Below are 81071 nucleotides of genomic sequence, written 5' to 3' on the forward strand. Positions count from 1 at the left end.
GAAAATGCGGCATCATCTTATACCCGCGGGGATTGGCGGCAAAGCTCACCCACGAATCGTTCGGCGGGTTGGTTTTGCGGCGCGCGTGTTTGGCGACGTGCACGAAAAATTCTTCGCCGTAATGAGCTGACAGGTCGGGAGCCAAGATGGCCCCGATCGCTTCAAACTTCGGACGCACACGCGCTTTTAGCGCTCCCATCCGCGGTTCCAGCCCTTCCACTTCAAAAACGGCAAAATCTGCTTCGTTCCATCCGGCAAACATCTCCCGTCATCTCCTATACGTCGATTTTTAATAGCCGATTATAACTGTCGGAACAAGCGGGCCAGTTCTTCCGCCACTGACTTCGCGGCAAACCGGTCCGTGTCGTTCGTTTCCGCCCGCTGCCGGTAGCGGTCCAATTCCCGCACCATGCCGATCAATCCGTCCGCGATCCGGTCCGGTTCCCGGGGATCGACAACCGGGAACCCGAAGTTTCGAATCAACTCTCCCGTCGTTCCCTTTTCCGCCGTTATCCCCATGATCGGCTTCTTTGCCCCGAAATAATCAATCAGCTTCGACGGCAGAAACAAATTGACATCGCCAGGCGCATCGATCAGCAGCAAAATGTCGCTTTTCTTCATTTCGGCCAAGCTTTCGAGATACGGAACTTGACCGGTCTTTTCAATTGTCGCGGCGATCTTCGCGCGGTAATTCTCAAGCAGCGGATGGAATTTCGACTCGATGTTCCCGACGATCCGCAGATGCAGGCGCCTTGTCACACCGGGCGCTTTCGCCTCCACAATCGCCAGCGCCCGCAGGAGGGGTTCGGGAGAACGCAACCCGTAAAAATCGCCAATATAAGAAACCGTAAGACGGGAAGCGTCCTTGTCCGCAGAGACGCCGCTGTCCTCTCCCGCCGGCGGCCGCCCCGCCACGCGATCCGCCTGCTCCTTCGGGTAAAGTGTCTCAACGTAATAGTGGGGCAAGACCGCGGAGATCCCCCGGACATCGATGTCCGGGTAATGGGAAGCCACCAGATCGCGGATTTCCACCGTCGGAAAGACCAGCCGGTCAACGGCATGAATCACCTTTGCTTCGTTCTTTTCTTCGACCTGGTTCATCCAGGCGATTCCATGTTGATGATAGGGATTGTGCGCCCACGGGTCGCTGAATTGCGCCACCCACGGAACGCCGAGCTTCTGTTTGAATTCGTAGGCCGTCAGATGGCTGATGCCGGGCATCGAACGGGAATAGATCAATTTATACGGCCCCTTTGGCTTGTGCCGCAGGAGAACCTGCCGCATCCACTTGTCGTTTACGTCTTGAAACAGCGAGGAACTCTTCTGGTACAAGCGGCGCACGATTTTGTTCAGCGGCTTCGGATTGTTGTACCGATATATCGCGATATTGTCCGAGCCCATAAGTTCTGCCAAGGCTTCATCTTTGCGAAAATCCGGATCGTCCCCCACCGCCACCAGCTCGATTTGATAATGCTTCGCCAGCTCGGGCAGCAGCTTGCCGACCAGGATCGATTCGGCCGACAGAATCGGCGGCGCAAAATACGAGATCATCAGAATGCGTTCCATAAATCCTCCTCGGGGTTGTTCGTCGTGTCCATCCCATTTGGAAAAACGCTATAATAAAATTACCAAAACCGGACATTGAGGTGAGACTCATGCGCATATTTCTCACGGGCGGCACCGGATATGTCGGGCAAGCGGTGTTGCAGGCGTGTCTTGAGCGCGGACACGATGTCGTTTGCCTCGTACGGCCCGGTTCCGAGGCAAAATTGCCTCCCGCACGCACAGGCCGCGTCGCCGTCACTCACGGGGATGTGCTCGACCCGGCCAGCGTCGAAAAAGGCATGGCCGGCTGCGATGCTGCCATCCACCTCGTCGGAATCATCCGCGAATTCCCGCAGCAAAGAATCACATTCGAAAAAATGCACATACAAGCCACGCAAAACGTTACGGAGGCGGCCCGGAAACTCGGCGTCAAGCGGTACATCCACATGAGTGCGCTGGGAGCGCGGATCGGCTCGCAGTCCGGTTACTCGCATTCCAAGGGAGTGGCGGAACGAATCGTCCGCGACTCCAGTCTCGATTGGACGATTTTCCGCCCGTCCGTGATCTTCGGCCCGCAGGACGCGTTTGTGAATATGCTGGCCGACATGATCCGGAAAGCCCCGGTCGTTCCGGTGATCGGTTCGGGCGAATATCGTCTGCAGCCGGTCGCTCTTGCCAATGTCGCCGACGGATTTGCCGAATCGCTGTCGCTCCCCGGCACCATCGGGCGCATTTACGAAGTCGGCGGTCCGGTCTCTTACAGTTACAACGAAATGATCGACGAAATCGCAGCCGCAATGGGCAAGCAAAAACGGAAGCTCCACATCCCGCTTGCACTGATGACGCCGATTGTCACGGCAATGGAGCGATTTTCGTTTTTCCCGATCACCCGCGCCCAACTTACGATGTTGTTGGAAGGCAACACGTGCGATCCGGGCAATTTCTACCGTACGTTTCAACTGCAGCCCATTCCGTTTACGGAAGGAATCCGCCAATATGTACGGGAACGCGCGTAAGTTTCTTCGGCGCAACACTTTTTCTTTACTTCGGTATGGATTTGGTAAGTTCCTTCAATTCGCGAAAAATCGCCATGCAAAAAATCCGCACCGTTCGACAAAAAACCGTCACAAAAATAAAAAAATCGACATACCATGAGTTGAATTTTTTGTCTATACTTTAATTAAACTGGGATGATTTCATCTCTATAAAAGATCGAAAATTAAAATAATTTTATTGACACTGACGACTGGAGGCAGGTTCGACCGTGATGCTCTACAGCAAGAAAGGCACCCCCAACGGCAATAGCACCGTTTGTTCCGCGGAAGGATCGCGTTTGGCGGCCACAGTGTGCGAAACCGCACGGGAAGGGATTATGATCACCGACACTCGAGGTGTTATTGTCTATGTGAACCCGGCTTTTACCGAGGTGACCGGGTACAAGCCGGAAGAGGCGATCGGGCGGACTCCCCGGATCTTGCGTTCCGGAAAGCAGGACAAAATTTTCTACAAAACCATGTGGATCTCCCTGCTTACCCACGGCAGTTGGGAAGGTGAGATTTGGAACCGCCGCAAAAGCGGGGAGGTTTACCCCGAATGGTTAAAAATCAGTTCCGTGACGGACGAAACGGGAAAAATCACCCATTTCGTCGCTATCTTTTCTGACATTACGGATACAAAGAACTCGGAAGAGCGGCTTAAATATCTTGCCTATTACGATACACTGACAGGCCTGCCCAATCGCACTTTGTTTCAAGAGCGCCTGAAACAAGCCCTGTTGAAAGCCCGTCACCTGGACCAGGGAATGGCGGTTTTATTCCTGGATCTGGACCGATTCAAACTGATCAACGATACGCAGGGGCATACGGTCGGGGATCTGATTTTGAAGACTGTCGGCCAACGATTGTCGCAATGCGTCCGGGAGGAAGACACTGTCGCCCGGTTGGGCGGCGACGAATTTGTCGTGATCCTCGCCAATATTACCGAGGTACAGGAAGCCGTGGCAATCGCCGAAAAAATTCTCAGTGTCATTGCGCAGCCGGTGCGCCTCGACAGAAACGAACTTTTCATCACGTCCAGCATCGGCATCAGTCTGTTTCCGTTTGACGCCACCGACATGGAAACCTTGCTCCGCAATGCGGACACCGCGATGTATCGGGCCAAAGTGCAGGGAAACCGCTATAAAATTTTTACGCCCGAAATGAATGACCTGATTTCCAGGGAGGCCCTCATCGAGAGCAGGTTGCGAAAAGCTCTCGAACGCAACGAATTCGAATTGTATTACCAACCCCAGATCAACGTGCAAACGGGACGGCTGATCGGCATGGAAGCCCTGATCCGCTGGCATCACCCGGAATTGGGAATGATCTCCCCGACGGAATTCATTCCCATCGCGGAAGAAACCGGGCTGATCGTCCCGATCGGGGAATGGGTGCTGCGAACCGCCTGCATGCAAAACAAAACTTGGCAAACGGCGGGATATCCCCCCGTACAGGTGTCGGTCAACCTGTCGATGCGCCAGTTCAAACAACCCCAACTGCCCGAAACAATTGCCGGCATTTTGACGGAAACCGGACTGGCCCCGCAATACCTGAAACTTGAAATCACGGAAAGCGTAGCCATGTTCAACGCCGCTGAAATTATTTCCCAACTCAACGCCCTGAAAAAATTGGGAATTCAGATCGCCATCGACGATTTCGGGACCGGCTATTCTTCGCTCAACTATCTGCGGAAGTTCGCCGTCGATACGTTGAAAATCGACCGCTCCTTTATCCGCGACCTGACCAACAGTTCCGACAGCGCCGCGATCGTCACAGCCATCATCGGCATGGCGCACGGCCTGAAAATCAATGTGATCGCGGAAGGCGTGGAAACGGAGGAACAGTTGAATTTTCTCAAACAACACAATTGTGACGGCACGCAAGGATTCCTGTTCGGAAAACCCCTGACTGTCTCCGAGATCGAGGACATGCTGAAAGGGCAACTTTATCCTTGATCGAAACCCCCGGCTGCTTCAGCCGGGGGTCTGCTTATAAGGCGCATTCTTCGATTTCAAAGCCCAGATCTTCAATCATTTGCCAGTCGGCCACCGGATCCTGCCCGGCTGTTGTCAGGTAATCCCCGACAAAAATCGAGTTGGCCGCATACAACCCCATCGCCTGCACATGGCGAAGGTTGATTTCCCGGCCACCGGAAATCCGGATTTCTTTCGAGGGATTGACGAAACGCATCATCGCCAGCAGTTTCAGGCATTTGCGCGGATTCAGTTCCCGCCGTCCCGCAAGCGGAGTCCCGTCGATGGGGGTAAGGAAATTGCAGGGAATCGAATCGGCGTCCAATTCCCGCAGGGCAAAGGCGATCTCGACCGCCTCCTCGTCCGTCTCTCCCATCCCGAAAATCGCGCCAGAGCAAGGGGACATCCCCGCCTTTTTCACCTGCTCGACGGTGTCGACCCGGTCCCGGTACGTATGGGTGGTGGTGATATTTTGATAGTTGGCCGCACTGGTGTTCAAATTGTGGTTGTAACGGTGCACACCGACTTCCGCCAGTTTTTTCGCGTGCTCCTCGTTCAGAAAACCCAGGCAGCAACAGATTTTCAGATCGGTTGTCGCCCGGATCTCCCGGACCGCTTCCACCACATGATCGATTTCCTTGTCGGTAGGCCGCCTTCCAGAAGCGACAATGCAGTAGGTGCCCGCTTTCCGCCGGATCGCTTCCTGCGCGCCTTCGAGAATTTTTTCTTTCGTCAGCCATGCGTACTTTTCAATCGGCGCTTCCGACACGACCGACTGCGAACAATAACCGCAGTCCTCCGAGCACAGACCGCTTTTTGCGTTGATGATCATGTTTAACTTGACTTTCTTGCCAAAATAATGTTTCCGGATCAGAAAAGCGGCCTGCAGAATCTCTAGCACCTCATCGTCATCCGCCTGTAGGATCGCCAACGCCTCTTCCCGTGTGACCGGGACTCCTTTCAGCACCCGCCTGGCCAGTTCTTTCCAATCGATTTTTTGCTCAACCGCCTGAACCATTCCCATTCTCCTCTCCAAATTCTCTCGACAAAGCCACGGCAAAAATGGCGTTTCGCCGGAAATCACAGCAAACGCGACAGGATCGTACCGATATCGACGTGTGCGGCCAGCGCCTTGCGGACTTCCGCCGGACCGAAACCTTCTCCCAACCAGGGCACGACTCCCAATACCGGAACATCCGCCCATTCTTCGATCAGACCCGGATTCGTCGCTTCCGCCACCCCGACCGCACCGCCACCAAATCCCGATATGACGACTCCGATCACGTCGATTCCCCGCTGCCGCGCAAACTCGACTGTCAAAACCGTATGGTTGACCGTCCCGAGCCCGGGACGGGCGACAACCAGCAGCGGCAGCCGAAGGCGTACGACCAGATCGGCCACCAACGCATTTTCCGCGAAGGGAACGGCCAGACCGCCCGCTCCTTCAACGATGACAAACCGGTGGCAGCCGGCGAGCTTCCGGTACCCTTGTTCGGCATCTTCCAGCGTGACCGTCACTCCGGCACGCCGCATTGCCACCAGCGGAGCCAACGGTTCTTCAAATGAATGGGGACAAATCAGGTCCGGCGGGTCATCCACACCCGCAAGCGCTTTTAATCTTTCGGCGTCTCCTTCCGGGTCTGCCGCAAAATGACCGCTTTGCAAAGGCTTGTAAACTCCCGCGTCCACTCCCCGTTCCCGCAGAACGCCGGCCAATCCTCCCGCCACAAGCGTCTTGCCGACACCGGTATCCGTCGCCGTCACAAACAGGCCGTTTGCGCTCCCGTTCACGGCAGCTTCATCCGCTTTTCCACCGTTCAGCGTCTTCATCCTACACCTCCGTCACATCCCGAACCGCCTGTTCCAGAATGTCAATCATCGCATCCAGTTCTTCAACCGTGGACGCCAGCGGCGGCATGAACACAATGACATTGCCGAGCGGACGCAGCAGCATACCCAATTCCCGGCACCGCCGGCAGACGCGGATTCCGATGCGGTCTTCCCACGGAAACTCCCCTTTCGTTTGTTTGTACGCCACAAGTTCCACGCCGACCATCAACCCTTTTTGCCGGATATCACCAACATGTCTCCGCTCGTACAGCGTTGATAACCGCCGGGAAACGCGTTCCGCTTTGCGGGCCACATCCTCGACCAGACCCGTTGTCCGGAACAACTCCAGATTGGCCAGCGCCGCCGCGCAGGCCAACTGATTTCCGGTATAGGAGTGCCCGTGGAAAAAAGTCTTCTTCGCTTCGTAATCCCCCAAAAAAGCGTTGTAAATCTCATCTGTCGCAAGCGTCGCCGCCAGCGGCAAGTAGCCGCCCGTGATTCCTTTCGCCACAGCCATCAGATCGGGGGTGATTCCGTCATGTTCGCAGGCGAACATTTTCCCCGTACGTCCGAATCCGGTGGCCACTTCGTCGGCGATCAGCAGAATCTCGTACCGGTCGCACAGTTCCCGGATCGCACGCATATACCCGTCCGGCATCACGATCATCCCACCGGCCCCCTGCACGACAGGTTCCACAATCATCGCGGCAATCCGATCCGCATGGGCTTTTAAAACCGCTTCCGTCTCTTCCAGACAGGCTTCCGCGCACCGTTCCCCGTGCGGGCTTCTGTACCGGTACGGATAAGGGACGCGATAAGCGGGAAACAAAAGCGCCGAATACGCTTTGTGATAAAGGTCGATCGCCCCGACGGAAACGGCGCCGATCGTGTCTCCGTGATACGCTTCCTTCATCGTGACAAATCCCGTTTTCTCGGGCCTTCCCTTCTGCTGCCAGTACTGAAAAGCCATCTTGATCGCGATTTCCACCGCTTCCGCTCCCGAGTCGGAATAGAACACTTTGTTCAGTCCCGGCGGCGCAATTTCCACCAGTTGCTCCGCCAGGAGGATCGCCGGCACATTGGCCATGCCAAGCAGGGTGGAATGCGCGATTTGCCCGAGCTGTTCCGCAATCGCCCGGTCCAATTCGGGAACGCGGTGGCCGTGCACGTTCAGCCAGATGGACGAGACGCCGTCCCAATATTCGTTCCCGTTCACATCCCGCAGCTTCCTGCCCTGCCCGCTTTCGATGATCACCGGGTCATCCGCCAGATAATCCTTCATCTGGGTAAACGGATGCCAGAGATAACGTTTGTTTTTCTCCGCCAAAGCTTCATACGACAACTGCATTGCCGCTTCCCACCGCCCACTCGAAAAAGTTAACTTAGTTTTAAAATCAGGTTAACAATCAAATCATACCACTGCCTGATTTTGTCAGGCAAGCAAATTTTTCTGAGCGGCGGCATAAGTGTTAACCAAAAAAAACAAACATGTTAACATTTCAGGCGAAAGCAGGTACAATTCGTAATTAGAAATCACAAAGATGGGAAGATTCGGATGAAACGTCAAACCCAATGGCAAAACCGGTACATTTCGGAATTGGATCAATTGCGGCAACTGTCGCAAATGCGGGAATTCGTCGAAGTCGAACAAGCCGAACAGCCGTGGTTGTACAAAAACGGCAAACGGTTGTTGAACCTTGCGTCCAATAACTATCTGGGACTGGCGGGGCACGAACGGCTCAAGCAAGCGGCCTGCACCGCTATTGCAAAATACGGATGCGGCGCGACGGCATCCCGCCTTATCGTCGGCAATCACCCCGTTTACCGTCAAGCCGAGGAGGCTCTCGTCAACTGGAAAAAGTGCGAAGCGGGGCTGATTTTCAACAGCGGATATGCGGCCAACGTGGGCATCATTTCCAGTTTGGCCGACCGGGACGGGATTATTTTCAGCGACAGGCTCAATCATGCCAGCATCGTGGACGGCATCCTGCTGAGCCGCGCCGATTACAAGCGTTATCGCCACAACGATTTGAATCACCTTGAATCGTTGTTGCAAAAGACCCCCCGGGAAAAGCAAAAACTGATCGTCACCGATTCGGTGTTCAGCATGGACGGGGATATTGCCGATTTGCGCGGTCTGGTTACGCTAAAAGAGCGGTACAACGCGCTCCTGATGGTGGACGAAGCGCACAGCAGCGGCATTTACGGCGAATGCGGGGAAGGTTATGTCCACCATCTGGGGTTGCAAGACCGGGTGGACGTCCAGATGGGAACATTCAGCAAAGCTTTGGGATGCTTTGGCGCTTACGTTGTGGGGAGCCGGTGGCTGATCGATTATCTGGTCAACAAAGCCCGCAGCCTGATCTATACCACAGCGTTGCCGCCGGCTGTATTAGCCTCCGTTAAGGAAGCGATCGCATTGGTTCAGGAAGGCAATCGGCTGCGGGAGGCTTTGCATGCAAACAGCCTCTTTTTCCGCCGGGAACTGACGCGTCTGGGATTTAATACCGGCGGCAGCGAAACGCAGATCGTCCCGATCATAGTCGGTCCCAACGAGAAAACGATCTTGTTCAGTCAGCGGCTGCAGGAGTCGGGAATCGCCGCCATCGCCGTAAGACCGCCGACAGTACCGGAAAATCAAGCCCGTATCCGTTTTACGGTGATGGCAACCCACCGGAGGCAAGATTTGGCGGACGCCATACACAAGATTGCAGAGGCAGGCCGGGAATCGGGGGTGATCCAATGAGCCGGGTTCCGCTGATTTTGTTGCCCGGTTGGGGAATGCCGTCCGCCGTCTGGGAGCGGTTGCTGCCGGATCTGGCGGAGGATTTTGCGCCTTTTTGCGTGGAGTGGCGAGGCGTAAGCGACAGGGAAGGGTTTCACCGCCATGTGATATCCCTGATTCAACGGCATTCGATGGAACGTTTTTCGTTGCTGGGGTGGTCGCTGGGAAGCATGGTGGCGCTGGAGACGGCCGCCCTGTTTCCCACCCGCGTCCAACACTTGATTTTATTTGGGGCGACAAGCCAATTCACACAAGACGACTGCGGAACAGAACCCAGCGGTTGGCCCAAGCGGGTCGTCGAACGGATGAAACGCCAGTTAATGAAGGACAGAACGCAAACCCTGGAAACATTCTACGATTCCATGTTCTGCGACGAAGAGAAGGCGGCAGGCTTTCACCGCGTTTTCGCCGATCAGATGCGCAATCCGGCGCAATCGTACACTCTGGACGAACTCGTTGCCGGTCTGGATTACCTGGTTGCAACAAACCTGAGGCAACATTTGCGGTTCATCCGGTCACCTATCCTTCTGATCCACGGCGAATCAGACCCGATCTGCCCCGCAAGGGCTTCCCGCATCATCGCAAAGGAGGCGGGCGGACCCGTTCGTCTCGAGATCTTGAACAAGACAGGGCATGTTCCGTTCTTTACGCAACCCGGACATTGTCTGTCAGTCATAAGGGAGACGGTGAAAAAATGAGCACCCCGAAAATCGACAAGCGATTACTGCAAAAGCGGTTCAGCCAAAATGCAAAAACCTACGACCGGTATGCGAACGTTCAAAAAAACATGGCGCAAACGCTGCTGGAGATGGCGATCCGTTCGTTCGAAAGCTCCTATGCAGCCCCTGTTTCCGGATTGCGCATTTTGGAAGTCGGCTGCGGAACCGGGTATTTGACAACGCAATTGCAGCAGCGTTTTCCCGGGGCCCGCATCACAGCGGTCGATCTTGCGCCCGGCATGATCGAAGTGGCGAAGCGGCGGGTTTCGGGCAATTCAGTCGCTTTCCGGGTCGGGGATATTGAAGAGATGGAACTGAAAGGCGCTTACGATCTGATCATTTCCAACGCGACGTTTCAATGGTTCAATCATTTGCCGCTGACCGTAAAACGGCTGGTTGGCGCATTGCATCCGGAAGGCGAGCTGCTGTTTTCAACATTCGGCCAGCAAACGTTCCGGGAACTTCATCACTCCTTTCAGACGGCCCGGCAACAACTGGGATTGATAGACGTTCAACAACCCGGACAATCGTTTTACAGTCTTTCGGAATTGAGAGGTTTGCTGAGTCGTTCGCTCGCTCCCGACAATTGTCAGATCGAATGTTTCGAATGCCTGGAGGCGGAAAAATTCAAGACGGTTCGGGATTTTTTCACATCCGTCAAAAAAATAGGGGCCAGCAACAGCAACAGCGGAAGCTATTGCCAGCGCCCCGGGCTGATGAAAGAAATGATGGCGGTTTATGAACGGCTTTACCGCGACGGATCGTTCATCCTGGCGACTTACCACACAATCTTTGTGCGGATCACAAAGCAAAATCCGCCATCGCTACCGGATCCGCTTACTCCCAAGTGATACCGGTGATCCCATAAACCGCCGGCAGCATGTCGGTCACTGCAAAAGCAGCCTTTCCAGGACCAAAGCGATTCCGTTGTTCTCGTTGGTATCGGTCACGTGGTCGGCGACAGTCTTCAAAAGCGGGTTGGCGTTGCCCATCGCCACCCCGAAACCGGCCCATTCGATCATTTCCAAGTCGTTTTCCTCGTCTCCGAACGCGATAATGACAATCAGGCGACGCTTCGTCGCTGCACCCCCTTCCGTTTTTCCGTTTGCAACAATGTAACGTGCGCCCGCCGTTCAGTCAAGAAAACGCTCCGATCCGCCAAAAAAGCGACAATGACAGCGATCTTTGGCAAAAATATGTATCAATCTTCCATTATGCGGACATAAAGATAGTATAAACAGCATTTTGGAGGGATACTTAGTGGAAACTGTTGAACGCTGGACAACGCGATCGGACGCTTGGACCCCGGAAGACGACAGCAAGCTTGCGGAAATCGTGTTGCGCCATATTCGGGAAGGGAGTACGCAACTGAACGCGTTTGTGGAAGCTGCCAACCTTCTCGGCCGTACACCCGCCGCCTGCGGATACAGATGGAACGGTGTCGTGCGCCGCAATTACACCGAGGACATCAAACAGGCAAAGCAAGAAAAAAAGAATCGTTCTTCGATGAAAGGGCATTTCTCCCGCCGCCGCCCCTGGGTCCCCGATTTGGAGGATACCTCGATCGAAGGGATCATCCGGGCGCTGAAACAGCATGAGCGGCTTTACTGTGAACTGCAGGACCGCAACCGTGAGTTGCAGGAGCGTGTGACCGCTCTTCAGCAGGAGTTGGAACAGTTGCAGTACGAGAACCGGCAGTTGCGGGATCGCAACACCGTTCCCGTCAACGGAGCCGATCAGTTGTCGGAAGACTCCAAAACCTTGTTGATGATTATGGAACGCGCCCGCAAATTGCTGGAAGCGGAGGAAAAATAGTACGGCCTGGAACCCCACCAAAGCATTCGGAACCCGTGACAAAGCGGCTCTTGACTTTGGTGGGACGTTTCCGGTTCCGCTTTGCCGGGATTTATTCAGTCGCCCAACAAAGAAACCCCGCCGTCGACGATGATGGTCTGTCCGCGAATCATCCACGCTTCCTCCGAACATAGAAAAGCGACAACGTTTGCAAGGTCCTGCGGTTCCACGACACGTCCCGCGGGAGTTCGCTCTTTTGCTTGGTTCAAAAGTTCTTCCCGATTCGGAAAATGGGTCAGGGCGTCCGTATCCACCGCTCCGCCCGAGACCGCGTTGACCACGATATTTTTGGGCGCGAGCTCAACCGCCAGATAGCGAGTCAACGCTTCCACCGCGGCTTTTGAGACTCCTACCGTCGTATAGTTATCCAGCACCCGCATGGAGCCGAGACTCGACAGGGACACAATCTTCCCGCCGCCCCGCTTCTCCATCAAGGGAACCGCTCTTTGCGCACAGAACAAAAGCGCTTTCGCGTTGATCTCCATTGTCCAGTCCCAGTGATTTTCTTTCAGTTCCATGAGCGGCAGCAGCACGCCGGAAGCTGCGTTTGACACCAGGATATCCAATCCGCCGAACTCGGACTCGATTTCCCGGAACATGTCGTCAATCTTTGCGACGTCTCCCACATTCGCCCTGACGATATGGCAGCGCACGCCTTTGGCGCGTATTTGTTCGGCAGTTTCTTCAGCCGGCTTGCGGTTTCTGAAAAAATTGACGATCACGTCGCATCCCCGGTCGGCAAGCGCCAGCGCGATCGCCTTGCCAATCCCCCGGCTGCCGCCTGTCACGAGAGCGATTTTTCCCCGTAAAGATGACATGAAATATGAATACCTCCTTAGTACCTGCTTCTAATATCTGCATACAATCATTATGATACATGTTCGAACCGAAATGCAAACCGGAAATGCAAAACAGTGTCCTGCCGCTTCTGAACAGCCGCCTACACAAACGGTTCCCGCCTTTCGCGAACGGCCTCGATCAGATTTTTCAGTCCCGCGTCGATTTTTTCCATGATCTCGGCGGGATAACGCATCTTTTGGGCGTTTTCCTCAAATTCGTCCCGGTCCAAAACCTCATAACCGCCATCCGCATACACATAAACGTCAAGGTCGTAATCGACAAACAGAACTTCCCCGGTTTCCCGGTCGAACAGCGGCGGCGAGGCGACGTTGCAATACCATTCCGTACCGCCTGTTTTTTTCAGCACAAACGCGTTGTACCACTCTTCCGGATGAAAATACGCCTCCACGTCATACCCGCTGGACCATGCTGAGCCGTCGGGATTGCGAACCGGGGTGCCTGCGGGAATGTAAAGCCGCAGCGGCTGTTCGTTGACCAGCCAAGCGGCATCCCAGCTTCGATGTCTCGCGCCGTTGTGTTTGATTGACAAAATGGTGAGTTTGCGCACAGAATCCCCTTCCAATCCATTTTTCCCATATACTTCCCAGTGATTTTCCCCTTGTAATCTTGTATTATATGAAATGATTGACATAAAAAAACAGAACGTGATCATTCATAAATTAAGAGACTGAAAGGAGTGAGCATCTTGATTTGGTGGCTGATCTTTGCAACCGTCGCTGCAATCCTGGCTTATTCCTACTGGAACACATTCCGTCCTGTCCTGCGCGAAGTCGAGATGGCCATTCCTGACAAAGAAGGGTTTGGCGAATTGAAAATCGTTCAACTGTCCGATCTTCATATGGAGCGCCAGTCGATTTCTCCAGACCGCCTGTATCAGCTGGTCGCTTCCGCCGACCCGGATTTGATCGTCATGACAGGAGATTACCTGGACCGTTACCAGAACATCGAAAAATGCCTCGAGTACCTGCAAGCGATTCGGCGTGTAAACCCCAAGTACGGGATCTATATGGTCTTTGGCAATCACGATCATTATCTGGGCGAACGGATTGAAGATTTTCAACAGGCGATCGAATCGACCGGCTGCCGCGTGATGCGAAACGAGTCGGTGACGATCGACATTTCGGGCACACCGTTGACGATTATCGGAATCGACGATCATTGCCTAGGAAAAAGCGACATCGAGAAATCCTACCGCAACGTGCCGGACGAAGGTGTACACTTGGTTCTGGCGCACGATCCGAACACGATTCTCGCAATGCAAGACCACCATAAAGCGGATTATATCCTGTCCGGACATTTCCACGGCGGACAGTTCAACCTGATTCCCTTTTTGCACCGGGTGGCGGGATTCGGTGAACTGCCGAAACAGGATATCCTGAAAGGGATGCATGTCGTCAACGGCAAGACGATCTATATCTCGGAAGGCCTTGGCCAAAGCGGTCTCAACGTCCGTTTGCGTTCCCGGCCGGAGATTACCGTACATACGGTTCGCACCGGCACGTTGGACGCGTCCCCGGCGAAAGCCGCCGCGGCCGAAACGCTTACACCCGTTTTGGAATCCGCATTTTAAAGCCCTGTGTGAAACGGCGTGACTGCTCATGGTTCACGCCTATCCAACTTTGACAAGTCGATAAACGGAGTCGCTTCGCCGGTGACCTGCGGCAGTTTGCCGTCCCATTTTTCCAGCGCTTTCTCCTGCACTTCGATCTCTTTCAACCGGACCAGTTCGGGCGTTACCTCTTGCTTTTTCAGCCGCAGAGCTTCCGCTTCCGCCTTCGCTTGTTCGACTCTTTGCTTCGCTTCGATTTCAATCCGCTTGAGGTCGTTTTCCGCCTTTAACGCCTGCTGGGCAGCCGTTTGTTTCGCTTCGATCGAGTCGTTAAACGTCTTCGAAAACTCAAAGTTCACGATCGAGATGTCCTGCAACTGCAAATAATATCTCGCGAGCCGTTTGGAAAGCAGTTGCTGGACTTCGGAAGCCACGACATCGCGCTTGGAAATCAACTCTTCGGCGCTGTACTTGGCCGTCACTTCTTTCAGAATTTCCTGCACGGCCGGCGCGATCACTTTGCTTTCGTACGATTGGCCGACATTCATCAGCAAATCGTAAGCGGCAGGTTCGTTCACGCGGTAGTTGACCGCAATGTGGGTGCGGACAGGCTGCAGATCTTTTGAAGATGCCGCCGCATCCGCTTCCGATTTTGCGACTTGCACATTGACCGTTTCGATCTCCTGGATCAGCGGCCATTTAAAGTGTATCCCGGGCTGCAGAATCCGGTCGTTTAATTTGCCGAAGGTTTTTTTCAGTCCAACGTGTCCATACTCCACTTTCGCGAAAGATCCCAACCCGATGAGCAGCGCCGCAATCCCGGCGGCGGACCAGGCTGCGATTTTGCCCGCTTTTTTCAAAGAATGCGGCGTTCCGGGTTTCGGGGCCAGCCCAATATTCGACATGTTTTTTCGCTCCTCTCCGCTTTTCTATCATTATCTATCTACGATCATCTTGGGGTAAAGTTTCACCCCGTTTTAAAGCTTAAATTTGGAATGGGCTTTCGCCACAACAATTGTTATAATGTAGTTGCCTTTTACCAGGAAAATGTACCACATCTGCAGAAATTTAAGAAGGCGTGCATTTCAGAATCGGAAAGGAGCCGGAAACGTATGCAAGATCTGCTGAAAGGCAAGACGATACTGATCATGGGCGTTGCAAACGAAAGGAGCATCGCCTGGGGAATCGCGCAAACCTTACATAAAGCGGGCGCAAAGTTAGCCTTTACCTATCAGGGAGAACGGGTGGAACGGCGAATTAAGGAGCTTGTGAAAGAGATGCCGGACAGCCTGGTGCTGCCCTGCGACGTGACCAAAGACGAAGAGATCGACGCCGTGTTCTCGACGCTGGAGAAAGAAGCCGGAACCCTCCACGGCCTGGTTCATTCGCTGGCATTTGCGCAAAAGGAAGATCTGGAGGGCCAATTTGTCGACACATCCCGCGCCGGATATGCGCTCGCCCAGGACATTTCCGCCTATTCCCTGGTGGCTGTCACGCAGCGTGCCCGCAAGTTGATGACGGAAGGCGGTTCGATCCTGACCATGACCTATCTTGGCGGCGAACGGGTTGTCCAGGGCTATAACATGATGGGAGTGGCAAAAGCCGCGCTTGACATGTGCATGCGCTATCTGGCGGCCGACCTGGGCCCGGAGAACATCCGCGTCAACGCGATTTCCGCCGGTCCGATCATGACATTGGCCGCCCGCGGAGTGCGTGACTTCTCCACCATGTTGAAAATCGTCGCCGAAAAAGCGCCCCTCCGCCGCGGCGTAACCCAGGAGGAAGTAGGCAACACCGCGCTCTTCCTGATGTCCGATCTTTCCTCCGGCATCACGGGAGAAGTGATTCACGTCGATGCCGGATATAACATTCTCGGGCTGTGACCGTTTTTGCAAGACCGAATCGGGAACACTTTCAGGCGGCCGCAAGGTCGCCTGTCCTGCCGGTTCAAGTTTAACGCGGCGGCAACGAGGCATAAAACGGAAAAATTTGCAGACAGACGGGATAAAGATTATGCACCCACCTGCTTTCTAAGCTCAAAAATCGCCTGGTCGTGATCAAACATTTTCGCTTTCAGGTATTCCATGTCTTTCTGCAATTGTTTTTCGACCTTTTCAACCCTTTGGTCAACCGCCTGGATCTCCTGTTTCAGTTCCATCCTGACTTCCTGGATCTCCTGTTTCAGTTCCATCCTGACTTCCTGGATCTCCTGTTTCAGTTCCATCCTGACTTCCTGGATCTCCTGTTTCAGTTCCATCCTGACTTCCTGGATCTCCTGTTTTAATTCGTCGCGCACCGCATTGATTTCATTCATCAGCACTTCCCCCTGCTTCTCTATGGCATGCAGGATTAATTCGACATGCTTGTCCATTCACCATACTCTCCTTTTGGGTTTATCGTTCTTCCATTATAACAAGGTTTTGGTGTCGAAAAATATTAAATTCCACCCTTTTTCACCACCGTTTTTCAGGTTGACAAAAAATGCTTGTTCAAGGACAATTTCTAAAAAGGAATTTCTTTAAAACCAGGATTCCAAGGCGAACCGATAAGACTGCTTCCCGTGCGCTGTTTCACGATTTTATCCAATCGGAAACACCGTTTCGAGATCGGTTTTTTGGGACACGGGCGCAGCGAGCGGCTTATTTCAAAAACCGCTTTTTCATTGAAAATCCCGCACCCGTCAACAACACGGCGACGACCAGAAAGAGGAACCCATATCCCAACTTGTCTTCCGAAAACAGAATGCCGACCAGCGCGAAACAACTCATCACCAAAAGCGTCAGGATCAAATAAAATGTCTTAGCTTTTCTCGACATCATGGCCAAATACCTCCGTTCTGTTCTTAGGCCATCATAGCATCGGGACAGCCAACCCTCAACCTGTCAGAAAGAAGGACACAACGATGAACATACTGCTCGTATTGCCCCCGAACCAACCCCGTTCGGGCGGAAACGTCACATATTCGAACCGGATAAAAAAGGGACTTGCCCCGCATGGCGTTCATATCGACATTCAATGCCTCGAACATGTGCAGCCGCCCCATTACCAAAAGGCGGATATCGTGCATGTGTTCAACGCGTTCCGAACCGGACGGTTTGTGCTGCCGGTCGTAAAGAAGCTGCAAAAGCCGATGATTCTGACCATAACCGGCACGGACATCAACGAATACATGACAAAAAAGGAAACGCGGGAAGAAACCTATGCCGTCGTGGAATACGCATCCCGGATCATTCAGTTGACCGAATCTTCCCGCCGGGAATTGATCAGGCTCGTTCCGTCCGCCGCGGAAAAATCGCTGGTGGTGAATCTCGGCGTCGACCTCCCGGCATTTAACGGAAAAAGCCGGACCGACTTCGGTCTGGCGGAAACCGATTTTCTCTTTTTGCTTCCGGCCGGCATACGCCCGGTCAAAAATCCGCTGGCCGCCTACGAACCTTTGGGCGAAGTGCACAAACGCCATCCGGCGGCCCGTTTTGTCGTGGCAGGTCCCGCCATGGACGAAACCCTTTTTGCCGAATTTCAGGAAAAAATGCAGGCCGCCGACTGGGCAACCTATCTGGGGGAAATCGACCATGCGGATATGCCGGCTCTGATGCTCGCCTCCGACGTTATCCTCAACACGTCCAGATCGGAGGGACTCTCACACGCCCTATTGGAAGCGATGTCGCTGGGAAAACCGGTGCTGGCGTCAAGAGTTCCGGGCAATATCGATCTGGTGCAGGATGGTGAAAACGGTTTTCTTTACACGGACGAAGGCGAATTCATCGAAAAAGCGATCCGGTACATCGAGTATCCCGAACTGCGGGACCGGCTCGGAAGAGCCGGCCGGCGGTGGGTGCAGGAACATTATTCCGTACAAAGAGAGATCGAGATGTTTAAAAAAATCTACAAAGAGGTTATGTGTCCGGAATACTCCTGACAGATCCGATCGGCTTGCGGATAACCTCTCCGACTTTTTGCAGATATTTTTCCGCCACGCGGGACGCCCGTTCCGGGTGGCCCTCGCGGATCGCTTCCGCCCACTCCCGATAGTACCCGGCAACTTCAATATAAGAAAGCATCGGAAGTGTCGCGTGAAGCACGTCGCTTAGCGCTTCCGTCAGCGTGTTCATCAGATTTTGAATGACCGGATTCCCCGTCGCCGCCGCAATTGCCTGGTGGAAACGGATATCGGCGCTGACAATGTCGGCGTCCGTACAGGCCCACTCAAACTCGGTCAATGCGGCTGCAATCTCCTCGTACGCTTCCCCCGTCCGGTTCATTGCGGCCCAACGGCTGGCGCCGACTTCCAGAATCGTGCGAACTTCGTGCAGACTGATCAGATCGTTGCGGCCGATCAGCAAAGCCGCCTGCAGCGGCGCATACAAATGCCGGTTCAGGTCCGCCTGCGAGACAAACGTTCCGTCCCCGTGCCGGAGTTCGATCAAGCCCCGCGCTTGCAGAGACGATAACGCTTCGCGAACGGTCGGCCGGCTGACACCGAATTGTTTCGCCAATTCTTTCATCGACGGCAGCTTGTCCCCCGGCTGCAGATACCCTTCCTCGATCAGCCTTTCGATTTCGTCTGCAATTTTTCGATAAATTTTTCCGTTGGTCGATCGTTCTCTCTTCATGCTTCTATTTTACCGACCAGACGAAAAAAAGCCACGCCGCTTTTCCACAGCGTGACCCGATTGCAATCAATCCCGCCTCAGATTCAGCCCGAACAAACGCAGGACGAACAGGAACCGGTTGACAAAAAGGTCGGCAGATCAGCAGGCCGATTGCGGCCCGTTCGGCACGCGTACCGTAAAATCATCCGCAAATTCGTCGTAATCAATTTGCACTTCCGTAATCTGGGAAGCGGCAAACGGGTCCAGCACGAAACGCAGGCCCTTGACGTCCACTTGGCGGTCTTGCGCTTGCGACTCATCCAGAGTCATCTGATATTTGGGGCCGCCTCAGCCCGGCGTGATCCTGATCCGTACGCAAAGATGCTCCTCGTTTTGCTCTTTTTGAATCTCTTTGATCTTCCCGACCGCAAAATCGGTAATCGCAATCACCGTGTCTGCCTCCGTTTACCCAGATTTTACACTTCCGAGAAAAACCAGATTTTCGTCGCTTCCCGTCCGCCTTGCAGCATCGCGTCCAATTCGGTTTGCAACCGCCGGTATTCGGTTTGTCCTCGCAGTTGCATGACGATCGATTCGTAATGCTCCATCGTATCGACGGTAAACGTTTCGATAAATTGATTCGGCCGGTGGTTGCTTTCCAGAACTTCAATGTCCGCCAGCCCCGCCTCCCGCATCAGGCGCTTAAACTCTTTCGTCCACCGCAAATACGCTTCCCGGTAACCGGGTGCGATTTTGTATTCGAAAAATCCCCGGACTTTTCCCATGTCCCGCGCCCCCCTCAGACCAATCCTTGCAGCGCCTTGGCCAATTTTTGATGTGCGACCGGCATCGGAAAATCGGCCAACTGCCAAACGCCCACCCAGCGTGCTCCTTCCGAATCCGGCAGCGGATCGCCCGCCAACACGCAGATATACGCCTGCAGATTCCAATGCAGGTGGCTGAACGTATGTTGGACACTGGCGAAATGGCTGTCGATCGCCAAGCGGAGCCCGAATTTTTCATGGAGGAGCCGCAGCAGAGCTTCCTCATGCGACTCGCCTGCCGCCACCTCGCCGCCGGGAAATTCCCACATCCCCGCCAGCAGGCCCTCCGGCGGCCGGCGTGCAATCAACACCGCATCCCCGTGCCGCACGATTCCAGCCGCGATCTCAACCGGGCGCGGCGGTTTCTTTTTCCCCTTGACCGGAAGTTCTTCCTGTACGCCCTCTTTGTACGCGCCGCAAACATCCTGCAGGGGACACACGGGACAACGGGGAGACTTGGGGATGCAGACGGTGGCCCCCAACTCCATCAGCGATTGATTGAAGCCGGCGGCTTCGCCCGGCGGTATCAGAAATTCCGCAAGCGCTTCGAACTTTTTGCGGGCGGCGGGCTTTGACACGTCGTCTTCAAGTAAGAAGACGCGCGACAATACACGAAACACATTGCCGTCGACCGCCGGCACCGGCGCGTTGTAAGCGATGGACAAGATCGCTCCTGACGTATAGGGGCCGACTCCCGGCAAAGACGAGATCTCCTCCGGCGTGTCGGGAATCCGTCCGCCGTATTTCGCGTGCACCTCACGGACGGCAGTTTGCAGATTCCGGGCCCGCGAGTAGTAACCAAGGCCTTCCCACAGCTTCAAAACTTCTTCCTCCGGGGCGGCTGCCAGCGCTTCCACCGTCGGAAACCGTTCAATGAACCGCTTCCAGTAGGGAATAACGGTTTCCACCCGCGTTTGTTGGAGCATCACTTCCGACACCCAGATTTTATACGGATCGTTTGTCCTGCGCCACGGCAGGTCGCGTTTGTTTTTGTCGTACCAGGTGAGCAGCCGTTTTCCGATTTCGGCCGCCAGTTCGCGACTCACATTGGCCATAGCAAAGCCCCTTTCTCCTTACTTCAATTATATGCGGGAAAAAGAGGCCTTGCCTAGTGTCCGCCCGGAATGGAAGGACGGACTTCCGGAACCTACCAGAGCCCGTATCTCATTCCGGGCATGGGAAGCGGTAAGGGATATGGCCCAGGATGCGGACTGGGAGGCATCGCATACAAGGGCATTGCATACATCCAGTAGCGGTATAGCTCAGGGTCTTGCGCAAATGCCGGATACGGTCCGGGCATCGCAACATATGACGGAACCGTTGCATCTGCCCCGGTGAGCCCCGCCGGTTCCCGTCCGCCCACCGCCGCTCCGGGTTTTTGGATGTCCGCTGCGGTATCCTCCCCTGCGGGAGCCTGCAAGATCGGCTGCGTCAATTCCTGTGAATCCGCAACCGGTTGTCCGGCGATTCCCTGCAAATCGGGCATTTGATACAGCAAAAAATACCTGTCCATTCGATCCCCTCCTGACAGAGAACGACTCAGTTCTTGATAAACATGGCAGATTCTCCTTTCAGGATATGCGGGATCGGGACATTTGCCCCAGCGGGGCCGCCGGTTTTTGCAGCCATTTCAAAACTAAGCCAGAACCTGCTTGATTTTCGCCAGAGCCCAATCGAGCTCCTCTTTCTTGATAATCAGGGGCGGCGCAAAGCGAATCGTCGTTTCGTGCGTCTCTTTGCACAAGAGCCCCAGTTCTTTCAGCCTCTCGCAATAAGGGCGCGCCGACCCGTTGAGCTCGACTCCGACAAACAATCCTCGGCCCCGGATTTCCTTGATCGCGGAGGTTTGGATCTCTTTCAGCTTCTGCAGGAAGTATTCCCCAAGTTCCGCCGACCGCTGCACCAAATTTTCCTCCACGATCACGTCCAGTGCCGCGTTCGCCACCGCGCACGCCAGCGGATTGCCGCCGAATGTCGAGCCGTGGGATCCCGGCTGGAACACGCCAAGAATCTCCCGATCCGCCGCCACCGCCGACACCGGCATCACGCCGCCCCCGAGCGCCTTCCCCAACACGTACACATCCGGCTTCACGCCTTCCCAGTCGCACGCAAACAGCTTGCCCGTCCGGCCGAGCCCCGTCTGGATTTCGTCCGCCACAAACAGCACCCGGTTTTCTTTGCAAATCTCATATGCCTGCCGCAAATACCCGACCGGCGGGATGATGATGCCCGCTTCGCCTTGGATCGGTTCTGTCAGGAAGGCGGCCGTGTTCGGCATAATCGCCTGTTTCAGGGCCTCGATGTCCCCGAAGGGAACGATCTTGAAGCCAGGGGTTAACGGCCCGAATCCCCGCTTGTACTCCTCGTCGGACGAAAAGGAGATGACGGTTGTGGTACGGCCGTGGAAATTCCCCGTGCAAACGATGATTTCCGCCTGGTTGTCCGGCACTTTTTTCACGTCGTACGCCCAGCGGCGCACCGCTTTGATCGCCGTTTCCACCGCTTCCGCCCCGGTGTTCATCGGCAGGATCATGTTTTTGCCGGTGAGGTTCGCCAATTTTTCATAGAAAATGTTCAACCGGTCGTTGTGAAAGGCGCGGGACGTCAGAGTCACCCGGTCGGCCTGCTCCTTGAGGGCCCGGATAATGCGCGGATGGCGGTGCCCCTGGTTGAGGGCGGAATAGGCGCTCAGCATATCTAGGTACCGGTTTCCTTCCGGGTCTTCGACCCAGACGCCTTCCGCCTTGGATATGACAATCGGCAGCGGATGGTAATTGCGCGCCCCGTAGGTTTCCGTTTGTCGAATAATCTCCTGTGTGGACGGCATCGTTTCCCTTCCTCCATTCGGTTCAAGCGGCGTGGTTATGGCGGACATAATATCCGTTTGCCTTCAAGCGTTTCCGCTGGGAATGCCTTTGGGTTAAGATCTATCTTAGATGTTCCGGGTTCAACGGTTCCAGCTCCGGCACAACAAACCGGCCGTCTTTCCGGATCAGTTTGTCATCGAACCAGATTTCGCCGCCGCCGTATTCGGGCCGTTGAATCAGGACCATATCCCAGTGAATGGCCGATTTGTTCCCGTTATACGCGTCATCGTAGCATTGCCCCGGCGTAAAATGCAGGCTGCCGTCGATCTTTTCGTCAAACAAAATGTCTTTCATCGGCTCCCGGATATACGGGTTGAACCCGATCGCAAATTCTCCCACGTAACGGGCGCCTTCGTCGGTATCCAAAATTTTGTTGATCCGCTCCGTGTCGTTGGCCGTCGCCTTCACGATTTTCCCGTCCTTAAACTCCAGGCGCACGTTCTCGAAGGTGAATCCCTGGTACGGAGTCGGCGTGTTGTAGGTGATCACACCGTTTACGGAATCGCGTACCGGCGCCGTGAACACTTCTCCGTCCGGAATGTTGAATTCCCCGTCGCATTTGACCGCCCCGATGCCCTTGACGGAAAAAGTCAATTCGGTTCCGGGGCCGACAATTTTCACCCTGTCCGTTTTGTCCATCAGTTCTTTGAGCGGGTCCATCGCCTTGGACATTTTCGCATAGTCCATCGTACAGACATCGAAATAGAAGTCCTCGAAAGCTTCCGTGCTCATGTTGGCCAACTGCGCCATCGACGGACCGGGATAGCGGAGAACCACCCATTTTGTCTTTTTGACGCGCAATTCGCTGTGCACCGTATGCTGGTACAGCCGCGAATACAGTTTCATCTTGTCGTCGGGCACATCGGAGAGTTCGGAGATATTCTGCCCGCCGCGCACGCCGATGTATGCCTGCATTTTCTCCATCTGAAAACGGTCGATTTCCGCCCACGTTGCAAACTGTTCTTCCGTTCCTCCCAGCAAAAGCTGGCGGATCACCGAATGATCCCGCAGATTGACATACGGACGTCCCCCCGCTTTCTGCACCGCTTTGACAATTTCTTTCACCAGCGGCGTGTCGATTCCGAAAGCTTCAATCAACACATTCTCGCCCTTTTGCACTTTCGTGGAATAGTTGACCAGCACATCTGCCAATTTTGTAAGGCGTGGATCTACCATCCGCTCGTTCCCCTTTCCGTGGTTTGTCGGATCTGTGCAAACACTTTCATTGTACCCTACCGGTCGATGAGGTTCCAGTGAACACCCCCCGCAAAAGCAAAAGACCCTGAACCGCTGGCGCGGTTAGAGTCTCAAGTCAGCCGGCAGAGGCGAAAGCGGCAGCTCTCCCCTCACAGTGTCTGCCGTAAAATTCCGATCAATTCCGACACTTCAACAGTCCGTTTCTTCCGGGCGGCCAAAGCCCGCACCCGTTCCAGCAACTCTTTTCCCTGCCTCTTGTCGATCCTGATGCCTTCTTGTCTTAACAAGTACACGATAGTGTTTGAGCCCGAATGCTTGCCCAACACAAATCGATGGTCCCGTCCCACTTCCACTGGATCAAAACTTTGATACGTTGCCCGGTTTTTTAAAAAACCGTCAACGTGAATTCCCGACTCATGCGTGTAAACCAATGCGCCTACAATCGGTTTGGATTCGGGCAGCGTTCGTCCGGACGCTTGGCTTACCGCTTGGGCCAGAGGATGAAGAAAGGCGGGGTTTACGTTCACTTCCCCTTGATACAAATGCCGCCATGCCATGACAACCTCTTCCAAAGAAGCATTCCCCGCCCGCTCCCCCAGCCCCAGGATCGTGGTGCTCGCACACTTCGCACCCGCCGATAATGCGGCAAGCGTATTGGCGGTAGCCAGACCAAAGTCATTGTGGCAATGTATTTCCAACTGGACGTCTTCCGGACATTCCGCTACGATCTTTGCGATCGCAGATTGAGTCACGGACGGGGTCAGAACGGAAACGGTATCCGCATAACGAAAACGGCGAATTCCGTCTCCGTAGAGCAGATGAATCAGTTCGATGATATAAGGCGTATACGCGCGGGAGGCATCTTCAAAACCAACCGAAACGTGCAAGTCGAATCGTTTTGCATAGTCAACGGCGCGGCGAACCATCGTAACGACCTCCTGCCGGCTTCTCCTCAACTTTGACTCGATCTGGATATCCGACGTTGGAATCGACAGATGAACCCAATTGACGCCTGTCGCCCTTGAAGCGTCAATATCCTGTTTTAATGCGCGATTCCATGTTAACAACTGCATAGGCAGTTGCAAATCCACGATGGAACCGATAACCTCCTGTTCTTCCTTCCCCATGGCCGGAATCCCGATTTCAGCCTGTTCAACGCCCGCTTCGGCCAGCAATTTTACAATCTTTCTCTTTTCTTCGGGAGAAAACACGACGCCCGCTGCTTGCTCCCCATCCCGCAAAGTCGTGTCGCAAATATGAATGAGCCCCATTGCATTTCCCCTCCTGCTCCTTCTATTTCCGGAGACAATTGAGTCTGCATCCGGAACAGGCGGATGTCTTTCGCTGGCCCAAACTTTCCCGTTCTCCCGGTTCCGGCGGAAAATGCAACAAGTCGTGATAAGACTTTAACAAGAAGGAACGCTGTTTTTCCCATACTTGAGAATCTACCGGATCCGCGCCGAGCAACCGTTCGCGTTGCAGATAGTCCCGAAACCGTTTCAGGATATGAAAACGCCTGACCGTAACGATATGGCTGTTGTAAGGAATCTGATAGAAATCAAAAAAGTCTTCCACGCTCCGTAAATCCTGCAAACGGGTTTTCATGTCAGTTCACCTTCCGACCGGAACAGTGTAAACAATTTGGGTTGCGTTTCACCTTAACCTTGTAAGTGCTCCAGTTAAGCGTATCAATGCGATAAAGGATATTAAAATAGGGCGTTCCGATTCCCGTTATCAGTTTGATCGCTTCAATCGCCGCAAGGCATCCCGCGATTCCTGAAGTGGCCCCTAAGACAGGAAACCCAAACGGTTCCCAGACTTGGTTTTGCTCCGGATGGATACAGGCAAGACAAGGCGTAATTCCCGGCGCTATCGTTGTCAATGAAACTTCAAAACCGTACATGGCCGCCTCAACCATCGGTTTCCCGCAATCGACGCAAAGGCGGTTCAACTCGTAGCGTTCCGGGAAATCATACCGGGCATCGACAACGACGTCGGACGAGTCAACCCATTTCCGGGCCCGGTCGTAACTTATTTTTTCCGGGTATCCCTCAATCGTCACGTTCGGGTTGATTCGCTTTAAGCTTTTGACTGCACACGCGATCCTTTCTTCTCCCACCTTGTCGCTGTCCATCAAGATCTGACGGTTGAGATCCGGAAGTGCAATGTTCCCCTCATGTGCAAGTATCAATCTGCCGATACCGGCCGCGGCAAGATAAATAGCGGCTGTACCCCCCAGGCCGCCAATACCTGCAATAAACACTGTCGCTTCTTGCAGCTTCCGCTGCCCTTCCTCTCCAAGCAATTTCAACTGCCGGCTATACCGGAGGTGAGAATCGAAAGCGGGCGATTGACTGGACACGAATCCCATGCGACTCTCTCCTTATACAGAAGACATGGCAACAATCAGTTACAAATTTGCGACTGCCGGATATTTCTCCAGCCAGGATAACCCTTCGGAAACATGCTGATTTCCCGCTTTGTCCACCTGTTCAAGTTCCGTAAAAGCAAACTTCTGCGTTCCCCGTATGCTCTTGTTTAACAGAATCAGCCTTCCGGAATAAAGAATCACCCGTCCGATTCCCTCATTGTTCAATTCCACGATGCTGCTCACGATCTTCCCCGACTTCTGTTCGATTGCAAAGGCAACTGCCTGGAAAAACATGGAGATTCTCTCTTTAACTTTTGCGTCAACAACTCCGCACATTTCTCCTTCCCGCTTTTCCTCCGGCGTTACCAGCATAACCCGTTCCAGTCTTTCCGCAAGGGCAAGATTTCGATACAATCCCATCGCATCGTTGGCATGTATCACTTTATCAAGATTTTCCAAGAAAAGAAAAGAAATCCCTTCCTTATTGACACTCATGGGTCTCTTCCTTTCGTTGATTTTGTTTCATTAACTTCACAAGCCAAATCGGAGGCCTGGTTTGCAACATTTGCAACAGCCGGTCCAACTGTTCGAGAATCGACGTACCGTCCTCCACCTTAACGGGCATGATTTGCTTTCGTGTCACTTTCGCCGCCGCGGAAGCGCCAATTTGCGTAATAAACAGCAGGGAACAATCGCGGATCGCATCGATCCTCGCTTCGATACGCCCGATTTCATCCCCTTCCGCCGCTTCGGTCACCTGCCTCGTCTCTGACCATTCATATTTCTCCGGCGTAATTTCATAGATCATAAATGACTTGCAGTGGCCAAAATGCGAATTGATCGCCCTTCCGTCATCGGTTGCAAACGCCACCTTCATGCTGCTCGTTCCCCCTTTCCTTCACCAACGGATTGGCAAATTTAATAATCAGCTCCGTCGTCCCCCGATAGCCGACACCGGTCAACAGAGACGCTCCCAATTGGTCGAATACCGGGAAGCCGATAGCCACAAACGGAACCCCTTTTCGTCTGGCCCCTTGATTTCCGTGGGAATTGCTGATCCACAGATCGGCGCCCGCCGCCATTTCTTCCAAATCGCCCAAATCGCCGATCCAAACTTCTTCCTCCAATTGCGACAATACCGGCGAAGACTCGGTCGTCACAAGACCGCGCAGCTCAACCCCCAATTCTTTCAACAAACCGGCCACGGAAAACAAGTGATCCGGCTCCAATGCAACCACCGCCGAGCTTCCGGCATAATAAAAGTGGGCGTCCAGCATGCAATCGAGCAAATTTTCCCGCTGCAAACGATAGCGAACGGGTACCGGCTGCCGGCTGATTGACTGGAGAAACCAGAAAAATTCGTCACACGCCTTTAGCCCTGTTACACTCGGAAACAGACGATAAGGGATGCCGGCGAACTTTTCAATTTTTTGGGCCGTTCGTTCCATGCTGGCGCCTACCGCAATCGTCAACTCCGCAGTGGACATTTGATAAAGTGAATCAAGCCGAATGCCGCCTCGGCTGAGCGGAGAAAATCCGGATAAAAGATGACCGGACAAAGAAGCCGAGAGATCGGGAATCGCAATCACCTCAAGGCCGAAAGAAGTGAGGATGTCTTTCAATTCCGTGACATCGCCGGGTGTCAGATGCGCACCAGGAAGCAAATTCACGCGATTGCGCACCGGCCGGTATTGCAATTGCTCCTTCCTTTGCGTCAGAAGTTCCGTGACTACGGATTCCACCGCAAGCGCGTATCCCGACTCCAAAGACCCCTGATAATCGGGTAGCGGTACAGGCACGATCAAACTGTCTTGGATCTGACGATCCTTGATATAGCTCCTCACGTTTCCGCACAGATCATCCCCGGCCACTTCCGTGAGACTCGTGCCAAAAACCCCGATGATATCCGGGCGGTGTTTGTCCCGGATCGCATCGAGCGCTTCGACCATGCATTTGTCCGCGCCGAAAATCACATTCATCTCCTGCAGCGCCGAAGTTTGAACGGCGATAGGCTCCCGATAATGACGGGTCATCAACGCTTTGATGAACGCGGCGCACCCCTGAGAACCGTGGATGAGCGGCATAGCCCTGTAAAATCCTTGCAAAGCAAGAGTGCCTCCCAACGGCCGGCTTACTTTCAACGGATTGACAGATACCGCTTTTTTCGTCATTTTAACCGCCATCGGATACCTCCCCCTCCCATGGGGCTTTCTCCCGCACAAGTTGCCAGACGGGATGCTCAAGGGAATGGACGAGATGCCTAGCGAGCCTTTTTAATCCCGTATACCCCGCATAAGCGGCATGCCGTTCCTGATTGATATCCAAAAATGGAATTTGCTCTTTCAGCGCCACATACATATTCCGTCCGCCCGCTATGATCATGTCGGCCTTTTTGTCGCGAACCGTTTTCAGGATGCGGCTGGCACCGCCCTGATCGATGAGTTCCGCTTCCGGCCCCACTCTTTCTTTGATTCTTGTAATATCCTCCAGCGTGCTTTTGTTTGTTCCAACCCCTACCACTTCCATCCCCAGTTCCTGCAGCGCTGTAATAACCGACCAGCTTTTGACGCCCCCCGTATAGAGAACCGCGCGTTTGCCCTGCAACACGCGACGGTACTCGGCAAGATCTCTTTCCAGCTTTTCTTCTTCTTTTGCAACCAGTTCATGGACACGCCGTTCGATCTCCCTGTCATTCAGATGAAAAGCGATTTGGCGCAAAGAAGAACTTGTTTCCTTTGACCCGTAGAAAGATCCTTCAAAATATGGGATTCCATACCGTTCCTTCATGGTTCTCGCCACATTGATCAAAGCGCGGCTGCAAACAACCATATTCACTTTCGCGCGATGGGCGTAACGAATTTCATGAAAGCGTCCGTCCCCTGTAATCCTTGATAATACGCGGATCCCCACCTGTTCAAACAAAGGTTTGATCTCCCAGAATTCACCGGCAATGTTGTATTCGCCAATCAAGTTGATATCATAAGGAGTCGTTTCTTCAGGCTCGGCAGTTCCGATCACATACCGCAGCAACGCTTCCCCCGCAAGCCGGGTTCCAAGATTTTTGCTCCCCACAAATCCCGGACTGGTTACCGGAATTACAGGAATCCCCCATTTTTTTGCTTCGCTTGCGCAAATCGCTTCCAGGTCTTCGCCCGTTAACGCGGTTACACAAGTGGAATAGACAAAGATCGCCGGCGGCTGAAACCGTTCAAACAGTTCCGCAATGGCTTGCCGCAATTTGTGTTCACTGCCGAAAATGATTTCATATTCGGTCAAATCGGTTGTAAAACCGTATTGGTAAAGAAGAGGGCCTGAAGACAGGCTGCCTCTTCCTTCCCAACTGTTCCCGGCGCATGCAAGCGGGCCGTGAACGAGATGAGCTGCGTCAGCAATTGGTACTAACGTGATCTGGGCTCCATCAAAGGAACACCCTCCGGCAGCTTCGCCGGGCTTGGGTCTGGCACACCCTTTATGAACCTTCCGGTTCGCTTGATTGTGCTCACAGGCAGGTTCATGGAACGCTTCAAGCGCAAGCTGTTTCACAACTCATCCCTCCAAACTCCTCCCGCCAAAGTGGGACATGTTTTGATTGAACGATATATCGGGACTACCTGACGACGTCAAAGCTGTGAGCGGGCGACTTGTCATCCAAATCCTGCAACAGCGTATTCACCATCTGCGTCAACACGTTTAATGTTCCTTGATAACCGATAATTGGGTAGCGGTGCAGATGATGGCGGTCAAAAATCGGGAATCCGATTCGCACCAGCGGAATACCGGCATCCTTGGCGGCAAATTTCATAAACGTGCTGCCGATGGCGAAGTCGACCGGATCGGTCAGCAGGAGGGAGCGCAGATGCCACAAGTCCTTGCCGGCATATACTTTTCCCTCGATTCCATAAGGACTTGTCGCCAACAAGGCTTCCGCTTCCTGGGCAAACTCTTTGTCCCCGTTTGTGCAGACAATATGAACGGGTTCAATCCCGATTTCCAGACAGAAAGAAATCAAACCCAACAGCAAATCGGGATCACCGGCCATGGCTACACGCTTTCCGTGCAGGTAAGCGTGCGAATCCGTCATCGCGTCGACAACGCGTCCCCGCTCATTCTTTAAGGTTTGCGGAATCGGCTTGCCGGTCAATTCGCTGATTTGCATCAGCAACTGATCCGTGTAACCGATCCCGATCGGCACCGGCATCGCAAACGTTTGCTGTTTCCATGTTTCCTGAATGTATTCCATGGTTCTCTTCGTTGAATATTTCTGCAATGCAAAGGTTGCTTTGGCGCCTGCCGCCTGCGCGGCCTCTTCCAGTTTTGTGCCGCCATAGTAATAACGGTATTCTCCATCGGCCGGCGAATCGAGATTCTCGCTGTGATCTCCCAGGATGGTATAGTCAACTTCCATCAGATCCAGGATTCTTTTTAGTTCGGCAAAGTTTCCGGTATACGTCTCAAAGCCGGGAATGATGTTGATTTTTCCGGTGTTGGCCTTGTTTTGCAAACCGCCGTTTTTCTCGGAAAGATAGCTTAAAATGGAACGCATCATGTTATCGTAACCGGTAATGTGCGATCCGACGAAACTCGGCGTGTTGGCATAGGGAACGGGAAATTCCCTGCTGATGGCTCCCTCTTGCCGGGCATTTTCAATAAACGCCCCCAGATCGTCACCGATCACTTCAGCCATGCAGGTCGTGCTGAGGGCTACCATATCAGGCTTATACAAGGTTGTGCAGTTTTGCAATCCCTCTATCAGGTTTCGCAAACCGCCGAATACGGCCCCGTCTTCCGTCATGGATGAAGAAACGCAGGGAACGGGTTCCTTGAAATGGCGGGCGAAATGGCTGCGAAAATAGGCCACGCACCCTTGCGATCCGTGAACGTAAGGCAGCGTCTTTTCAAATCCGAGGGCTGCTAGCACAGCGCCAAGGGGCTGACATGCCTTGGCCGGATTAATGGTTAAGGATTCACGGGCAAAATTCTTTTCTTTATACTCTTCCGTTTTCAAATATTCTGCGGTCTCCTCGACTTCCTGCAAGGAACAGGGCGCTTCGAATTCTCGCTTATCCTCCGCCTGCTTCACGTATGTTTCACTTTGAAACAGCGTATTGTGATCTTTGATATCCAGTCGCTTGGTCATCCTTCGTCACCCCTTCTTACCCTTCCTTATCAGTACGGCGATTTCAACAGCCCCCAGACCGGACTGTTTACGGCGATGTCCATATCCCGGGCAAAGACTTTAAACCCGTCAAATCCGTGATACGGCCCGCTATAATCCCACGAATGCATTTGTCTGAAGGGAATCCCCATTTTGTGGTACACATACTTTTCTTTGATGCCGGACCCCATCAGATCAATCCCCAGTTTTTGCGCCAAGAATTCCAAGTCGTAGGCGGTCGGATCGTCATAAATGATGGTACCCTCTTTTAACTGTTTGTAAGTCCGTTCATAATCATCTTTATGGGCAAACTCATACCCGGTTCCGACCACTTCCATCCCGAGATCCTCGTAAGCGCCAATCGTGTGCCGCGGGCGCAATCCTCCGACAAGCAGCATCACTTTTTTCCCTTCCAGGCGAGGGCGGTATTTTTCAATGACGGCATCCATTTCCGGCTTGTATTTCGCGATTACTTTCTCGCAGTTTTCCTGGATCCGTTCGTCGAAACGGGCCGCGATCTTACGCAGGCTTTCATACGTTTTAGTCGGTCCGAAGAAATTGTATTCCATCCAGGGAATGCCGTATTTTTCTTCCATGAACGTACAAATGTAGTTCATGGAGCGGTAGCAGTGGATCAGATTGAGTTTCGCTTTGTGCGTAACGGCCAATTCATTGAACGTACCGTCGCCCGACCATTGGGCGATGACGCGAAGCCCCATTTCTTCCAGCAAAATGCGGGACGCCCAGGCATCGCCGCCGATGTTGTAATCCCCGATAATGGCGACATCGTACGGACCCGTTTCTGCAAGTTCCCTTGTCCCGATCACATAATCGCGAATGGTATCGTTGGCGATATGGTGACCGAGCGACTGGCTGACCCCCCGAAACCCTTCGCAGCGGACGGGAATGACCGGAATCCCCAACTCTCTCGTCATTTTCTTCGCTACCGCTTCAATATCGTCACCTATCAATCCAACCGGACATTCCGATTGAATCGTAATCCCCTTGGCCAGCGGAAACATCTCTATTATTTCGCGGCAGATCTGTTCCAGCTTCTTGTCTCCGCCAAACACGATGTCCCGCTCCTGAAAATCGCTGGTCACCTGCATCGCGACAAAGTTGTTGACACCAAGCACGCCATTGGCATAGTTGCGGCGCGTTCCCCAACTGTATTGACCGCAGCCGACCGGACCGTGGCTGATGTGCACCATGTCCTTAATCGGCCCCCAGACGACGCCCTTTGACCCAGCGTACGCGCATCCGCGAACCGTCATCACACCCGGACGGGATTTTACGTTCGATTTGATTGAACACTTCCCGGTCTCGATCGCTTCCTGGGAATTGACCTCAAAGTGCTTTTTCCTTTCCTTTTTGACTTTGTCGGGATACGCCTCAAGCAACTTCTCAACCAATTTTTCGCTGCTTTCTTTTGTTATGGTTTTCGTATCGACACTCATTTCGCGGACCTCCTTTTTGTCTCGATGAGTGCTTCAGTTGATTGCATTAGCTCACCGCTTCACTTGCCTCAAGTTTCTTCAATTGCGTCTCTTCGTCTTCGATGACTCCGTATTCCAGCAGCAATTCTTCCAATTCGTCCATGCTGATCGGAGTCGGGATCGTCAACATGTCGTTTTCCAAAATCTTCTTCGCCAATATTTCGTATTCTTTCGCTTGCGGATGTTCCGGATCGTATTGGGCAACCGTCATCTTGCGCAATTCGGCGCGCTGAACGATATTATGACGCGGCAAGAAATGAATCATTTGCGTGTTCAAGCGGCGAGCCAACTCTTGAATCAATTCTTCTTCCCGGTCCGTATTCCGGCTGTTGCAGATCAATCCCCCAAGCCGGACGCCCCCGCTGTTGGCGTACTTCAAAATCCCGCGGGCGATATTGTTCGCTGCATACATGGCCATCATCTCGCCGGAACAGACGATATAGATCTCCTGTGCTTTGTTTTCGCGAATCGGCATGGCAAATCCGCCGCAAACAACGTCCCCCAGGACATCATACGAGACGAAATCCAATCCTTCGTAGGCCCCTTGTTCTTCCAGGAAGGTAATGGATGTAATGATTCCCCTGCCGGCACATCCCACTCCGGGTTCCGGTCCCCCTGATTCCACGCATTTAATCCCGCCAAAACCTTCCGCCATCACATCCTCAAGTTCCAGTTCTTCAACGGACCCTCGTTCCGCCGCCAGATGCAGGACAGACTGCTGGGCTTTTTGGTTCAAAATCAAACGTGTGGAGTCGGCTTTCGGGTCACATCCGACAATCATGATTTTTTGACCGAACTTTGTCGCCAATTGTGCCAATGTATTTTGCGAAGTGGTCGACTTCCCGATTCCGCCTTTTCCATAGAAAGCAATTTGACGCATTTGATCTTCCCCCTAAATTCTTGATTTATTTTGTCAATTTTGTCTTGACAGAACCTTATCCTTAGAATTAATATAACCGTAGAAGTATTTGCTGCAGGAGAGCAGTACTTCTTCAATATCGCCCGGGTGAACGACAGGAATGATACCGGCGCCCAGGAGATAATTTCGCGGTTCTGCTCCAATCCCTGAAGTCACTACGATTTTGCAGTCTCTTAATGTCTCTGCAGATTCTTGAATCAATTCTTCTTTGTTTGTTTTGCAATTGGCTGTGCCTTTGCAATAGGCTTGAACTTTGCGTATGCCGACAAACCGGATTTCGTCGCCGGCAACATCGTAGATCAGGAATTCTTTTGCATGGCCGAAATGCAGGTTTACCTTTTCGTTGCCGCATGAGGCGACCGCGATTCGAATGGCTGTTGACGGTGATGTTCCGTTTTTTGGGGGTTCGATTTCCCTCTGGGTTTTCTTTGTGTACCGTTCTTTCATTTTGTTTTCGAGTTCTTGCTGGACTTTTCTTCTGGCGGCGGCATTATATTGCGGTTCGACCGCCATGATTTTTCCCTTGGTAAATTCCGCGCTGCGATCGTCACCAAGCAATCCGACGGCATCCGCGCGGCATTGTCTGCAGTGGCGCATGATTTTCATGCTTCCTGAACATTTCTCCTGGATCTGATGTAATTCTTCGGGAGTCGGATTCCTTTTTCCCTCTTTCTCAAAGACTGTGCCGGGGGCGACAATCAGCGGCATGATGTTGTGCAGAAACGCTCCCTTTTTCATAATCAGATCGGAAACTTGCTCCAGGTGTGAATCGTTGATTCCCGGAATTAACACGGAATTGACTTTGCACAGAATTCCGCGTTTTGTCAGTGCTTCCAGCCCCTTTAGCTGGCGTTCCAATAAAATCTCTGCCGCTTCTATCCCTTTGTAGCGTTTGCCTTCAAAGAACACCCACGAGTAAATATGCTGGCCGATTTTGGGGTCTACCGCATTGATGGTAATCGTTACATGATCAATCTTCAGTTCCTGAATCCGATCCAAGTAGTCAAGCAAACGCAATCCGTTTGTGCTTAAACACAACTGGATGTCAGGAGCCTGTTTGGCGATCCCTTTAAAGGTCGCAAACGTCTTTTCGGGGTTGGCCAACGGATCACCCGGCCCTGCTATGCCAACGACCGTCATCTGCGGAATTTCTCCGGCAACGACCAATACTTTTTTTACGGCTTCCTCAGGCTTCAGAACTTCGCTCACGACGCCTGGCCGGCTTTCGTTCGCGCAATCATACTTGCGATTGCAATAATTGCATTGGATATTGCAAGCCGGTGCCACCGCTACGTGCATGCGGGCGAAGTAATGATGCGCATCCTGATTGTAACAGGGATGCCGGGCAATTTTTTCCTGAATATGAGGGGCTATTGGCGCACTTTTGTGCGCTGAACAATCGGCAGTTGGCGAACATCCGCCAAGAATTGGCAAGCTTTCTCCTGAACATCCCTTTCCCACGTAAATCCTCCTTTCTGTCGAGTTTAAGGCTACAGATCAGCAACAGGTACTGTTTTCCACCCTCCACTTACCACCTCCATACCGATTGTCAACGTTACTCTTTTGAGTAACTTTGCATTGAGAATACAATAGGGCTCTCTCTTCGTTCAACACCCATGTCAGAAACTCTTACAAAAAACATTTACTTTCACAATTTTGCTACAAAAATGGTGATCAATTTGCTTCTATTTCCTTCACATTTCCATAACCTATTGATTGCGAATCCGCTCATGCATATTTTCCGAAATTCGTTTGACATTTTGGATATGGGAAGACAGTTCTTCCGCAAACGCCGCTTGTTCATCCGAAATCGCCTTTGTCTGCTCCGCCTGTTCATCCACCAGATGGAGTTGGGTAACGATATCCGTAATTACGGCCCTGATTTCCTTCGATGATTGCTTTGAATCCGCAGCCAGCTTTCGCACTTCGCCCGCCACGATCGAAAATCCCCGACCTTGCTCCCCGGCCCTTGCCGCTTCAATGGCCGCATTTAAGCCAAGTAAATGCGTTTTATCGGCAATCTCCAACACAAACCCGCTTAATCTCTCAATTTCCTTTCCCGATTCTTTTAGCCGTTTCATGGAAATCGCGATTTGTTCTTGCGATTCCGCCAGCAACTTGGCTGATGATGAGTATTGCGCCGCAATCGAGCTTATGCGGTTCAGGGAATTTGAGATTTCACCTGACAGCTCCTCCATCGTCAAACGAAAATGGAGATGTTCGACCATATTGTCATATTGTTTTAAAATCACGATCGAATCGAAAAACAGCCGCTTGGTAAAAGCGAGAAAAAGGGATCCTCCGTCGGGCAATTCCATTATTTTTTTGTACAGGATGCGAATATACGTCATGTAGGCGGCAAGGAACCATTGCGGGGTCAATCCAATATGCGCATGAACGACTCCTATTTGTTGCCTTCCCGCAATATACGCATCATCAATTCTGTCACTTGTTAATGAAAGAAAATACTTGACTTGGGTTTGCTTCAACCGGTCAATGGTGCTGTGAGCCCGGAGAATCCGCATCAGGAAAGATTGCTTTTCCATTTCCGCATAAAATTCGTTCACAATTTCAGCCGCACATTTTTCGAAATGGGAAGCATATTGGTTCAGGAGTTCCAAATCATATGAAGTAAGACCGCAATAATCGCAAAGTTCCTTCCACTCCCCTTCCAACATCAGCGGCATAAAAGACCCCCTCTCCGGAACAACCAACTTCTTTAAGAGTTCAAGACGCCATCGGATTGCCGATCGGTGGCATGTGAAATATAACCTAAAATGTCACCCAATGTAATGTCATTCAGACAAGTTACCATGACGTCTCGCAGCTTCTCACAAACGATTTTTGTCGCACAAGAATCCATTTTGTCGCAATTCATCTGTTCTGCATTTGCTTCAAGACACTCTACAGGATTGATCGGACCTTCCAGAACACGCACAATCTCACCGGCTGTCATTTGGCCGGCATGCCGCGTCAGCCGAACCCCGCCGCGGGCCCCCCGGACGCTTGTAACAAGTCCCGCCTTGCGCAATTTATGGAAGATTTGTTTTAAAAACGCTTCGGGAATATGTTCCTGTTCCGCAATCGTTTTTACGGAAATCGGTGTTTCATTCCCATATTGGGCCAAATACGTCATGGCGATCAAACCGTAATGTCCGCGAGCCGACAGTTTCACAAAGCCTCCTCCTTTCATCGGAAAAACCGAGAGATTAAGACAAGACGGCAATCCTGACAAATACGGCAGTCCCACTTGATCCGTAGCCTTGAATTGAAGGTACTACCTGATTCCCGGTTTGGTCAACAGATATGTCAGAAATTCTGACAGATCTTGAGCAAGCAAATTATTGCCAATCGCTCTTCGACATGCAACCTCTTCGTTTCGGGTATCCTTAAGAAGGGAGGTGTTGTGGATGTGGGAAATGATGACGAACATGCTTCCGGGGGCAAATCGCGTATGGCCGGGACGTGAGCGCCGCCACCGCGGTATCAACACGACCACTGCCATGTTACTCGGTGCGGGCATCGGTATTGCGACTTGGGAAATGATACGCCGCAGCAGCGCAATGGGAGGTTCCGCAAACGGTAACGCGGGAAAATGGGTGCAGAAAGAGCTCGACGATGCGAACATTCCCGGCATCAACAGCAAGGTAGTGGCTGAGATGGCGGAACAAGCGATCGAGGCCGCCACCAAGTAGCAATCAAGTGCAATGATGAAAAAGCACGGGGACACCCGTGCTTTTTCGAAAGTTACAGATTGGTATTTACCGTGATGGCTCCGTCGTCTGTGCGGACAAGTACCGGATACGTACCCGTTCCCATTTTTTCGGCGACTTTTGCTCCGGTTGCAGAGGAATCCGATTTTGTCGGGCCTTTCACCAATCCCCGATTCGATTCCCCTATAAACTCGATGTCGGAGTTGCCGGGAACGCGGATCGACACCATTCCCCGGGCTGAATTCAACATCCATCGGCCGGTAACTTGGCTTTCCACCGTGATGCCACCTGTTCCCGAGGTCAGCGTCACGGCTTTTTTCATGTTGGAAGCTTGAATAGGTCCGTTTTCGATTTGCGCCTCAACGTCACCGTCAACCGAATCCAGTTGAATGCGACCGTTTTTGCAGTTGACCCGCAGATTGCCTCCGATGTAGGCGGCGCGGATCGGTCCGAATGTGTTCTCAAGCACCGCTTTGCCGGTTACATTTTCCACTTCAAGGGTGCCAGCTTTGACCTTCACCTCAAGATCCCCCTCGATACCGCGAACAATAATCTGCCCGTTGTCATCGGCGATCGTCGTCTTCCCGGTGACGCGTTCCACTGCCACTTTGCCGGATTCGGAACTGATAACCAAATCGCCGGCATGATCCTGAACCGACACGTCACCGTTGTGCGTCAACAGTTGTAAGGCCAGCCTCGGCGGAACCTGAATTTCAAGATCCACCGCCGTAATTTTGGAGGTGAACGCGAGCGAAGGATCCACCTCTACCCGCAAGGTGCTGCCATGTGTAATGCGGGGAGCGCCGTTTTTTGCTTCTTCATTCGCTTGTTGGCTGTTGAGGTTTCGGACGTGCACTTTCGTTCGGATTAAGATCGACTGGGTATTGGATTGATTGACTTTAATCGTTCCGGTACGGCTGTAAACCTCCAGTCTTTGCACATCCTTGGCGTCAAAAGACGTTTCCGGCAATTCGACCGTCTTGTCGGTCAGTGCATCCCGGACGCTGGTCAGGCTGGTTTGCATCATCCCCATACTCTGCTGGGAGTACAAGGCGATCGAGAAAATCCCGACCAGACACAGAAGCGCTATACTGCGGGCATCCACACGAATATCTTCATTCAGTTTTTGCTTTTTCACGGAATACAGACTCCACAGGAGTTCCGCTCCCAGTCCCAACACCACGACCGGCCAGAACGGCAAAAGCGCCGAAAGAACCGGCCTGTGCGCCACCTGGTCGATCAGCAGCAGAATGCCGAGTGCCAACAGCGTCAAAGCGCTTGTGAGAGTCCCTACTTTTCGCATTTGGCATCTCCCTAATACGGCCCATCAAAATGACGTTAAATGACTTCCGCCGAAGTGAAGTGAAGGCTGCACAGGTCGCTTATACAAATACAGGATCTTTAAAATCGGACAATTTTTTCAGCGATTCCTGCTCCACATCGGCATGCAGGGAATTGCCATGGGCGTCCATCGTCACAATGGCGGCAAACCCTTCCACTTGCAGATGCCACATCGCTTCCGGAATTCCGAATTCCTCAAGAAAGTGGACACCTTCGACCTCTCTCACGCACTGGGCATAATATTGTGCGGCACCGCCGATGGCATTCAAATAAACGGCTCCATATTCCTTCAAACCGGCCAGCGTTTTCGGCCCCATACCGCCTTTGCCGATCACCGCGCGGATTCCAAACTTCTTAATGATATCCGCCTGATAAGGTTCCTCCCGGATGGAAGTCGTAGGGCCTGCGGCCTTGACGTGCCATTTTCCGCTCTCGTCTTTCAGCATCACCGGACCGCAATGATAAATCACGCCGCCGTTCAGGTCAACCGGCGAGTCATGATCCATCATGTACTTGTGGAATGCATCACGACCCGTATGAATCGGCCCGTTGATGATGACCACATCGCCGACTTTCAGGTTGCGAACCTGCTCTTCCGTGATCGGTGCCTGCAGGACGACCTGCCGTGTATCGCCGCCGGAAACCGCCACAGCCGCTTCATCGACAGCCGGTTCCACCGCATCGTCTTTATAAAACCATTCTTCAATCGCACCCGTAGCGGGATTGATCTTGACGCCCTGCCGCCGGAAAGCCCAACAATTATAAGCGACAGACACAAAAAACGACGCGGGGAGACGATTCATCACACCGATTTTGCAGCCGAGCAGCGTCACGTTGCCGCCAAAGCCCATCGTCCCAATCGACAGTTTGTTGGCGTTTTCCATGACGTATTCTTCAAGCTTGCGCAAATCTTCGTTCGGGTTGACGTCGTCCGCTTTCCGGAACAATTGTTGCTTGGCAAGCGCGTAACCGGACGTCCGATCGCCGCCGATACCGACGCCGATAAAACCGGCGGAGCACCCTTGTCCCTGTGCCTGATAAACGGCGTGCATGATGCACTTGCGGATGCCGTCCAAATCGCGGCCTGCTTTTCCCAATCCTTCAAGTTCGCACGGAAGCGAATATTGAATGTTTTTGTTTTCACAGCCGCCGCCTTTAAGAATCAGGCGAACGTCAATATAATCCTTTTCCCATTGTTCAAAATGGATGACAGGCGTTCCCGGTCCAAGGTTGTTCCCTGAGTTTTTGCCGGTTAACGAATCAACCGAATTGGGGCGAAGCTTGCCCAGTTTCGTAGCTTCCGCGACCGCTTCGTGAATCGCTTTCTTCATTTCGATCTGGTTCGCTCCGACCGGGCAGTGGATCTCGAAAGTCGGCATTCCCGTGTCCTGACAGATCGGTCCTTCCGCTTCTTCCGCCATCTTGATGTTCTTTGCGATGGTGGCAAGCGCGATCGCCGCACGTGTACCCATCTCTTCCTTAAGCCGTGCCGCAGCGATCATCTTTCTTACGTCGGACGGCAAGTTTGTAGACGTGTCAATGATCAATCTCAACATGCTTTCTTTAAATTGCTTCATGGTCGACCCCCACTCCCCTGTTTTTTTCTCTGAATCTTATTATAAAAGAAAAGGGACACCCAAGGCATCCATTTTTTCAAATTACTGCAATTAAATCTTCGACTGATACCCGGTTTGCCATTCATCCTCGGGCACTTGTTCGATGGGATACGGCGGGCAAAAATAAAATCCCTGACCGTACTTTATCCCCAATTCACGGAGTTTCCGGAGATCTTCCGGCGTCTCAATCCCTTCCGCAATCACCTGCAAATTTAACAAATCCCCAAGCCGTTTGAAACTCTCGATCATAACCACCTTGGTTCCGTTTTTATGCAAATCGCTCACGATTTCCATGCAAATTTTGACAAAATGCGGTTTCATGTTGAGCAGTTCCACCATATTGGAGTTGCCTTTTCCCAAATCGTCCATCGCGACGGCCACCCCCGTTTTGTCTGCAAAATTCCGCCAGGGGAAACCTGAAGGCATATGTTCAGTGACTTCCAACACAACCGGTGTTTCATCCAAGAGCGCCAGCAATTTGCTGACTTCTTCCAGCGTTTGTCTGGAAACGTCCGCCTCGATATTAAAAAATACGCCTTTTGAAACAAACGGTTTTAAAAAATGGATCTTTTGATGTAGCTTTTTGCAGGACAAAAGCGTAAGCTGTTCCAAAACACCGTACTGCCGTGCCAGTCGAAACATCTCCTCCGGAAACAGCGCATCGCCGGGTGCCCGGCTGAAAATTTCAACCGCCTCAACTTTCCCCGTGTGCAAATTGACAATCGGTTGCACCGCCAATTCCAGTGTTTCGTTGTACAGCATATTAAACAGAAACTCCGGTTTCGAGTTTGGGGACAAAACTTCTCCTGACATGGCTGCACCTCGCCTGCACGGGATCAATATCGTATCGGCAGTTTGCCAAAGTTCCGGGGAAACGGGAAACCACGCATTACCTACTATACTCTGAACGATGAAATCTGTTTTTGCAGATTCTCTGCAGACTCGCGCAGTAGATGTGCGGAAGCTGCAATTTCTTCCATGGACGCAGTCTGATCTTGCACGGAAGCCGCCACCTGTCTTGCACCAGCGGAAGATTCCTGCGCGATCGCCGCCACATTTTGCGCTTCGTCAATGACATTGTTCATCGTTTTAACCTGCAGCTCCATCAAGCTGCCAATTTCTTCAACCGCCTTGACAACTACATCGACGGATTTTTTCATCTCGTTGATTGCCCTGGTGGTTTCTTCTCCTCTCGCGGATTCAGCTGCGGCTTTTTCGGCTTGCCGTGAAATCTGTCCGACGACCTCCTGCACTTCATTTTGCATGTCGCGGATCAGTTCCGTAATTTGTTCGACAGCGGTACGGCTTTGATCCGCCAATTTGCGGACTTCTTCCGCAACAACCGCAAAACCGCGACCGTGTTCCCCGGCCCTTGCCGCCTCAATGGAAGCATTCAACGCAAGCAGATTGGTTTGATTGGCAATTTCTCCGACAACCCCGATGATGTCGCCGATTTGCCGGGCGTTGATTTCCAGCCTGTTGACGACTTGCATCGAGTCTTGATTGGCAAGCGCAATGCTTTGCATGCCGCCGACGAGAGTTTTCACTATCTCGGCTCCCTGTTCGAGAATTTTTACCAAATCCCTTGAGAGAGAAGTCGATTCCTGCACCCGTTCGTTGACTTTTTCCGCCAAACCGGTTGCTTCCAAAATCAATTCCGCCGTCTTGACAGTCAATTCCGATTGCTTCTCGGCACCAACGGCGATTTCGTCCACCGTGCGTGCGATCGTTTCCGCCGAATTCGCAGCCGCTTCGGACGAGTGTGTGAGCTCGTTTACATTGGCGTGCGTTTGTTGGAAATTTTGTTCAATGTTTTGAACCATGGTGCGCAAGTTTTCCAACATTGACTGAAAAGCAAGACCAAGGGCGCGGATTTCATCATCCGATTTCGGAATCTGCAGATTTTGGCGCAAATCTCCCGTCGCAACCTGACGAGCCGCTTCTTCCAACACAACCAACGGTTTCGTGATGAACTTCGCAGCGAAATACCCGAGTATTCCCGACCAAATAATCCCCAACATCAGGGTGCCGGAAACAAACAAAACTTCCGGCATGTTGGGAGCGATCAAGTCTTTTAGAAAGAAAATGAAAAATGCGCTCGTGGTATAAGTTACCAGCGCCAACCCCATGATTCCAAACACAATTTTTTTGGTCAGACTGAATCTGTGCTTCCGTTTCGCCTGCAAGCAATTTACCCCCTGTTGACCGAACTCCTCCTATACAAGCATATTCGCTGACAAGCTATTGTTTTCCTGTTGCAATTTTACGAGCGACAAAGAATTTTTGTCTCCCGCGGTTTTTATTGTTTTGCCAGCAAAGTGCAGGACTCCACATGCGAAGTTTGCGGAAACATGTCGACAGGTTGTATGTTTTCGATTCGGTATTTCTGCAGCAGAATTTTGCAATCCTTCGCCAATGTGGCAGGGTTGCAGGATACATACACGATTCGCCTCGGCAACGCTTTCAGCATCGCTTGCAAAAGCGGCGGAGCACACCCGGTGCGGGGCGGATCGACTACGATCACATCCGGACGGAACCCTTTTTGCACCCGGTCAGCAAGAATTTTTTCCGCTTTCCCCGCTTCGAACCGGACATTGCGGATGCCGGAGCGTACCGCATTTTCTCTCGCATCCGCTATCGCTTCCGGTATCACGTCAATTCCCAAAACTTCCTTTGCCTTCGGCGCCAGCCAGAGACTGATGGTGCCCACGCCGCAGTATGCGTCGACCACCGTTTCCTCTCCCGTCAACGCGGCCGCTTCCGCTACAAGATTATACAAATTCGCGGTTTGTACAGGATTCAATTGAAAAAAAGCCCGCGGCGACAGCGCAAACCGAATGTTTCCAAGCCGTTCCCCGATTTTTTCCTTTCCCCACAGCAGGACGGTTGTGTCGCCGAACACAAGCGGGGTCTTTGCAGGATTGATATTTTGCATAATGCTGGTGAGCAGCGGCAGCCGTTCACGCAACCGGCCGATCAATTCCCGCTTTTTGGGCAGTTCTGCGCTGCGGGTCACCAAAGTCAGTTGGACTTCTCCCGTTTCAAAACCGATGCGCGGCACGATGGTGCGGACAACCCCGAAACGTTTTCTCTCATCGTAAGCGGGAATCCCCAATTCTTCCAGTGTGTCGCAGACCACCCGCACGATCTCGTTTGTAATGGGATGTTGAATCGGGCAAGCGGACGTATCAACCAATCTGTGGGAACCGGGAGCATACAGTCCCGCCACCAATTTGCCGTCGACCACCACTACCGGGAGTTGGGCTTTGTTCCGGTATTCCCAGGGGCGTTCCATCCCGATCGTCGGCTGTATCGGAAGATCGTTCAGCCCTGTATAGCGGGCAAAAGCTTCCCTGACCAGTTCCCGTTTCCATTCCAACTGTGCCTGATAATCCAGGTGCTGGAGCGTGCAACCGCCGCATTGTTCATAAACGGGGCACACGGGCTTCACTCGATGCCGCGACTTCTTGACAATACGCAACAGCTTCGCTCTCGCAAAATTCGGCTCCACTCGCGCGATTCTTGCCACCACTTTTTCGCCCGGCAACGCGCCATCGACAAAAACGACCTGCCGCTCGACATATCCGATTCCTTCCCCGTTGATTCCCAGCCGGTTGACATCCATTGTCACCGTTTCACCTACGCGCAAGCGGATTGAAACGGGAGAAGTGCCGCTTTTTTTCTTTGGCGATAGCTTTAAGGATTGCTTGGCCATCTGCAGTTCGTCCTTTCCGAGCAATCTCCTGCTAACGTTTTTTGACAGTTTCGGTTCATCCATGCAAAGTTGTTGGTTAATTATATCACAGAACGCGTCCCTCTGTTTTGGAACCGTTTCGTAAAATTCGGTGAGGCCCGCAGTGTGCGGGGGGCGTATGCGGCACACTGCGGGTGTTTGCGGAGGATGTGTTGCGGGGCACAATGTTGGAGGGAAAAAACCGGCCGCCATCGGGGAATATCAAAATAAAACTTTGTACGGGCAACCGTGGGGGATGATATGCAGCGCTGCTGATTCTGTTCGATATTATTATACTTTATCATTGTTATAAAAGCAAATGTTTTTTGTTTTTGCTTTTTCCGCCAGTATTTCTGGCTCCTTCGGCAAGCTTTATAATATACTCAAGAGCGGGACAAAAATATCGCTTTATATTCGTATACCTGTAGAAAAGGGGCGAACCAGATGGAATATTATACGGTAGTGGAACTTGCAACCGTATTGGGGATAACAGATGCTGCTGTTCGGCAGAAAATACGGACAAACGAATTGCCTTACGCAAAAAAACAAGATAAAACCAGCGTTTCCACAATCGATTTTGAAAACTACCTCGCCGCAAACCGCTGTTGGGATTTTGAAATTCCCGAATGGAGCCACTACCGGGAATGCAAGCGGCCGATCAAGCGGCAATTCACCAAGATCCAGGGGGCGCTTGATATCCTGGAAGAATACGGGATTTCCGTCGAACAACGGACCCTGAAACGATGGATTCACAACCGCCAGATCAAAGCTTATAATCTGGGAGGCACTTATTACATTCCCATCGAAATTTTGCAAAAGGATTTGTCTTAACCGGATTGGAGGACTTTCGATGAACCCTGTTTACTGCACAATCGAACAACTCTCAAAATTGTTTAAAGTCGATTATTCTTCACTGCTTGGCATGCTGCACCAGGATGCGAAAAAACGCCCGGAGATAAAAAAATTCAACCGCTACGTCCTCTCGGAAGTGGTTGCACTGCACAAGACCACAGCCGAACCGCTGGAGATCCGGTTGGATACTCCATTTCTCACATTGTACGAAACACAAAAACTCTTGTCGGAAACACTCGGCCCGATGGTGTATTCAACCGTTCTCCGAAAAGCGGCAAAAGGCGAGATCCCAGCGTTAAAGTTCGGAGACACTTACCGGGTGCCCAAACCGATTCTAGAACAGCATGTCCAGGACAAAAAGATTTCCTACCGCTCTCGTCAGACACAATCCAAGCGCTAGACTGCCGCTCACGTCACGCAAAAAATGGTACACTTCTTCCAAGCGTCTCGATTCCCGCACCCGGGTAGCGGAAAAGTGCGCCCACAAGATGTCCATCATTCGCGCCTGGTCAATCAGTTCTCCGTTACAAATCACCAAGGGGCGGTCGTGGTGGCCATCTTTTTTAATGACAAGCCCCAAAATATCCGTGGCTTTTGTTTGCACAGACACAACCTGTTGAAACAGGCGGAAAAGCATTTCCTCATCAAGCGCTCCGCCCAACAATCGCCCCGAGTAAAACCGCACACTTTTGCGCGTTCTGCGACCCTGCAACAGCAGTTGCGCTTCATGCGGCTTACCGATTGTCAACGTGACGGAATCGAGATTCTCCTGCACCTGGCAACCAAATTCGCAATCCCACGCCAGAACGAGTTTTTCAAATTGTTCCAAGTCATATGTAAGCCAGGTTAATCCCACCCACACCTCATACATTTGTTCACCTGCTTCATTCTCCATTCTCCGACTCCCTTTCCCCCAAAGTTTCACTGGTGAAATTTATCTTACAACAATATTTTTGAAGTTATCAATATCTATTTTCCGAATTTTAATTTTCGTTTATTTTTATAGGTGCTTAAATTAAGAAAGTAGAAAAAAAGCCCTTTGCTGCCGGGAACTTCAAACTTCCGCAGGAAGTTTCCCGATACTTTCAGGGCTTTGAAAGAACCACCAACCCGACAAACATGTCTCGACATGATTTTTTCAGGAGCGGAGCATTTTCGCTTTGGCGGCTTTCTTCTTCGGTTTTACCGGGGTTTTTAATTTTTTCGGCACTCCGTTCTTGTCAAGAAAGACGCCCATCCAAATGTCGTCGTCATATCCTTCCTCCGATTTGATGGCACGCAGCTTCCGGCCTTCCTCATGAAATCCCATTTTTTGATAAAGGCTCAATGCAGGTTTGTTGGAGCCGCGGACTCCGAGTTCGACCCGTTCGATCCCATGTTCCGCTGCCCATGCAAAAGCCTCTTTGATCAAATTTTCGCCGATTCCCTGTCCCCGCCAGGAAGGCGCAATGCCCATCCAGATTGTCGCATTGTGCCCCATCCACGGCACCATCGAACGGTCGCAGCGAAGCCAGCCGCACACATCCCCGTTCCGACTGACCGCCACCAGAGTCAAATGATTGTTGGGCACTGTGTAATAATATTGCTGATACAGTTGTTCGACTCCGAAAGGCAGTCTCGCACCAAGCATCACTTGTCCTTCTTTTCCCACTTCCTCCATGAGAAGGTACAGTTTCTGAATATCCTGCTCCTGCCAGGCACGTATGGTTACTTCCTCGCCATTTCGCAAGCTAACGGTCCGCATATCCACCCTCCTAAAGTTTCTCTCTCGATTCTATATGCGGGAAGGTGGGCTTTTGACACGGTTTATTCGTGCAAAACCTGAGTGATAAAAACGGTCGTTTCCTTGGCTAAGTCAATCTCCCGTACACTGTGCTCATCCCAGTCCTTTTGAAACAGGCGCACAATCGGGCGTGCCGGAAGGCCGCCATGTTGTCCAACCACCACCCCGATCTGTCCGGTGCTCAATCTGACGGAAGTGCCGTTGGGATAAATCGCGATACACCTGAGAAAGGTTATGACGGTTTCCAAATCAAACCGTTTGCCGGCAAACCCCATCAGATATTCTGTCGCTTCGTGGGGCATCATCTTTTTGCCGTCGATCCCGTCTCCAGCCACAAGGTTGTCAAAAAAATTGGCAATCGCGACGATTTTGGCATAGCGGTGAATGTCCTCACCCGCAAGCCGGCGCGGGAATCCGGTCCCATCGACATGCTCGTGGTGCTGCAGCGCCACATGCGGAATCGTGATGCTGAATTCCTTTATTTTGCGCAAACGCTTGTATCCCCGCCACGTATGTTGTTTATAATCTTCGACGACTCCTTCAAGTTCGGCATCCTCCTGTTTTTTCTCTTTATCCGGAATCTCGCATTTGCCGATATCATGCAGGAGAGCTCCAATCGCCAGTTCTTGAAGCTGTTGCCGCGGAAGGCCGAGATTGACCCCAATGACCGTCGACAGCGTGCATACCTGCAGCGCATGCAGAAATTGGGCATTGTCTTTCGTTCGAATATCGGAAAGATTGATCAGCACTTTTTGATTTCGCATGATGTCGTCGATGATGTTGGACGTGGACTCGACAATCGCTTTCGAGGACATCCGCTTTCCCGTTTGCACGCATTGCATCGCCGTGGAAAACGAGGCCAAGGCTTCCCGTTTGGTTTGTTCCGACAAAACCTCTTCCACTGCCACATCGGCAAACCGGTCGTCTTTGATAAAAACGGCCGATACTCCGAGCCTCCGCAGAGTCGACAACATACCGACCGTCAATTGCACACCCGTATTCAAAAGCGGTATTCCTTCACTGGTATAGATGCTCCGAGCCAACACGTTGCCCGGTTCAACGGAATCAATCGAAACGTACCGCATATTTTGCCGGTTCCTCCTCAGCGTTTTCTGTATTGTTAGATTCGTCAACATTTGACTGTTATCCTTTTCTTGTAAAACCACGTCGAAAAAGCAGGGGATTCAACGCAACAACTCTGCCAACTTTTCCAACGACTGCGCCAGATGGCGGAGCAACCGCTGCAGCTCCCCAATATGTTCCTCCCGGATCTTGTTGCGAAACGTCAGGATGGCGATATAACGCGTTTGAATCCGGTGCTGCCGTTCCTCAGTCCGATGGTGCGATTCGATTGTCTGCCGAACCTCGGCTTCATCCGACCACCAATCGCAAAGCGTGCGGGCGATTTCCGCCAGACGGGAATCGTCTCCTCCCCAAGGCTCAAATTGGTATCGGATCCGAAGTTTGCAGCCCGGCGGCGAAGGCTTGACGATCCGCAGCCTGGCCAATTCGGACGCAAAATCGGACAATCCGCTCGCCAATTCGATCTCCGCAAATCCAGAATCATTGTCCGGCAGAGCAAACCGCATTTTAAACGAGCGGCTCAAACTCGCCAAATCGACGAGATCCTCCCTGCCCGTCACCCGTACCAGACCTTCGCGGTCCAGATCATAAAGCCCGCCTTCCAAGACGACTTTTAAGTTGTCAAATACAGTGGGATCAAACATTTTCTCTTGTCATCTCCACACACATGTCATGAATCAGGTGCAAACCAAAAGGCATGCCCGTTTCAGACACGCCTTTACCCCGTGCGGGTAATATCCAAGTATCAATGGATCAGCCCGTCCGGCGGAAACGCCTGATCGGTCACGCCGCCCCCTTTTTCCACAAGCTTCACCCGCAGCTTCTCCACCGTATAAGTTCCGAGCATCTGATAGATTTCTTCCTGGCCCATATCCTTGATCAACGCAATCATCTCATCGCGCGTCAATTCGGACAAAATCCCCGAAACGACGATCACTATGTCCTCCTCGTCCCCGGTCAGCTTGTTCTTATATAACTCGTACAACTGGTCGACAAATTTCATTTGAGACACCTCGTTCATCCGATAGTCAAACACCCTGGGGCGGTCTCCACGCAAGTTCATGATAACCGATCCGGCCGGCAAAAATACAGAATCCAAATCTGCACCACAGTCGCTTTCTAAAAAAATTTCGTTACAAATTTTTATTTTTGTAGTTTTTCGTAGTTTTCGGTAGATTGCCGTTTACAATTCCTTCAACGATTCTTCACATCTTTTTAAAGAAGGGGGGATACTTGTTGATCCATTTCCATCAAGTCAATAAACACTACGGAAACTTCCATGTCCTCAAAGACATTAACCTTCATATCAAACAAGGAGAAGTGGTAGTCATTATCGGGCCGTCCGGTTCCGGAAAAAGCACCCTGGTCCGTTGCATCAACCGCCTTGAAACGATTTCGAGCGGTGAATTGATTGTAAACAACATCAAAGTCAATGACAAGAACACGGATATTAATAAACTACGCCGAAATATCGGCATGGTATTCCAACACTTCAATCTTTATCCGCACAAAACGGTGCTGCAAAACATTACACTGGCTCCCATGAAGGTACTGGGCGTTCCCGAGAGAGAAGCCACGGAAACCGCCATGCGGTATCTCGAAAAAGTCGGAATTCCGGATAAAGCGAATTCATATCCTTCCCAGCTTTCGGGCGGCCAGCAGCAGCGGGTGGCAATCGCCCGCGGCCTGGCGATGAAACCCCAAATCATGCTCTTCGACGAACCCACGTCCGCTCTCGACCCGGAGACGATCGGTGAAGTGCTGGATGTCATGAAAACGTTGGCGCGGGAAGGGATGACCATGGTGGTTGTCACCCACGAAATGGGATTTGCCCGCGAAGTGGCGGATCGAATTGTGTTTATGGACCGCGGACAGATCGTTGAAGAGGCACCACCGGCTGAATTTTTTGCGAATCCGCGCCAGGAGCGGGCTCGCCTCTTTCTCGGCCGCATCTTAAATCATTAAAAAACGATCGAAAGGGGATTGTCAAATGAAAGTCTGGAAAAAATTCTTGGGACTCGGTCTGGTTGCGACCCTGACCGCCGCTGCGCTGGCCGGTTGCGGCGGCAAACCCGCTGCCGACGGCGGAAACAAGCCGCCCGGCGGCGCTCCGAAAGCAGCGGCGAAAACTCTTGACGCGATCAAGCAACGCGGAAAACTTGTCGTAGGCGTCAAATACGATCTCCCGCTGTTCGGATATAAAGACCCCGCCACCGGCCAAGTGGAAGGTTTCGACATCGACATCTCAAAAGCTCTGGCGAAGAAAATCCTTGGCGATGAAAACAAGCTTGAATTGAAAGAAGTCACTTCAAAAACCCGCATCCCGATGCTCAACAACGGTGACATTGACGCCATTGTCGCAACCATGACCATCAGCGAGGAACGTAAAAAAGAGGTGGACTTCTCCGATGTGTACTTTATGGCGGGGCAATCGCTGCTCGTGCCGAAAGACAGCAAAATCACCGGAATTCAGGATGTGAAAAAAGGCGTCAAGGTGCTTACGGCAAAAGGCTCCACCTCGGCGAAAAACATCCGCGCCAAAGCTCCGGAAGCCGAAGTCCTTGAATTTGAAAACTACGCGGAAGCATTTACCGCGCTGAAAGCCGGAAAAGGGGACGCCCTCACCACCGATGACGCCTTGCTGAGAGGCTTTGCAAAGCAAGACCCGAACTTCAAACTGGTTGGCGGCACGTTCTCTGACGAACCGTACGGGATTGCGGTCAAGAAAGGCAACGAAGATTTCGTGAGCGTGATCAACGACTTGCTGAAAGAACTGAAAGCGAGCGGCGAATACGACAAAATTTACGAGAAATGGATCGGCGAAAAACCGAAGAAATAATCGGCAGGTACGGATGGGCGGTGACTGCCGCTCATCCCGCTTACTTCCTGGCTGAAACAAGGAGGGCAGGGACCAGATGCTCAAATTTACCATACTGCTCGATCATTGGGATATGTACATGAAAGGGTTTATTCATACGATTGGATCCAGCATCCTTGCGCTGATCGGCAGCTTTGTGCTGGGAACCGTCATTGCCGTCTTTCGAATCGCTCCAATCCGGCCTCTGAACTGGCTGGGAACCGCATATGTCGAATTTATCCGCAACATTCCGATTATTCTCGTGGTTTTTGCATTCTATCTGGGATTGGAGGCGGTGGGAATCCCGTTGGGCGGATTTAGCGCCGGTACCCTCGGGCTGACCGTTTACACGGCCGCGTTTATCGCGGAAGCGATCCGGGCGGGCATTCTGGCCGTACCCAAAGGTCAAACCGAAGCGGCAAGATCGTCAGGATTGACCTATATGCAGACGATGCGGTACGTGGTTTTGCCGCAGGCGATGAAGATTGTCATTCCGCCCCTTGGCAACCAATTCATCAATTTGATCAAAAATTCTTCCGTTCTGGGCGTGATTGCGGGCTTGGACCTGATGTATTACGGGGATTTGATTTCCGCCGACACGTTTGTGACGTTTGACGTGTATATTTTCGTGGCCGTATTCTACCTGCTGCTGACAGTGCCTTTGAGTCTGAGCGTCGGATATCTGGAACGCCGGTTGGCAAGAGACCACTAAAGGAGGGTGACGGATGGATTTTGTTGGAGCCTATACAATCGATCACGTAACGTTCCTCCTGCAAGGGTTTGGGGTTACACTCCGTGTGGCGTTTATCTCCATTCTTTTAAGCTTCACGATCGGAATTGTGATCGGGATTCTCAGATATGCGAAAATTCCCGTTTTGTCCGGCATTTTGGCGGTGCTTGTCGAAACGATCCGGAATCTCCCGCTGTTGTTGATTATTTTTTTCGTGTATTTCGCACTGCCGGAAGTCGGCATCAAACTCGATGTCGAACCCGCGGCAATCACCGCGCTTACGGTATTCGAATCAGCAATGCTGTCCGAGATCGTCCGCGCCGGTTTGAATTCCGTTGAAAAAGGGCAAATTGAGGCGGCAAGATCTTCCGGGCTTACCTATACGCAAACCATGTGGCACATTATATTGCCGCAGGCGCTTCGCCGAATGGTTCCGCCGATCGTCAGCCAGTTTATCTCCTTGCTCAAGGATACGTCGCTGGCGGTGATCATTTCGTTGCCGGAACTGTTGCACAACGCACAGATCACTTACGCAAAACACGCCGATTTTGTCATCCCGATTCTGTTGCTTGCTTCCATGATGTACTTCGCGGTAAATTACGCACTGTCAATACTTGCCCGGCGCCTTGAGAGCAAACATGCATAGCCCATCCCACCCCCGCAAGACAAGATTCCCTGCTTCCTGTACTATAGAAAGCAGGGATCAAACATCTCCCCAAAAAGCGAGACCGGCCATAACGCAAACCGGCTGCTGTTTAGGGACCCCCTTTGCTTTTTCCAAGCGTTTATTTGGAGATGAAAGCGCAATGCGTGAACGTGTTATAATCCTACTGCTCATAATGCTGGCAACCGCTTTTTTAGGCGAAATGAAAATGAATCCGTTCGGAGATACGTTTCGGTTTTCACTCGGCATTGCCGCCTTCTTTTTTGGCATGCTCTGGTTTCGCACCGTCCCCGTTCTGCTGACCGGATTCCTGGTCGGGTTGTTTATCCTGGGGTTCCGGGTGGTCTTGGATGTGGCCGCGAATGATATTCCCTGGCAATCCAGTTTTCACATGCACTTTCCTTCCGCCTTTTACTACTTTTGTTTCGCGCTGATCATTCATGCCACCCGGCTCCGGGAATCCTTTGAACATCCGCTTTGGGTCGGAATGATCGGAACGGCGGCGGACGTGGTTTCGAACTTCCTGGAGTTGTTTGTCCGTCAATTTTCTGGGGAATCCTATCCAATTACCTGGGAAACGTTTTTTATCCTCCTTTTGTTTGGCGGACTGCGCAGTTTCTTCGTTGTCGGCCTGTATAACATGCTTTCGATCCGGCAGGTTCGGGCCCTCGCCCATGCCCGGCAGTCGGAACTGGAACGGTTGCTGCTGATCAATTCGGAACTTTACGAAGAAGCCGTATACCTCCAGAAATCATTGCGTCTTCTAGAGGAGATCACAAGAAAAAGTTACCAGCTCTATAAAAAATTGTTCGAATCCGAAAAATCCGACGCGGTCCTGGCGCTGCAAATCGCCGAACATGTCCATGAGGTCAAAAAAGATTCGCAGCGGATTCTTGCCGGACTGTCGAAGATCATCAAGCAAGAGGAACTTGCTCCATACCTCAACATCGAAGAGTTGTGCGGACTCGTCGTCAGGGCCAACGAAAAATACGCCGATCTGATCGGCAAACGGATCCGGATCGACTCTGCCTGCGACGTTCATCTGTCGACCAACCAAGTCTACGCGCTCCTGTCGGTGTTAAACAATTTGGTCGCCAATGCGATCGAAGCGATCCCGGCGGAAGGCAAGATCGAATTGCAGGTGCATTTGGATCAGGGGGAGATCGTCTTTCAAGTCACCGACTCCGGTCCGGGGATTTCCCCCGAAGACCGCGAGTGGATTTTCGCGCCCGGCTACACCACCAAATATGACACGGAAGGCAACCCGTCAACGGGAATCGGACTGACCCACGCAAAAGATATTGTGCTTGCATTGAACGGGACTTTGTCCATTCTCGATTCCGAACCGAACATGACCCGGTTTGAAGTGCGGATACCGACCAGCCAACTGATTCGAGAGGAGATGATTTGATGGCCCTTCGTTTCTTCCTGATCGACGACGACGCGGTGACGCGCAAAATGCTGGAGAGAATCATCGGCGAAAGCGGACTGGGAGAGGTAGTCGGCGAAGCGCAGGACGGTCTCCATGTCTCCATTGACCAACTCCGCGACGTCGACGTGGTCCTGATCGATTTGTTAATGCCGGGACGGGACGGGATCGAAACCGTCAAACAACTGCAGGCGGAAGGGTTTAACGGGCGGTTTATCATGATTTCCCAGGTCGAAAACAAGGAAATGATCGGGGAAGCTTACCTGCAAGGAGTCGATACTTACATTCAAAAGCCCATCAACCGCCTGGAAGTGCTCTCCGTCTTGAAACGGGTGGAGAATTACCTTTCACTGGCCGCCTCGCTCAACTCGATTCGCGAATCCCTGAGCGTGCTCGACAAGAAAGGACAGGTGCCGAATCGGCAGGACTCCGCACCCAACCTTGAGAAAAAAGTGCACGATCTGCTGCTTCAGCTTGGAATTGCCGGCGAGGCCGGAGCTCCCGATCTGCTGCTGATCATGCAGTGGATGACGAAAGAAGCAAAACGGGGAAACGTGTTACGGGAACTGCCGCAATTAAAGGAATTGTATGCGCAAGTTCTGCAGCATTTTTCCGGCAAACGGCAAACCCATGAACTGGCAAAGGAAGTCCGCGCCATGGAACAGCGGATTCGGCGGATGGTCCTGCAGGCTTTTTCCAATCTCGCATCTTTGGGATTAACCGACTACGCCAACCCCACGTTTGAACATTTCGCTCCCCGTCTGTTCGACTTTCAGGAGATTCGGATGCGGATGCAGGAGCTTGAAAATGGTGAGAAAACCACCCGGTGCAGGATTCACGTGCGCAAGTTTCTGTCCGCTTTTTACATGGAAATCCAGAATCAATAAAACGCTTCCAAACGGTAAATCGGAAGTCCCTGCTTGACAAACCGTTCTTCATACTCGGTCATCACATTGCCTTCAGCGAATTGGCTGTTATGCAGGTCAAATGTAATGTTGCGAAGCCGCCAGTTCGCTTCTGAAAAAGAGTTCAAGGAGAACTCGAACAGCTTCCGGTTGTCCGTCTTAAAATGAATCTCGCCGCCCGGCTTCAACACCTGCCGGTATTTGTCCAAAAACGGCCTAGCCGTCAGCCTGCGGTCCGCATGCTTCTTCTTTGGCCAAGGATCGCTGAAATTCAAATAAATCCGGTCGATTTCGTGTTCCGCGAAAATCTCCGGAATTCCCGCCACGTCAAAGCATACGAGGGCAAGATTCGTTAGTTGCAGCGCCGCTTTCTTCTGCTGGACTCTGACGATCACTTCGGGAAACAGCTCGATCCCGATATAGTTGATTTCCGGATGGAGGGAGGCGAGGGTTGTGATGAATTGTCCGCGGCCGGTGCCGAGTTCGACGTGCAGCGGAGCGTTTCGTCCGAAACATTCAGCGTTCCATTTGCCGCGGTATCTCTCCGGTTCTTGTACAAATTCCTCCTTCAGTTGAAAAAACAATTCCCGCTTTTTTTGTTTGTTGCGTATTCTCACACTTGTTCTCACCCGCCGCCAGAACATCTTTCCCAAAAGAATTTTAATTTTAAACTTGTGACGCAAGCTGTTCCAGTTCGTCCAAACGCCGCCTGAAGACATCCAACGCATCCCGCACGGGCTTCGGCGAAGCCATGTCGACACCTGCTCCTTTCAGGAGGTTGATTGAGTAATCGGAACTTCCGCTCTTCAGGAAATTGAGGTAGCGCTCGACGGCCGGCCGGCCTTCGGTCAGAATCTGTTGCGACAGCGCCATTGCCGCCGAGAAACCGGTCGCGTATTTGTAAACATAGAAAGCGTTGTAAAAATGCGGAATGCGCGCCCACTCCATATCGATTTCCTCATCCACCACCATGTCCGGACCGTAATATTTCAAGTTCAGTTCCCGGTAGACCCGACACAACAGCTCCGGCGTCAGCGGCTCACCCGCCTCGACTTTTTCATGCGTGATCTTTTCAAATTCCGCAAACATGGTCTGCCGGAATACGGTGGTGCGGAACGCCTCCAAATGATGGTTGATCAGATACATTCTTTGCCGCGGGTCGGTGGTGGTCTCCAATAAATGATGCAGCACCAGCGCTTCATTACAGGTCGAAGCGACTTCCGCCACAAAAATCGTATAGTCCGAATATGTGAAAGGCTGGGTCGTGTTGGTGTAATACGAATGAATGGCATGACCCATTTCATGCGCAAGCGTAAACATGTTGTTCAGATTGTCCTGCCAGTTCATCAGAACGAACGGGTGTGTGCCGTACGGCCCCCAGGAATAGGCGCCGCCGGTTTTCCCTTCGTTTTCAAACACGTCAATCCAGCGGGAATCGAAGGCTTCCTGCAGGATTTTCACATATTCTTCTCCCATGGGAGCGAGTCCTTCCGCCACAATCCGTTTCGCTTCCCCATAGGAAATCCTGAAATCGACATCGGGGATGATCGGCGCAAACAGGTCGTACATATGCAGTTCGTCGACACCCAACAACTTCTTGCGCAATCGGATATAGCGGTACATTTCAGGCAGGTATTCGTGGATCGTCTCAACCAGATTGTCGTACACTTCGACCGGAATGTTGTCGGCATCCAGGGCCGCGTGTCTCGCCGATTGGTATTTGCGGACTCTCGCGTAGAACACGTCTTTTTTGACGCTGGCATGAAGGATGGCGGCCAGTGTGTTTTTGTGTTTTTTGTAGGTGGCGTAGAGAGCTTCGAATGCGTCTTTGCGCACCCGGCGGTCTTTGCTCTCCAGGAACTGAATGTAGCGTCCCTTTGTCAGTTCCACCTCTTCCCCGTTCTCATTCCTGATGTTGGGAAATTTGATATCCGCGTTGTTCAACATGCCAAAAATCGTTCCCGGCCCGTGCGCCAGTTCCCCGACTTGCGCAAGCAGTTGCTCTTCCGCCGGAGAGAGGACATGCTCCTTCGTCCGCAAAATCTCCTGCAAGGCAAAGCGGTACAGTTCCAAGCCGGATTCCTGCGCCATAAATTTCTCCAGCGTCTCCACCGGAATCGACAGAATCTCCGGCGTGACAAACGCGGTTGCGCTTGACGCCTGCACGCTGAGCGTTCCTGCGCGGTCGGTAAGGGCTTGGTAGACAGGGTTCGCGTTGTCTTCGTCCCGCCGCATGCGTGCGTATGCGTAGAGCCGGCCCATTTTTTCCGTGATCCGGTCCTGGGTCTTCAGACAATCCAGCAGATTTTGCGCCGATTCCCGCAACTTGCCTTCAAACCCCTGGATTTTTGCAATTAAACTCTTGATTTCCTGAAAATCCTGTTCCCACTGCTCGTCAGAGGCGTATATGTCCTCCAGCTTCCATTTCATCTCGTCCGGAATCTCGTTTCGCTTCGGCAGCCGTTTTGCTTCGGACGCGTTTGTCATAGACACCCTCCTCCTGTTGTCAATCCTCAAGCTTTGACAGCATATGCAGGTCTTTCCATTATAGCAAAACAAGCGCCGGTAAAATAAAGTATCGACCCCAAAAAGCCGTCCCGTCCCCTTCCGGCATGAGCCGTTTTACCCGGCCGGAGATCCGGTCCCGGTTGAAAACTCGCACCGGTTATGTTGAAATTATATTGAAACCGATATCTGAGAATAAAAAGGGGATTCTCTATGAATTACGATCCGAACGTAAGCCCGTATGAGCTGATCGGGGGAGCCGACACGGTCCGCAAATTGGTGAAGGCGTTTTACGCCCGCGTTCGCAAGCATCCGGATCTGGCGCCGATTTTTCCGGGCGACTGGGATGAAACCGAACGCAAACAATACATGTTTCTTACGCAATTTCTCGGCGGCCCGCCCTTGTACAGCCAGGAGTTCGGCCATCCCATGCTGCGGGCGAGGCATATGCCGTTTCCCGTAACCTCCAAACGCGCGGAAGCCTGGTTGTCCTGCATGAAACAGGCGCTGGACGACATCAGGCTGGAAGGCGAAATTCGGGAATTCGTCTGGGAACGGCTGACGCAAACCGCTCACCATATGGTGAACACTTATGACGGTTAATCCCCGGATTCCCGGGCCGGCCTTCCGGATCCGGCCCTCTCTTATTCTTGCTCCTGCAACAATTGTTGTATGCGCCCCGCCGCCCGCTCAAGAGCCCCGATGTCCACATTCATCGACAATGCAGCAAGCAGTCCGTCCGCATACTCGTTTGTTTGGTTGATTATATCCTGCTGGATCTGCCTGACGACATCCTGAAGCGCTTCCGCGTACCGCGTCTTTAAGATCCGGCTCCCTTCCGTCAGGTAAGCCGCAACCGGCTCCTGCAAAAGCTTCTCCAACTCGTCCCGCATGCGGACTTTCGCGTTTCGCTCAAAGAAGTCTTTCGCATTTTTGTAAATCGCCAATGCGGCGGCAAACCTCTCCGTTCCGGTTCCCGCAAGCTCTTCCGGAAATTCGGGTGTCGGGAACGACGCCTTTTCGTACGGTTCCAGTTGGCATCCGGCCAGATGATTGGCCACCACAGCGGCCAATTTTTCAAAAATCCGGCCCGCCCCCCGGTTCACCTGATTTTCGACGCGAACGGCGGTCGCCCGCAATTCCTGGGCCAAATCGAAGGTCAGGAAGCGGATCAGTTCCTGCAGGCAATTCGCCAGCACCTTTTTGATGTCGCGCGCGTCGTCGCGCAGGACGGACGAGTTAAAAAATTCGTTGAAAGCGTGGTTGAAGCGAAGGAAGACCCGTTGTTTCACATAATAAACCAACTCGTCGATCTCCCGTTCCAGCGACCGCATCTCCGCATCGGTTTCCACCGCGCCAATGCCGGAGTGCGCCCGCTGCAGGGCTTCATTCAAGGCCGCCTTCTTTTCGTCGCGAACCGTTTCCCCCGCTTTTGCGCTGTCGATCAATTCCCGCAGATGAATCAAGGTTCGCCGGATGTCTGCCGCAGCGGCCTGTACCGCCACTTCCGTCAATTCTTCGATCGTAAAGGAGATAAAGTCTTCCTCGAATCTCCCGATGCCGGATCGCTCCACCGCCTCGCCCGGGTCCGGCAGTGCAGCTTCTTCCGAAACACCTGTCAATTTGCGGTACACCCGTTCCGCCGAAGCGGGGAGCGCATCTTTTTCGGACAGCCGGGCAAGCAGCGCCATCTGGCTCGACACCGGATAAATACGGGGCGCTGAAATGCCGCACGCAATCAAATTTTGCCGGACGTGGGACACTACCCCCGCCAGTTCCTCTCCGTCGGCAGCCAGGTCCGCCGCGTTGACGAGGAAAAACATCTTGTCCATCGCAAAACTGTCCTTCACGCGCCCCAATTGAATCAGAAACTCGCGGTCGGCATGCGAGAAAGCATGGTTGTAGTAGGTGACAAACAGCACCGCATCCGCATTTTTGATATAGTCAAAGGCGACTCTCGTGTGCCGGGCGTTGATGGAATCGGCTCCCGGAGTGTCGATCAGCATGATGCCCTGGCGGGTCAAACGGCAATCGTAATACAGTTCGATCCACTCGACAAAGCAAGCTTTCTCTTCCCGCGCGACATACTCCCGGAAAACGTCGGGATCGACGCGCAGTTCCTCTCCGAACCGGCCGCGCATGTCGGCCCACCCCTTTTCGACCGCTTTCAGGAACGAAAAATGGGGTTTCGCGTTTGGCGGCACCTCTTCCGGGTCCAAGGAGGAGATCAACCGCAGCGCCTCGTCGAAAAATTCCCGCAGTCCCGTTTCACCGCCGCCCGATCCGGCGACCGGTCCACCCGCCTGATGGCCGAAAATCGCAAGCGACCCTTTCACATCCGCCACGATGTCCGCAGCCGACTTGATCTTGACGCGAACGCTCCCGTGCGGCCATTCCGGGGAGGGCGGAAGGATCTTGTTGATCGTGGCGGTCGTCGGATTGGGGGATACCGGGAGCACAAGATTTCCCATCATGGCGTTGGCAAACGACGATTTTCCCGCCGAGAACGCTCCAAACAAAGCGACGGTAAACAGATTCTGCTCCAGTCGTTCCGCACGCGCCGTCATATGGGCGGCAAACGTGTGCATTCCCGGAATGTTCGCGATTTGCCCGGCAGATTCGCGCAATTTGACGGCTGCGTTCACCAGGGCGTCCTTGTAATTTTTCCCTGTTCGCCGTCGCGCTCCTCCCTCCGCTTGCAGCCAGGCTGTATTTCGTTCCGCTTCCGTCCGCTCCGTCAGGGCCGCCGGCAAAGGCTGCCGGTCAAGCAAAGCGACCGCAACGGCTTTTCCGGCTCCCTTCTTGTCCTCCTCCCCGGCTTCCCGTACGGCTCCCGACTCGCCACGCATTGCGGCCTGCGCCGCAACCCCCGCCCGGTTCCCCACGCCGCCGAATCCGTCCACCGGCACCACCGGCTGATTCGCAGCGTACAACCCGGCCAAACCGGTAGTTGCTTGCCGCTCCTCCTGAAAGATCCCGACAAGTTCCATCCGATACGCGGCTTCCCGCTGTTCCAGCCGTTCCAGCGCTTCCGCCGCTTGCAGCAGGCGAGCCGTTTTTTCCAGTTCCTCTTTCAGTTCGCCCGCGTCTTTTGCGCCGGCGGATTCCGCCAGCCGGACGGCGTGTTCGACAAATTCGGCCGCCGCCCGCCGGTACATGCTTTTGACTTCGGCCGATATATCCTTCGCGTATTGGTACATGTACTCGGGAGTAGCAAGAGCCCCTTCTTTTACCCAACCCGCCAGCATCTGCGGGGTGATTTCAAGTTTCAAACCGTACACGGCGTTCGCGTATTCTTCGCTGCGGACTCCGTAGCGTTCCGGGATCCTGACCAGCAGGTCTTTAAAATGCCAATCCAAATTGGCCGACACCTTGCCGGCAAAATCGGCGTGCAGTTCGGTAAGACGCCGTTCGCGCTCCTGCCCGGTCTTGCTGCCGGCAAACAGAAGCCCCACACGAAAACCGGGCCGCCGGCTTTCCAGATACCTCCCGCCGAGTTCCGTCGTCTGAAAAGGCGTCAGCGTGGCGTTCTCGATCAGCGATTGCAATTCCCGTTCCAATTCTTCTTTCAGACGCCCGGCGGACGATTCGCTTTGCGCCGCTTCTCTTTGCAGTTCCCGAAGGCGCTCGCGACAGGCTTCCGCCAAATTTGCAGCCGCGGTCGACAGCGAATCTTCGCCATCCGTTTCCCGATCGGACAACGCGCCGGCCTCCGCAAGAATCTCCAAGCAGGCGTGCCGCTCGGAGTCATTTTTTGCCGCTTCCAGCCGGACATGTTCCTCGACCAAATGCAGAGCCGATTGCAGAACGCTCTGCCCCAGCAGGGCTTCCCTGTGCAGCAGCAGATGGCGAAGCGCATGCTGTAGTGCCGCAAACTGATTATGCTCGTGCCCGTTCTCTTTCAAAGACGTGTAAAACATCCCATCCGGTTCAACTCCCCAGGCGGCAAACGATTCTCTCACACTGCGGCTGTATTCGGCAAACGGAAGTTCAAACCCGTTATGCTTGTCGACCTGGTTGACCACCAGCCAGACGGCTTTGCCACGGTCTTTCAGAGTTTTTGTGAATCCAAGGTTCACTTCCGACTGGACGTGGTTGTAATCCATCACATACAGCACGAGATCGGCCAAGTGCAATGCGCTCTCGGTCGCCACCTTGTGGGCGTCGTCCGTCGAGTCGATCCCCGGCGTGTCCATCACCTGCACACCGTCCGGCAAAAAATCGGTCGGGTGCTGAATCCGAATCGTCTCAATCGCTTCCCCGTCGACCGCATACTCCCTCAGTCGCCCGAGATCCGCCAGCGGCACGTCAAAAAACGACCCGTCTCTCCGCCACACCCGGGCTTTGGACGGCCCTTTTTCAACGGTCACCACGTTGGCGCTCGTCGGGATCGGGCTGGAGGGAAGCACGTCGCTTCCCATCAACCGGTTGATCATGCTGGATTTGCCCGCCGAGAAGTGGCCGCAAAACGCGACGATAAACGTTCGATTTTCCAATTTTTCGATAAGTTGCTGTATTTTACGGGCGTTTGCTTCGTCGCCCGCCTGCAGGAAAACGGCTTTCAAGCGTTTCAGTTTCTCTCCCAGATGTTCCATTCTCGTCATTGTCTCCTGTCAGCTCTTCGTTTAAATCCTATCCTATCATATTTTGTCTGCATGCTGTTCGCAAGATGGAAAAATAGGCCGGACAGGAGTGAACACTCCGTCCGGCCGCAAGACTCAAAGCGTAAGAATCGGGGAGGGACATTTACGTTGGGTACGTGGCGCATATCACGCGGTTTTTTCCCTTGCTTTTCGCTTCGTACAAAGCCAAATCTGCCAGCTCGATCACCCGTTTGGGGTCGTCGGTGTCGTCAAGAAAAGTGGCAACTCCGATGGAAACCGTGACCCTTGGATCCTTTTGCGATTTTTCCACCGATTCCCGAATCCGTTCGGCAACCTGCATGGCCTGCCGCTTGGCGGTCCACGGCAATAAGACGCAGAATTCTTCCCCGCCGTACCGGAACACCCTGTCGGCACGGCGAGTCATATCCACCAGAGTCTTCGCCACCGAACGCATGACCGCGTCCCCGACCGTGTGACCGTAATTGTCGTTGATTTGCTTGAAATTGTCGATGTCGATCATCAGAACGGAAAGCGGCTTCTTTTGATTGGCGTGCCGCGCGATATAATCGCGAAACGCTCTTTCGAAATACTGCCGGTTGTACACTTTGGTCAAGCCGTCCAATTTCGACTCTTTTTCGAGCATCTGGATATGCTGCCCGTGCCGGATGATGGGACCGGCATGAATTCCAATGGTGGACAGCGTCAACTTTTCGCGTTCCGACCATTCCCGCTTTTCCGGGGAATGCAGGAACAGGATGCCGATCAGATCCTTCCCTGCCATAAGCGGCGTCCCAATTGAATACCCCGCCTTCGCATTGAAGAAAAACCGCCCGATCCCCGAATCCGGATCGACTTCCAAAAACAGATCTTCCAGTACCGCTGCGCTGCCCAGTTCTTCCAAGGAGCATCCCATCCTGTTTTTGCGGTCGAACCGAATTCCATTGCCTTTCCACGCCGACAACTGGATTCGGCTTTGCGAATCGTTGACCAACCACACGGAAACCCCTACTTTTCCGTCCAGCAGATGATATGTGTTTACAACCATATCGTTCAATACGTCCCGCAACCTCGTCCGGCTGGTCATTTCCCGCATCATCTCGATCAGACGGTCCTGCAGGCGCTTGGTCTCAAGCATCTCGTGCCGGGTCTGCAAAGTGTTGATCACATGGCTGATCTGATGTCCCAGTTCTTTGAAAAAGCCGATCTCCAATTCCGTAAAAATCCGGTGATGCGTAAAATTCACGGACAGTACTCCAATCGGCCGGTCATGAATCGCCAGGGGAATCGTCATGAAACTTTTGATCCCGTACTTTTCGCACAGCTCACGATCCGAAAGCGGGCTGGCAAACGCGTCTTCCACAATCACCACTCTGCGTTCGTCAATTGCCGCGTAAACGGTTTGGTCGAATCCCGGCCCGGGAGGCAGAGGGATTTTACGAATGTCCGATTTTTTAATATGATAGGCGTGAACGGGGCGCAGGAACCGCTCATCCTTGCTGAGCAGCAGAATGACACAACACCCGCCTGCCACTTCAAACGCCTTTTTCGTCACTTTCGCAATCACATCGTCAAAACTGTAGGATTGCGTGATCAACCGGGAAATGTCGAGCAGCGCGGTGTGAAACATTTCCCGGTCATGCAGATTTTTCCTGGATTCGTACAGATAGTTCAAATGTTTGACAAGGCGGCTGATCATCCGCGCCGTTTCAGCGTCCGGCTGCCTGGTCACACGCAAAAAAGCCAGCACGGATTGGAGGGTGCCGTTGACATACAACGGGATGAATATGTTTTCATTCTGTCGGACCCATAACTGTTCGGGAGTATCACCAAACAAACCGGCCACTTCCCGACCGGTGAGGGTCAATTCGGTCTCGTTGCCGGGCGCGTGCCGAGCCTCTAAAACAAGCTGGTTGGTCCGTTTTTCGAGCGTAAACCAACAAGCCTCTTCCGCTTGCAAAACGGAGACGCCGACCTTCATAATTTTCCGGAGCAGGCGCTCTATTTGCTTGGTTTGCGTAAAGATCCGAAACAAAAGGTTGGAAAGACGCAACTCGACCCGTTTGAACATGTGAATTCCCTCTTTTTTTCACAGCATCTTTGCAATGAGGCCGAATCTCGGTGCATTTCATCTTAACAAAACTATACCGACAAGGTGGTAGACGATGACAACTTCCGTATCCAATCCGTTTTTTGAACAACCGACTCTCGTTTTGGCAAAAGCTTTGTTAGGTTCCCTGCTGATTCACGACACAGCGGAAGGTTGCACTGCAGGGAAAATCGTGGAAGTTGAAGCCTATATCGGTCCCGGCGATAAAGCCGCCCATTCCTACGGAGGTCGAATCACGCCCCGCAACCGCATAATGTACGGCCCGCCCGGATATGCTTACATCTACAAAATTTACGGGTTGCATTACTGCTTCAACGTGGTGAGCGGGCCTGCCGGCGCTCCGGAAGCCGTTTTGATCCGCGCCATCGAACCGGTCCATGGAATTCCCCTGATGATCCAACGGCGGGGGATTCCTGTCGGGCGTTTGCCCGCTGGCTCCCGGCTGGCCAACCAATTGAAGTTCCTTACCAACGGACCGGGAAAATTGGCCCAAGCGATGGGCATTACCAAAGAACAATACGGATGGGACTTACGCGATTCTCCGCTCCGGATTGAGCCGGACAAACCGCTAGCGCCGCACCAAATTCAATGCGGTCCCCGGATCGGAATCGATTATGCGGAAGAAGCGTGCGAATTCCCTTGGCGCTTCTGGATCAAAGGAAATCCCTATGTATCGAAACCGACTTGAGGTTAGCTGTATCTGCCAATTTTCTGTTCATGGATACACTCCATTGGGTTGGAGGAGAGGGAACCATATGAAAAAGCCTGCCGCATGATTTACACTTTTGTCGGAATCGACCGTTTTTCAATCCCTCTTATTATACCAAAAAAGCGGCCGCTTGAAAAATATCTTTCCAAGGCCGCTTTCTCCTCACATCTTCGGGATTTGATTCGGCTCCGCTTGCGCCCCGATCCCCCATACCGCCTGCCGGGTCGGCTCGACGCCTCCCATGACGCCCTGGGGAAGCGGCTGATAATGATGCAGCATCGTTTTCGCCGTGTGATCGTTCATCGTCGGGACTTGATACCATCCGCGATGGTTCATGTAATTGAAGATTTCGTATGCGTCCTGCGCACAAGCGACGGCGCCGTTGACCATTATTTGGCGGACATTCGGATCGGCGCACTCCAACGCCGCCGCCATATGGTTTTTGGCGGAATTTTTATGGGAGATCAGCATCGCTTCCGCAATCGACTGATCGTTGATCTTCGCGGCTCCCGTTTGCGGTGCGGAAGGCGCGGGATTGTGCAGCCCGTACCGGACATCATACGTATGGGCGGTATGCATGGGCATCATCCGGGCCTGGGCGGTGTGATAATCGTGCGTGTAAGATACGAGTTGATTGTATCCCTGGATGGCGGATTGAATGTGCCGGTGCAGCATGTCCCGCAGGATGGGATCCTGACATTGCTGCTCGTACATCGAAAAATGTTCAATCAAGCATTTTTTCGCCGACAAAATCTCGTGGACTTCCATCGTTTCATGTGCGCCAAACGGCATTCTTATGCACTCCTTTGCTGGTTGATTCAGCGCTAGAGTGCCCCAAACGGATCAGGCCTATACCATCGAATCATAGATTCCGTCGTAAAAATCCGCTTCCGACATCGCCATGGCAACCCCTGCCCGGTACATAACCGTCAAATCCGCGGGATCGGTGTATTGCGCCAAAATATCTTTGCACAGTTGGTAATGGCGGGGTTCGTGGGTTTCCGCGTGCACCGTCCAGAATGTCACGTTCAGCTTGCGAGTTTTGTTATAGTTTGGATGCTGGAGTCCTTTCCCGATAAGCCCCATCACCTCTCCCGCAAAAAATTCGGAACCGAGACCGATCGCCGCCATCGCTTCCAACGGCGTCGCGTTCCGAAGGAAACGAATAAACGTTTCCACGGCTTTTTTTGCCGCGGGAGCGACAGGGTAATCCGGTATGTGATCATCGCTGATGGCCACATCGGGCGCCGCCGTTTCCAAAAATGTGCGGTACAGGAGGGAATGGTACGCGTTCGGGTTTCCCCTCCCCCCTTCATCCCAAAGATTATCCGCAATCGGAACCCACCATTTGTCGATCGGTTCCATTGCGGCAATCGCAGCGCCAAGCACGCGGGGAAAATTCCGGCTGTAGTAGCTGTACTGCAGCGCAAATTCCCGAATCTGCCGCTCGTTGAGCTCGCCATTCAAAAGAGCGGTGAGAAAGCGCCCCTCGACAATCCGTTCGCGCACTTTCTCCAGGACTGCGTTTTCAATCTGTTCATATGTACTGAACTCGACTTGTTCCACGATGCTGTTCTCTCCTTTCACGACAAGACGGTACCGTTAAATTTTTTGACCGTTTTTTCCCACACCTCTTGCGTGACCGGTCCCAGATTCATCCGGTACATCGCCAGCGAAATGTCACACCCGTCGCGGTCGTTTATATCCCGGAAGGAGGCCGCCACTTCCCTTCCGTCTTCCAAAACATACGTGAAAAAATAAGTTTCTTCCGTCATACCGGGCCCCCGCCTTTTCAATTGATTTTCGGCTCAATCGTGAACGACTTCCCAGTTATTGTCGACAGTCGCTTCAATTGTGCCCCGTTCCAGGATGTAATTAGCGATCAGTTCCGACACGTCGGTCGGAATGTCGCGGACGACTTCTTTGCCCCGAAACATAAAATAGTTGCCGCCTCCGCCCGCCCGGTAGTTGTTCATCACAACCTCGTATGTCGCCTCCATGTCCAGCGGCTTTCCACGGTAGTTCAACATGACGACCCGTTGGCCGACCGGACGGGAAATGCTAATCCGGTATTCGATGCCTTCCCACATGTCATAGTTGTAATGCTGCGGCTTCGGGGTCGTGAACTCCGGATTCACCGCAACCGGACCGCCCGTATACCGTGCAAAGTAGGAAGCGCTTTTTTCCAGAGCGTCTTTGATGTCCTGTCCCTTGAGCCGCAGCACGCGAAGCGTGTTGGGATAGATGTAGTTCGCCACGATATCGCGCATGGTGACGTCGGGTTTGAGGCCCGGCGACTGATTGCTGAACAACGCAGTACTGGAAATATCGACTTTGGCGCTTTCCATCTGCACTTTGTTGAAAAACTCGATCAACGCGTTGTCTTTCATCCGAATCGCCAACGGATCCCGGACCCGCATGTCTCCCAAAATTCTGCCGATCGGTTTGTCCAACCACGCCTGGGTGTTGTCTTCATAAGGCCGGAGGATCTCGCGGATCGCATCATCCGCTGCAATGCCTTCCACGGACAGGAGTACCGAATTTTTTTCGACAACTGCCCACCGGTCTTGCCGCCGCTCCATGATCACGTTGATTTTCGCCAACGCTCTGGCCTGCTGACCCGGCTGGACAACCGCGACCCCGTTGATAGTCCGGCCCGCGATTAGGCGATGCTGGTGACCGGTGACCAGCACGTCGATCCCCGGAACTTCCATGCAAAGCTGATACCCCTGATTTTCGCCGGTCAGCTGTTCGGTCGGTTCCCCCGTATCGAGATCCCGTTCAAAACCGCCGTGGTAAGACACAACCAGCAAGTCTACGCGTTCCCGTAAGACCGGCACCCATTTTTTCGCTGTTTCCACCGCGTCCAAAAATTCGATGCCCGCGATGTGATGCGGATGTTCCCAATTTGGAACGTACTGTGTGGTAAGGCCGAGAATCCCGATTGTCGGACCGTCCGGCAAATGTTTGATCAGGTATGGCTGGCCGTAGAAAGGCTCGTTTGTGCCACTTTTTACAATGTTGGCCGCCAACCAGGGAAAACTCGATTCCCGGAGCGCTTTCGTAAGGACGTCTTGTCCGTAATTGAATTCGTGATTTCCGAAAACCGCCGCATCATACTGAAGATGATTGAGCACGTGAACTAGCGGGTCGACCGGTTCGTTGTCGACTCTGGCATGATAGTAAGTTAAAGGCGTTCCTTGGAGAAGATCCCCGTTGTCGATCACGACAACATGCGGGTTCTTCCGGCGCTCCTGCCGGATCAAAGTGGAAATTTTGGCCAACCCCACTTCGTCAGGCTGATTGTTTGCGTAATTAAGAGGCAGGATATTGCCGTGTACGTCGCTCGTTGCAAGAATCGTAACGGTAATGCTTTCCCGAACGGCTTTTGTCATATTCCCGGTTTCCTCCTGATCACCTGTCTTTACGCGTCTTGGCAGGTCGGGAGCAGACGCCCGGCGCCCAGCAGTTCGTCTTTTTTCACGGGCCGGCCGTAAATTTCGGCGAACACTTCATCCGTCACCGCCTCCACCGGCCCGTCAAACACAATCCGCCCCGCCCGGAGTCCGATGATGCGGGTCGCATACTCACGCGCCAAGTCGACAAAATGCAAGTTCACAACCATGGTAATGCCCAGTTCCCGGTTGATCCGCCGCAAGTCATCCATCACCTGCCTGGTCGTCAGAGGGTCCAATGAGGCAACCGGCTCATCCGCCAAAATAATTTTCGGTTCTTGCGCCAAAGCACGCGCAATCGACACGCGCTGCTGCTGTCCGCCTGACAATTCGTCAGCCCGCACGTACGCTTTTTCCCGGAGATTCACCCTTTCCAAAGCCCGCAGCGCCAACTCCACATCCGCTTCGGGAAACAGGCCCAACAGCGTGCGCAGGGTCGAATGATAGCCGACACGCCCCGACAACACATTGCCAACCACCGACAAACGCTTGGCCAAATTGAACCTTTGAAAAATCATCCCGATGTTCCGCCGGATTCGGCGCAATTCCTTGCCGGAAGCGGCGGTGATCGATTGGCCGTCGATCAGAATTTCCCCTTCCGTTACGTCATGCAGGCGGTTGATGCAACGCAGAAACGTCGATTTTCCTGCACCGGACAACCCGATCACAACGACAAACTCGCCCTTTTCGATCGTCAGGTCAATGCCTTTCAACCCCACAGTCCCATTGGGGTACACCTTTAACACGCGTTTGAATTCGATCACTTTCGCCCCCCCTTCCGAAACAGCCGCACCGCACAGCTGGCGAAACAGCGCTCTATGCATCCATTCAATCTGATCATACCAGCCAACCATTTTTGAAACAACAAGATTCGACGGTTCCGAACCGCCGGATCCGGAGCCTTGTCAAGCGCAAAGGCTTTCGGATTAACTTCCCGCCACTTGCTGTTTTTGTCGATTCTTTAACCTGCCCACCACCAGCACGCCGCCGATTATGCCGGCAATGGTTCCCCAATGCAAAACCGGGTTCGCAAAGTACGAGCGCAACAGCGGTTCGTCCGTGATCATTTTGGCGGCCGTCCACGCCAACACGCCGGCACCGATGTAAATAATCGCCGGGAACCGTTCGATCAACCTCAATATCAAGGTACTTCCCCACACAACGACCGGAACGCTGACCAACAACCCGAGAATCACCAGGATCCAGTCGCCGTGTGCGGCTCCCGCAACCGCCAGCACGTTGTCAAGCCCCATGACCGCGTCCGCTACGATAATGGTCCGAATGGCCGCCCACAAACCGGAGGCCGCTTTGACATCGTGCTTTTTCTCCTCGGTCGACAGCTTATAAGCGATCCAAACCAGCAACAGGCCGCCCGTTACCAGAAGCCCCGGAATCTTCAACAGCCACACGACAACCAGTGTCGCAACGATCCGAATCGCGATCGCCCCGGCCGTTCCCCAAACGATCGCCCGTTTTTGCTGGTGCCTCGGCAAGTTCCTGGCCGCCAGCCCAATGACAATCGCGTTGTCGCCGGCCAATACGAGGTCGATCACGACGATGGCCAGCAGCGTCGAGAAAAATTCAGCAGAGAAGAACTCCATGTTACCCGCCCCCCAAATCCATTTGTCGTTCGTTTCTCCAACCGATCGGCAGACCACCGCGTTTCAAACGGGCCCGAACGTTTCAACCGGACCCCGAAAAAACGAAGCGGCCCCCGCGCCGATTCCAGGCAAAGGCCGCCTCGCAAACAAAAAAGACCTTTACCCTTTACTTAAGGACAAGTTAAACCGTCAAGCGGATTCCGCCCGATTCTATTAAAAATAGACTGATAGCTTACGGCACTTGTCCGTTACGATAATTTACTGACCTGAATTAACTGTAAATGTATCAAACAACAAGGAGGGAAGCTATGATGGATGGAGTCGGAGTATTTGGTGGTTTTACTCGTTGGGCGGTCGTATTCTTAATCATCTTTGTACTGTTCATTCTCTTGATTCCCGTTACAACTACTGTTTGCAGAACGGTTCCCGTCTATTAGTAAGCCGGAATGTCCGGATGGAAAGGGGGTAAACCAATGACAGATGGATGTTTCGGCATTTTCACCCGTTGGGCAGTTGTGTTCTTGATTATTTTCGTTTTGTTTCTCTTGTTGCCCGGTGTCGCCAGGGATGGTTACGCTGTATAAGTCAATGAATTATTCTGCTCATTCCTGGAACCTATTAATCGCTGGTGAAAAGGGAAGGACCGGAGAAAAAATGCCGGTCCTCGTTTTTTTATTGTGCGCTGCGTACAACACGAGAAAAACTCCGGCGCTAAGCCAAGGTATTCCCGTTTTCATGGGGCATTTTTCTTTTCGACGCCCAGATCAGCAAAACGATGCCGACCGTCACCAGCACCAAACTTACGACTTGCGCCACCCGCAGCGGCCCCAACATCAGACTGTCTGTCCGCATTCCCTCAATAAAGAACCGGCCGATGGAGTAGAGAATCATGTACGAAAACAGCACTTGCCCGTCGAATTTTTTGAATCTGTGGAGCATGCTCATCAATACGGCAAACACCAGCAGATTCCAAAGCGATTCGTACAAAAACGTGGGATGGTAGTATTGGCCGTCAATCCACATTTGCTGTCTGATAAATGCCGGAAAATGATTGATGAACTCTTCCGACACCGGTCCGCCGTGCGCCTCTTGGTTGATGAAATTGCCCCAGCGACCGATCGCTTGTCCCAGGATCACGCTTGGCATCAACAAATCTCCAAACAGTAGCATGGACAGCCTGTTTTTTCGAACATAATACAGTCCGCCGAGAAACCCGCCAATCAAGCCGCCGTGAATGGCCAGTCCGCCGTGCCAGATCGCAAACGCTTCAAACAGATTGTGCCTGTAATTTTCCCATTCAAAAATCACGTAATATGTACGAGCCCCAATGATCGCCAGCGGAATGATATACATCGCCATGTTCAGAATATGTTCCGGATCAATGCCAAATTTCCGGGCATGGCGTTGCGCCAGCAGAACCCCGAGAACAAACGCGCTCGTCATAATGATTCCGTACCAGTGCACGGAAAACGGGCCTAGGGTAAACGCAACCGGGTCGATCAATACTATCACCTCGGGGATATTGTACCATAATCTCCGCCCACATCTAAATTTTTACTTTGTTTTTCGTAGACAACAAGCTGGTCCGGCTCAGGATCTCCCGAAAAGACAAGGCGAAAAAATCCTGTTCGTCCGCTCCGAACATTGCACCAATGGACAGGGAAACGGAAGCCCCCAGTATCTCGACGGGCTCAGACAGGTACTCCATCAGCGCCAAGGTCTCTTCTTTGCCACGCAAAGTGAGAATAATAAACTCGTCCCCGGCGTATCTGCATATATGATCCGTCTCTCGCTTGACGTTTTGCAGACGCTGCGCGAAACTTACCAGAATGTCATCTCCCACCGGATGTCCGAACTCTTTATTGATACTGCCGAAATCGTTCAAATCCAAAAAGAGAAATTGAAAAACTTGCTTGCGCTGCAGATAATCTTCAACAAGATATTGAATGTACGCGGTTTTGTATAATCCCGTGAGGGAATCGACGAACATGTTGATCGTGCTTCTGATCGCTTCCCGCGTGACCATCCCCGCGATCTTCCCTTGATCCGTGACGATTAAACGTTCAATATGATGCTTTTCCATTAACAACAAAGCGTCCCAGATAAATCGCTTTTTCTCGATCGTAACGGGATTTGGCGTCATCGCATCGGCTACGATTCGGTTGGGATGCGAAGCGCGGATGTCCTTGGAAGTTACAATGCCGACCAACCGCCCGTGATCTTCCACAACCAGGGACCCAACCCCCCGTTCGTTCATTTGACGCGAAGCGAACACTACACTTTTACCGGAAGAAATGGTGCAAATCGAAGGAGTCATGACTTCCTCGATTCTCACTTCAGGTTCACCTCGCGTTGAACGGCGATTTCGATTTTTACCTCCGAACGCAAAACCATCGAATCGTTAAAAATTCCTTCGGCTTCTTCCAAAACAATGTTCACTAACGTGTCTTGGTCCATCATTTCGTAAAGCGCGGTACGAAGCAATATCGCTTCCACCTTCGGATGGTCCGTGGGAACAATCACATATTGCTCGGGCGACAGCGCCTCGGCCATACGCCGGACGGCCTCCGGTCCGATCGGAGCTTTTCTGCCGATAATCAGCAGATCCTGCATCGGCGGCATTTCAAATTCGGAGATTTTTAACGATAACATGGCTTTCTTTGAGTATAGAGACGCTCCCATATCATTAACCTCACAAGGCTATAGAATACATATTATTCATCAATTAAACACCCATATCCTATAATACAGTTTTAACAAGACAAAAACAATCGGTTACCCAATAGGATTATCCCAATGGAGAACGCAATATCCGCCCGGCTCATGGCGTGAAACAAAATAACGAAAATAAAATAGAGAGGAGTTCCGGAGAGCGCCGCAAAATGCTATCTCCTTTGTCCTCTCTATATTATTTAGGAGTATTTGTCAACCGTATTCTTTATCCCACGGAGCCTTCCATTTCCAGTTCGATCAACCGGTTCAACTCCACCGCGTACTCCATCGGCAATTCTTTCGCGAACGGTTCGATGAATCCGGAAACGATGAGGCTTGTCGCCTGTTCTTCCGAAAGGCCGCGGCTCATCAGATAGAACAACATGTCTTCCGACACTTTGGAAACGGTCGCTTCGTGTTCGATCGAAACGTTCTCTTCGTTGATTTCCATGAACGGAATCGTATCCGATACGGAACCATCGTCAAACATCAACGCGTCGCACTTCACGTTCACTTTCGAGCCGTGCGCGTTGTCCGCCACCTTGACCCAGCCGCGGTAAGTGGTTTTGCCGCCGCCCTTGGAGATCGACTTGGAGACGATCGTGCTGGACGTATTGGGCGCCAAGTGGAACACTTTGGTACCGGCGTCCTGATGCTGGCCTTTTCCGGCAAACGCGATCGAGGTGATTTCCGCGCGGGCGCCTTCTCCCTTCAGGATCACAGCCGGGTATTTCATGGTCAGCTTGGAGCCGATGTTGCCGTCAATCCACTCCATCACCGCGTTTTCGTGAGCTACGGCACGCTTGGTCACCAGATTGTACACGTTCGGAGACCAGTTCTGGATCGTGGTGTAACGCACGCGCGATCCGGGCAGACAAACGATTTCCACCACCGCGGAGTGCAGAGAGTCGGACGAATACTTGGGAGCGGAGCATCCTTCCACATAGTGGACGAAAGAATCTTCTTCCCCGATAATCAGCGTGCGCTCGAACTGGCCCGCGTTTTTCGTGTTGATGCGGAAGTACGCCTGCAACGGAATTTCAACGTGTACGCCCTTCGGCACCCAGATGAAGGAGCCGCCGGACCAAACCGCCGAGTTCAGGGCGGCGAACTTGTTGTCGGACGGCGGGATAACCGTGCTGAAATATTTTTTCACGATTTCCGGATATTCGCGAACCGCAGTATCCATGTCGGTAAAGAGGACGCCCAATTCTTCCAGGTCTTTGCGGATGCTGTGGTAGACAACCTCCGATTCGTACTGGGCGGTCACCCCCGCCAGGAAGTTGCGCTCCGCTTCCGGAATCCCCAGTTTGTCAAACGTCTGCTTCACCGTGTCGGGCACGTCTTCCCAGCTTTGTACCGCTTTGTCGGTCGGACGCACGTAATAATGGATATCGTCAAAGTCGAGATCGTCCAGATCCTTGGTCCACCAGGGCATCGGCATATTGACGAAAATATCGTAGCTCTTCAGGCGAAAGTCGGTCATCCATCCCGGCTCGTTTTTCATCTCGGAGATTTTCTTCACGATTTCCCGTGTCAAACCTTTTTCTGACTTGTAAACATAGTTCTCGGGGTCGGAGAAGCCGTATTTGTAATCGGAGACGATATCAAGCACCGGACTTCTCTCGGCGATCTCCTCTTTGGATTTAGCCATTTTCAATACCCTCCTTTTTGTCCAAGCCTTTCTCAAGCGCTTTCCAGGCCAATGTGGCGCACTTGATCCGCACGGGGTATTTGGAAACTCCCTGCAGCGCCTGCAGTTCGCCAAGTTCCTTATAATCTCCCTCGACGCCTTTCATCATATCGTAAAAATCGGCAATCAGCTTGCGGGCTTCCCGGATTGTCTTTCCCTTCAGTTTGACAGTCAGCATAGAAGCGCTGGACTGGCTGATCGAGCAACCATGGCCGTGGAATTTGGCGTCCGCCACTTTTCCTTCGGCATTCAGCTTCAGATGGATCCCGATCACGTCTCCGCAGGTGGGATTCGCCAACTCCATGCCGACATCGTAGTTTTCAATTTTCCCCACGTTGCGGGGCCGTTTGTAGTGATCCAGGATCACATCCTGGTACAGACTATCGAGCGACATAGCCAAACATCTCCTTCACTTTCTGGAGGGCGGACACAAGACGGTCAATGTCCCGTTCGTCGTTATAGATATAAAAACTGGCCCGGTTCGTGGCGGCAGCCTTCAACCACTTGTGAAGCGGCTGGGCACAGTGGTGGCCCGCCCGGACGGCAACGCCTTCCGCGTCAAGCACGGTGGAAACGTCATGCGGATGGGTGTCGTCGAGATTGAAGGCGATCAGCCCGGTTCGCGGTTCGCGCGGGCCGTACATCCTGATCCCTTCCACTTGGCCGAGCCGATCCCACGCATACGCGAGCAATTCTTCTTCATGCTTCCGCACATTGTCCATTCCGAGCGCCGTCAGATAATCGATCGCCGCGGCAAGCCCCACGGCTCCCACGATATTCGGCGTGCCCGCTTCGAATCTCGCCGGGACTTCCGCCCAGTTGGACTCGTAGTAGTCCACGAGGCCGATCATGCTGCCGCCAAGCTGGAAAGGCTCCATCGAATCCAGGAGTTTCCCCTTGCCATACAGGAATCCGATGCCGGTCGGTCCCAACATCTTATGCCCGGAAGCAGCCAGAAAATCCGCATCGAGGTCCTGCACGTCGATCTGCAGGTGGGGTACACTTTGCGCGGCGTCCACCATCACTACAGCTCCGGCGGCATGCGCTTCCCGGATGATTTCCTTGACCGGCGTTATGGCTCCCAGCACATTGGACGCATGGGTGACCGCCACAATTTTGATATTGCCCTGTTTCAGGAAGCTGCGGTACTGTTCCATGTCGAGATGGCCATTCTCGGTCAATTCCACCATGTACAGCTTTGCACCCTTCAGCTTCGCGATCTGCTGCCACGGCACCAGATTGGAGTGGTGCTCCAGCAGTGTAACGATGATTCCGTCGCCTTCCTGCAATCTGTGCAACCCGTACGCATATGCAACCAGATTAATCGCCTCCGTGGCCCCCCGGGTGAACACAATGTTCTGCGGCAGCGGCGCGTTTACAAAACGGGCGACTTTTTCCCGCGCTTCTTCATAGGCGGACGTGGCTCTTTCCGCCAGTGTGTGGACGCCGCGATGAACGTTCGAGTGGCTCGACACATAATATTTTGACATGGCTTCCACAACTTGACGGGGAATCTGCGAGCTGGCCGCCGAATCCAAATAGGCGAGCGGCTTCCCGTTGATTTCTTGGCTCAAAACCGGAAAATCCCGCTTGATCTCATTCACGTCAAACACGGGTTACCACCCCAACTTTCGGTCTGCCAGAGATTGGATCTCGTTGCGGACGTCTTCGAGCGGAACCAGTTCGATCACGGGCCCGAAGAACCCTTCCACAATCATCCGCTGCGCTTGTTTCAGCGGAATGCCTCGGCTTTGCAGATAGAACAGATGCGCTTCGTCCATCCGTCCGACGGTGGCGGCGTGGCCCGCTCCCGCAACATCCGTCTCTTCGATCAGAAGCCCCGGAATCGCGTCCCCTTTGGCGCTGTCGGACAGGATCAGACTGTTTTCTTTCTGCTGGGTGGAGGAACCTTTGGCCCCCTGCCGGATGTGGCCCAGACCGCGCCAGATCGTTTTCGCCTTGCCGTTCATGACACCTTTGGCCGTAATGTCCGACGTGCCGTGTCTTCCGCGGTGAATCATGGCGGCGGATACGTCAAGCGTCTGTTCGCCGGAACCGAAGAATACAACCACCGCGTCCGAGTTCGCTCCGTCCCCGTCGACATACGACGTGTTTTCGGAGCGGGCGATTTTGCCTCCGAATTCGGCGGCAACCCATTTGACTCCGGCATCGCGGCCGACTTGCGCACGGCGCGGATTGAAACTGTAAGTTCCCTGATCGAAGTTTTGCACCGCGATATAGGTAACTTTTGCCCCGTCATGGGCAAAGACTTCGACCGCCCCGCTGTGAATCGCGGTACCGCCCTGCAAATCGGAAGCCGAATACTCAAGAACAGTAACCTGCGAAAACGCTTCGGCGACGACCAGCGTATGATTAAACACACCGGCATTTGGTACGTCCGTATAGGTGAATACCTGAATCGGCCGATCGATCGTCACGTTCTTCGGAACGTAAAGGAAGGCCCCGCCCGTTCGCAACGCGTAATGCAGAGCGGCAAACTTGCTCTCTTTGAAGCTGTAGAGCTTGCCGAGATATTTCTCCACCTTGTCCGGATGATTGGCGATGGCGTCCTGCAAACCGGTAAGAATCACGCCTTTTTCCGCCAATTCGGGATGCAGACGGACTTCCGTCACATCGCTCCGGTAATGAACGACGGCGCCGGCCGCATTTTCGTCGATCCGGCCGCGGATCGCCTCCGGGGTTTCCTGCCTGTCTGCCACGGCAACGATGGAATCGAGCGGCACTTCCTTCAAGCGAAGATTCCGCCATCCTTCGTCTTGTTTGGGAAGGTCGAGCAGGTCGTAGGCTTCCAGCGCCTGCATACGAAGCTCTTTTGCCCACGCCGGTTCGTCAAACCGGTCGGCGAGCGTCCGAACAGCCGGCTCGATCGCGGAACTGATCACTTTCGACATGCTTTATACCTCCCCACCGACAGACACTTCGCTCCTGATCCAGTCGTATCCCTTGGCTTCCAGTTCGAGAGCGAGCTCGGGTCCGCCCGAACGCACGATCCGGCCGTCCATCATGACATGGACAAAATCGGGTTTGATGTATTCAAGCAAACGGTGGTAATGGGTGATGACGAGAACGCCGAGTTCCGGGCCGCGCAGGCTGTTGACGCCGTCCGCGACGATTTTCAGCGCGTCGATGTCAAGACCGGAGTCGGTTTCGTCAAGGATCGCGATTTTCGGCTCAAGCAGAGCCATCTGCAGAATCTCGTGGCGCTTCTTCTCGCCGCCGGAGAATCCCTCGTTCAAGTTGCGGTTTGCAAACGACATGTCCATCTTCATCAGTTGCATCTTTTCTTGCATGATGGAATAGAATTCAAACACTTCCATCTGCGTTCCCTTCACGGCGTTGTACGCCTGACGCAGGAAATTCTTGACGGGAACTCCCGGGATTTCCGCCGGGTACTGGAATGCCAGGAACAGCCCTTCGCGAGCCCGCTCGTCAACCTCCATCTCAAGCAGATTTTTATCGCCAAGCGTTACCTCTCCCCTGGTCACTTCATAACGGGGATGCCCGGCCAGCGTCATCGACAGGGTCGTCTTCCCCGTGCCGTTCGGTCCCATGATGGCGTGCACTTCGCCGCCCTTTACCGTCAAGTTGAATCCTTTCAGGACTTCTTTGCCTGCCACGTTGACGTGCAGGTTTTTGATCACCAAATCCGCCATGTTAACTACCCCCTACCTTCCTTCCGCGTAACGCGTAAAATGTTTTATTTGCTCTCCTCTTGAATCAGGGGATTTCCCCGCTCGACAATCTCTCGAAGCGTGATGTTGTCCAGCACGGAAACCATCGTATCGCGCAGTTTTTCCCAAACGAACTTGGTTGTGCACGACTCGGTCTTGCTGCAACAATCCTCATCCGTTTCGATATGCAGACACTCCACGGGAGCGATCGGTCCTTCCAACGCTCGGATCACCTCTCCCGCCGTGATCTGATCCGATGGACGTGACAACCTGTATCCGCCTCGCGGACCGCGCACGGCAGTCACCAATCCCGCTTTTCGCATTGAGAACAGAATCTGCTCGAGAAACTGGTCGGGGATTTGCTCCGCGACGGCGATCGTCTTGATCGGAATCGGCCCCTCGTTTTCCCGCTGAGCGAGATATGCCATGGCTATCAATCCGTAATGGCCACGGGCAGACAGTCTCACCCCATCCACCTCCTCCGAGGCAACACTTGTCGGTTTCAGATTCCTGATCAAATTAGTCAGGAATATTCCCAAGAAAGAAGTCAGGCTTACTTTGGAACGACCCTGACTTGGAATGATTCCATTCTCAGTTTATTATACGCGAAATGAGAAAAAACGGCAAGACCTCCGGCAAAAAGGAATAAATGTCAGATTTACGTTTCCCCGGTCCGGCCGGCAATATGTGAAAAAAAGCATTAAACGGACAATTTCACGAGAAAATTGCCCAGTTCCGCATGCCGCGCCCAGTAAGTGACAATCGCATGATTCGCTTTCCGCCGCGTAATGTCAAAATCTCCATCCCTCGGCACGATCAGGATTTCTTCGCCGTTGTTCAACTCGATCGCGATTCCTTCCGTACCGGCACGTGGGTTATCATACTCGCGTTTTTGGATGAAAGCGGCTTCGTTAAACCAGTCGACAAGCCGTTTCACCTCGTCCGGACTTGCATCGCGCACACACCCGCGGTCAAACAGCCGCACCTTTTGCACTTTGGCAAGGTCAATTTTTTGATGCGTCTCAAACCTGCGGAGGAGTTTCGCCATCCAGAAGGTCGGCAGGCACAGCAGCAGCACCCCGGCCAGCGCGATGAGATGACTCGTCCAGTTTAACGCTTCAAACGACATTTTTAACAACATCCCGCTCCTTCCTTTCCTTATCGAGAAAGCGCACGCCCGGCAACCGGACCGAACGGCGGCTTCGGGTCTTTCGCTAAGTATTATAGCAAAAATCCTTTGCTGCAAGAATTAAAAAATTGGAGGCAGTCTAAGTTAATTTCTCAATCATCAGCCCGGTCGCGAGCGCAATCAGGATCACGCCGGCGATTTTTTCGGCAGCTTCGCCGAGCAGCGGTTTGATGCGCTTCGCAAACGAAACGCCAAGCAAAGTGAAAAAGAAAGCCTGAACCCCTAATATCACCGCCGTGAGAACGATCGGAAGCCCGATCAGGCCAAACGACGAACCGACGAACATCTCGTCGAGGCTGATAAAAATGCCGGTCAGGATCAACGTCCATCCCCGCAACTCCCCGGCCAGCGAAGCGACGAGCTTTTCCTCCCGGTCTTCGTTTTCGAACAGGTAGTAGACCCCCAACCCGAACATCAAGACAATGCCAGCGTAAAACGCCCATTTTGCAAAAAGAATTCCAAGCGAGGTTCCGAGAAAAAAACCGAACATCGGCATCAAAGCCTCAAACGCGGCAAACGTCAGAGCCGTGCGGAATTTGTTGCCCCCGTTTGACAATCCGATTGCCGTCGAGACAATCAGGTTGTCAATGCCAAGCGCTAAGATGACAGCCAGCATGATCCAAAACATGCGCAATCGCCCTTTCGGAAAGATCTCTTTTAAAAAATTCCACTCTCGCCCCGGCCACAATCAGCGCCGCCTAGATCGTCGTTTTCAGTCGCCTTGGGGCAAGAAGCGGCGGTTCGAGGAGCGGTTAGCAAGATTATAACGGAAGCCATGCAAAAAAGAGGGGGGAAAGGCCCCTCTTTGCCGTTCCGCTGGCGAGTAAAAACACTACTCGTACCAGGCAATGTCAAAATGTTTGTCGTTATCGCACAGACATCTTTTGAATCCCGTATGCAACCGCCCCGTTTCGTCAAACGAGCCGCGAAGCCGGAACGTTTCGCCGCAATCGCGGCAGCGAATGAACACTTTCACCCGATGATTTCTGACAACAACGGATTCGTCTTCATGCCACAAAGGTTCGACCGGTTGTCCCATAAAATCCCCTCCTCGGACAACAACTATTGCCAACCGGGTTCCGGTTTTACTTTGACTATCTTTGACTTATAATTTGATTATAAAATGGGTGTTGAACATTTTCAACATTTGCCGCAAAATCCCGGACAAACATTCGAAAATTTGCGCACTCTCGTGCAAAAATTCGCACACTCCCTTGCAAAAAAGTAAAGATTTAGGTAAGGTTTATCGTTGAAACGAATTTTAAGGGGAGGTTGAAAATGGAAGGATTGCCCAAGTTTCTTCAGTACCAAAACGGCGAATTGTGGTTGACGGAAAATGAGCGGGAAAACCTGAAAATCAGCTACCGGATCCGCGACGTTGTGTTCGCGGAACAATCTCCGTTCCAGCACGTGATGATTTTGGATTCCTATGACTTCGGCCGGATGCTGGTGTTGGACGGAGTGGTGCAAACAACTTCCATCGACGGCTTTATTTATAATGAAATGATTTCCCATGTTCCAATGGCGTTTCATCCGAATCCGAAACAGGTGCTTGTGATCGGCGGCGGCGATTGCGGCGCGGCCCGCGAAGTCGCCAAATACGAAACTGTGGAACAAATCGATCTGGTGGAAATCGATCAGTTGGTTGTCCAGGCCTGCAAAGAACACTTGCCGGAAGTGTCGGGCAACCTGTCCGATCCGCGGGTGCGTTTCATATTTTGCGACGGGGTGGAGTTTGTCCGCGACATCACAGACCGATACGATGTGATCATCGTCGATTCTTCCGATCCGGTCGGTCCCGCCAAGCAGCTTTTCGAATACGGTTTCCATCGAAATCTGCACCGCGCTTTAAAATCCGACGGGATGGTGGTTTGCCAAAGCCAGTCCCCGATTTTCCATTCCGACATCATGCGGGAGACCTACGGGAACATCCGGCGGCTGTTCCCGACAACCTTGCTTTACACAGCCATTGTGCCCACCTATCCCGGCGGACTGTGGAGCTTTACGCTCGGCTCCAAAAAATACGGCCCGCCAGCCGCCACGCCGCGCTTCGACAAGACGACCCGCTACGTCAACCGGGACATCCTGGACCAATGTTTCCGGCTGCCGGAGTTTATAAAAGAGTTGTTGTTTGTCTGATCCTTTTGGGTGAACTCCCTATCCATCCGTCAGGCAATTAACACCGACAACAAAAGGCCGTTGAAAAATGAGCAACGGCCCGGATCTCGCCCCTCTCGGGGCCGATTCAATTCCTTGTCAGTCCTCCTTTTTAGTCCCTCTCCGCCAGCCAGGCGGCGGTTTCCGGGTAGACTCTGTTTCTGGCTGTACCCCCGAACACGAGGCTCACATGCCCGACGGGGTAATGGTGTTCCGTCTTGTCGGTGCTGCCGATATGTTCAAACAACGCCCGCGTCTGGCTGCAAGGCACGATGTGATCATGTTCCGCAGTCAGGATCAGCACCGGGCAGTTAATCTCCGACAAATCCACCCGCCGGTCCCGCAACACAATCTCGCCCTTGATCAG

General features: G+C 52.9%; 85 protein-coding genes (1 of these 85 cut by a window edge). 21 read left to right on the plus strand and 64 right to left on the minus strand.

Annotated features, from left to right (window positions below):
• On the minus strand, positions 1–262 hold the 5' end (the start) of the coding sequence (locus AC4ED1_RS03415; protein WP_490935998.1) for a YktB family protein. 362 nt of this gene lie to the left of the window's left edge; only the first 262 of its 624 coding nucleotides appear in the window; it begins with the start codon at positions 260–262; its stop codon lies beyond the left edge, outside the window.
• A 38-nt stretch (positions 263–300) separates the two neighbouring features.
• Complete coding sequence (locus tag AC4ED1_RS03420; RefSeq protein ID WP_490935999.1) at positions 301–1566, minus strand: glycosyltransferase family protein; 1266 nt, start codon at positions 1564–1566, stop codon at positions 301–303.
• An 89-nt stretch (positions 1567–1655) separates the two neighbouring features.
• Between AC4ED1_RS03420 and AC4ED1_RS03425 the strand changes: the two genes are divergently transcribed.
• Complete coding sequence (locus tag AC4ED1_RS03425) at positions 1656–2561, plus strand: complex I NDUFA9 subunit family protein (RefSeq protein ID WP_490936000.1); 906 nt, start codon at positions 1656–1658, stop codon at positions 2559–2561.
• A gap of 251 nt (positions 2562–2812) precedes the next feature.
• Entirely contained in the window at positions 2813–4537 is a 1725-nt protein-coding gene (locus AC4ED1_RS03430) for a putative bifunctional diguanylate cyclase/phosphodiesterase (RefSeq protein WP_490936092.1), read from the plus strand.
• A 34-nt stretch (positions 4538–4571) separates the two neighbouring features.
• Here the strand turns inward: AC4ED1_RS03430 and bioB are convergent, their stop codons facing one another.
• The 3 genes from bioB to bioA all read right to left on the minus strand — a co-directional run bounded on the left by bioB (position 4572) and on the right by bioA (position 7733).
• Positions 4572–5573 (minus strand): biotin synthase BioB, encoded by a 1002-nt coding sequence (bioB, locus tag AC4ED1_RS03435; RefSeq protein ID WP_490936001.1) that lies wholly within the window; start codon positions 5571–5573, stop codon positions 4572–4574.
• Positions 5574–5635: 62 nt separating this feature from the next.
• A complete protein-coding gene (gene bioD, locus AC4ED1_RS03440; RefSeq protein ID WP_490936002.1) occupies positions 5636–6385 on the minus strand; it encodes a dethiobiotin synthase in 750 nt (249 codons plus the stop codon).
• Between the two features lies 1 nt (position 6386).
• Positions 6387–7733 (minus strand): adenosylmethionine--8-amino-7-oxononanoate transaminase, encoded by a 1347-nt coding sequence (gene bioA, locus AC4ED1_RS03445; RefSeq protein ID WP_490936003.1) that lies wholly within the window; start codon positions 7731–7733, stop codon positions 6387–6389.
• A 207-nt stretch (positions 7734–7940) separates the two neighbouring features.
• On the opposite strand from bioA, the gene bioF reads away from it, so the two are divergent.
• Genes bioF through bioC form a run of 3 tightly spaced genes read left to right on the plus strand, consistent with a single transcriptional unit; the run spans position 7941 to position 10740 of the window.
• Positions 7941–9131, plus strand: coding sequence for an 8-amino-7-oxononanoate synthase (bioF, locus tag AC4ED1_RS03450; protein WP_490936004.1), 1191 nt, complete (start codon positions 7941–7943; stop codon positions 9129–9131).
• Positions 9128–9868 carry an alpha/beta fold hydrolase gene (locus AC4ED1_RS03455; RefSeq protein WP_490936005.1) on the plus strand — a complete coding sequence of 247 codons (741 nt, stop codon included), beginning with the start codon at positions 9128–9130 and terminating at the stop codon, positions 9866–9868. The genes bioF and AC4ED1_RS03455 overlap by 4 nt, the downstream gene beginning before the upstream one ends.
• Positions 9865–10740, plus strand: coding sequence for a malonyl-ACP O-methyltransferase BioC (gene bioC, locus AC4ED1_RS03460; protein WP_490936006.1), 876 nt, complete (start codon positions 9865–9867; stop codon positions 10738–10740). Before AC4ED1_RS03455 ends, bioC begins: the two co-directional genes overlap by 4 nt.
• A 36-nt stretch (positions 10741–10776) precedes the next feature.
• On the opposite strand, the gene AC4ED1_RS03465 is transcribed toward bioC, so the two are convergent.
• Complete coding sequence (locus tag AC4ED1_RS03465; protein ID WP_490936093.1) at positions 10777–11004, minus strand: HAD hydrolase family protein; 228 nt, start codon at positions 11002–11004, stop codon at positions 10777–10779.
• A gap of 145 nt (positions 11005–11149) precedes the next feature.
• On the opposite strand from AC4ED1_RS03465, the gene AC4ED1_RS03470 reads away from it, so the two are divergent.
• Positions 11150–11704 carry an RsfA family transcriptional regulator gene (locus tag AC4ED1_RS03470; RefSeq protein WP_490936007.1) on the plus strand — a complete coding sequence of 185 codons (555 nt, stop codon included), beginning with the start codon at positions 11150–11152 and terminating at the stop codon, positions 11702–11704.
• Between the two features lie 95 nt (positions 11705–11799).
• Here the strand turns inward: AC4ED1_RS03470 and fabL are convergent, their stop codons facing one another.
• Both fabL and AC4ED1_RS03480 read right to left on the minus strand, forming a co-directional pair.
• On the minus strand, positions 11800–12561 hold the full coding sequence (fabL, locus tag AC4ED1_RS03475; RefSeq protein ID WP_490936008.1) for an enoyl-[acyl-carrier-protein] reductase FabL: 762 nt from the start codon (positions 12559–12561) through the stop codon (positions 11800–11802).
• Between the two features lie 122 nt (positions 12562–12683).
• Positions 12684–13151: a DUF402 domain-containing protein gene (locus tag AC4ED1_RS03480; RefSeq protein ID WP_490936009.1), complete on the minus strand. Its 468-nt coding sequence runs from the start codon at positions 13149–13151 to the stop codon at positions 12684–12686.
• 129 nt (positions 13152–13280) lie between these two features.
• Between AC4ED1_RS03480 and AC4ED1_RS03485 the strand changes: the two genes are divergently transcribed.
• Positions 13281–14174, plus strand: a complete 894-nt coding sequence (locus tag AC4ED1_RS03485) for a metallophosphoesterase (RefSeq protein ID WP_490936010.1) — start codon at positions 13281–13283, stop codon at positions 14172–14174.
• A gap of 26 nt (positions 14175–14200) precedes the next feature.
• Here the strand turns inward: AC4ED1_RS03485 and AC4ED1_RS03490 are convergent, their stop codons facing one another.
• Complete coding sequence (locus tag AC4ED1_RS03490) at positions 14201–15058, minus strand: prohibitin family protein (RefSeq protein ID WP_490936011.1); 858 nt, start codon at positions 15056–15058, stop codon at positions 14201–14203.
• 207 nt (positions 15059–15265) lie between these two features.
• Here AC4ED1_RS03490 and fabI point away from each other — a divergent pair, with 207 nt between their 5' ends.
• Positions 15266–16036 (plus strand): enoyl-ACP reductase FabI, encoded by a 771-nt coding sequence (fabI, locus tag AC4ED1_RS03495; RefSeq protein WP_490936012.1) that lies wholly within the window; start codon positions 15266–15268, stop codon positions 16034–16036.
• Positions 16037–16164: 128 nt separating this feature from the next.
• On the opposite strand, the gene AC4ED1_RS03500 is transcribed toward fabI, so the two are convergent.
• Together AC4ED1_RS03500 and AC4ED1_RS03505 are read right to left on the minus strand one after the other, a co-directional pair.
• Positions 16165–16524, minus strand: coding sequence for a hypothetical protein (locus tag AC4ED1_RS03500; RefSeq protein ID WP_490936013.1), 360 nt, complete (start codon positions 16522–16524; stop codon positions 16165–16167).
• Between the two features lie 268 nt (positions 16525–16792).
• A complete protein-coding gene (locus AC4ED1_RS03505; RefSeq protein ID WP_490936014.1) occupies positions 16793–16972 on the minus strand; it encodes a DUF5325 family protein in 180 nt (59 codons plus the stop codon).
• A gap of 83 nt (positions 16973–17055) precedes the next feature.
• Here AC4ED1_RS03505 and AC4ED1_RS03510 point away from each other — a divergent pair, with 83 nt between their 5' ends.
• Positions 17056–18072, plus strand: a complete 1017-nt coding sequence (locus AC4ED1_RS03510; protein ID WP_490936015.1) for a glycosyltransferase — start codon at positions 17056–17058, stop codon at positions 18070–18072.
• On the opposite strand, the gene AC4ED1_RS03515 is transcribed toward AC4ED1_RS03510, so the two are convergent.
• The 20 genes from AC4ED1_RS03515 to AC4ED1_RS03610 all read right to left on the minus strand — a co-directional run bounded on the left by AC4ED1_RS03515 (position 18050) and on the right by AC4ED1_RS03610 (position 36749).
• Positions 18050–18766 (minus strand): FadR/GntR family transcriptional regulator, encoded by a 717-nt coding sequence (locus tag AC4ED1_RS03515; protein ID WP_490936016.1) that lies wholly within the window; start codon positions 18764–18766, stop codon positions 18050–18052. The genes AC4ED1_RS03510 and AC4ED1_RS03515 overlap by 23 nt on opposite strands.
• A 138-nt stretch (positions 18767–18904) precedes the next feature.
• Positions 18905–19075, minus strand: a complete 171-nt coding sequence (locus AC4ED1_RS03520) for a hypothetical protein (RefSeq protein WP_490936017.1) — start codon at positions 19073–19075, stop codon at positions 18905–18907.
• A gap of 146 nt (positions 19076–19221) precedes the next feature.
• Positions 19222–19530 carry a hypothetical protein gene (locus tag AC4ED1_RS03525; protein WP_490936018.1) on the minus strand — a complete coding sequence of 103 codons (309 nt, stop codon included), beginning with the start codon at positions 19528–19530 and terminating at the stop codon, positions 19222–19224.
• Between the two features lie 14 nt (positions 19531–19544).
• Complete coding sequence (mutY, locus tag AC4ED1_RS03530) at positions 19545–20624, minus strand: A/G-specific adenine glycosylase (protein ID WP_490936019.1); 1080 nt, start codon at positions 20622–20624, stop codon at positions 19545–19547.
• A 92-nt stretch (positions 20625–20716) separates the two neighbouring features.
• Entirely contained in the window at positions 20717–21082 is a 366-nt protein-coding gene (locus AC4ED1_RS03535) for a hypothetical protein (protein ID WP_490936020.1), read from the minus strand.
• 123 nt (positions 21083–21205) lie between these two features.
• Positions 21206–22396: an ornithine--oxo-acid transaminase gene (locus tag AC4ED1_RS03540; RefSeq protein WP_490936021.1), complete on the minus strand. Its 1191-nt coding sequence runs from the start codon at positions 22394–22396 to the stop codon at positions 21206–21208.
• Positions 22397–22496: 100 nt separating this feature from the next.
• Positions 22497–23612, minus strand: coding sequence for an aminopeptidase (locus tag AC4ED1_RS03545; RefSeq protein WP_490936022.1), 1116 nt, complete (start codon positions 23610–23612; stop codon positions 22497–22499).
• A gap of 170 nt (positions 23613–23782) precedes the next feature.
• Positions 23783–24904 carry a homocitrate synthase gene (gene nifV / locus AC4ED1_RS03550; RefSeq protein ID WP_490936023.1) on the minus strand — a complete coding sequence of 374 codons (1122 nt, stop codon included), beginning with the start codon at positions 24902–24904 and terminating at the stop codon, positions 23783–23785.
• Positions 24905–24926: 22 nt separating this feature from the next.
• The gene (locus AC4ED1_RS03555; protein WP_490936024.1) at positions 24927–25238 is read right to left on the minus strand and encodes a nitrogenase-stabilizing/protective protein NifW; all 312 of its coding nucleotides are present in this window, start codon (positions 25236–25238) and stop codon (positions 24927–24929) included.
• A 1-nt stretch (position 25239) separates the two neighbouring features.
• A complete protein-coding gene (locus tag AC4ED1_RS03560) occupies positions 25240–26004 on the minus strand; it encodes a HesA/MoeB/ThiF family protein (protein WP_490936025.1) in 765 nt (254 codons plus the stop codon).
• Between the two features lie 39 nt (positions 26005–26043).
• A complete protein-coding gene (locus tag AC4ED1_RS03565) occupies positions 26044–26499 on the minus strand; it encodes a DUF269 domain-containing protein (protein WP_490936026.1) in 456 nt (151 codons plus the stop codon).
• Entirely contained in the window at positions 26486–26881 is a 396-nt protein-coding gene (gene nifX, locus AC4ED1_RS03570) for a nitrogen fixation protein NifX (RefSeq protein ID WP_490936027.1), read from the minus strand. The genes AC4ED1_RS03565 and nifX overlap by 14 nt, the downstream gene beginning before the upstream one ends.
• Positions 26856–28187: a nitrogenase iron-molybdenum cofactor biosynthesis protein NifN gene (gene nifN / locus AC4ED1_RS03575; protein WP_490936028.1), complete on the minus strand. Its 1332-nt coding sequence runs from the start codon at positions 28185–28187 to the stop codon at positions 26856–26858. Before nifN ends, nifX begins: the two co-directional genes overlap by 26 nt.
• Positions 28177–29547: a nitrogenase iron-molybdenum cofactor biosynthesis protein NifE gene (gene nifE, locus AC4ED1_RS03580; RefSeq protein ID WP_490936029.1), complete on the minus strand. Its 1371-nt coding sequence runs from the start codon at positions 29545–29547 to the stop codon at positions 28177–28179. The genes nifN and nifE overlap by 11 nt, the downstream gene beginning before the upstream one ends.
• A gap of 64 nt (positions 29548–29611) precedes the next feature.
• On the minus strand, positions 29612–31141 hold the full coding sequence (nifK, locus tag AC4ED1_RS03585; protein WP_490936030.1) for a nitrogenase molybdenum-iron protein subunit beta: 1530 nt from the start codon (positions 31139–31141) through the stop codon (positions 29612–29614).
• Positions 31142–31170: 29 nt separating this feature from the next.
• Positions 31171–32616 carry a nitrogenase molybdenum-iron protein alpha chain gene (gene nifD, locus AC4ED1_RS03590; RefSeq protein ID WP_490936031.1) on the minus strand — a complete coding sequence of 482 codons (1446 nt, stop codon included), beginning with the start codon at positions 32614–32616 and terminating at the stop codon, positions 31171–31173.
• A gap of 46 nt (positions 32617–32662) precedes the next feature.
• The gene (gene nifH / locus AC4ED1_RS03595; RefSeq protein WP_490936032.1) at positions 32663–33535 is read right to left on the minus strand and encodes a nitrogenase iron protein; all 873 of its coding nucleotides are present in this window, start codon (positions 33533–33535) and stop codon (positions 32663–32665) included.
• Between the two features lie 33 nt (positions 33536–33568).
• The gene (nifB, locus tag AC4ED1_RS03600; protein ID WP_490936094.1) at positions 33569–35008 is read right to left on the minus strand and encodes a nitrogenase cofactor biosynthesis protein NifB; all 1440 of its coding nucleotides are present in this window, start codon (positions 35006–35008) and stop codon (positions 33569–33571) included.
• Positions 35009–35283: 275 nt separating this feature from the next.
• Entirely contained in the window at positions 35284–36261 is a 978-nt protein-coding gene (locus tag AC4ED1_RS03605) for a protoglobin domain-containing protein (protein ID WP_490936033.1), read from the minus strand.
• A 32-nt stretch (positions 36262–36293) separates the two neighbouring features.
• The gene (locus AC4ED1_RS03610; protein ID WP_490936034.1) at positions 36294–36749 is read right to left on the minus strand and encodes an RrF2 family transcriptional regulator; all 456 of its coding nucleotides are present in this window, start codon (positions 36747–36749) and stop codon (positions 36294–36296) included.
• A 235-nt stretch (positions 36750–36984) separates the two neighbouring features.
• Here AC4ED1_RS03610 and AC4ED1_RS03615 point away from each other — a divergent pair, with 235 nt between their 5' ends.
• Positions 36985–37269 (plus strand): hypothetical protein, encoded by a 285-nt coding sequence (locus AC4ED1_RS03615; protein ID WP_490936035.1) that lies wholly within the window; start codon positions 36985–36987, stop codon positions 37267–37269.
• Between the two features lie 52 nt (positions 37270–37321).
• Here AC4ED1_RS03615 and AC4ED1_RS03620 read toward each other — a convergent pair whose 3' ends face one another.
• From AC4ED1_RS03620 to rlmD, 5 genes are all read right to left on the minus strand, one after another.
• Positions 37322–38590 carry a DUF4097 family beta strand repeat-containing protein gene (locus AC4ED1_RS03620; RefSeq protein ID WP_490936036.1) on the minus strand — a complete coding sequence of 423 codons (1269 nt, stop codon included), beginning with the start codon at positions 38588–38590 and terminating at the stop codon, positions 37322–37324.
• A gap of 79 nt (positions 38591–38669) precedes the next feature.
• Complete coding sequence (locus AC4ED1_RS03625; protein WP_490936037.1) at positions 38670–40205, minus strand: fumarate hydratase; 1536 nt, start codon at positions 40203–40205, stop codon at positions 38670–38672.
• Between the two features lie 90 nt (positions 40206–40295).
• Positions 40296–41057: an EAL domain-containing protein gene (locus tag AC4ED1_RS03630; RefSeq protein ID WP_490936038.1), complete on the minus strand. Its 762-nt coding sequence runs from the start codon at positions 41055–41057 to the stop codon at positions 40296–40298.
• 83 nt (positions 41058–41140) lie between these two features.
• Positions 41141–42430: a methyl-accepting chemotaxis protein gene (locus AC4ED1_RS03635; protein ID WP_490936039.1), complete on the minus strand. Its 1290-nt coding sequence runs from the start codon at positions 42428–42430 to the stop codon at positions 41141–41143.
• Positions 42431–42543: 113 nt separating this feature from the next.
• On the minus strand, positions 42544–43959 hold the full coding sequence (gene rlmD, locus AC4ED1_RS03640; protein WP_490936040.1) for a 23S rRNA (uracil(1939)-C(5))-methyltransferase RlmD: 1416 nt from the start codon (positions 43957–43959) through the stop codon (positions 42544–42546).
• Between the two features lie 462 nt (positions 43960–44421).
• On the opposite strand from rlmD, the gene AC4ED1_RS03645 reads away from it, so the two are divergent.
• Positions 44422–44808, plus strand: coding sequence for a helix-turn-helix domain-containing protein (locus AC4ED1_RS03645; protein WP_490936041.1), 387 nt, complete (start codon positions 44422–44424; stop codon positions 44806–44808).
• Between the two features lie 19 nt (positions 44809–44827).
• Entirely contained in the window at positions 44828–45229 is a 402-nt protein-coding gene (locus tag AC4ED1_RS03650; protein WP_490936042.1) for a DNA-binding protein, read from the plus strand.
• Here AC4ED1_RS03650 and AC4ED1_RS03655 read toward each other — a convergent pair.
• From AC4ED1_RS03655 to AC4ED1_RS03675, 5 genes are all read right to left on the minus strand, one after another.
• Complete coding sequence (locus tag AC4ED1_RS03655; protein WP_490936043.1) at positions 45164–45724, minus strand: hypothetical protein; 561 nt, start codon at positions 45722–45724, stop codon at positions 45164–45166. The two genes, AC4ED1_RS03650 and AC4ED1_RS03655, sit on opposite strands and share 66 nt — an antisense overlap.
• A gap of 243 nt (positions 45725–45967) precedes the next feature.
• Entirely contained in the window at positions 45968–46573 is a 606-nt protein-coding gene (locus AC4ED1_RS03660) for a GNAT family N-acetyltransferase (protein ID WP_490936044.1), read from the minus strand.
• Positions 46574–46635: 62 nt separating this feature from the next.
• A complete protein-coding gene (locus AC4ED1_RS03665; RefSeq protein ID WP_490936045.1) occupies positions 46636–47697 on the minus strand; it encodes an HD-GYP domain-containing protein in 1062 nt (353 codons plus the stop codon).
• 99 nt (positions 47698–47796) lie between these two features.
• Positions 47797–48339, minus strand: a complete 543-nt coding sequence (locus AC4ED1_RS03670) for a hypothetical protein (RefSeq protein ID WP_490936046.1) — start codon at positions 48337–48339, stop codon at positions 47797–47799.
• 101 nt (positions 48340–48440) lie between these two features.
• Positions 48441–48758: a DUF6154 family protein gene (locus AC4ED1_RS03675; RefSeq protein WP_490936047.1), complete on the minus strand. Its 318-nt coding sequence runs from the start codon at positions 48756–48758 to the stop codon at positions 48441–48443.
• A 173-nt stretch (positions 48759–48931) separates the two neighbouring features.
• Here AC4ED1_RS03675 and AC4ED1_RS03680 point away from each other — a divergent pair, with 173 nt between their 5' ends.
• The 6 genes from AC4ED1_RS03680 (at position 48932) to AC4ED1_RS03705 (ending at position 54262) form a co-directional block, all read left to right on the plus strand.
• A complete protein-coding gene (locus tag AC4ED1_RS03680) occupies positions 48932–49660 on the plus strand; it encodes an amino acid ABC transporter ATP-binding protein (protein WP_490936048.1) in 729 nt (242 codons plus the stop codon).
• Positions 49661–49685: 25 nt separating this feature from the next.
• On the plus strand, positions 49686–50534 hold the full coding sequence (locus AC4ED1_RS03685; RefSeq protein WP_490936049.1) for an ABC transporter substrate-binding protein: 849 nt from the start codon (positions 49686–49688) through the stop codon (positions 50532–50534).
• A gap of 76 nt (positions 50535–50610) precedes the next feature.
• On the plus strand, positions 50611–51264 hold the full coding sequence (locus AC4ED1_RS03690) for an amino acid ABC transporter permease (RefSeq protein WP_490936050.1): 654 nt from the start codon (positions 50611–50613) through the stop codon (positions 51262–51264).
• Positions 51265–51277: 13 nt separating this feature from the next.
• On the plus strand, positions 51278–51928 hold the full coding sequence (locus AC4ED1_RS03695; protein ID WP_490936051.1) for an amino acid ABC transporter permease: 651 nt from the start codon (positions 51278–51280) through the stop codon (positions 51926–51928).
• A gap of 160 nt (positions 51929–52088) precedes the next feature.
• A complete protein-coding gene (locus tag AC4ED1_RS03700) occupies positions 52089–53357 on the plus strand; it encodes a sensor histidine kinase (protein ID WP_490936052.1) in 1269 nt (422 codons plus the stop codon).
• Positions 53357–54262, plus strand: coding sequence for a response regulator (locus tag AC4ED1_RS03705; RefSeq protein ID WP_490936053.1), 906 nt, complete (start codon positions 53357–53359; stop codon positions 54260–54262). The genes AC4ED1_RS03700 and AC4ED1_RS03705 overlap by 1 nt, the downstream gene beginning before the upstream one ends.
• On the opposite strand, the gene trmB is transcribed toward AC4ED1_RS03705, so the two are convergent.
• Both trmB and pepF read right to left on the minus strand, forming a co-directional pair.
• A complete protein-coding gene (gene trmB / locus AC4ED1_RS03710) occupies positions 54256–54897 on the minus strand; it encodes a tRNA (guanosine(46)-N7)-methyltransferase TrmB (RefSeq protein ID WP_490936054.1) in 642 nt (213 codons plus the stop codon). The genes AC4ED1_RS03705 and trmB overlap by 7 nt on opposite strands.
• Positions 54898–54946: 49 nt before the next feature.
• The gene (pepF, locus tag AC4ED1_RS03715; protein WP_490936055.1) at positions 54947–56767 is read right to left on the minus strand and encodes an oligoendopeptidase F; all 1821 of its coding nucleotides are present in this window, start codon (positions 56765–56767) and stop codon (positions 54947–54949) included.
• Between the two features lie 231 nt (positions 56768–56998).
• On the opposite strand from pepF, the gene AC4ED1_RS03720 reads away from it, so the two are divergent.
• Positions 56999–57388 carry a globin domain-containing protein gene (locus AC4ED1_RS03720; protein ID WP_490936056.1) on the plus strand — a complete coding sequence of 130 codons (390 nt, stop codon included), beginning with the start codon at positions 56999–57001 and terminating at the stop codon, positions 57386–57388.
• 41 nt (positions 57389–57429) lie between these two features.
• Here the strand turns inward: AC4ED1_RS03720 and AC4ED1_RS03725 are convergent, their stop codons facing one another.
• On the minus strand, positions 57430–61380 hold the full coding sequence (locus AC4ED1_RS03725) for a dynamin family protein (RefSeq protein WP_490936057.1): 3951 nt from the start codon (positions 61378–61380) through the stop codon (positions 57430–57432).
• Positions 61381–61531: 151 nt separating this feature from the next.
• Entirely contained in the window at positions 61532–63457 is a 1926-nt protein-coding gene (locus AC4ED1_RS03730; protein WP_490936058.1) for a sensor domain-containing diguanylate cyclase, read from the minus strand.
• Between the two features lie 94 nt (positions 63458–63551).
• On the opposite strand from AC4ED1_RS03730, the gene AC4ED1_RS03735 reads away from it, so the two are divergent.
• The gene (locus AC4ED1_RS03735; RefSeq protein WP_490936059.1) at positions 63552–64184 is read left to right on the plus strand and encodes a DNA-3-methyladenine glycosylase; all 633 of its coding nucleotides are present in this window, start codon (positions 63552–63554) and stop codon (positions 64182–64184) included.
• A 183-nt stretch (positions 64185–64367) separates the two neighbouring features.
• Here AC4ED1_RS03735 and AC4ED1_RS03740 read toward each other — a convergent pair whose 3' ends face one another.
• The 18 genes from AC4ED1_RS03740 to AC4ED1_RS03825 form a co-directional block, all read right to left on the minus strand.
• On the minus strand, positions 64368–64997 hold the full coding sequence (locus AC4ED1_RS03740; protein ID WP_490936060.1) for a spore coat protein: 630 nt from the start codon (positions 64995–64997) through the stop codon (positions 64368–64370).
• Positions 64998–65054: 57 nt separating this feature from the next.
• Entirely contained in the window at positions 65055–65771 is a 717-nt protein-coding gene (locus AC4ED1_RS03745) for an iron-containing redox enzyme family protein (protein ID WP_490936061.1), read from the minus strand.
• 17 nt (positions 65772–65788) lie between these two features.
• The gene (locus tag AC4ED1_RS03750) at positions 65789–65980 is read right to left on the minus strand and encodes a hypothetical protein (protein WP_490936062.1); all 192 of its coding nucleotides are present in this window, start codon (positions 65978–65980) and stop codon (positions 65789–65791) included.
• 33 nt (positions 65981–66013) lie between these two features.
• Positions 66014–67600, minus strand: a complete 1587-nt coding sequence (locus tag AC4ED1_RS03755) for a bifunctional metallophosphatase/5'-nucleotidase (RefSeq protein WP_490936063.1) — start codon at positions 67598–67600, stop codon at positions 66014–66016.
• Between the two features lie 29 nt (positions 67601–67629).
• Positions 67630–68424, minus strand: coding sequence for a phosphonate ABC transporter ATP-binding protein (gene phnC, locus AC4ED1_RS03760; protein ID WP_490936064.1), 795 nt, complete (start codon positions 68422–68424; stop codon positions 67630–67632).
• A 162-nt stretch (positions 68425–68586) separates the two neighbouring features.
• Positions 68587–69261 carry a TerC family protein gene (locus tag AC4ED1_RS03765; RefSeq protein ID WP_490936065.1) on the minus strand — a complete coding sequence of 225 codons (675 nt, stop codon included), beginning with the start codon at positions 69259–69261 and terminating at the stop codon, positions 68587–68589.
• A 711-nt stretch (positions 69262–69972) separates the two neighbouring features.
• Positions 69973–70764 (minus strand): prolipoprotein diacylglyceryl transferase, encoded by a 792-nt coding sequence (lgt, locus tag AC4ED1_RS03770; protein ID WP_490936066.1) that lies wholly within the window; start codon positions 70762–70764, stop codon positions 69973–69975.
• Between the two features lie 43 nt (positions 70765–70807).
• Entirely contained in the window at positions 70808–71596 is a 789-nt protein-coding gene (locus tag AC4ED1_RS03775; protein WP_490936067.1) for a GGDEF domain-containing protein, read from the minus strand.
• Positions 71593–71943 (minus strand): hypothetical protein, encoded by a 351-nt coding sequence (locus AC4ED1_RS03780; protein ID WP_490936068.1) that lies wholly within the window; start codon positions 71941–71943, stop codon positions 71593–71595. The genes AC4ED1_RS03775 and AC4ED1_RS03780 overlap by 4 nt, the downstream gene beginning before the upstream one ends.
• A 256-nt stretch (positions 71944–72199) precedes the next feature.
• Positions 72200–73627 carry a Fe-S cluster assembly protein SufB gene (gene sufB / locus AC4ED1_RS03785; protein ID WP_490936069.1) on the minus strand — a complete coding sequence of 476 codons (1428 nt, stop codon included), beginning with the start codon at positions 73625–73627 and terminating at the stop codon, positions 72200–72202.
• On the minus strand, positions 73620–74060 hold the full coding sequence (sufU, locus tag AC4ED1_RS03790) for a Fe-S cluster assembly sulfur transfer protein SufU (RefSeq protein ID WP_490936070.1): 441 nt from the start codon (positions 74058–74060) through the stop codon (positions 73620–73622). The genes sufB and sufU overlap by 8 nt, the downstream gene beginning before the upstream one ends.
• Complete coding sequence (locus tag AC4ED1_RS03795; RefSeq protein WP_490936071.1) at positions 74047–75279, minus strand: cysteine desulfurase; 1233 nt, start codon at positions 75277–75279, stop codon at positions 74047–74049. The genes sufU and AC4ED1_RS03795 overlap by 14 nt, the downstream gene beginning before the upstream one ends.
• 3 nt (positions 75280–75282) lie before the next feature.
• Complete coding sequence (gene sufD / locus AC4ED1_RS03800) at positions 75283–76578, minus strand: Fe-S cluster assembly protein SufD (RefSeq protein ID WP_490936072.1); 1296 nt, start codon at positions 76576–76578, stop codon at positions 75283–75285.
• Positions 76579–76581: 3 nt separating this feature from the next.
• Positions 76582–77340: a Fe-S cluster assembly ATPase SufC gene (gene sufC, locus AC4ED1_RS03805; RefSeq protein ID WP_490936073.1), complete on the minus strand. Its 759-nt coding sequence runs from the start codon at positions 77338–77340 to the stop codon at positions 76582–76584.
• Between the two features lie 44 nt (positions 77341–77384).
• Positions 77385–77825, minus strand: coding sequence for an RrF2 family transcriptional regulator (locus tag AC4ED1_RS03810; protein ID WP_490936074.1), 441 nt, complete (start codon positions 77823–77825; stop codon positions 77385–77387).
• A gap of 233 nt (positions 77826–78058) precedes the next feature.
• Positions 78059–78499, minus strand: coding sequence for a YfmQ family protein (locus AC4ED1_RS03815; protein ID WP_490936075.1), 441 nt, complete (start codon positions 78497–78499; stop codon positions 78059–78061).
• A 127-nt stretch (positions 78500–78626) separates the two neighbouring features.
• Positions 78627–79175 carry a manganese efflux pump MntP gene (locus tag AC4ED1_RS03820; protein WP_490936076.1) on the minus strand — a complete coding sequence of 183 codons (549 nt, stop codon included), beginning with the start codon at positions 79173–79175 and terminating at the stop codon, positions 78627–78629.
• Positions 79176–79379: 204 nt separating this feature from the next.
• A complete protein-coding gene (locus AC4ED1_RS03825; RefSeq protein WP_490936077.1) occupies positions 79380–79586 on the minus strand; it encodes a hypothetical protein in 207 nt (68 codons plus the stop codon).
• A 239-nt stretch (positions 79587–79825) separates the two neighbouring features.
• Between AC4ED1_RS03825 and speE the strand changes: the two genes are divergently transcribed.
• Positions 79826–80686, plus strand: a complete 861-nt coding sequence (speE, locus tag AC4ED1_RS03830) for a polyamine aminopropyltransferase (RefSeq protein WP_490936078.1) — start codon at positions 79826–79828, stop codon at positions 80684–80686.
• Positions 80687–80816: 130 nt separating this feature from the next.
• On the opposite strand, the gene AC4ED1_RS03835 is transcribed toward speE, so the two are convergent.
• Positions 80817–81071 (minus strand): serine aminopeptidase domain-containing protein (locus AC4ED1_RS03835; protein WP_490936079.1); only part of this gene is annotated, 255 nt, incomplete at its 5' end.

The sequence above is a fragment of the Effusibacillus sp. SKA8 genome (assembly GCF_058273125.1).

Coding starts and splice junctions, on each gene's coding strand:
- AC4ED1_RS03420 (WP_490935999.1), bottom strand. CDS start 1,566: ATGGAACGCATTCTGATGATCTCGTATTTTGCGCCGCCGATTCTGTCG.
- AC4ED1_RS03425 (WP_490936000.1), top strand. CDS start 1,656: ATGCGCATATTTCTCACGGGCGGCACCGGATATGTCGGGCAAGCGGTG.
- AC4ED1_RS03430 (WP_490936092.1), top strand. CDS start 2,813: ATGCTCTACAGCAAGAAAGGCACCCCCAACGGCAATAGCACCGTTTGT.
- bioB (WP_490936001.1), bottom strand. CDS start 5,573: ATGGTTCAGGCGGTTGAGCAAAAAATCGATTGGAAAGAACTGGCCAGG.
- bioD (WP_490936002.1), bottom strand. CDS start 6,385: ATGAAGACGCTGAACGGTGGAAAAGCGGATGAAGCTGCCGTGAACGGG.
- bioA (WP_490936003.1), bottom strand. CDS start 7,733: ATGCAGTTGTCGTATGAAGCTTTGGCGGAGAAAAACAAACGTTATCTC.
- bioF (WP_490936004.1), top strand. CDS start 7,941: ATGAAACGTCAAACCCAATGGCAAAACCGGTACATTTCGGAATTGGAT.
- AC4ED1_RS03455 (WP_490936005.1), top strand. CDS start 9,128: ATGAGCCGGGTTCCGCTGATTTTGTTGCCCGGTTGGGGAATGCCGTCC.
- bioC (WP_490936006.1), top strand. CDS start 9,865: ATGAGCACCCCGAAAATCGACAAGCGATTACTGCAAAAGCGGTTCAGC.
- fabL (WP_490936008.1), bottom strand. CDS start 12,561: ATGTCATCTTTACGGGGAAAAATCGCTCTCGTGACAGGCGGCAGCCGG.
- AC4ED1_RS03490 (WP_490936011.1), bottom strand. CDS start 15,058: ATGTCGAATATTGGGCTGGCCCCGAAACCCGGAACGCCGCATTCTTTG.
- fabI (WP_490936012.1), top strand. CDS start 15,266: ATGCAAGATCTGCTGAAAGGCAAGACGATACTGATCATGGGCGTTGCA.
- AC4ED1_RS03500 (WP_490936013.1), bottom strand. CDS start 16,524: ATGGACAAGCATGTCGAATTAATCCTGCATGCCATAGAGAAGCAGGGG.
- AC4ED1_RS03505 (WP_490936014.1), bottom strand. CDS start 16,972: ATGATGTCGAGAAAAGCTAAGACATTTTATTTGATCCTGACGCTTTTG.
- AC4ED1_RS03510 (WP_490936015.1), top strand. CDS start 17,056: ATGAACATACTGCTCGTATTGCCCCCGAACCAACCCCGTTCGGGCGGA.
- AC4ED1_RS03515 (WP_490936016.1), bottom strand. CDS start 18,766: ATGAAGAGAGAACGATCGACCAACGGAAAAATTTATCGAAAAATTGCA.
- AC4ED1_RS03520 (WP_490936017.1), bottom strand. CDS start 19,075: ATGACTCTGGATGAGTCGCAAGCGCAAGACCGCCAAGTGGACGTCAAG.
- AC4ED1_RS03525 (WP_490936018.1), bottom strand. CDS start 19,530: ATGGGAAAAGTCCGGGGATTTTTCGAATACAAAATCGCACCCGGTTAC.
- mutY (WP_490936019.1), bottom strand. CDS start 20,624: ATGGCCAATGTGAGTCGCGAACTGGCGGCCGAAATCGGAAAACGGCTG.
- AC4ED1_RS03535 (WP_490936020.1), bottom strand. CDS start 21,082: ATGGACAGGTATTTTTTGCTGTATCAAATGCCCGATTTGCAGGGAATC.
- AC4ED1_RS03540 (WP_490936021.1), bottom strand. CDS start 22,396: ATGCCGTCCACACAGGAGATTATTCGACAAACGGAAACCTACGGGGCG.
- AC4ED1_RS03545 (WP_490936022.1), bottom strand. CDS start 23,612: ATGGTAGATCCACGCCTTACAAAATTGGCAGATGTGCTGGTCAACTAT.
- nifV (WP_490936023.1), bottom strand. CDS start 24,904: ATGGGGCTCATTCATATTTGCGACACGACTTTGCGGGATGGGGAGCAA.
- AC4ED1_RS03555 (WP_490936024.1), bottom strand. CDS start 25,238: ATGAAAACCCGTTTGCAGGATTTACGGAGCGTGGAAGACTTTTTTGAT.
- AC4ED1_RS03560 (WP_490936025.1), bottom strand. CDS start 26,004: ATGGGATTCGTGTCCAGTCAATCGCCCGCTTTCGATTCTCACCTCCGG.
- AC4ED1_RS03565 (WP_490936026.1), bottom strand. CDS start 26,499: ATGAGTGTCAATAAGGAAGGGATTTCTTTTCTTTTCTTGGAAAATCTT.
- nifX (WP_490936027.1), bottom strand. CDS start 26,881: ATGAAGGTGGCGTTTGCAACCGATGACGGAAGGGCGATCAATTCGCAT.
- nifN (WP_490936028.1), bottom strand. CDS start 28,187: ATGGCGGTTAAAATGACGAAAAAAGCGGTATCTGTCAATCCGTTGAAA.
- nifK (WP_490936030.1), bottom strand. CDS start 31,141: ATGACCAAGCGACTGGATATCAAAGATCACAATACGCTGTTTCAAAGT.
- nifD (WP_490936031.1), bottom strand. CDS start 32,616: ATGAGTGTCGATACGAAAACCATAACAAAAGAAAGCAGCGAAAAATTG.
- nifH (WP_490936032.1), bottom strand. CDS start 33,535: ATGCGTCAAATTGCTTTCTATGGAAAAGGCGGAATCGGGAAGTCGACC.
- AC4ED1_RS03605 (WP_490936033.1), bottom strand. CDS start 36,261: ATGCCGCTGATGTTGGAAGGGGAGTGGAAGGAACTTTGCGATTATTGC.
- AC4ED1_RS03615 (WP_490936035.1), top strand. CDS start 36,985: ATGTGGGAAATGATGACGAACATGCTTCCGGGGGCAAATCGCGTATGG.
- AC4ED1_RS03620 (WP_490936036.1), bottom strand. CDS start 38,590: ATGCGAAAAGTAGGGACTCTCACAAGCGCTTTGACGCTGTTGGCACTC.
- AC4ED1_RS03625 (WP_490936037.1), bottom strand. CDS start 40,205: ATGAAGCAATTTAAAGAAAGCATGTTGAGATTGATCATTGACACGTCT.
- AC4ED1_RS03630 (WP_490936038.1), bottom strand. CDS start 41,057: ATGTCAGGAGAAGTTTTGTCCCCAAACTCGAAACCGGAGTTTCTGTTT.
- rlmD (WP_490936040.1), bottom strand. CDS start 43,959: ATGGCCAAGCAATCCTTAAAGCTATCGCCAAAGAAAAAAAGCGGCACT.
- AC4ED1_RS03645 (WP_490936041.1), top strand. CDS start 44,422: ATGGAATATTATACGGTAGTGGAACTTGCAACCGTATTGGGGATAACA.
- AC4ED1_RS03650 (WP_490936042.1), top strand. CDS start 44,828: ATGAACCCTGTTTACTGCACAATCGAACAACTCTCAAAATTGTTTAAA.
- AC4ED1_RS03655 (WP_490936043.1), bottom strand. CDS start 45,724: ATGGAGAATGAAGCAGGTGAACAAATGTATGAGGTGTGGGTGGGATTA.
- AC4ED1_RS03660 (WP_490936044.1), bottom strand. CDS start 46,573: ATGCGGACCGTTAGCTTGCGAAATGGCGAGGAAGTAACCATACGTGCC.
- AC4ED1_RS03665 (WP_490936045.1), bottom strand. CDS start 47,697: ATGCGGTACGTTTCGATTGATTCCGTTGAACCGGGCAACGTGTTGGCT.
- AC4ED1_RS03670 (WP_490936046.1), bottom strand. CDS start 48,339: ATGTTTGATCCCACTGTATTTGACAACTTAAAAGTCGTCTTGGAAGGC.
- AC4ED1_RS03675 (WP_490936047.1), bottom strand. CDS start 48,758: ATGAACTTGCGTGGAGACCGCCCCAGGGTGTTTGACTATCGGATGAAC.
- AC4ED1_RS03685 (WP_490936049.1), top strand. CDS start 49,686: ATGAAAGTCTGGAAAAAATTCTTGGGACTCGGTCTGGTTGCGACCCTG.
- AC4ED1_RS03690 (WP_490936050.1), top strand. CDS start 50,611: ATGCTCAAATTTACCATACTGCTCGATCATTGGGATATGTACATGAAA.
- AC4ED1_RS03695 (WP_490936051.1), top strand. CDS start 51,278: ATGGATTTTGTTGGAGCCTATACAATCGATCACGTAACGTTCCTCCTG.
- AC4ED1_RS03700 (WP_490936052.1), top strand. CDS start 52,089: ATGCGTGAACGTGTTATAATCCTACTGCTCATAATGCTGGCAACCGCT.
- AC4ED1_RS03705 (WP_490936053.1), top strand. CDS start 53,357: ATGGCCCTTCGTTTCTTCCTGATCGACGACGACGCGGTGACGCGCAAA.
- pepF (WP_490936055.1), bottom strand. CDS start 56,767: ATGACAAACGCGTCCGAAGCAAAACGGCTGCCGAAGCGAAACGAGATT.
- AC4ED1_RS03720 (WP_490936056.1), top strand. CDS start 56,999: ATGAATTACGATCCGAACGTAAGCCCGTATGAGCTGATCGGGGGAGCC.
- AC4ED1_RS03725 (WP_490936057.1), bottom strand. CDS start 61,380: ATGGAACATCTGGGAGAGAAACTGAAACGCTTGAAAGCCGTTTTCCTG.
- AC4ED1_RS03730 (WP_490936058.1), bottom strand. CDS start 63,457: ATGTTCAAACGGGTCGAGTTGCGTCTTTCCAACCTTTTGTTTCGGATC.
- AC4ED1_RS03735 (WP_490936059.1), top strand. CDS start 63,552: ATGACAACTTCCGTATCCAATCCGTTTTTTGAACAACCGACTCTCGTT.
- AC4ED1_RS03740 (WP_490936060.1), bottom strand. CDS start 64,997: ATGCCGTTTGGCGCACATGAAACGATGGAAGTCCACGAGATTTTGTCG.
- AC4ED1_RS03750 (WP_490936062.1), bottom strand. CDS start 65,980: ATGACGGAAGAAACTTATTTTTTCACGTATGTTTTGGAAGACGGAAGG.
- AC4ED1_RS03755 (WP_490936063.1), bottom strand. CDS start 67,600: ATGACAAAAGCCGTTCGGGAAAGCATTACCGTTACGATTCTTGCAACG.
- AC4ED1_RS03765 (WP_490936065.1), bottom strand. CDS start 69,261: ATGGAGTTCTTCTCTGCTGAATTTTTCTCGACGCTGCTGGCCATCGTC.
- AC4ED1_RS03780 (WP_490936068.1), bottom strand. CDS start 71,943: ATGGGAGCGTCTCTATACTCAAAGAAAGCCATGTTATCGTTAAAAATC.
- sufB (WP_490936069.1), bottom strand. CDS start 73,627: ATGGCTAAATCCAAAGAGGAGATCGCCGAGAGAAGTCCGGTGCTTGAT.
- sufU (WP_490936070.1), bottom strand. CDS start 74,060: ATGTCGCTCGATAGTCTGTACCAGGATGTGATCCTGGATCACTACAAA.
- sufD (WP_490936072.1), bottom strand. CDS start 76,578: ATGTCGAAAGTGATCAGTTCCGCGATCGAGCCGGCTGTTCGGACGCTC.
- sufC (WP_490936073.1), bottom strand. CDS start 77,340: ATGGCGGATTTGGTGATCAAAAACCTGCACGTCAACGTGGCAGGCAAA.
- AC4ED1_RS03815 (WP_490936075.1), bottom strand. CDS start 78,499: ATGTTGTTAAAAATGTCGTTTGAAGCGTTAAACTGGACGAGTCATCTC.
- AC4ED1_RS03820 (WP_490936076.1), bottom strand. CDS start 79,175: ATGTTTTGGATCATGCTGGCTGTCATCTTAGCGCTTGGCATTGACAAC.
- AC4ED1_RS03825 (WP_490936077.1), bottom strand. CDS start 79,586: ATGGGACAACCGGTCGAACCTTTGTGGCATGAAGACGAATCCGTTGTT.
- speE (WP_490936078.1), top strand. CDS start 79,826: ATGGAAGGATTGCCCAAGTTTCTTCAGTACCAAAACGGCGAATTGTGG.